Source organism: Pseudomonas ulcerans, from assembly GCF_036324125.1.
GTDB lineage: Bacteria > Pseudomonadota > Gammaproteobacteria > Pseudomonadales > Pseudomonadaceae > Aquipseudomonas > Aquipseudomonas ulcerans.
The window spans coordinates 1-108,759 of sequence record NZ_JAZDQN010000021.1 but is presented as its reverse complement, the minus strand read 5'-3'; the positions used below and the strand labels follow the sequence as shown (position 1 = coordinate 108,759).

The 108,759-nt window shown below is 65.3% G+C and carries 88 protein-coding genes and 2 pseudogenes; 28 read left to right on the top strand and 62 right to left on the bottom strand.

The window, feature by feature from the left end; genetic code table 11:
* Positions 1–405 precede the first annotated feature (405 nt).
* The 5 genes from V0R59_RS18975 to V0R59_RS18955 all read left to right on the top strand — a co-directional run bounded on the left by V0R59_RS18975 (position 406) and on the right by V0R59_RS18955 (position 6,901).
* Entirely contained in the window at positions 406–2,835 is a 2,430-nt protein-coding gene (locus tag V0R59_RS18975; protein WP_330076002.1) for a TonB-dependent receptor, read from the top strand.
* 58 nt (positions 2,836–2,893) lie between these two features.
* Positions 2,894–4,795, top strand: a complete 1,902-nt coding sequence (locus tag V0R59_RS18970) for a phytase (RefSeq protein WP_330075919.1) — start codon at positions 2,894–2,896, stop codon at positions 4,793–4,795.
* 79 nt (positions 4,796–4,874) lie between these two features.
* Complete coding sequence (gene tolQ, locus V0R59_RS18965; protein WP_330075920.1) at positions 4,875–5,588, top strand: protein TolQ; 714 nt, start codon at positions 4,875–4,877, stop codon at positions 5,586–5,588.
* A 66-nt stretch (positions 5,589–5,654) separates the two neighbouring features.
* Complete coding sequence (locus V0R59_RS18960) at positions 5,655–6,098, top strand: ExbD/TolR family protein (protein WP_330075921.1); 444 nt, start codon at positions 5,655–5,657, stop codon at positions 6,096–6,098.
* Between the two features lie 2 nt (positions 6,099–6,100).
* On the top strand, positions 6,101–6,901 hold the full coding sequence (locus tag V0R59_RS18955; RefSeq protein WP_330075922.1) for an energy transducer TonB: 801 nt from the start codon (positions 6,101–6,103) through the stop codon (positions 6,899–6,901).
* Between the two features lie 15 nt (positions 6,902–6,916).
* Here the strand turns inward: V0R59_RS18955 and V0R59_RS18950 are convergent, their stop codons facing one another.
* The gene (locus tag V0R59_RS18950) at positions 6,917–7,519 is read right to left on the bottom strand and encodes a Yip1 family protein (protein ID WP_330075923.1); all 603 of its coding nucleotides are present in this window, start codon (positions 7,517–7,519) and stop codon (positions 6,917–6,919) included.
* 552 nt (positions 7,520–8,071) lie between these two features.
* Between V0R59_RS18950 and V0R59_RS18945 the strand changes: the two genes are divergently transcribed.
* From V0R59_RS18945 to V0R59_RS18920, 6 genes are all read left to right on the top strand, one after another.
* Positions 8,072–8,371 carry a hypothetical protein gene (locus V0R59_RS18945; RefSeq protein WP_330076003.1) on the top strand — a complete coding sequence of 100 codons (300 nt, stop codon included), beginning with the start codon at positions 8,072–8,074 and terminating at the stop codon, positions 8,369–8,371.
* Positions 8,372–8,668: 297 nt separating this feature from the next.
* The gene (locus V0R59_RS18940; protein ID WP_330075924.1) at positions 8,669–9,883 is read left to right on the top strand and encodes an SfnB family sulfur acquisition oxidoreductase; all 1,215 of its coding nucleotides are present in this window, start codon (positions 8,669–8,671) and stop codon (positions 9,881–9,883) included.
* A gap of 10 nt (positions 9,884–9,893) precedes the next feature.
* Complete coding sequence (locus V0R59_RS18935) at positions 9,894–11,267, top strand: LLM class flavin-dependent oxidoreductase (protein ID WP_330075925.1); 1,374 nt, start codon at positions 9,894–9,896, stop codon at positions 11,265–11,267.
* Complete coding sequence (locus tag V0R59_RS18930; RefSeq protein WP_330075926.1) at positions 11,264–11,929, top strand: methionine ABC transporter permease; 666 nt, start codon at positions 11,264–11,266, stop codon at positions 11,927–11,929. The genes V0R59_RS18935 and V0R59_RS18930 overlap by 4 nt, the downstream gene beginning before the upstream one ends.
* Positions 11,930–12,000: 71 nt before the next feature.
* Positions 12,001–12,777 carry a MetQ/NlpA family ABC transporter substrate-binding protein gene (locus tag V0R59_RS18925; protein ID WP_330075927.1) on the top strand — a complete coding sequence of 259 codons (777 nt, stop codon included), beginning with the start codon at positions 12,001–12,003 and terminating at the stop codon, positions 12,775–12,777.
* Positions 12,778–12,917: 140 nt separating this feature from the next.
* On the top strand, positions 12,918–13,913 hold the full coding sequence (locus V0R59_RS18920) for a methionine ABC transporter ATP-binding protein (RefSeq protein ID WP_330075928.1): 996 nt from the start codon (positions 12,918–12,920) through the stop codon (positions 13,911–13,913).
* Positions 13,914–14,075: 162 nt separating this feature from the next.
* Here the strand turns inward: V0R59_RS18920 and V0R59_RS18915 are convergent, their stop codons facing one another.
* From V0R59_RS18915 to V0R59_RS18890, 6 genes are all read right to left on the bottom strand, one after another.
* Entirely contained in the window at positions 14,076–14,924 is an 849-nt protein-coding gene (locus V0R59_RS18915; protein WP_330075929.1) for an amidohydrolase family protein, read from the bottom strand.
* Positions 14,921–16,051, bottom strand: coding sequence for an FMNH2-dependent alkanesulfonate monooxygenase (gene ssuD / locus V0R59_RS18910; protein ID WP_330075930.1), 1,131 nt, complete (start codon positions 16,049–16,051; stop codon positions 14,921–14,923). The genes V0R59_RS18915 and ssuD overlap by 4 nt, the downstream gene beginning before the upstream one ends.
* 61 nt (positions 16,052–16,112) lie before the next feature.
* Positions 16,113–17,213 carry a sigma-54 interaction domain-containing protein gene (locus tag V0R59_RS18905; protein ID WP_330075931.1) on the bottom strand — a complete coding sequence of 367 codons (1,101 nt, stop codon included), beginning with the start codon at positions 17,211–17,213 and terminating at the stop codon, positions 16,113–16,115.
* A gap of 9 nt (positions 17,214–17,222) precedes the next feature.
* Entirely contained in the window at positions 17,223–18,407 is a 1,185-nt protein-coding gene (locus V0R59_RS18900) for an acyl-CoA dehydrogenase family protein (protein ID WP_330075932.1), read from the bottom strand.
* 9 nt (positions 18,408–18,416) lie between these two features.
* Positions 18,417–18,983 carry an FMN reductase gene (gene msuE / locus V0R59_RS18895; RefSeq protein ID WP_330075933.1) on the bottom strand — a complete coding sequence of 189 codons (567 nt, stop codon included), beginning with the start codon at positions 18,981–18,983 and terminating at the stop codon, positions 18,417–18,419.
* Positions 18,980–19,150 (bottom strand): hypothetical protein, encoded by a 171-nt coding sequence (locus V0R59_RS18890; protein ID WP_330075934.1) that lies wholly within the window; start codon positions 19,148–19,150, stop codon positions 18,980–18,982. Before V0R59_RS18890 ends, msuE begins: the two co-directional genes overlap by 4 nt.
* Positions 19,151–19,348: 198 nt before the next feature.
* Between V0R59_RS18890 and V0R59_RS18885 the strand changes: the two genes are divergently transcribed.
* Complete coding sequence (locus V0R59_RS18885; protein WP_330075935.1) at positions 19,349–19,741, top strand: DUF4280 domain-containing protein; 393 nt, start codon at positions 19,349–19,351, stop codon at positions 19,739–19,741.
* Between the two features lie 242 nt (positions 19,742–19,983).
* Here the strand turns inward: V0R59_RS18885 and V0R59_RS18880 are convergent, their stop codons facing one another.
* The 10 genes from V0R59_RS18880 to tssB (V0R59_RS18835) all read right to left on the bottom strand — a co-directional run bounded on the left by V0R59_RS18880 (position 19,984) and on the right by tssB (V0R59_RS18835) (position 32,036).
* The gene (locus V0R59_RS18880; RefSeq protein ID WP_330075936.1) at positions 19,984–20,529 is read right to left on the bottom strand and encodes a toxin-antitoxin system YwqK family antitoxin; all 546 of its coding nucleotides are present in this window, start codon (positions 20,527–20,529) and stop codon (positions 19,984–19,986) included.
* Positions 20,526–22,532 carry a type VI secretion system tip protein TssI/VgrG gene (gene tssI, locus V0R59_RS18875; RefSeq protein WP_330075937.1) on the bottom strand — a complete coding sequence of 669 codons (2,007 nt, stop codon included), beginning with the start codon at positions 22,530–22,532 and terminating at the stop codon, positions 20,526–20,528. The genes V0R59_RS18880 and tssI overlap by 4 nt, the downstream gene beginning before the upstream one ends.
* A 27-nt stretch (positions 22,533–22,559) precedes the next feature.
* On the bottom strand, positions 22,560–23,504 hold the full coding sequence (locus V0R59_RS18870; protein WP_330075938.1) for a hypothetical protein: 945 nt from the start codon (positions 23,502–23,504) through the stop codon (positions 22,560–22,562).
* Between the two features lie 43 nt (positions 23,505–23,547).
* Entirely contained in the window at positions 23,548–26,103 is a 2,556-nt protein-coding gene (tssH, locus tag V0R59_RS18865) for a type VI secretion system ATPase TssH (RefSeq protein ID WP_330075939.1), read from the bottom strand.
* Entirely contained in the window at positions 26,066–27,130 is a 1,065-nt protein-coding gene (gene tssG / locus V0R59_RS18860) for a type VI secretion system baseplate subunit TssG (RefSeq protein ID WP_330075940.1), read from the bottom strand. The genes tssH (V0R59_RS18865) and tssG (V0R59_RS18860) overlap by 38 nt, the downstream gene beginning before the upstream one ends.
* On the bottom strand, positions 27,094–28,896 hold the full coding sequence (tssF, locus tag V0R59_RS18855) for a type VI secretion system baseplate subunit TssF (protein WP_330075941.1): 1,803 nt from the start codon (positions 28,894–28,896) through the stop codon (positions 27,094–27,096). The genes tssG (V0R59_RS18860) and tssF (V0R59_RS18855) overlap by 37 nt, the downstream gene beginning before the upstream one ends.
* On the bottom strand, positions 28,880–29,305 hold the full coding sequence (tssE, locus tag V0R59_RS18850) for a type VI secretion system baseplate subunit TssE (protein WP_375547391.1): 426 nt from the start codon (positions 29,303–29,305) through the stop codon (positions 28,880–28,882). The genes tssF (V0R59_RS18855) and tssE (V0R59_RS18850) overlap by 17 nt, the downstream gene beginning before the upstream one ends.
* Before the next feature lie 24 nt (positions 29,306–29,329).
* On the bottom strand, positions 29,330–29,827 hold the full coding sequence (locus V0R59_RS18845) for an Hcp family type VI secretion system effector (protein ID WP_330075943.1): 498 nt from the start codon (positions 29,825–29,827) through the stop codon (positions 29,330–29,332).
* A gap of 78 nt (positions 29,828–29,905) precedes the next feature.
* Positions 29,906–31,399: a type VI secretion system contractile sheath large subunit gene (gene tssC, locus V0R59_RS18840; protein WP_330075944.1), complete on the bottom strand. Its 1,494-nt coding sequence runs from the start codon at positions 31,397–31,399 to the stop codon at positions 29,906–29,908.
* 58 nt (positions 31,400–31,457) lie between these two features.
* Positions 31,458–32,036 (bottom strand): type VI secretion system contractile sheath small subunit, encoded by a 579-nt coding sequence (tssB, locus tag V0R59_RS18835; protein ID WP_330075945.1) that lies wholly within the window; start codon positions 32,034–32,036, stop codon positions 31,458–31,460.
* A 202-nt stretch (positions 32,037–32,238) separates the two neighbouring features.
* On the opposite strand from tssB (V0R59_RS18835), the gene V0R59_RS18830 reads away from it, so the two are divergent.
* The 6 genes from V0R59_RS18830 (at position 32,239) to V0R59_RS18805 (ending at position 40,129) form a co-directional block, all read left to right on the top strand.
* A complete protein-coding gene (locus V0R59_RS18830) occupies positions 32,239–32,709 on the top strand; it encodes a type VI secretion protein (RefSeq protein ID WP_330075946.1) in 471 nt (156 codons plus the stop codon).
* A 50-nt stretch (positions 32,710–32,759) separates the two neighbouring features.
* Entirely contained in the window at positions 32,760–34,100 is a 1,341-nt protein-coding gene (gene tssK, locus V0R59_RS18825) for a type VI secretion system baseplate subunit TssK (protein ID WP_330075947.1), read from the top strand.
* Positions 34,101–34,116: 16 nt separating this feature from the next.
* Complete coding sequence (locus V0R59_RS18820; RefSeq protein WP_330075948.1) at positions 34,117–34,887, top strand: DotU family type IV/VI secretion system protein; 771 nt, start codon at positions 34,117–34,119, stop codon at positions 34,885–34,887.
* Entirely contained in the window at positions 34,884–38,693 is a 3,810-nt protein-coding gene (locus V0R59_RS18815) for a type VI secretion system protein (RefSeq protein WP_330075949.1), read from the top strand. Before V0R59_RS18820 ends, V0R59_RS18815 begins: the two co-directional genes overlap by 4 nt.
* Entirely contained in the window at positions 38,690–39,784 is a 1,095-nt protein-coding gene (gene tssA, locus V0R59_RS18810) for a type VI secretion system protein TssA (protein ID WP_330075950.1), read from the top strand. The genes V0R59_RS18815 and tssA (V0R59_RS18810) overlap by 4 nt, the downstream gene beginning before the upstream one ends.
* Positions 39,785–39,925: 141 nt before the next feature.
* Entirely contained in the window at positions 39,926–40,129 is a 204-nt protein-coding gene (locus V0R59_RS18805) for a DUF1737 domain-containing protein (protein ID WP_330075951.1), read from the top strand.
* Here V0R59_RS18805 and V0R59_RS18800 read toward each other — a convergent pair.
* From V0R59_RS18800 to V0R59_RS18785, 4 genes are all read right to left on the bottom strand, one after another.
* Positions 40,119–40,748: a LysE family translocator gene (locus V0R59_RS18800; RefSeq protein ID WP_330075952.1), complete on the bottom strand. Its 630-nt coding sequence runs from the start codon at positions 40,746–40,748 to the stop codon at positions 40,119–40,121. The genes V0R59_RS18805 and V0R59_RS18800 overlap by 11 nt on opposite strands.
* A 188-nt stretch (positions 40,749–40,936) precedes the next feature.
* On the bottom strand, positions 40,937–43,378 hold the full coding sequence (locus tag V0R59_RS18795; RefSeq protein WP_330075953.1) for a TonB-dependent siderophore receptor: 2,442 nt from the start codon (positions 43,376–43,378) through the stop codon (positions 40,937–40,939).
* Between the two features lie 97 nt (positions 43,379–43,475).
* On the bottom strand, positions 43,476–44,417 hold the full coding sequence (locus V0R59_RS18790; protein WP_330075954.1) for a FecR domain-containing protein: 942 nt from the start codon (positions 44,415–44,417) through the stop codon (positions 43,476–43,478).
* Complete coding sequence (locus V0R59_RS18785; RefSeq protein ID WP_330075955.1) at positions 44,414–44,938, bottom strand: sigma-70 family RNA polymerase sigma factor; 525 nt, start codon at positions 44,936–44,938, stop codon at positions 44,414–44,416. The genes V0R59_RS18790 and V0R59_RS18785 overlap by 4 nt, the downstream gene beginning before the upstream one ends.
* A gap of 323 nt (positions 44,939–45,261) precedes the next feature.
* Between V0R59_RS18785 and V0R59_RS18780 the strand changes: the two genes are divergently transcribed.
* The gene (locus tag V0R59_RS18780; protein ID WP_330075956.1) at positions 45,262–45,780 is read left to right on the top strand and encodes an Hcp family type VI secretion system effector; all 519 of its coding nucleotides are present in this window, start codon (positions 45,262–45,264) and stop codon (positions 45,778–45,780) included.
* Positions 45,781–45,875: 95 nt separating this feature from the next.
* Here V0R59_RS18780 and V0R59_RS18775 read toward each other — a convergent pair whose 3' ends face one another.
* From V0R59_RS18775 to V0R59_RS18625, 31 genes and pseudogenes are all read right to left on the bottom strand, one after another.
* Positions 45,876–46,886, bottom strand: coding sequence for a serine/threonine-protein kinase (locus tag V0R59_RS18775; protein ID WP_330075957.1), 1,011 nt, complete (start codon positions 46,884–46,886; stop codon positions 45,876–45,878).
* Positions 46,883–47,605: a PP2C family protein-serine/threonine phosphatase gene (locus V0R59_RS18770; RefSeq protein WP_330075958.1), complete on the bottom strand. Its 723-nt coding sequence runs from the start codon at positions 47,603–47,605 to the stop codon at positions 46,883–46,885. Before V0R59_RS18770 ends, V0R59_RS18775 begins: the two co-directional genes overlap by 4 nt.
* Positions 47,605–51,117: a type VI secretion system membrane subunit TssM gene (gene tssM / locus V0R59_RS18765; protein WP_330075959.1), complete on the bottom strand. Its 3,513-nt coding sequence runs from the start codon at positions 51,115–51,117 to the stop codon at positions 47,605–47,607. Before tssM ends, V0R59_RS18770 begins: the two co-directional genes overlap by 1 nt.
* A 32-nt stretch (positions 51,118–51,149) precedes the next feature.
* A complete protein-coding gene (locus V0R59_RS18760) occupies positions 51,150–51,326 on the bottom strand; it encodes a hypothetical protein (RefSeq protein WP_330075960.1) in 177 nt (58 codons plus the stop codon).
* Complete coding sequence (locus V0R59_RS18755; protein WP_330075961.1) at positions 51,311–53,305, bottom strand: lipase family protein; 1,995 nt, start codon at positions 53,303–53,305, stop codon at positions 51,311–51,313. The genes V0R59_RS18760 and V0R59_RS18755 overlap by 16 nt, the downstream gene beginning before the upstream one ends.
* A gap of 7 nt (positions 53,306–53,312) precedes the next feature.
* A complete protein-coding gene (locus V0R59_RS18750; RefSeq protein ID WP_330075962.1) occupies positions 53,313–54,167 on the bottom strand; it encodes a hypothetical protein in 855 nt (284 codons plus the stop codon).
* 6 nt (positions 54,168–54,173) lie between these two features.
* The gene (icmH, locus tag V0R59_RS18745; protein ID WP_330075963.1) at positions 54,174–55,058 is read right to left on the bottom strand and encodes a type IVB secretion system protein IcmH/DotU; all 885 of its coding nucleotides are present in this window, start codon (positions 55,056–55,058) and stop codon (positions 54,174–54,176) included.
* A 2-nt stretch (positions 55,059–55,060) separates the two neighbouring features.
* Positions 55,061–56,392, bottom strand: coding sequence for a type VI secretion system baseplate subunit TssK (gene tssK, locus V0R59_RS18740; RefSeq protein ID WP_330075964.1), 1,332 nt, complete (start codon positions 56,390–56,392; stop codon positions 55,061–55,063).
* Entirely contained in the window at positions 56,389–56,877 is a 489-nt protein-coding gene (gene tssJ, locus V0R59_RS18735; RefSeq protein ID WP_330075965.1) for a type VI secretion system lipoprotein TssJ, read from the bottom strand. Before tssJ ends, tssK (V0R59_RS18740) begins: the two co-directional genes overlap by 4 nt.
* Positions 56,877–58,019 carry a type VI secretion system-associated FHA domain protein TagH gene (tagH, locus tag V0R59_RS18730; RefSeq protein ID WP_330075966.1) on the bottom strand — a complete coding sequence of 381 codons (1,143 nt, stop codon included), beginning with the start codon at positions 58,017–58,019 and terminating at the stop codon, positions 56,877–56,879. Before tagH ends, tssJ begins: the two co-directional genes overlap by 1 nt.
* A 13-nt stretch (positions 58,020–58,032) precedes the next feature.
* Complete coding sequence (locus V0R59_RS18725; RefSeq protein ID WP_330075967.1) at positions 58,033–58,158, bottom strand: type VI secretion protein; 126 nt, start codon at positions 58,156–58,158, stop codon at positions 58,033–58,035.
* Positions 58,159–58,234: 76 nt separating this feature from the next.
* Positions 58,235–60,133, bottom strand: coding sequence for a lipase family protein (locus V0R59_RS18720; RefSeq protein ID WP_330075968.1), 1,899 nt, complete (start codon positions 60,131–60,133; stop codon positions 58,235–58,237).
* Between the two features lie 277 nt (positions 60,134–60,410).
* Entirely contained in the window at positions 60,411–61,250 is an 840-nt protein-coding gene (locus tag V0R59_RS18715) for a hypothetical protein (RefSeq protein ID WP_330075969.1), read from the bottom strand.
* On the bottom strand, positions 61,247–61,936 hold the full coding sequence (locus V0R59_RS18710; RefSeq protein ID WP_330075970.1) for a hypothetical protein: 690 nt from the start codon (positions 61,934–61,936) through the stop codon (positions 61,247–61,249). The genes V0R59_RS18715 and V0R59_RS18710 overlap by 4 nt, the downstream gene beginning before the upstream one ends.
* 7 nt (positions 61,937–61,943) lie before the next feature.
* Positions 61,944–62,753 carry a hypothetical protein gene (locus V0R59_RS18705; protein ID WP_330075971.1) on the bottom strand — a complete coding sequence of 270 codons (810 nt, stop codon included), beginning with the start codon at positions 62,751–62,753 and terminating at the stop codon, positions 61,944–61,946.
* Positions 62,750–63,613, bottom strand: coding sequence for a DUF4123 domain-containing protein (locus tag V0R59_RS18700; protein WP_330075972.1), 864 nt, complete (start codon positions 63,611–63,613; stop codon positions 62,750–62,752). The genes V0R59_RS18705 and V0R59_RS18700 overlap by 4 nt, the downstream gene beginning before the upstream one ends.
* A 49-nt stretch (positions 63,614–63,662) precedes the next feature.
* On the bottom strand, positions 63,663–65,726 hold the full coding sequence (locus V0R59_RS18695) for a type VI secretion system Vgr family protein (RefSeq protein WP_330075973.1): 2,064 nt from the start codon (positions 65,724–65,726) through the stop codon (positions 63,663–63,665).
* 46 nt (positions 65,727–65,772) lie between these two features.
* Positions 65,773–67,302, bottom strand: a complete 1,530-nt coding sequence (locus V0R59_RS18690; RefSeq protein ID WP_330075974.1) for a sigma-54 interaction domain-containing protein — start codon at positions 67,300–67,302, stop codon at positions 65,773–65,775.
* Positions 67,289–69,889 (bottom strand): type VI secretion system ATPase TssH, encoded by a 2,601-nt coding sequence (gene tssH / locus V0R59_RS18685; protein WP_330075975.1) that lies wholly within the window; start codon positions 69,887–69,889, stop codon positions 67,289–67,291. The genes V0R59_RS18690 and tssH (V0R59_RS18685) overlap by 14 nt, the downstream gene beginning before the upstream one ends.
* Entirely contained in the window at positions 69,886–70,905 is a 1,020-nt protein-coding gene (gene tssG / locus V0R59_RS18680; protein ID WP_330075976.1) for a type VI secretion system baseplate subunit TssG, read from the bottom strand. The genes tssH (V0R59_RS18685) and tssG (V0R59_RS18680) overlap by 4 nt, the downstream gene beginning before the upstream one ends.
* A complete protein-coding gene (gene tssF, locus V0R59_RS18675) occupies positions 70,869–72,644 on the bottom strand; it encodes a type VI secretion system baseplate subunit TssF (RefSeq protein WP_330075977.1) in 1,776 nt (591 codons plus the stop codon). The genes tssG (V0R59_RS18680) and tssF (V0R59_RS18675) overlap by 37 nt, the downstream gene beginning before the upstream one ends.
* 80 nt (positions 72,645–72,724) lie before the next feature.
* A pseudogene (locus V0R59_RS18670) lies at positions 72,725–72,982 on the bottom strand (PAAR domain-containing protein); the annotation flags it as partial.
* Positions 72,972–73,400: a type VI secretion system baseplate subunit TssE gene (gene tssE / locus V0R59_RS18665; protein ID WP_330075978.1), complete on the bottom strand. Its 429-nt coding sequence runs from the start codon at positions 73,398–73,400 to the stop codon at positions 72,972–72,974. The pseudogene V0R59_RS18670 and the gene tssE (V0R59_RS18665), both read right to left, overlap by 11 nt.
* A gap of 8 nt (positions 73,401–73,408) precedes the next feature.
* A complete protein-coding gene (tssC, locus tag V0R59_RS18660; RefSeq protein WP_330075979.1) occupies positions 73,409–74,884 on the bottom strand; it encodes a type VI secretion system contractile sheath large subunit in 1,476 nt (491 codons plus the stop codon).
* A gap of 23 nt (positions 74,885–74,907) precedes the next feature.
* On the bottom strand, positions 74,908–75,414 hold the full coding sequence (gene tssB, locus V0R59_RS18655; RefSeq protein ID WP_330075980.1) for a type VI secretion system contractile sheath small subunit: 507 nt from the start codon (positions 75,412–75,414) through the stop codon (positions 74,908–74,910).
* Between the two features lie 32 nt (positions 75,415–75,446).
* On the bottom strand, positions 75,447–77,012 hold the full coding sequence (gene tssA / locus V0R59_RS18650; protein ID WP_330075981.1) for a type VI secretion system protein TssA: 1,566 nt from the start codon (positions 77,010–77,012) through the stop codon (positions 75,447–75,449).
* Between the two features lie 240 nt (positions 77,013–77,252).
* The gene (mgtA, locus tag V0R59_RS18645) at positions 77,253–79,970 is read right to left on the bottom strand and encodes a magnesium-translocating P-type ATPase (RefSeq protein ID WP_330075982.1); all 2,718 of its coding nucleotides are present in this window, start codon (positions 79,968–79,970) and stop codon (positions 77,253–77,255) included.
* A 204-nt stretch (positions 79,971–80,174) separates the two neighbouring features.
* Complete coding sequence (locus V0R59_RS18640) at positions 80,175–80,879, bottom strand: MgtC/SapB family protein (RefSeq protein WP_330075983.1); 705 nt, start codon at positions 80,877–80,879, stop codon at positions 80,175–80,177.
* A 433-nt stretch (positions 80,880–81,312) separates the two neighbouring features.
* Positions 81,313–81,609, bottom strand: a complete 297-nt coding sequence (locus tag V0R59_RS18635) for a DUF3144 domain-containing protein (RefSeq protein WP_330075984.1) — start codon at positions 81,607–81,609, stop codon at positions 81,313–81,315.
* An 87-nt stretch (positions 81,610–81,696) separates the two neighbouring features.
* The gene (locus V0R59_RS18630) at positions 81,697–82,359 is read right to left on the bottom strand and encodes a phytanoyl-CoA dioxygenase family protein (RefSeq protein ID WP_330075985.1); all 663 of its coding nucleotides are present in this window, start codon (positions 82,357–82,359) and stop codon (positions 81,697–81,699) included.
* Positions 82,360–82,568: 209 nt separating this feature from the next.
* Positions 82,569–82,913 carry a hypothetical protein gene (locus V0R59_RS18625; RefSeq protein WP_330075986.1) on the bottom strand — a complete coding sequence of 115 codons (345 nt, stop codon included), beginning with the start codon at positions 82,911–82,913 and terminating at the stop codon, positions 82,569–82,571.
* Between the two features lie 436 nt (positions 82,914–83,349).
* Between V0R59_RS18625 and V0R59_RS18620 the strand changes: the two genes are divergently transcribed.
* Together V0R59_RS18620 and V0R59_RS18615 are read left to right on the top strand one after the other, a co-directional pair.
* Complete coding sequence (locus V0R59_RS18620; protein WP_330075987.1) at positions 83,350–84,528, top strand: MFS transporter; 1,179 nt, start codon at positions 83,350–83,352, stop codon at positions 84,526–84,528.
* A gap of 92 nt (positions 84,529–84,620) precedes the next feature.
* Positions 84,621–85,676 carry a transketolase-like TK C-terminal-containing protein gene (locus tag V0R59_RS18615; RefSeq protein WP_330075988.1) on the top strand — a complete coding sequence of 352 codons (1,056 nt, stop codon included), beginning with the start codon at positions 84,621–84,623 and terminating at the stop codon, positions 85,674–85,676.
* On the opposite strand, the gene V0R59_RS18610 is transcribed toward V0R59_RS18615, so the two are convergent.
* Positions 85,661–86,116: a MarR family winged helix-turn-helix transcriptional regulator gene (locus V0R59_RS18610; protein ID WP_330075989.1), complete on the bottom strand. Its 456-nt coding sequence runs from the start codon at positions 86,114–86,116 to the stop codon at positions 85,661–85,663. The two genes, V0R59_RS18615 and V0R59_RS18610, sit on opposite strands and share 16 nt — an antisense overlap.
* Before the next feature lie 138 nt (positions 86,117–86,254).
* Between V0R59_RS18610 and aceE the strand changes: the two are divergent.
* Together aceE and V0R59_RS31995 are read left to right on the top strand one after the other, a co-directional pair.
* A pseudogene (aceE, locus tag V0R59_RS18605) lies at positions 86,255–88,289 on the top strand (pyruvate dehydrogenase (acetyl-transferring), homodimeric type); the annotation flags it as partial.
* Positions 88,275–88,925 (top strand): transketolase-like TK C-terminal-containing protein, encoded by a 651-nt coding sequence (locus V0R59_RS31995; protein ID WP_408005236.1) that lies wholly within the window; start codon positions 88,275–88,277, stop codon positions 88,923–88,925. The pseudogene aceE and the gene V0R59_RS31995, both read left to right, overlap by 15 nt.
* A gap of 163 nt (positions 88,926–89,088) precedes the next feature.
* Here V0R59_RS31995 and V0R59_RS18600 read toward each other — a convergent pair whose 3' ends face one another.
* Positions 89,089–90,678, bottom strand: a complete 1,590-nt coding sequence (locus V0R59_RS18600; protein ID WP_330075990.1) for a hypothetical protein — start codon at positions 90,676–90,678, stop codon at positions 89,089–89,091.
* A 115-nt stretch (positions 90,679–90,793) separates the two neighbouring features.
* On the opposite strand from V0R59_RS18600, the gene V0R59_RS18595 reads away from it, so the two are divergent.
* Positions 90,794–91,333, top strand: coding sequence for a histidine phosphatase family protein (locus V0R59_RS18595; protein ID WP_330075991.1), 540 nt, complete (start codon positions 90,794–90,796; stop codon positions 91,331–91,333).
* A 16-nt stretch (positions 91,334–91,349) separates the two neighbouring features.
* On the opposite strand, the gene V0R59_RS18590 is transcribed toward V0R59_RS18595, so the two are convergent.
* The 6 genes from V0R59_RS18590 to V0R59_RS18565 form a co-directional block, all read right to left on the bottom strand.
* A complete protein-coding gene (locus tag V0R59_RS18590) occupies positions 91,350–93,875 on the bottom strand; it encodes a TonB-dependent siderophore receptor (protein ID WP_330075992.1) in 2,526 nt (841 codons plus the stop codon).
* Between the two features lie 140 nt (positions 93,876–94,015).
* Positions 94,016–94,984, bottom strand: coding sequence for a DUF4880 domain-containing protein (locus V0R59_RS18585; RefSeq protein WP_330075993.1), 969 nt, complete (start codon positions 94,982–94,984; stop codon positions 94,016–94,018).
* Positions 94,981–95,490: a sigma-70 family RNA polymerase sigma factor gene (locus V0R59_RS18580; RefSeq protein WP_330075994.1), complete on the bottom strand. Its 510-nt coding sequence runs from the start codon at positions 95,488–95,490 to the stop codon at positions 94,981–94,983. The genes V0R59_RS18585 and V0R59_RS18580 overlap by 4 nt, the downstream gene beginning before the upstream one ends.
* A gap of 81 nt (positions 95,491–95,571) precedes the next feature.
* Positions 95,572–97,197 (bottom strand): hybrid sensor histidine kinase/response regulator, encoded by a 1,626-nt coding sequence (locus tag V0R59_RS18575; RefSeq protein ID WP_330076004.1) that lies wholly within the window; start codon positions 97,195–97,197, stop codon positions 95,572–95,574.
* Positions 97,198–97,299: 102 nt separating this feature from the next.
* Entirely contained in the window at positions 97,300–98,220 is a 921-nt protein-coding gene (locus V0R59_RS18570; RefSeq protein ID WP_330075995.1) for an HNH endonuclease, read from the bottom strand.
* A complete protein-coding gene (locus tag V0R59_RS18565) occupies positions 98,220–100,511 on the bottom strand; it encodes an AAA family ATPase (protein WP_330075996.1) in 2,292 nt (763 codons plus the stop codon). Before V0R59_RS18565 ends, V0R59_RS18570 begins: the two co-directional genes overlap by 1 nt.
* A 209-nt stretch (positions 100,512–100,720) precedes the next feature.
* On the opposite strand from V0R59_RS18565, the gene yddG reads away from it, so the two are divergent.
* Both yddG and V0R59_RS18555 read left to right on the top strand, forming a co-directional pair.
* Entirely contained in the window at positions 100,721–101,614 is an 894-nt protein-coding gene (gene yddG, locus V0R59_RS18560) for an aromatic amino acid DMT transporter YddG (protein WP_330076005.1), read from the top strand.
* Between the two features lie 27 nt (positions 101,615–101,641).
* Positions 101,642–102,544: a LysR family transcriptional regulator gene (locus tag V0R59_RS18555; protein WP_330075997.1), complete on the top strand. Its 903-nt coding sequence runs from the start codon at positions 101,642–101,644 to the stop codon at positions 102,542–102,544.
* Between the two features lie 97 nt (positions 102,545–102,641).
* Here the strand turns inward: V0R59_RS18555 and V0R59_RS18550 are convergent, their stop codons facing one another.
* Both V0R59_RS18550 and V0R59_RS18545 read right to left on the bottom strand, forming a co-directional pair.
* Positions 102,642–103,823: an iron-containing alcohol dehydrogenase gene (locus tag V0R59_RS18550; protein ID WP_330075998.1), complete on the bottom strand. Its 1,182-nt coding sequence runs from the start codon at positions 103,821–103,823 to the stop codon at positions 102,642–102,644.
* Between the two features lie 84 nt (positions 103,824–103,907).
* Positions 103,908–105,392, bottom strand: a complete 1,485-nt coding sequence (locus V0R59_RS18545) for an APC family permease (RefSeq protein ID WP_330075999.1) — start codon at positions 105,390–105,392, stop codon at positions 103,908–103,910.
* 247 nt (positions 105,393–105,639) lie between these two features.
* Between V0R59_RS18545 and V0R59_RS18540 the strand changes: the two genes are divergently transcribed.
* Positions 105,640–106,593: a DUF4328 domain-containing protein gene (locus V0R59_RS18540; protein WP_330076000.1), complete on the top strand. Its 954-nt coding sequence runs from the start codon at positions 105,640–105,642 to the stop codon at positions 106,591–106,593.
* 218 nt (positions 106,594–106,811) lie between these two features.
* Positions 106,812–108,476, top strand: a complete 1,665-nt coding sequence (gene mqo / locus V0R59_RS18535) for a malate dehydrogenase (quinone) (protein ID WP_330076001.1) — start codon at positions 106,812–106,814, stop codon at positions 108,474–108,476.
* Positions 108,477–108,759: the final 283 nt, after the last annotated feature.

Sequence of the window (108,759 nt, the reverse complement as noted above, 5' to 3'; positions counted from 1 at the left end):
CGCGAGATGAAGATTTGCGCAGCAAATCGTAGGCCGCGCAGCCCCTGCAAGACACCGGAGGGAGGGGACCCGGAGCGCAGCGTAGGGCCGGATGCAGGAGCAGGCGGTTTTGCTTACTTTTTCCAAGAAAAAAGTAAGCCGCCGTAAAGGCGGAAGGGGCCGGCGCAGTCGCCGCAGGTAACGGATAAGACCAGCACCAGCAAAGACCGACGGGGGGTCATATCAGCCCAGAATCAACCCGAAAACCGGCAAAAACACCCCGATCCCACCGCAACGAAAATCCCTGTCACAGATCTGCCACACGCCACCCCTAGCGTGCCCCTCAGTTTCCGCCCCGGTGTGGCGGATCGACTTCAGGGGAGCAACAACGTGGCAATCGTCAGATTCAAGATCAGCCTGCTGGGCATGGCCATCGCCGCCAGCCTGCCGGCCTTCGCCGACGACAAGGTCGAGCATGTCAACGTGGTTGGCCAGGCCGCCAGCCTGGACCAGGCGCTGAAAGAGCAGAAAGCCTCGGACACCATCCGCAGCGTGGTCCACGCCGACGCCGTCGGCCAGTTGCCCGACGACAACGCCGCCGAAGCCCTGCAGCGCATTCCCGGCCTGTCGGTGGAGCGCGACCAGGGCGAGGGCCGCTTCGTCAGCGTGCGCGGCATCGGCCCGGACCTGAACAGCGTGACCATCAACGGCACCCTGCTGCCGGCACCGGAAGGCGATCGCCGCGCCGTGGCCCTGGACGTGCTGCCCACCGAACTGGTGCAGTCGCTGTCGGTGGTCAAGTCGTTGACCCCGGACATGGATGCCAACTCCCTCGGCGGCACCATCGAGGTGGAGAGCCTGTCGGCCTTCGACCATCCGGGACTGTTCTACACCCTCAGCGGCGAAGCCAGCCACGACCAGAACACCCGCCAGGACAGCCCGAAATTCTCCGGCGCCTTCAGCAACAAGTTCAGCCTCGGCGACGGCATCGACAACTTCGGCGTGGCCGCCGCACTCAGCTGGCAGCAGCGCGACTTCGGCTCGGACAACGTCGAGACCGGCGGCGCCTGGGACTTCGACGGTGACTCGCCGCGCCTGGAAGAAGCCGAGCGGCGCGACTACCGCATCCGCCGCGAACGCACCGGTGCCGGGCTGAACTTCGACTACCGCCCCGACGACTTCTCCAGCTACTACCTGCGCACCCTGTACAGCCGCTTCAAGGACACCGAGACGCGCAACGCCGCCGGGGTCGAGTTCGAAGACCCGCAAGCCTCCGGCGAGCGTGGCGATGGCGAGGGCTGGCGCGCCCTGAAGTCGCGCGAGGACACCCAGGAAATCCGCTCCTACGTGTTCGGTGGCGAACGCCTGATCGACGCCTGGACCCTCAGCGGCCAGGTCGGCTACAGCAAGTCCACCGAGAACGACCCCGGCGGCATCGCCAACGCCAGGTTCGAGGGCGACTTCAGCGGCATCGGCTTCGATGGCACGCGCAAGCCGCGCTTGAGCACCGGCAGAGACTTCTACGACCCGGACGCCTTCACCCTGGACAAGGTGGAATGGGAAAAGGCCCGTTCCAGCGACGAGGAAAAGAACATCCGCTTCGACCTCGCCCGCGACTACGAACTGGCCGGCAATGCCTCCCAGGTCAAGTTCGGCGCCAAGGCCAGCCGCCGCGACAAGCGCAGCGACACCGATGTCTGGGTCTACGACGATTTCGACGACATCACCCTGGCCGGCTACCAGGGCGGCAAGGTCGACTATTCCCTGGGCCACTTCGGCAACGGCATCAGCGCCGGGGCGATCAAGGACCTGATCGGCGGCCTGGACCGCAATGCCTTTTATGACGAGGAGGAATCGCGGATCAACGACTTCCGGATGAGCGAAGACATCAACGCCGCGTACCTGATGAACACCGTCGACATCGACGCCTGGCGCTTCATCGGCGGCGTGCGCTACGAGGGCACCGAATTCGAGGCCAAGGGCACCGGCCTGCGCGACGGCGTGTACAGCCCGAGCGAAAGCCGCAAGCGCTACGACCACTCGCTGCCGGGCCTGCACGCGCGCTACCAGTTCAGCCCGCAGACCCAGTTGCGTGCGGCCTGGACCAACACGGTGGTGCGCCCGACCTTCGGCCAGCTGGCGCCGGGGTTCATGATCGACGACAGCGAAGGCGAAGCCAGCTTCGGCAACCCCAACCTCAAGCCGCTGGAGTCGATGAACCTCGACCTCGGCATCGAGCACTACATGGGGCGCGCCGGCACCGTCTCGGCGTTCCTGTTCTACAAGGACATCGACAACTTCGTCTACAACACCGACCTGGCCGGCAGCGGCGAGTGGGTCGACTTCGACGAGGCCAAGACCTTCGCCAACGGCAAAAGCGCGAAATTGTACGGGCTGGAACTGGCCTACTCGCAGAAATTCGACTGGCTGCCGGCGCCGTGGAACGGTCTGCTGCTGGGCGGCAACCTGACCCTGAGCAAGTCCCGCGCCGAGATCGAAGGCCAGGGACTGAGCCGGCGCATCGACCTGCCCAACCAGTCCGACACGGTCGGCAACCTCACCCTCGGTTGGGAAGACGACAGGCTCAGCCTGCGCCTGGCGGCCAACTACAAGTCCAGCTACCTGGCGGAAGTCGCCGCGATCGATGACAAGGCCCATGACCTGTATTCGGACGACCAGCTGTTCGTCGACTTCAAGGCCGGCTACTTCATCACCCCGGACCTGCAGCTGACCTTCGAGGCGCAGAACATCACCGACGAGTCCTATTACACCTACACCGGGCGCTCGCGCTTCAACTCGCAGTACGAGGAATACGGCCCGACCTACAAGGTTGGCCTGACCCTGACCCATTTCTGACCGATCCCCGCGCGCCGCCACGTCAGGCGGTGGCGCGGGCCGCTTTCGAGAATCGAACATGTTCAAAGCAAGACCTTATCCGCTGCTGGGCGGCCTGTTGCTGTCCCTCGCGGTGTCCCAGGCCGTGGCACAACCGGCGCTGACCCTCGGCGAGCGCCTGCCGGGCGCGCTGGAAAATGCCCGCCTGCTGGGCAACGATGGTTTCTGGCCCGGCGCCGAGCGCCTGCTGGCCGGCAAGCAGGGGCTGCAACTGCTCAAGGCCGATGGCCAGGTACTGAGCCAGCTGGAGGGCCGCTACAAGGGCCTCGACCTGCGCACCAGCGGCGACGGCCTGCTGGTCGCCAGCCTCGACAGCAAGCGCCAGCAGGCCTTGCTGGTCGGCCTGCAGCGGGAGAAGGGCTGGAGCACGCCGCTGTACCTGCCCAAGCGCGATTTCGCCATCGAGGGCCTGTGCCTGTACCGCGACAGCGCGCGCAACAGTTTCCTGTTCCTGGTGGGCGACGAAGGGGTTGGCGAGCAGTGGCTGGTGGCGAGCGCCGACGTGCCGCTGGCCAGCGCGCAGCGGGTGCGCGGGCTCAGCCTGCCGCCGATGAGCGAGCACTGCCAGGTCGACGACGCCAGCGACAGCCTCTATGTCAACGAAGAGAACGTCGGCCTGTGGCGCTACGGCGCGGCTGCCGAGGCGCCGTTGCAGCGCCGGCCGGTGGACCTGCGCGCGCCCTTCGGCGCGCTTGGCAAGAAGACCGCCGGCATGGCCGTGGTGCCCGGTGGCCTGCTGGCCCTGGACCCGGCCAGCGCGACCCTGCACCTGTATCGCCAGCAAGGCTTGCGCTGGCAGGGCGACGCCGCGCTGGCGCTGGCCGGTCTCAAGGACCCGGAACAGGTCAGCCTGCGCCAGGACGGCAAGGGCCTGGACCTGCTGATCGTTGATGACCAGGGCCAGCAGCGCGCCCGTCTCGACTGGCAGCTGCCTGCCGTGGCCACTCCGCCGGCGACCCCGGTCCTGCCGGCCCTGGTGCAGACCGAGCCGGTCCCGAGCTTTGGCGATGCGGCCGACGACCCGGCGATCTGGGTCAACGCCGCCGACCCGCAGCACAGTCGCGTGCTCGGCACCGACAAGAAGGGCGGGCTGCTGGTCTATGACCTGGCCGGCAAGCCGCTGCAGGACCTGCGCATCGGCCGGGTCAACAACGTCGATGTGCGCAACGGTTTCCGTCTCGGCGAGCGCAGCGTGGACCTGGCGGTGGCGAGCAACCGCGACCACAACAGCCTGCACGTCTTCAGCATCGAGCCGAAGACCGGCGAGGTCGCGGTGCTCGGCGAAGTGCCCACGCCGCTCAAGGACATCTACGGCCTGTGCCTGTTCAAGGACGCCACGGGCGCCATCCACGCCATTGCCAACGACAAGGACGGCAGCTTCCTGCAATACCGCCTGGACGCGCCGCGCGGCGAGATCCAGGGCGAGCTGGTGCGCCGCTTCGCCACCGCCACGCAACCGGAAGGCTGTGTCGCCGACGACCGCGGCCAGCGCCTGTTCATCGGCGAGGAAGACAAGGCGGTCTGGGCCCTGGATGCCCGTGCCGATGCCCCGGCCACGCTTGAACAGGTGATTGCCGTGGGCGGGCCGGTCAAGGCGGATATCGAAGGCCTCGGCTTCTACCCGGGCAAGCAGCGCGACTACCTGGTGATTTCCAGCCAGGGCAACGATCGCTACGTGGTGGTCGAGGCGAAACCGCCGTACCGCCTGCGCGGCAGCTTCTCGATCGGCCTGAATGCCGAACGCGGCATCGACGGCGCTTCGGAAACCGATGGCCTCGACCTCACCTCGGCCAACCTGGGTCGCCCTTGGAGCCAGGGCCTGCTGGTGGTGCAGGACGGCCGCAAGCGCATGCCCGAGGGCACGCAGAACTTCAAGTACCTGGCCTGGAGCCAGGTGGTCGAGGCGCTGAAGCTGGATTGAGCGACTGTCATCAACCGGCAATGCCGGCGTCATCCAATTACGAGAAAGGCCCCGCGTGCGGCGGGGCAGGGAGCACGACATGCATGCAAGCGAACACATGAGCATCTGGGGCCTGGTCAGCGATGCCAGCGGGGTGGTGCAGGCGGTGATGGCCTGCCTGGTGCTGGCCTCGCTGCTCAGCTGGTACCTGATCGTCCAGCGCGGCACCAGCCTGCGCCGTAGCGAACGCGCTTCGGACGGTTTCCTCCAGCGTTTCCGCGCCAGCGGCGACCTGGCCCTGCTGTACCGCGAGAGCCAGGCGAAGGCGGCGGACGGCGAGGTGGAAACGCCGCTGCAGCAGATCTTCGTCGAGGGTTACCAGAGTTTCGCCCAGTTGCAGCGTCAGCCGCAGATCGACCCGGCGACGGTCCTCGACGGTGTCGAGCGCAGCCTGTACGTGGCGGTGGCGGAGCAGGACGAACGTCTCGACAAGGGCCTGGCCTTCCTCGCCACCGTCGGTTCGGTCAGCCCGTACATCGGCCTGTTCGGCACCGTGTGGGGGATCATGAATGCCTTCCTCGGGTTGTCCCAGGTGCAGCAGGCAACCCTCAACACCGTGGCGCCGGGCATCGCCGAAGCGCTGATCGCCACCGCCATCGGCCTGTTCGCGGCGATCCCCGCAGTGATGGCCTACAACCGTTTCAGCGCCCGCGGGCAACTGCTCAGTGCCCGCAACTACAGCTTTGCCAATGAATTGCAGGCGCGCTTGCACAAGCGCCTGCACTGCACCCCGAGCATGGCTGCGGTGGCCTGAACGTACGCCGCTCCCACGGCGGGTGCGGTGAATAGCAAAGTGTTTTTCAGCAAGGGAAGGTTTTCGATGTTGGTCAAACCCCAGCGCAAACACGCCGTGAAGGCGGAGATGAACGTGGTGCCCTATATCGACGTGATGCTGGTGCTGCTGGTGATCTTCATGGTCACCGCGCCGATGCTGGTGCAGGGCGTCAAGCTCGAACTGCCCAAGGTCGCCGCCCAGGCGCTGCCGGCGGACAGCGAGCGCCAGGTGCTGACCCTGTCGGTGCAGGCCGATGGCGGTTTCTACTGGAATGTCGGGCCGGACCTGAAGCTCGACGGGCAGAGCGACAGCGCGGTGAGCCTGGAGGAAATGCGCGAGAAGGTCGGGCGGGTGATTGCCGAACGGGGTGACACCCAGGTCTACGTGCGTGCCGACCATGGCGCCGACTACGGCCGGGTGGTGGCCGGGATCGCCGAATTGCAGCGGGGCGGGGTCAGCAACCTCGGCCTGATCACCGAGGAACCTTGAGCATGAGCAGCCTGAGCCTGCCGATGAATACGCCGCTTCCTGCCTTCGGCCTGCCCAACTGGCGCGGCCATACCGGTGCCGCCGGGCTGGCCGTGGCCCTGCACGTGGCCGTGGCGCTGGCCCTGCTGGGGCACGACTACCGACCCACCTTGCCGGCGCCGGTGGTGCCGGTGATCACCACGCAACTGGTCAGCGTGCCGGCGCCGGTGCCCGAGCCTGTTGCGCCGGTCGTCGAGGCGGCGCCGCCCGTGATCGAGCCGCCAGCCCCTCCTGAAGTGGTGAAAGCGCCGGCACCGGTGGTGCCGACGCAAGCCGAGCTGGCGTTCAAGCGTGTGCAGCAGCGCGAGAAGCAGGAGCGGGTGGCCGAGCAGAAGCGCCAGCGGCAGGAACAGCAACGCCAGGAACAGGCGCGGCAGGCACAGCAGCGCGAGGAGCAACTGGCACGTGAGGCAGCCGAGGCACAACAGCGGCTTGCCGCAGAACGACGCGCCGCCGACGAGCGCGCCCGTGCTGCGGCGGCGAGCCAGCAGTACCTGCCGGTCTCGAAGAAGGCCCCCGACTATCCACAACGCGCGCTGGACAAGGGCGTGCAGGGCGATTGCACGGTGAGCTACACGGTCGATACCCAGGGGCGGGTGCGCGATCCGCAGGTGCTTGAGGGCTGCCATCCGTGGCTCGCCCAGCCCTCGTTGCAGGCGGCGCGCAGCTTCCGCTACCAGCCGCGGGTCGTGGACGGGCGGACCATGGAGGTGCCCGGGGTCAGGAATACATTCCACTACAGCATCGAGCAGGGGTCGAGGTAGTCCAGGGGCGCGGTCTCAAGGCCTCAGGTATTCCGGCTGCAGGGTGTTGAACCAGAACAGGATCATGCTCACCAGGATGGTCACCAGCACCAGCAGCCCGACGCCCCACACCGAGGCGGCATAGAGGAAGCCCTTGTCCTGGGTCAGGCGCATGAACTTGGGCAGGCCCACGAACAGCAGGTACGTCGCATACGCCCCGGCGACGATCAGTGCCGCCACCGCCAGCCAGCGGCTCGGATAGAGCCCGGTGATGCCAGCGAGGAAATAGGGCGTGGTGGTGTAGGCGACGAAACCGATGCACTGGTTCAGCGTCGGCCGTGCATCGAAGGTCCGCGACATCCAGCGGATGAAGGCGCCCATGATCAGCGTGCCGAGCAGCAAGGTCACGTAGAGCAGCACCCCCAGTTGCAGGCCGCTGGCGACACTGACCCGCACCCGCTCGCCGGCGGCCAGGCTCCAGCCGGTCCAGGTCACGCCGATGAACAGGCACACCGCCGGCAGCAGCGCCCAGAGCAGCAGGTGTGGCAGGTAGTGGCGGGGCTGGCGTTCCTCTTCGCTGCGGATATCGACCCAGGCGTAGTCCGGGTGGGTCATGAGTTTCATGAAGTGCGCTTTCATCGAGCCGTCTCCTGATCGATGACCACCAAGGGTCGTGATCGTTGGAGGTAGCGGTTTCCGGGCCTGTTCCGTTTTTGTTGGGTCCAGGGGCCGAGTGGTCGCCGAGCCCTACCGTTGGTCGCCGCGAAGAACCTTTTGCCAAGCGAAGCGGGTCGTTGTTCTGACAGCTTTTCCCTTGGAGTCATGACCATGCCTGCGAACAAACACACCGGGGCCGCCCCGGACCAGCATCAACCCGGCGAAGTCGAGCGTGACAACGACGCCCTGCGTCCTGATCGATCGAGTCGGGGATCACGCGAGTCGACCGCCCAGGAACATGCGAAAAAGCAGGGTCGTGCAGGCGGTAGACCGTCGAAGTAAATGACGCAATCGTTTTACCCGCGGTTATTTCAATATTCCGCAAGTTGTTCGTTCATCTTTCGTTTTTCCGTTATTGCAGCGTGAAATTACCGGTGGTCCGTAAATTTATAAAAAGCCGTTGCGGCCGTTTGCGGATCGCCCACCGAGTATTAGTCTCACTTGACCAACTTGAGTATTTTCCAGCCGGGGAGCATGGCCATGAAGTATCGCGGAAAACATTATTGGGCCTGGGCCGAAGCGCCCCTGATGAGTCGTTCCCACGAAGAAGTCCTGGACAGCGGGGAAACCGTCGATGTCCAGGTGCGTCTGTCTCGTATTGGCGCGACGCAATTGTTTATCGGCGTCTATTCCGCCGGTGGCGCGCTGATGTTCGAGGAAACCTACGACTCGCGGCCCGGCGAAAGCATGACCCGGGCGATGAACTGGGGCACGGCGCGGGCGCGACATCTGGCCGGTGAATCAATGGGGGCGGGTATTTCCGCAGTTTCCTGAAGTCTCGAGTTAGTTTGCGCAGCGGTTATTGTCGCTGCGCTTTCTTTTTAGGGGGCAGGCAACTTTCCTGTATTTGATATTCAACCTGTCGGATTACCCGGGCGACTCCAGTCCGATTCTTAGAAGTCCTGACACTACCCAACTGTCCGCCCAGCAACAGCACCCCAACATTTTGCTCGCCATCCAGCCTGCGGAAATGTTGTCATTATTTGTTAACTGTCTGAAAAATAAAGATTTTTATCCTTGGCATGGGAAATGCGATAGGGCTCCTGTCCACGTTTTCCAAGGATCCACCCCATGCCTGTCTCCGCCCCCTACGAGCTCCACCAACCCGCCGCCCACGTCATCCGCGACGACGCTGAAGCCATCGCGGTCGCCCACCAGGTCGCCGCACTGTTGCGCCAGGGTGCCGCCGAGCGCGATCGCGAGCGCCGGGTCCCGGCCGAGGTGGTCGATGCCTTCTCCAACAGCGGTCTCTGGGGCATCACCGTGCCTCGCGCCCACGGCGGCGCCGAAGTCTCCTACGCCACCCTGGCCCGGGTGATCGCCATCGTTTCCGCCGCCGACCCGTCCCTCGGCCAGATTCCGCAGAATCATTACTGCCTGCTGGAAGACATCCGCCTGCAAGGCAGCGCCGAGCAGCAACGCTTCTTCTTCGACCTGGTGCTCAAGGGCAATCGCTTTGCCAATGCCCTGTCGGAAACCGGTGGCAAGACCGTTCAGGACATCCAGACCCGCCTGGCCAGCGACGGCGACGGCTACCGCATCGACGGGCGCAAGGGCTACTGCACCGGCTCGCTCTACGCCCACTGGATCGGCGTGCTGGCCCTGGACCAGCAGGACCGTGCGCACCTGGCCTTCGTCGAGCGCGGCACGCCGGGCCTGGTGGTGGTCGACGACTGGGACAGCATCGGCCAGCGCACCACCTCCAGCGGCACCGTGCTTGCCGATGGCCTGCGCGTCCCGGCATTCAATGTGGTCCCCAGCTATCGCTCCTACGAAAGCCCGACCCTGGCCGGTCCCTTCGCCCAGCTGACCACCGCTGCCATCGACGCCGGCATCGGCCGCGCGGCGCTGGACGACACCATCGCTTTCGTCCGTGAGCATGCCCGGCCCTGGGTCGATGCCAAGGTGGAGAAGGCCGGCGACGACCCGCTGACCATCATCCAGGTCGGCGCCCTGGAGATCCGCCAGGAAGCCGCCGAAGCCTTGCTGGAACGCGCCGGCTGGGTGCTCGACGCAGCTCGGCCGGCACCGGACGAGGACAATGTCGCCGCCGCCTCGGTCGCCGTGGCCAAGGCCAAGGTGCTCACCACCGAAGCCGCCCTGGAAGCCAGCAACCGCCTGTTCGAACTGGGTGGCACGCGCTCGTCCCTGGCCCGCCACGGCTTCGACCGGCACTGGCGCAATGCCCGGGTGCACACCCTGCACGACCCGGTGCGCTGGAAGTACCACCTGGTCGGCAACTGGGCGCTGAACGGCATCAAGCCGGCCCGTCACGACTGGAACTGAGGAAGCGGCCATGTCCAAGCAGATCCGTCTCAATGCCTTCGCCATGAACACCGTCGGGCACCTGTCGCCCGGCTTGTGGCGCCATCCCCGCGACCAGTCGCGGCGCTACACCGATATCCACTACTGGGTCGAACTGGCCAGGACCCTGGAGCGCGGGCGTATCGACGGCCTGTTCATCGCCGATGTGCTGGGTGTCTACGATGTCTACGGCGGCAACGCCGACGCGGCCCTGAGCAACGCCGCGCAGGTGCCGGTGAACGATCCGCTGCAACTGGTCCCGGCCATGGCCGCGGCCACCGAGCACCTGGGCTTCGGCGTCACCGCCTCGGTGTCCTTCGAGCATCCGTTTCCGTTCGCCCGGCGCATGTCCACCCTCGATCACCTGACCCGGGGCCGCGCCGGCTGGAACATCGTCACCTCGTACCTGAGCAGCGGCGCACGCAACCTGGGCCAGCGTGAACAACTGTCCCACGACCAGCGCTACGCCCTGGCCGAGGAATACCTGCAGGTCTGCTACAAGCTCTGGGAAAGCAGCTGGGACGAAGACGCCGTGCGCGCCGACGCGGCCAGCGGGGTCTATGCCGACCCGGCGAAGGTGCATGGCATCGCTCACCAGGGCGAGTACTTCAAGGTCCCCGGTTTCCACCTCAGCGAACCGTCGCCGCAGCGTACCCCGGTGCTCTACCAGGCCGGCGCGTCGAGCCGGGGCAGGGCGTTCGCTGCGGCCAATGCCGAGTGCGTGTTCGTCGCCGCGCCGAGCAAGGCGGTGCTGAAGAAGCAGGTCGCCGACTTCCGTGCCGCCGCCGTGGCGGCCGGGCGTGCGGCAGACGACATCGTCATCCTCGAACAGCTCACGGTGATCGTCGCCGAGACCGATGAAGCGGCCCTGGCTCGCCTGCGCGAATACCGCGAGTACGCCAGCGCCAGTGGCGCGCTGACCCTGATGTCGGGCTGGACCGGCATCGACTTCGCCGAATACGACCCGCAGCAGGTGCTGCGCGAAGTGCCAAGCGACGCCATCCAGTCGGCGGTGGAAGCCTTCACCCGCGCCGACCCGAGCCGTACCTGGACCACCGCCGAGATCGCCGATTACTGCGCCATCGGTGGTGACGGCCCGGTGCTGGTGGGCTCGGCGAAGACGGTCGCCGACCAGTTGCAGGAATGGGTCGAGGAGACCGGTGTCGACGGTTTCAACCTGGCCAGCGTGGTCGCTCCGGAGACCTTCGTCGCCGTGGTCGACCTGCTGGTGCCGGAGTTGCAGGCCCGGGGCCTGTTCAAGCGCGAGTACGCCGAAGGCACCCTGCGCCACAAGCTGTTCGGCCAGGGTGATCGCCTGCGCGCGCCGCACCCGGTGGCGGCGTTGCGTCGGGAGCCTGGGCAATGAACGAGCTGCTGGCCAATCTCGACTGGAGCGAAGTCGGCCAGGCCAGCCTGGAGACCCTGAGCATGCTCGCTGCAGCCTTGGGCTTCACCGTGCTGCTCGGGCTGCCGCTGGGGGTGTTGCTGTACCTCACCGGCCAGCGCCAGTTGCTGTCCAGCCCGGGGCTGTACCGGGTGATGTCGCTGGTGGTCAACGTGTTGCGCTCGCTGCCGTTCATCATCCTGCTGATCGTGCTGATCCCGATGACCACGCTGCTTACCGGCACCTCGCTGGGGGTGCGCGGCACCATTCCGCCGCTGGTGGTGGGCTGCACGCCATTCTTCGCGCGGTTGGTGGAAACCGCACTGCGCGAAGTCGACCGCGGCCTGGTTGAAGCCAGCCAGGCCATGGGCGGCAGTACCTGGCAGATCATCCGCTACACCCTGTTGCCGGAATCCCGGACCGGGTTGATCGCGGCGGTCACCGTGACTGCCATCGTCCTCGTCGACTACACCGCCATGGCCGGAGTGATCGGCGGTGGCGGCCTTGGCGACCTGGCGATCCGCTTCGGCTACCAGCGTTTCCAGACCGATGTGATGGTGGTCACCGTGCTCCTGCTGATCCTGCTGGTGCAGGCCCTGCAGATGAGCGGCGACCGCCTGGTGCGGCACTTCACCCGCCGCTGAAACACCCTTTACCTCACTGGCCCCACGTTCGCCCTACGACGGCCGCCTTTTGAAAAAACGGGAGTCAGTCCATGTTCAAGCAATCCCTGGCGGTCCTTGCCGCCGCCATCATCAGCTTCTCGGCCCAGGCCAACGAGAAGATCACCGTCGGCGCCACGCCGGTGCCCCACGCGGAGATCCTCGAGTTCGTCAAACCGGTGCTGGCCAAGGAAGGTGTCGATCTCGACATCAAGGTCTTCACCGACTTCATCCAGCCCAACCTGCAACTGGCGGAGAAGAACCTCGACGCCAACTACTACCAGTACCGGCCGTTCCTCGACGACTTCAACAAGACCCGCCACACCGACCTGGTGCCGGTGGTGGGCGTGCATATCGAGCCGTTCGGTGCCTACTCGACGAAGATCAAGGACCTGAAGGACCTGCCCGATGGCGCCAGCGTGGCCATCCCCAACGATCCGGTGAACACCGGGCGCGCCTTGGTGCTCTTGCATGAGGCCGGGTTGATCAAGCTCAAGGACCCGTCCAACACCCTGGCGACCCAGCGCGACATCGCCGAGAACCCGAAGAAACTGAAGATCCGTGAACTGGAAGGTGCCTTGCTGGCCCGTGCGGTGAACCAGGTGGACCTGGCCTTCGTCTTCGCCAACTACGCGCTGGAGGCGGGGATCGATACCAGCAGCGCGCTGATCGTCGAGAAGGGCAAGGACCTGTATGTCGAGTACCTGGTGGCACGGCCGGACAACATCCAGGACCCGGGTATCCAGAAGCTGGCCAAGGCGTTGAATGCTCCGGAGGTGCGGCAGTTCATCCTGACCCGCTACAAGGGGCAGATTGCTCCCGGTTTCTGAGCCTGTCTCTCTTTTGGGAGCGCATTGGCCTGTGTGGGAGCGGGTTTACCCGCGATTGCGATAGTGAATGCACCACCGTAATCGCGGGTAAACCCGCTCCCACAGGGTCCGCGATCAGCCGATTTCTTCAGGTGTCATTCATGACCAGCTTCCCCCCAGCAACCCTCACCACCCACCTGCAGCTCCAGGGCATCGGCAAGCGCTATGGCGACCTCGTTGCCCTGGAAAACATCGACCTGAGCATCCAGCGCGGCGAGATCTTCGGCATCATCGGCCGCAGCGGCGCCGGCAAGTCCTCGCTGCTGCGCCTGCTCAACCGCCTGGAAACCCCCAGCGCCGGCCAGGTGCTGATCGACGGCCAGGACATCGCCCGTCTCGACGCCGCCCAACTGCGCCCGTTGCGGCGCCAGGTGGCGATGATCTTCCAGCACTTCAACCTGCTCTCGACCCGCACCGTGGCCGAGAACATCGAACTGCCGTTGCAAATGGCCGGCGTGCCGGCAGCGCAGCGCACGCGAAAGGTCGAGGAACTGCTGCAACTGGTCGGCCTCGGCGAGCGCCGTGATGCGTACCCTGCACAACTCTCCGGCGGGCAGAAGCAGCGGGTCGGCATCGCTCGCGCGCTGGTGCTCGACCCGCAGGTCCTGCTGTGCGACGAAGCCACCTCGGCCCTCGATCCGGAAAGCACCCAGGCCATCCTGCAATTGCTGCGGGATATCAACCGCCGGCTGGGCTTGACCATCGTCCTTATCACCCACGAGATGGAAGTGATCCGCGACCTCTGCCACCGCGTCGCCGTGCTGGAGCGCGGGCGGGTGGTGGAGCAGGGCGAGGTGTGGCGGGTGTTCGGCGATCCGCGGCATGAGGTCAGCCGCATCCTGCTGGCGCCGTCGGAACACCAGGAAGACATCGACGTGGCGGGGGAGCAGGTACTGGACCTGCACTACACCGGCGAACGCGGACTGGAGCCGGACCTGGCGGCGCTGAGCCAAGCCTTGCCCGGGCTGCGCCTGTTGCAGGGCGGGGTGGAGCGGATCCAGGGCCGGGCGCTGGGGCGCTTGCGGGTGGCGGTCAGGGGTGGGGAACTGGAGCGGGTGCGGGGGTTGGCGGATCGGGTAGAGCGGGTCTCGATCTGATGTTGTCCGGGCCGGTCCCATCGCTGCATGGGTATCTGAAGCGCGGACTTTGTGGGAGCGGGTTCACCCGCGATTGCGATGGTGAATTTACCAAAGCCATCGCGGGTGAACCCGCTCCCACAGGGTCCGCGTTCCGGCTTGCCAGCGATGAGGCCGGATGCATCAACCTGGATTCAGGACCCTCTGCGCATTCCGGTAGAAGAACTTCTCCACCACCTCATCCTTCAGCCCCAGCTTCTGCGCATCCTCGATGCTCTGCGCAATCGGCCTGAAGGTATACGACGACCCGAACAGCAACTGATCCCCGAGGAACCCGTTGGCCGCCTGCACAAACGCCTCGCTACCCGCCTGGAACAGGTACATGTCCGGCAGCAGGTGGATGTTCTCGTAGCGGAAGGCGACGCCGATGGCCTGCTGCACGTTCGGCCAGTAGCCGTGGCTGGCGACGATCTTCAGCTGGGGAAAGGCCCGCGCCACGGCCGCCAGCCGTCCCGGGTCGTTGTAGGCCGGGTCGGGGGTGGTCGGGCCGCTCATGACGAACAGCGGGATGCCCCTTTTTTGCAGGTGCTCGTAGATCGGCCAGTACAGCTGATCGTCCGGGTGCCGCGCCGGCTCGGCGAAGCCGGGTTCCAGGTCGATGCCGAGCAGGCCAAGGACGTCGATGGCACGGTCGATCTCGGCAATGGCCCCTTCAACGCCTTGCAGCACCGGCTCGACGGCACCGATGCCGAGCAGTTCGGCATGGCCGTGGACCACGCTGTGGATCAGGTCGTTGGACAGGTGCTGCGCCGGGGTGTGGCGGCCGATCACCGCGGCCTTGTACAGGCCCGCTTCGCGCACTTCAGCGAGGAAGCCTTCCTGGGTCAGCGAGCGCTCGAAATGGTTGTCGGCACCACGGGTGCCGACCCGGCGGTTAAGCCAGCGCGCGGTGTCGTGCTCGGGCGATCCCGGCACGCCACCGAAGAAGGGGTGCAGGTAGGCCGGGCGGCAGCGCAGGTCGATGATCTTCATGCGGCCTGCTCCTTGCCCGCGCGCACATCGAAGGCGCCGCCGGTGAAGGCGCCATCGACGGTGACCTTGCCCTTGCCCGGCAGCAGCGGGAACACCAGTTCGGCGAAGCGATAGGCCTCTTCCAGGTGCGGGTAGCCAGACAGCACGAAGCTGTCGACGCCCAGTTCGGCATATTCCAGCAGGCGCGCGGCGACGGTCTCGGCATCGCCCACCAGCGCGGTGCCGGCACCGCCACGCACCAGGCCGACGCCGGCCCACAGGTTCGGCGCCACTTCCAGCTTGTTGCGATCACCGCCGTGCAGGGCGGCCATGCGCCGCTGGCCCTCGGAATCCATCTTCGCGTAGTTGGCCTGGGCGGCGGCGATGGTGGCGTCGTCCAGGTGGCTGATCAGTTCGTCGGCCGCCGCCCAGGCGGCCTCGTTGGTCTCGCGCACGATCACGTGCAGGCGCACGCCGAAACGCACGGTACGACCGTGTTGTGCCGCGCGGGCGCGGACGTCGGCGATCTTCTCGGCCACTGCGGCCGGCGGCTCGCCCCAGGTCAGGTAGGCGTCCACATGCTTGGCCGCCAGTTCATGGGCCGCCGGCGAGGATCCACCGAAGTACAGCGGCGGGTAGGGCTGCTGCACGGGCGGGAAGAAGTTCTGCGCGCCTTCGACCTTGAGGTGCTTGCCCTCGAAGTCGACGGTCTCGCCCTGCAGCAGGCGGCGCCAGATGGTGAGGAATTCGTCCGAGGCTTCGTAGCGCTCGTCATGCTTGAGGAAGACGCCATCGGCGGCCAGTTCGGTGGCATCGCCACCCGGCACCACGTTGAGCAGCAGGCGGCCGTTGCTGGCCTGGTCCAGGCTCGCTGCCTGGCGCGCCGAGGCGGTGGGGTTGCCGAGGGAGGTGCGCAGGGCCACCAGCAGCTTGATGCGCTGGGTCACCGGCACCAGGCTGGCGGCGGTGACCCAGGGGTCCAGGCAACTGGCGCCGGTGGGGATCAGCAGGCCGTCATAGCCGAGCTGGTCGGCGGCCACGGCGATCTGGCGCATGTAGGCGTTGGTCGCTGGCCGGCCGCTGGCGGAGTGGCCAAGGTAGCGGGTGTCGCCGGAAGTCGGCAGGAACCAGAAAATATCGAGACTCATTGCAGTGTCCTTGTTGCCATCGTTGATAGGTAGGCACGCGTAGCAAGGGTTTTCTTGGAATTCAGATCGACAGGTTGATCACCCGGCCGTCGAAGCCGCCGGGGGCGGGGCGGCGCTTGTTCACCACCAGCTCGCCGATGCGGATCAGGTGGGTGCGGGTGATGTTGCGCGACAGCCCCAGCAGCTGCGCGGTGTGCACCTGGTTGTAGTGGCAGAAGTGGTAGGCGGCGCGCAGCAGGGCGTCCTCGACCTTTTCATGCAGGCCCTCGCCCTGTTCCTCGAACAGTTGCAGCAGCGCCCGTTGCAGCAGCTCGTCGGCGCTCTCCGGGCGCGCCCGGCTGCTGTCCTCGCGCTCGATGCGCAGGTTCGACAGGTGTAGGTCTTCGGCGCGGATCACCTGGTCGCGGCACAGCAGCAGGGTGTGGTGGATGACGTTTTCCAGCTCGCGGATATTCCCCGGCCAGTCGTAGCCGGCCAGGCGTTGGCGCGCTTCCTCGCTGAGGCTGACTTCGGCATAGCCGAGGCGCCGGCTGTACTCGGCGATGAAATGGCGGGCCAGCGGCAGGATATCGCCGGGGCGCTCGCGCAGCGGGTGCAACTGCAGGCTGACGACGTTGAGGCGGTAGTACAGGTCCTCGCGGAAATGCCCGGCGTTGATGGCCTTTTCCAGCTGCACATTGGTCGCGGCCAGCACCCGCACGTTGATCGGGATGCTCTTGCGCGAGCCGAGGCGCACCACTTCCCGCTCCTGCAGCACCCGCAGCAGCTTGACCTGGATCGGCATCGGCAGGTCGCCGATCTCGTCGAGGAACAGGGTGCCGCCGTCGGCTTCCTCGAACCAGCCGGCCTTGGCCGCCAGGGCACCGGTGAAGGCACCTTTCTCGTGGCCGAACAGCTCGGCTTCCACCAGCGACTCGGAGAACGCGCCGCAGTTGACCGCCACGAACGGCCCGTTGCGGCGGCCGCTGAGGTTGTGGATGTGCCGCGCCACCAGCTCCTTGCCGGTCCCGGTGGCGCCGATGATCAGCACGCTCGCCTCGCTGGGCGCGACCTGTTGCAGGTGGGCCAGCAGCGCCTGCGAGCGCGGGTCCTCGAAGACCTGCGCGGTGGCGCGGATCGAGGTGGCCAGGGTCGGGGACGGGGGCAGGGTGAGCAATTGCATGGGCAGGCCTTATGAATAGAAGGTCGGGGTCGGGCGCGTACCGTTCAGCGCCCATTCGCCGAGCTCGTGGACGCGGTAGTCCACCGGGTCGTGCAGGGTCTGGGTGCGCAGGTTGCGCCAGTGCCGGTCGAAGCGCAGCGAGGCATGGGTGGCGCGGGCGCCGGTGACTTCGAACAGGCGGTTGCAGATATCCAGGCCCTGGCGGGTCGCGGCCACCTTGGCCGTGCCGATGGCCAGGGCCAGTTGCCCGCGTTCCTCGGCGCCCAGGCCGGTGCCCTTGGCCCAGGCCTGGTCGAGCAGGTTGGCGGCGCGCTCGATCAGCAGGCGCACGCTTTCCAGGCCGACCCAGAATTCGCCGTAGTGACGCAGCACGTGCGGGTCTTCGCCGCTGTGCCGGGCCGTGGAGCGGAACCAGGGGCGGCTCTCGTTGAGGGTGTAGTCGCGGGCTTCGGCGAAGGCGCCCTCGGTGATGCCGAGGAACAGGTTGGCGAAGTGCAACTGGGCGATCAGCGGGCGCAGGCAGGCGAACGGCGTGCTCAGCGGGCCGGGATCGAGCAGCAATTCGCTGTGTTCGACGCGGACCCGCTCGAAGGTGGCGCTGCCGCTGTCGGTCTGGCGCTGGCCGATGTTGTCCCAGTCGCCATGCAGGGTGATGCCGCTGCGGGCGCTCGGCACCGCGGCGATCAGCAGCTTGCCGCCGGCGCTTTCGTCGATGGCCGAGGCGATGAGCATTTCCGAATCGCTGGCGCCGGAGCAGAAGCTCTTCTTGCCAGAGAACTCGCACCAGCCATCAAAGCGCTTGACCACGGTGCGGGTGTCCAGCGGGTTGAGGGCGTTGCCCCAGAACCAGTGCTTGCGCGCGGTCTGTTCGAACCAGGGTTCCCACTGCTCGGGCCTGGAGAACAGGCGCACGGTGGCCAGCATCAGGTGCTGGAAGCCGAAGACATGGGCGATGGAACTGTCGACCCGGGCGAATTCACGGGTCACTTCGAGGGTTTCGCTCCAGCTGGCGCCGAGGCCGCCGTACTGGGTGGGGATCACCAGGCCGAGCAGGCCGCTGGCGCGCAGGGCATCGCGCTCGGCTTTCGGCGTGCCGCCGCGGGCGTCACGTTCGACGGCGGTCTCGGCAAAGCGCGTGGCCAGCTCACGGGCGGTTTGCAGCGGGGTTTGCAGGTGCGGGGAAGGCAGGGTCATGGGCATGCCTCAGGCGATCTTGCGCGGGGCAATGTCGATCGCCCCGCCGAGCACGGCCGCGGCCCGCTCGGCGGCCAGGGCGATACGCGCCTGCAAGGCCGGGCTGGTGATCTGGTAGTCGTGGAAGTCAGCCTGGGCGGCATACACGCCGATGGGCAGGGTCAGGGCCTGGAAGAAGCTGAACAGCGGGCGCAACTGGTGATCGATGACCAGGGCATGGCGCTCGCTGCCGCCGGTGGCGGCGAGCAGCACCGGGGTGTCGACCAGGGCGTCCTGGCCGATCAGGTCGAACAGGTGCTTGAACTGGCCTGGGTAGGAGCCGCGATAGACCGGTGCGGCGACGATCAGCAGGTCGGCCTGTTCGATGGTGGACAGTTGTGCTTCGACGTCGACGGGCAGTTCGTCGCGCGACAGGGCGCCGCCGACCGGACGAGCGATATCGCCGAGCTCGATGACCTGGGCGTTGAAGTCCAGGTGCTGGCCGAGGGCGGCGATCAGGGCCTCGGTCAGGACCAGGGTGCGCGACGGACGCCAGGCGCCGCCGGAGACGGCGACGATGTTGAAAGCGATGCTCATGGTGCGGATTCCTTGGCTGCGTTGATGTCCTGGCTTGAGCAAGAGCTGTTCCAGTTTTGCAAAGCCTTTTGAATCAATGGGTTGCGCTTTGTTTGCGACGGGCCGGGTGTTGCCTTGGTGGAGAAACTGTTGATCCGGTGTTGATGGATGAACAGTTGGCCGGCCAACAGTGGCTCGATGGGGGAAGTTTTAAAGGGGAGGTGATATTCAGTCCAATTATCAATAAAGATAAATTAATAGCTTTTCGGAATATAAGGTTGTGCACGCAGCTCATGTGAGCGGATTGCCGTTGATTTGAGGTGAGGGAAATTTCCTACAGATGGGCTACAGTCGACCCCCACAGAGACCAACCCGCGGAGTCAGGAATGTCGTGTCCCCAGGTCGTTACCGGCGCCTTGATGCAATGCAGCTTCGGCGCTGCGCCCTGTGCCTTGAACGTGTTGCCGGTGAACCGGGTGATGGTCGGTGGCGTGCCGGCGGCGAACATCATGGACCATATCCCGCTGGTCAATATTCCCACCTTCGGCATGTGCATGAGCATGGCCAACCCCATGGTCGCCGCCGCGACGGCCGCCGCCCTCGGCGTGCTCACGCCGATGCCGTGCATCCCGGCCACGGCCGCGCCCTGGATTCCCGGCGCACCGACGGTGCTGCTGGGCAACATGCCGGCGCTGGACGCCAACTGCACGTTGATGTGCAACTGGGCGGGGGTGATCAAGATCAACTTTGCGGGGCAGGTGCAGACGTTGATTCCGTGATGCTGATGCACACATCTCGGTCAAGTGAAGCGTGGTCCCTGTGGGAGTCCACCCAGCCCTTCAGGCTGCGCTGTCGAGCAGAGAACAGTTCCACAAGCGACGCGGACTTTGTGGGAGCGGGTTTACCCGCGATGGCGTCGGTGAATTCACTAGCGCAATCGCGGGTAAACCCGCTCCCACAGGGGCCGCGTTGACCTCTAGGCTGATGTGTAGATACCGATGCAGCGATAAGGCCATCAGCATCACCCCTGCGCCCCACTGCTCCACCACCATTTCAACCGCGACACCGGCTTCCCCGCCGCATCCAGCGGCCGGCCGTCCGCGGCATACTGCTGCCCCGGATCCAGGGCCTGGCCATTGAGGTACTGGGCCTTGTACGCCAGCTTGCCATTGGCATGGAAGCGCTCCTGCAACCCTTCGCGCACGCCGTTGTTGTACAGCTCCCGCTCGGCCATGGCGCCATCCGGGTAGTAGCTGATCGCTTCGCCGTGCAGCAGGCCGAGGCGGTAGGTCGCCGAACGCAGCAGTTGCCCTTCGGCGGAGTAGAAGCGCGCCACGCCTTCCAGCCGGTCGTTGCGATAGGGCAGTTGCGCGGACAGCCGGCCATTGGCGTGAAAGGTCTGGCTCTCGCCTTGCAGCGCGCCACCGGCATAGTTCAGCAGGGCCTGCGGCCGCGCCTGTTCCTCGATGCGCAGCGGTCCGTTCAGCTCGCCTTCGAGCAGCCGCCCACTGAGCCGCGAATCACCACGCTCCAGCTGGAAGGCATCACCGCGGGTCACGGTCTTCAATTGATCTTCACCAGGCCACCCTTGATGGTCAGCATGCCGCCGCCGTCGACGGTCTGTTCCGCGCCGCCCTTGTTGGTCAGGCTGACCCCGGCATCGTTGGTCATGGTGGTGCCGGCCTTGTTCTCCAGGGAGGTGCCGGCCTGGTTGGCGAAGGAGGTACCGGCCTTCTGCGCGATCGAGGTACTGGCCTGCACGGCCAGGTCGGCGCCGCTCTTGATGCTGAAGCTGGCGCCGCTCTGCAGGGTGATCTTGCCGGTGACCTTGATGCTCAGGTCGCCATCGATGGTCAGGCTGTAGTCGCCGCTGACCTTGTCGGTGTAGTTGCCACCGGTCTTGTGGGTCTGGTCGCCGCCCACGGTGACGGTGCGGGTGTCCTTGACGTCGAGGCTGTCGCTGCCGGTCTGGATCTCCACCGTGCGCTTGCCCTTTTCCAGGGTGACCTTCTCGTCGCCTTCCTTGACCGTGCGCGTGCGGGCGTTCTGCACCGTCTGGGTCTCGTCGTGGCCGATGGTCACGGTGGCGTCGTTGAGCACGTTGGTATTGAAGTCCTTCTGTGCCTGCAGGAACACTTCCTCGCTGTCCTTCTTGTCCTCGAAGCGCAGGGCATTGAAGCCGCCGCCGCCCTTCGACGAGTTGGTCTTGATCCCGGACTGGGTCTGGTTGTCCGGCAGGGTCCAGGGCGGGGTGTTGTCGCCGTTGTACACGCAGCCGCTGACCAGCGGGCGGTCCGGGTCGCCGTCGATGAAGGTGACGATCACCTCTTGCCCGACCCGGGGCACGAACTGCATGCCGAAGGCCTTGCCGGTCCACGGCAGGACCACGCGGACCCAGCAGGAGCTGGTTTCGTCGCTCTTGCCGTCGCGGTCCCAGGGGAACTGGATCTTGATCCGGCCGTGTTCGTCGGTCCAGATTTCCTCGCCGGACTTGCCCACCACCGTGGCGGTCTGGGTGTGCATGCGCGGCTTCGGCGTGACCCGTTGCGGCCGGTAGGGCGTGGCCTTGGGGATGGCTTCGAAGCGGTTGCGGTAGTGTTCGTGGCTGGCCTCGTGGGTCACCGAGGTCAGCACCCAGTCGCCGTTGACGCTGTCGTCGTCGTGGCCGGCGAGGGTGAAGTAGTGCCCCGGGACCAGCCAGCGGCAGTCACTCTCGCCGACGAAGCGCTTTTCCTGGGTGCGCAGGCCGTCGACCCGCTGCTTGGTCAGGGCGTCGCCCCGGGACTTTTCCAGATAGCCGCCGGGGTGGTCGTACAGCGTCAGCGGCCCGGCCTTGGCCTCGGCCTGGCTGTACAGCGCGGTGGTCGGCGTGGTGAAGGCGTAGTCGTTGGCCGAATAGACCCCGGCCACCGCCTGCAGCACCAGCTGGCCGCTGCGGATGCCATGCAGCTCGCGGCCGCCCATGCCCTGGCCGAGGTACTTCAGTGCGGGGCCGTTGGGGATCGCCGGGAAGGCATCGTTGTTGTCGGCCAGGACCAGGGTGTGCACGCCGTCCTCGTGGGTGAAGAACCAGAAGATGCCGTCCTCTTCCAGCAGCCGGGAGATGAAGGTGAAGTCGCTCTCGCCATACTGCACGCAGTATTCCCGCGCGGTGTAGCTGCCGGTCAGCGACAGCTTGTAGTCGCTGAAACCGTGGGCGTCGAAGATCTTCTTGGCGATGTCCGAGGTGGTCAGGTTCTGGAACACCCGGTTGTTGCTGGCCAGGTTCAGCCACCACAGCCAGGGTCGCAGCAGCAACTGGTAGCGGTCGGCGCTGGCATCGCCGGGCATCTGGCGGATCTCGGCGACCAGCCCGTCCAGCGGGCGCAGCTTGTCGTCGTTGTGCAGGGTCGCGGTGACATGGCTGGCCACCGCGCTGGTCAGGGTCAGGGCGGTTTCCGAGTGCCCGCGCAACAGGTGCGTGCCGAGGCCGTTGAGCAGTTCGGTGCCGCTCAGCGACTCGGGGTAGAGGTCGCTGAGGGCGCTGGCGCTCAGGGAGAGGCTGGTGGTGCTGTCGGTGGCGCGGGGCATCGGGGGTACTCGGCAACGGCGGGTGAATCACTTGTTGGTGGGGAAATGCATGGTGAAGGCGCCAGGGTTGGCCCAGCCCTTGATCTCGTTCAGATAGCCTTCCAGCGTCTGGATGTTCAGGTTGCGGTGGGCGTTCCAGTTGGTCTGGGCAGTGGTCAGCTCGGCGACTACCGGGTGGCCGGCATTGAAGCCCTGCTGCGTCAGCGAACCGAGCAGGCGAGTGTAATGCAGATTGCCCGCCTGGGTGCTCTCGCGAAAGCGTGCCAGCAGCGAAGTGAACTTCTCGATGGCCCTCTGGTGGTTGACGCTTTGGGTCTTACCGGATTGAAGCTTGGCCAGGGTGCCCAGTTCCTTGTCTTCGTTGCGATGGAAGTGGCTGGAGTAGGCCGAATAGCGACGGGTTCGATTGGGCAGGCCATTGCCGCCCAGGCGGTGCTGGGTGACGGCATAGTCGTTCTGGTGCAGATGACTGGCCATCTGCATGCCCTCGGTGGGGTTGCCGTTCTGGTTGTGCAGCACACCGTGCAGGTCGTTCGACATCACGCCGTTTTCCCAGAACACCACGTGCGGGTCGAACACATGGTTGTTGTTTCTCGTGTTGGTCAGCGACCAGCCCGGGAACAGGTTCATCGGTTCCCAATCGTAGATCTTGTCGAAGCTGTAGTTATTGGTCGGGTCCCAGTGCGGCTTGACCTGCACGTTGCCCATGGCGTTGGGCGCCGATTCGACCAGGTCCGCGACGTTGCGGTAGGCGGCGCCCGCGTAGTGCAGCAGGTTGAAGATCACGTAGATCCGCGAGAACAGCAACGAGCCCATGGGGTTGGCCACCTTGAAAAGCTGATCCAGGTCGGTGTTGCGGATCTTGTGGCGCTTCTGCAGCGAGCTGGCCAGGCCGCCGCCCAGTTCGTCGTCGTTCTTCAGCGACTGTGCTGCGCATTCCATGAGAAACAGATTCAATGCCGATACGTGCATGCCAGGTATTCCTGTTCAATCCGGATAAAAGGTTTTACGCAACTCACTCCAGCGCCCATTCCGCCAGCGTCCCCGTCACCTGCTTCATCAGCACGTTCTCGATATCCCGCGCCCCGGCGCCGCTGCACTTGGCCAATACCGCCTTGACGATGCCGCGGTCGAAGTCGAACTGCTTGCCGGTGGCGGCCTTGTAGCGGTCGCGCAGCTTTTCCAGCTTGTGCAGGACGATGCCTTCCAGGGTCGCTTCGTCCAGCGGGTGGTAAGGCACCACGGTCATGCGCGCGAGGAAGGCCGGGCGGAAGGCCTGCAGCAGCACCTTGTGCAGGCGTTCGTTGAACACTTCGCCGTCGAGGTCGGCCTTGGGCGTGTCGAGGATCAGTTCGGCGCCGACGTTGCTGGTGGCGAGCATCACGGTGTTCTTGAAATCAACGATCAGGCCGCTGCCATCCTCCATCACGCCCTTGTCGAAGACGTTGTAGAAGGCCTCCAGCACATCCGGGTGGGCCTTCTCGATCTCGTCCAGCAGCACCACCGAATAGGGCTTGCGCCGCACGGCTTCGGTCAGCACGCCGCCGCTGCCATAGCCGACATAGCCGGGTGGCGCGCCCTTGAGCTGGCTGACGGTGTGGGCCTCCTGGTACTCGGAGAGGTTGATGCTGATCAGGTTGCGCTCGCCGCCGTACAGGGCGTCGGCGAGGGCGTAGGCGGTCTCGGTCTTGCCGACGCCGGTGGGGCCGGGGAGGAGGAACACGCCCACCGGTTTCTGTGGGTCGGTGAGCCCGGCACGGTAGGCCTGCAGGCGCTGGGCGATGGTGTCGAGGGCGGCTTTCTGGCCCATCACCCGCTGGCCCATGCGCTGGCCGAGGGTGCGCACGGCATGGGCTTCGTCGGCGAGCATCTTGCCCACGGGGATGCCGGTCCAGCCGGAAATCACCGCGGCGACGATCTTCGAGTCGACCTGCTCGGGTACCAGCGGATCGTCCTGGCGGATGGCGTCGAGTCCGGCTTCCAGGCGCAGCAGCTCGGCGGCCAGGTAGTCGATGCGGCTGTCGGTGTCCGGGTCGCGCTTGTCGCCATCGGCGTCGGCGCGCTCGCTCAGTGTCAGCAGTTCCTGGCGGGCCTCCAGGAGTTCGCGCACGGCTTCGCGCTCTTCGCTCCAGCGGGCTTCCAGCTCGCGCATGGCGTCCTGGTTGACACTCAGTTCCGCCTCCAGGCCGGTAATGCGCTCGCGATGGTCCTGGCCGGTGGCTTGCTCGCGGCGCAAGCGCTCCAGTTCCTCGTTCAGGCTGTGCTGGCGATGGCGCAGGTGCTCCAGTGGCGGCGGCACGTCGTGCTGGCCGAGGGCGACCCGGGCGCAGGCGGTGTCGAGGATGCTGATGGCCTTGTCCGGCAGCTGGCGTCCGGAGATGTAGCGGTGCGACAGCTTCACCGCGTCCTGGATCGCGCTGTCCAGTACCTGCACGCCGTGGTGCTGCTCCAGCTTGGCGGCGATGCCGCGGAGCATCTTCACGCAGGTGGCCTCGCTGGGTTCCTCGACCTGCACCAACTGGAAGCGCCGGGCCAGCGCCGGGTCCTTCTCGAAGTACTTCTTGTATTCCTGCCAGGTGGTGGCGGCCAGGGTGCGCAGCTCGCCGCGGGCCAGGGCCGGCTTGAGCAGGTTGGCCGCGTCGCTGCCGCCTTCGGCACCGCCGGCACCGATCAGGGTGTGGGCCTCGTCGATGAACATGATGGTCGGCTTGGGCGCGTTACGCACCGCGTCGATCACGCCCTTGAGGCGCTGCTCGAACTCGCCCTTGACCCCGGCGCCGGCCTGCAGCAGGCCCAGGTCGAGAACCCGCAGGCAGACATCCTGCAGCGCCGGCGGCACGTCGCCGGCGGCAATGCGCAGGGCCAGGCCTTCCACCAGCGCGGTCTTGCCCACGCCCGGGGCGCCCACCAGGATCGGGTTGTTCTGGCGGCGGCGCAGGAGGATATCGATGCACTGGCGGATCTCGCCTTCGCGGCCGATGATCGGGTCGATGCGCCCGGCCCGGGCGTCGGCGGTGAGGTCCTGGGTGTACTGCTCAAGGACCGGGTCTTCGGCGCCTTTGCCACCAGCCTTGCCACGCTTGGCCGGGGCGTTGGCGGCGGGTTGCTCGCGGGAGGTGCGGGTCAGCTCGGCGAACTGGCCGCGCAGGCGGTCGAGGGGGATGGCCAGCAGCGCGGCTGCGCTGTTGAGCAACGGGCTGCGAAATTCCTCGCGCTCCAGCAGGGTCAGCAGCAGTTGCCCGGAACGCACGCTCTGCTCGCCGCCCATGCTGGCCTGCAGCACGGTTTCCTTGAGCAGGTTGATGGTCTGCGTCGACAGCGAGGGCGTGCGTGTGCTGCCGCCCTTGAACAGCTCCAGGGCGCGGTTGATCTGCTCGCCGAGGGCATCGCGCTCGACCTTGAAGGCCGGCAGCAGGCAGGCCAGGTCGCCACCGTCGATCTCCAGCAGTTCGAGAAGGAAATGCTCGATCTCGACGAAATGATGGCCGCGCTGCAGGCAGCGCTGCGCGGCTCGTTCCAGGGCGTCGCGGGTGTCACTGTTCAACCGGGCGATCAGGCTGCCGAGTTCCATGTTCAGTCCTTGCCGACGGGCGCAGTCGGGTTTCGATTCGCTGACGATGAGCCGGGTTGCTCGCGCGCTGCAACCCGGTGTTCCAGTTCAACTGCGGGCGCTGGTCGCGCTTGAGGTACAGCGGCTGCGCACCTTCGATCTCCAGCACCAGGGTGCAATCCAGGTCGGGGCCGAAGTACAGCGCGGCGAGGTCGGCCAGCTGGCTGTGCACCTCGCTGCCCGGCAACAGGCTGTCCGCCTGCTCGCTGCTCAGCGGGCCGAAGACCAGGGTGATGCCGGCCTGCTCGTCCCAGATGCGCTTGCCGGCGATCGCCGTGCGGCCCAGGCCGAGGTTGCGCCGTCCGCGACCGAGCACGCTGCGGCTGGCCGGGGGGATTTCGCACCAGGCGCCGGTGTAGGGCTCGATGCGCAGCGGCAGGGCGAAGTGATGGCGGACGATGGCGGTGAACCCGGCCAGGGAGCGGCGCCCGCCAGCGAGCAGGGCGGTGCGTGCCAGCAGGGCGGCATCCGGCAGGCGCTGGCGCTCCTGCAGGCCTTGCGGCAACAGGCCGGTGAGGGCGCGCAACTGCTGGTGCACCGGGCTGGTGCCGGGCTCGGCGAAGCCGAGGGCGATACGGTGCTTGCGCAGGGCGCGATAGAGCAGGCTGAGCAGGCGGTGCTGGAACAGATCGAGGAACTCCGCCGGGGCATGGTCGCGGGCCAGCGCGCGCTGTTGCAGCCATTCCTGGAAGGCATAGGGCAGCGGGCCATCCGGGCCGCCGAGGCCGAACACCGGGGTGCTCAGGATCGGCCGCGGGTCGTGGGCGTCGTGGCTGAGCTTTTCCACCTGGCTGGCGGGAAACACCGGGGTCAGCGGGCCGCGCAGGCGCACCGCCTCGTTCTGCGGCACGCTGCCACAACCCAGCGAGGTGGCCTTGCGGTTCTCGTGTTCGAGGATCAGCAGGGCCTGGAGCAGCTCGAAACCTTCGGGCCGGTCGCGCAGGGTGTCGCTCAGAGGCTCAGGGGCATGCCGGCCTGCGGGCTCCATGTCTTGATCTCCTTGGTGGCGTCATCGGCGTCGACCAGCACCGTACTGATATAGCGGTTGGCGGTGGCATACAGCGAGAAGAACTGCGCCAGCACCGCGGAAAACAGCACGGTGCTGTGGCCGACGAAGTGCGCCGGGTCCAGTTGCACCCGCACTTCCAGGCCCTTGCGCCAGCCGCGCCAGGCGTCGTCGCCGACATGGGCGACGCGGCGTTCGCTGCTCAGGCTCTTCAGGCCGTCGATCTGCCGGCCGGCGCTGGCCTCGTTGCGCAGGTTGTGCAGGGTCAGCATCTCGCGCAGGGCGTCGAGGGCCTGCGGGCCTTCCACCAGCGACAGATGGTTGAGGGTCAGTTGCGAGACCAGGCGCCAGCGCGATTGCCCGTCCAGGTGCGGCACGCCCTGGGAGCTGGGTGGATTGACCAGGCGCGCGCTGGCGGGCGCGCCGGGACGTTCGAACGACAGCTGGGTGCCGGCGGGCAGGCTCTGCGCCAGATGGCGGTTGGTGCACAGCAGTTCGGCGCTGAGGCTGAAGTTCCAGGCCTGGCGCAGCGGGTCGAAACCCGGATCGACCAGGCTCAGCAGCAGGTCGCTGCCGAGTCGGTTGGGGGTCAGGCCATTGATCCGCCGCGCATGCCAGTACAAGGTGGCGGCGCTGTTGTGCTGGCTGCCGTAGTAGGGCGCCAGCGGGCGCAGCGTGCCGTCGCTGCCGAGGGCGCGCAGGCTGCGGATGCTGTGGATCTCCACGCTGTTCTCGCGGTGGCTGTCGGCGACCAGGCGGTACTCGCTGCTGCGTCCGTCCGGGCGCAATGGCTCGGAGGTACGTCGGAACAGATTGATCGCCGGTGCGCAGCCCAGGACGATGTCGCTGGCCTGGAGGTGCAGGTGCGGCGGCGCCGGGCGATCGAAGACCAGGTACAGGTACAGGCTGTTGCCTTCGACCCGCGAGGGATCCACCGGCACATCGAAGAAGTGGAATTTCTCCGGGAAGGCGAAGTACTCGGCGAGCAGGCGCAGGCCGGGATGCACGCCGTCTTCGTCGGGCAGCAGGGCCTGGTCGTCGGCGAAACCCACCACCTGGGGCAGGCCCGGCAGGCGTTGCAGCTTGTCGCGGCTGCTGCCGTTGAACAATGCCAGGGTATGGGCGCCCAGCAGGTCGTAGAGGGTCGCGTTGACCATCGGCGAGGCGTCGAGGTGCAGGCGCAACTGGCGCACCCCGAGCTCGGCCCAGGAGGCCTTGCCCACGCAATCGATGCGCAGACGCAGGGCGCAGCCAGCGTCGTACTGGCCGCTCAGTTCGCGGGCCTCGTCGCCGCCGAGCAGCACCGCCTCGGCGACCTGCAGCGGCCACAGGGTGACCTCGGCGCCGGTACGGAAATGGATGCTGTCGCCGCGGGTGGTGGTGACGAACAGCGGGGTATCCCGTGGCATGGGGTAGCCGGTTTCCAGCGCACCCTTGGTCGGGTCCGGTTCGAAGCGCACGATGGCGCACGAGGGCAGGGGACGCAGGGCCAGCGGGTAGAGCTGTTCCAGCAGGGCGTCGCTGAATTCGGCGTAGTCGTCGTCGAGGCGCCGTTGCAGGCGTCCCGAGAGCAGGGCGAAGCCTTCCAGCAGGCGTTCGACATGCGGGTCCTGGCTTTCGCCCGGCGACAGTTCCAGGCGCCGCGCCACCTTCGGGTAGCGCTGGGCGAAGGCACTGCCGGCGTTGCGCAGCCAGGTCAGTTCACGCTGGTAGTAATCGAGCAGTTGCGGGTCAATCGAGTCGCTCATGGCTGACCTCCAGGCCCGAGTCGCCCGTCTCCAGGACAAAGGCCACCGGCCATTGCTGGCCGCCCTCGCGGAGCATGCCGCTGAGCAGGATGTTCAGGCTGCGCGGTTGCCCGGCCACCAGGCGCACTTCCACTTCGCCCAGGCGCAGGCGCGGTTCGAAGTGGCTGATGGCGGCACGGATTTCCCGGGCGATGCGCCGGCGATCGTCGCTGTTGCTGGCCTGCAGGCCGCTCCAGTCGCCGATGCCGTAGTCGAGCACGGTGGGCGGCGCAGTCAGCGCCGGGCCCGCGCGGCGGCTGTTGAGCAGGCGCGACAGCTCCTCGCGAACCGAGGCGGCCAGGGCATGGCGGTCGAGCAGGTGGGCGTCGCCCGCCGTCCCGGCCAGGCGTTCGAAGAGCAGGGGGCGCATGCCGCTGGACATCTAGCCGCGACCTCAGCTGCCAGCCTTGTTCAGGGTCATGTCCCAGCTGGTGCCGGCCACGCCCTCTTTGCTGCCGTCGTCTTTCTGCGTGGTCAGTTCCCATTTGATCTTGGTGAAGTTCAGCGACATGGTTTCCACCGGCTTGCCACCGGTACCGCCGCTGACGCTCAGGTTGGACAGGATCACGTTGTCCAGGGTGTAGACGATGAACGGCAGGATCTGCCCGTTGCTCTCGGCGGCGTTGCGGCCGATGGTGATCTTGGCCTGCGGGATCGCCTTGCCGGAGACGCAGTACTGGTTGAGGTTGGGGGTGGAGGTGTCGATGAACTTGGTCAGGGTGAATTCGCCAACGAATGGCTTGCCCGAGGTCCGCTCGGTGTTGCTGACGTCGTTGGTCACCTGCATGGCGACGCTATGGCTGTAGGACATGATCTCGATCTTGTCCTTGAAGCCCTCGAGCAGCGAGTCGCCTTTGATGTCGTCGCCCAGGTCCAGAATGATCGCATCCATCGCTTGAAGCTCCTGCAGTCAGAAAAATTGGCAAAAGAAGGTAGGCGACTCCCGCGGGCGTACCCGCGGGAGCCAGGGTCAGGCAGCGGCCGGCGGCGGCAGGGTGGCTACCAGGCGGATCGAAGCGGTCAGCTCTTCCAGCTGGAAGTGCGGACGCAGGAACACCGTGGCGCGGTAGGCGCCCGGCTTGCCGGCGACTTCGGAGACGTCGATGCGGGCTTCGCGCAGCGGGTACTGGGCCTTGATTTCCTGTGGCGCGTTGTCGTTGACCAGGACGTAGTCGGCGATCCAGTTGTTCAGGTAGGTCTGCACGTTGTCGCGGGTCATGAAGCTGCCCACCTTGTCGCGCATGATCACCTTCAGGTAGTGGGCGAAGCGCGACGAGGCCAGCACGTACGGCAGCATCGAGGAGATCCGCGCGTTGGCGTTGGCCTCGTTGGTGTTGTAGGTACGGGGCTTGTTGGTGGTCTGGCCGCCGAAGAACACGGCGGTGCCGGTGTTTTTCTTGTGGCACAGGGAAATGAAGCCGAGGTCGTTCAGTTCCTTCTCGCGGCGGTCGGTGATCGCCACTTCGGTCGGGCACTTCAGGGCCAGGTCGCCGGAGAGGGTCTTGAAGGTGTGTTGCGGCAGGTTGGTCAGCGCGCCGCCACTCTCGGCACCGCGGATCGCCGCACCCCAGCCGTACTTGGCGTAGGCGTCGGTGATGCGCTGGGCCAGGGCCCAGGCGGCGTTGCCCCACAGGTATTGCTTGCCATCCGGGCTGCCGACCTGCTCGGTGAACTCCATGCCTTCCACCGGCAGGGTGTCCGGGCCATAGGGCAGGCGCAGGAGGAAGCGTGGCAGCACCAGCGACACGTAGCGCGAATCCTCGGTCTCGCGGAAGTCGCGCCATGGGCCCAGTTCCAGGCTTTCGAAGACCTTCGCCAGGTCCTTCGGCACCGCCAGGTCGTTGAACTGCTTCATGTCGAACAGCAGCGGGCTGGCCGCGGCGATGAACGGCGCGTGAGCGGCTGCGGCGACTTCGGAAATCTTGCGCAGCAGCTTGATGTCTTGCGGGTGGCGGCCGAAGAAGTAGTCGCCGACCAGCACGCTGAACGGATAGCCGCCGAAGGTGCCGTATTCCTCTTCGTAGATCTTCTTGAACAGGACGGTCTGGTCGAAGTCGACGGCGCGGGTCAGGTCCTTGTTCAGCTCGTTCTGCGAGACGTTGAGCAGGCGCAGTTTCAGGCGGGTGCTGGTCTCGGTGTTGCTGACCAGCATGTGCAGGCCGCGCCAGGACGCTTCGAGCTTCTGGAAGCCTTCGTCGTGGAGGATCTCGTTGAGCTGGTTGCCGATCAGCGTGTCGATCTCGCTGATGCGGTGGTTGATCAGGGCGCGGGTGTCAGGATCCTGGCCCTGGCTGACGGTAAGAGCCTTTTCGAGCACCTGGCTGGCGAACTCGGCGATCATTTCCTGGGCATAGTCGCGCTGACTTTCGTCATGGACGATCTGGCCTTCCTGGATGATCTTTTCGAGCAGGGTCAGGGTCTGGGTACTGCCTTCGCTTTGATTCTCGGTGCTGGACGCGGGCATGGTGGAGTCTCCGGAAACAGGGGGCATGAACGGGCGGGCGAATCAGACGGCAGACCGGTTACTCGGTCTTGGTCTCCGGGGTCTCGCCGGCGTCCGCTGCATCTTTCTTGTCATCGGTGGCGGCGTCCTGCTTGGCGACGCTGGCGCCGGAGCGGGCGGCCTTGATCGCTTCGAGGTCCTTGTCGGTGCTGGCCAGGACTTCCTTGAGCAGTTCGTCGAGCTTGTCGTTGCCGTCCAGCTTGGTCAGCAGGTCGCGCAGGCGCTCGCGGGCCTCGAACAGCACCTTGAGGGCGTCGACTTGCTTGACCAGGTTGACCGGGTCGAAGTCTTCGATCGACTTGAAGTCGAGCTTGGCGCTGAGGGTGCCGCCGTCCTTGGCCAGGGTGTTCTTGACGTTGACGGTGACGGCGGGGTTGATCGAGGCGAGGACGGTGTCGAAGTTGTCGCTGTCGATCTCGACGAAACGGCGCTCGTTGAGCTTGTGCGGGTTGGGCTGGGAACCGGACAGGTCGGCGAGGATGCCAACCACCAGCGGCAGTTCCTTTTTCTCGATGGCGTTACCGGTTTCTACGTCATAAGTGATCTGCACGCGAGGCGGGCGAACCCGGTCCAGCTTGTGCTGAGTACTCTCTTGCATAGTGGCGAACTCCGATGCAGAAGGCGGGCGCAATGCAACGGTTTCCCACTGATCGCATTCCCTTGCTTAGACCGCGGAGCGGACACACTCGCGTTGGAGGATCCTGTCTTTCCGCAATCACCTCAATTCGTCATGGTGGCGAATTGGCATGGATGCTATAACAGGCATGCCGAAATGCAAATAAAACTTTTATCGGATCATCATGAGTCTTAAAAAGTTCATATTTTTCAGGATGTTGGTGGTACTTTTAAGCGTTGCCAACATCGCCGGCTGCTCATTGTTTGGATCCAAGGTTAGTGTCGATGGAGTTACGCTCGATGTTGCTTTGCGTGCAAACGATGACTCGCCCATCGCGGTGGATTTTATTGCGGTCAACGATGTTGATTTGCTTGCAAAGTTGTCTGGACTGACAGCAAAACAATGGTTTGCAAGTCGTGAACAATACCAGCGTGATTTTCGTCAATATCTGCACGTTTGGGGACTTGAGCTAGTTCCCGGGCAGTTGATTGAATCGTCAACTTTCCCGCTGGATGGAAAACCTTCGGTGGGCCTGTTGGCCTTTGCCAATTATCAAAGTCCGGGTGCACATCGTTTGCGTCTGGAAGATCAACGCAGTTTGCGCCTGAAATTCGATGCACGGGAAATGACCCTGCTGGACCAGAACATTCGCTGAGGCGCCGCGCGCCCGGCCATTACGCAAAACACAGGATGTCAAGGGAACCTATGAGCGTGCGACCTGATGTGGTCTGCTGGTACGAAGGCATGCAGCTGCTGCCCCAGCATTTTCAGTTGCAGGGGCTGCGGGCCGAGGCCATGGCGGCCCACCTGGCCCAGGCCGCCAACCCCTGGTACTGGGGCGTTTCCCGCCTGTCCGTGGAAAAGCCCGCGCTGGTCGCCGGCAAGCTGCGGGTGCAGAGCCTTGAGGCGACCTTGCCCGACGGCATGCCGATCAGCATCGAGCCGGGGCAGGGCGCCCTGGCCGAGCTGGACATCGCCGAGGCGGTGGCAGCCTCCGGTTCTTCCACGGTGACCGTCTACCTGGCGGTCAATCCGCTCTGGCAGGGCCAGCGCCTGCGCAGCCTCGAAGGGCGCTGGCGCTCGGCGCAGAGCGAACCGATGCCCAACCTTGACAACCGCCTCGACGAAGAAGCCATCATCGTGTGGAAACCCAGCCCGCGCCTGGTCACCGATGCCGACAAGGCCGACACCGTGTGCCTGCCGCTGCTGCGGGTGCGCAAGGACGACGGTGGCTACAGGATGCTCGACGACTTCATCGCGCCGACCCCGCGCATCCTGCCCGAGTCGCCCCTGGGCCAGCGGATCTTCCAGCTCTGCGCGATGATCCGCGAGAAATGCGTGTTCCTCGGCGCGCGCCTGCGCGATGTGCAACTGGATGGCGATCCCACCGCTGCACTGGAGCTGCGTCGGCAGTCCTCGGCGCTGTGGGCGCGCCTGCCGGAAGTGGAGGGCGCGTTGAACAGTCGCATCGCCACCCCGCAAGGCCTGTACGGCCTGCTGCTGGGCATGGCCGGGAGCTGGTCGGTGCTCGACCCGATCAAGGGCGTGCCGGCCTTCGCACCGCTGGACTTCCTCGACCTGTACCGCGGCTACGACGAGGTGCTGCGCTGGATGGAACAGTTGCTGGGCAAGCTGCGCCTGGGCTTTCGCAGCCAGCCGTTCGAGCAGAAGGGCAACGTCTACGAGATCCAGCTGCCGTCCCGCGAGAGCAGCCAGACACTGGTCATCGGCCTGCGCATGCCGGCCGGCTCGCCGGAGCAGGACGCCAGCCTGTGGCTGAACCGCACCATCATCGCCTCCGCCGCTCATGTCCCGGAACTGGCGCGCCAGCGCAGCCCGGGCCTGGCGCAGAGCGCCATGAGCCGCAAGGACCAGGTGGCCTATGGCGTCGGCGACGATACCCGCCTGTTCGTCATCGAGGCGAACGGCAAGTCCTTCGATCCCCAACTGCCGCTGCAGATCGTTTCCGCGGGTGCCGGAGAGACCTTCCGGCCCTGGCAGATCGTCCTGCTGATCGACGACAACCACGAAGAACAAGACGCCTGACACGGTAGGGAAGCCTATGCCAGAAGGGATTGCCGTTTCGCGATTTCGCGGCGTGCAGGATGCTCCGTTGACCCGGGCCTTTCGCGAGGCCTGGCAGGAATGGTCGCAAGCCTGGGACGAGCTGGACAAGCGCGTCGAGGACAGCGAAAAGCTGATCGACCAAGTGGTCGAACTGTCCACCGGCGCCACCCGGCGCCTGTGGCGCGCGGCCTTTGCCAGCGTCGGCGACTCGGCGCCGCTGCAGGTCAAGTCGATGGTCTACGCCTTCGTCGCCCTGGTCGACGAGACCCTGCTGTTCGCCGACTGGCCGGGCCAGCCGGCCTGGCAGGAGCGGCCGCTGGAACTGCGCCTGTATTCCAGCCGCCAGGCCGGCGACCGCCTGCCGGTGGAGATCAAGCGCCTGCTGGACGAGCAGGCGCCCACCAGCCAGGACCTGGGCAATGTCTACCTGCTGTGCATGATCCTCGGTTTCCATGGCCGCCTGCGCGGCCCCGGCGGCGAGGCGCTGCACGCCAAGTGGCGCCACGCGCTGTTCAATTTCACCCGCCAGCGCGACCCGGACTACGGCAATGTCAGCGCCTTGCTGGCGGAGCCCGCCAGCGTCCAGCCGCAGCAACTGCCGGTGCGTGAATCGATGGGCGACGGCCTGCGCCTGACCCTGCTGATCGTCGGCGTGAGCCTGCTGCTGGTCGGCGTCGGCCATCTGTTCTGGCGTGATATCGGCCAGGAGCTGTCGCCGGTGCTGCACCTGGCTACGCCGTACCAGACCCAGGAGCCGACTTCATGAGCCTGTCCGTGATCGGCTGGGTGGCCGGCATCCTCGTTCTGCTGCTGTTGGTCGTGCTGCTGGTGCTGTGGTTGCGCAACCGCAACGGCGCGGCGGTGCGCAGCTTCTACCTGGCGGTGCGGCAGATGGAGCACGAGCAGGGCGTCAGCGATCGCTACCAGGCGCCCTGGTTGCTGATGCTCGGCGACGAGGTCGAAGGCAAGCGCCTGTGCGCCAGCTGGAACCTCAATCCGGTGGACAAGCCGGCCTGGTTCGGCCGCTGGTGGTCCGACCCGAGCGGCGCCGTGCTGGTGGTGCCGCAGGCGCTGTTCATGCCCGGCGAGGGGATGAAGCAGGCCAGTGGCTGGTGGAACCTGATCGGCCTGCTCCTGCGCCTGCGCGCGCGGCGGCCGCTGGACGGCGTGGTCTGGACCATCGCCGCCGCCGACCTGCTCGACGCCGACCGCGCCGCCACCCTGGGCCTGGACGCCCGGCGGCGCTTCATCGACCTGCTGCAACGCCTGGGCATCAGCCTGCCGGTGTACGTGGTCATCACCGGCATGGACGAAGTGCCGGGCTTCCAGGAACTGGCCCGGGCCTTGCCGGAAGAAGCGCGCAAGCAGGTGCTCGGCTGGTCGTCGCCTTACACGGCGGATGCCGCCTGGCAGTCGCAGTGGACCGACGACGCCCTGGACCGGATCATCCATGCCCTGTCCGAGGCCATCGTGCAGATGGGCACCCTGGCCGGGCAACTGAACGGCGACCTGGACGCGCTGCCGGCCCGCTTCGAGGCCATGCGCCGCAACCTGCAGATGCTCCTGTGGCCGGTGTTCCAGGGCAATACCCATGGTGAGGCGGCGGCGCTGCGCGGCCTGTACTTCACCGGCGCCCAGGCCTTGCCGGGCGGGAGCGACGTGCTCAGCGCGCTGGACCAGGCGCCCGTGCAGAACGTCTTCGCCCAGGGCCTGTGGCAGCAGCGCATCAATGCCGAGCGCGGCCTGGCCCGGCCGATCCCGCGCCTGCTGCAACTGCGCCAGCGCTGGCAGCGCGTGACGGCGATCAGCGCCGCCGTGGTCGGGGTGATCTGGGCCATCGCCATGGTCTGGGTCTGGCGCGACTCGCTGCGCGATGCTGGCGAGCTGGCGCGGCTGCTGCAGAACGCACAGAACGAGTACATCACCATCAGCGATGACAACCATCGCCAGGAGCTGACCCGGCACAACGTGCAGAGCTTCTGGACCGTGCTGGAGCGCGCGCCGCGCTGGCACTTCACCTCGCTGGCCTATCCGACCTCGTGGTTCTCGTCGCTGGACGAGCAGATGGACCAGGTGCTCCAGCACACCTCCATGAGCCACATGCGCCAGCCGATCCATGACCTGTTGCAGGCCGAGCTGCGCGATGTCCTGGCGATCGCCGAGACCACCCGCCGCGGCAGTGCCCCGCAAGGCGGCGATCCGGCGCAATGGCCGAGCTACCTCAAGGCCCGCGAGCTGGTGCGCAAGGTGCTGCGCCTGGAGCAGGCCGCAAGCCTGTACGCCCAGGCCCAGGCCAACCAGAAGACGCCGCTGGACCAGCTCATTCCGCTGAGCAACCAGACCCTGGAGATGAACCTGAATGCCGGCACCCTGCCCAACGAGAAGTACTACAACCGCCTGCTGGTGAACCAGGGCATCAGCCCGCTCAAGCCGCTGGACCTGTCGATCTACCGGAGCACCCTGCAGGGCAACTTCAACCAGCTGATGGAAAACTGGCTGGGGCACTACTTCCGTACCGACGGCTACGTGGCCTCGGCGGGCTACCTGCGCCTGTACCTGGAACGCCTGGAGAACGGCTCGGCGCAGACCCTGCCGGAACTGGAGCATATCGATGCGCTGATCGAGGACCTGCAGGCCTCCATCGACCTCACCAACGCCACCTGGAGTCGCGGCAAGGGCCAGGACCTGGTGGCCGGCTACGGCGACCTGCTGGACAAGATCCGCCAGAGCAAGCTGCTCGGCCCGGCGGTGGCCGAGGAAACCGAGCGCCTGGCCGAGCAGATGCAGTACAGCTTCAAGGAACAGTGGGTCGCCCAGGGCGTGTCGGGCAAGAGCCTGCTGGTGCAGAGCAGCACCGGGCAACTGGCGCTGCAGGAGCGCATCGGCCACCTCAAGAGCGCGATCAACCTGTTGCTCAAGCGCGACTTCGTCGCCCGTGCGCTACGCGAGGACTCGGTGGGCGACTCGGGGCAACTGACCCATGTCGATGGCGAGGGCCTGCGCCTGGCGCAGAGCTACTACGACAGCTACAAGCTGTATGCCCATGAGTCGCTCTCGGGCATTCCACCGGCCTACCGCAATGCCTTGCTCAAGACGGCGGAGAACACGGCGGGAGACGCCATGTGGGCCAGCCTCAACCGCCAGACCCCGGAAAGCGAGATGGTCTCCGCGCCGAGCTTCCAGGTGCGCACTGACCAGGCCCTGGCGGTGCACCGCGCCCTGGTCCAGTTGCAGCGCCCGGACCTGGCCAGCGGCTTGCAAAGCGCGCTGAACCAGAGCGCCCTGGCGGATCTCTCCCAGGCCATCGACGAGATCTACCAGCAGCCGGTGTTCCGTGACCGCGCCGACATCAACCAGTGGGACGGCTCCAAGGAGTTCGGCCTGCGCCTGTTCCGCGCTGTGGATGTGCAGGACCTGAAGGCCAGCCTGGAGCAGCAGTTCGCCGTGATCACCGCGATCACCGAGCAGTCGGCGCCGGCCAAGGAGTGGCTGATGACCCAGTTGCCGAGCCTCAACCTCACCGAGTCGGAGCTGGTCGGCCGCTTCAATTCTCTGGGCGAGGAAATGGTCAAGTACAAGGCGCAGAACCCGTCCAGCTCGCCGGCGCTGATCACCCAGTTGATCGTCCGTGACTTCAACGACATGGACCAGGGCAGCTGCGTGAAGATCCTCAGCTCGGCCAGCGCGCCACGGGCCACCGGGCAACTGACCCAGCGCTGGACCAGTCTGCAGCAGGCCGCCATGCAGCGTTGCCAGTACCTCCAGCGCCAGGCGGTGTCCACGGCCTGGAACGAGCTGGCCGGGTATTTCAACCAGTACCTGGCCAACCGTTTCCCGTTCAGCACCGACCTGCATGCGCCGGATGCCGATCCGGCGCGGGTGCAGTACTTCCTGACCCTGATCGACAACCGCCTGGCCCAGGCCCGCGACGGCCTGGGCCTGCTGTCGCTGCGCGAGCGCGCTGCGGCCAGCGAGTTCCTCGACCGCCTGGCCCTGGCGCGGCCGTGGCTGGGGGCCATGCTGGTGCGGGACAAGGCCGGACTGTCCGGCATCGACATGGAAGTCGCCTGGCGCACCGATCGCGACAGCGAGCGCGGCGCCGACCAGGTGATCGCCTGGACCCTCGGTGCCGGCAACCGCGAGATCGTCTACCCGGGCGAGGACCAGGTGCTGCACTGGAGCGTCGGCCAACCGCTGAGCCTGCGCCTGCGCTGGGCCCGCGACGGCACCCAGCGCCCCGTCAACGACCCGGTGCAGCAGCAACTGCATGTCAGCGGCCTGGAAGCCGAGTGGCAGTACGAGGGCCCGTGGGCGCTGCTGCGCATGATCGCCGCCCACAGCTCGATGCTGCGCCAGCCCAACGTCGACTACACCGAGTTCCCGCTGAGCCTGGCCGTACCGGTGCACGCCCAGCCCGAGGAAGACAACCAGACCCAGATGTTCCTGCGCCTGTCGCTGATGAGCCAGGGCGGCAAGGCGCCCTTGTCGCTGCCACCGTTGCCGGTGCAGGCGCCACTTTCACCCTTCGGTTACGCACCGCGTTCCGTTGCTGATTCAGGAGATTACCCATGACCACACCCGGCTTTTCCCAGCGGGTCAGCCAATTGCTGGAGCCGATTTCCGGGGAACTGCCCTGCGGCAAGAGCATGCGCTATGACGCCGTCTTCGACCGTCTCGAAGACCTGCGCCGCGAGGACGACACCAGCCTGCCCACCGGCGTCTGGTCCACCAACGAGGTCAAGCGCGCCAACTGGAGCGGGGTGGAAGCCCTGGCCACCGACGTCCTGCGCACGCGCAGCAAGGAACTGATGGTCGCCATCTGGCTGGGCGAGGCCTGGCTGCACCGCGAAGGGCTCAAGGGCATCGTCGATGCCCTGGCCCTGGTCGGCGGGTTGTGCGAGCGCTTCCCCGATGACCTCCACCCGCAGGCCGAGGACGGCGACCTGTCCTGGCGTGCTGCGCCGCTGGAATGGATGGCCCGGCGTTACGAAACCGTCCTCCAGACCCGCCTGCCGCTGTTCCCCGAGACGCCACCGGAGCTGGACGGTTTCAGCCTGCATCAGTGGCAGCAGATGAAGCGACGGCAGGTGCCGGTCAACGACAGCAAGCCGGCCAAGGTCGCCGCCGAGGCGGCGCAGGCCTTGCAGAAGAGCGTCACCGATCTGGCGCGCAATACCCCGGTGGGCTGGTGGTTGCAGGGGGTGAAGACCATCGCCACCGCCCAGGCGCAACTGGTGCTGCTGGATGGCTGGTGCGACCGTCATCTGGGCGACGAGGCGCCGAGTTTCACCAACCTGAAACGCATGCTGCAGACGCTGGAAGAAGCCTTGCGCGAGTTCATCGCCCTGCATCCGCCGCAACTGCTGCCGGATGAGCCCGAAGAGCCGCAAGCGCAATCGCAACAGGAGCAGATTCCGATGAACACCCCCGCAGCGGTGGAAAGCCGCCAGCCCTTCGTCGAACCGCGCACCCGCGACGAGGCCTACCGCCAGTTGCTGGTGATCGCCGACTACCTGGCCCGTACCGAGCCGCACAGTCCGGTGCCGTACCTGATCCGCCGTGGCGTGGAGTGGGGCAACAAGCCGCTGCGCGACCTGCTGGCGGAATTGATCGAATCCGATGCCGAAGCGCGGCGGTTGTGGACTTTGCTGGGGGTGCTGTAGGCAGTCCAGGTAGGAGCTGCGTCAGCTGCGAAGGACCGCGCAAGCGGTCCCGAACCCATCCGTGCCGCACATGCGCAATGACGACACATCCTCGGCTATGATCCCCACCCTCTGCCTCATCTCCAGCAAGGACCCCCTCCCATGAGCGCCACCACCCCTGACGGCCTGCCGATCTATCGCCTGATCACCGGCAAGGACGATGCCGCCTTCTGCAAGCGCATTTCCGAACTGCTCGCCCAGGGCTATGCGCTGCATGGCTCGCCGAGCCTGACCTACGATCCCGCGCAGAACAGCGTGATCGCCGGGCAGGCGGTGATCTGGGTGGGGCCGAAGGTCAGCGACTGAAGATCCGCTGCACCCCCAGCGCCACCAGTGCGCCGCCGGCACACCCATTGATCCAGCGTTCGATGCGCAAGTACAGGCCGCGCAGCCGCGAGGTGCCGAAGACCATGCCCAGGGCCACGTGCCAACCGAACGACAGCACGCCGATCAGCACCACGGTGACGCCGTAGAACCACAGCGGCGGATTGCTCGGGAAGATCGCGGCGAAGGCGCTGGTCCAGAAGGCGGCACCCTTGGGGTTGGTCACGCAGGTCAGCAGGCCGGTGCGGAAGGCGGCCAGGCGCGAACCGTCCAGTTGCGGTTGCTCGGGGGTGGCGCTGCGTGGCGCGGGCTTGAAGGCCGACCACAGCAGGCGTCCGCCATACCAGACCAGGTAGCTGGCGCCGAGCAGGCGCACCGCCGAGGACAGCCACGGGTGTTGTGACAGCAGCGTGGCCAGGCCTGCGATCGAGACGATGACCCAGAACACCGAGCCAGTACCGATGCCGAAGGCCACGTAGCGCGCGTCGCGGCGGCGCTGGGCCAGGGCCATCTGGCTGAGGATGAAGAAGTTAGGGCCAGGGCTGGCGAGGACCGCCAGGTAGATGCCGGTGATCAGCAGCAGGGAATAGAGGTAGGTCATGGCAGGACCGGGGTGGGCAGGGGAGAGGGTTCCATAGTGCCCAAATCCCGGGGGCGATGGAACGGGTGCAGCCCGCGATGAGCATGGGCCACGCAGACCCTGTGGGAGCGCATCACTTGACCGAGATGTAACTACCTATGCTGCGATGAAGCTGGATCTGGCGACACAATCGCCAGATCCGTTGTCCATCAGAACTCCCCGCGCAAGCTCAGCATGTAGTTGCGTGGCTCGCCATACAGGTTGACCCGGTCCAGCCCGTCCGCGGCCACGTAGTACTTGCGGTCGGCGAGGTTTTCCCCGACCAGGCTGACGGTCCAGTGCTCGTCGAGGGCGTAGGCGATCCGGGCATCCCAGATGGCCCGGCCGGCAGCGCCGTAATGGGTGCCATCGTCGAGCTTGTTGACATACCCCGATTGCGCCTGCACCCCGGCACCCACCGTCACCTGCTTCCACTCGCCCGGCAAGGTGTAGCGGGTAGAGAGCTTGGCCAGGTGCTTCGGCGTTTCGGTCGACAGCGCCTCGCTGCCGGAGCTGGCCGTCAGGTTGTAGGTGTAGCCCCCGAACACCTGCAGCCCCGGCAACAGCTCGCCGCTGGCCTCGACATCGAAGCCCTTGCTGCGTTTGACCACGCCGCTCAGCCAGCAGGAACTGTTGGCATTCTGCCGGCAGATGTGGTCCTCGTCAGGGTCGAAGTAGAAGGCGTCCTCCTGCTTGATGTAGAACAGCGCCACGGACAGGTTCAGTGCCTTGTCGAACAGCTCGCCCTTGATCCCCGTCTCGTAGTTGGTGCCCACGGCCGGCTTCAGCGGCGCGCCGGTGTAGTCCACGTAGTTGCTTTGCGGCATGAAGATATCGGCGTAGCTGGCGTACCACGACCAGTCCTGGCTGAAGTCGTAGATCAACCCGGCGAACGGGGTGACCTGGCCGGTTTCCTTCGAGTCGTAGTCGGGGGCGTCGTCGAGCTTGTACTTGAAGGCGTAGTCATACCAGCTGACCCGGCCACCGAGCACCAGGGTCAGGGGCTCCGCCAGCTTCAGTCGGGCGTTGGCGTAGAGGCCGTAGCGTTCGTCGTCCAGCTTGTTGTTGGATATCCAGTCCGGGCGCTCCGGCTTGGCGATGGCGTGGTGGTCCGGGTCGAAGACATCGACCGGAATCCACGGGTCCAGGTAGATATCCGCCGCCCGGTCCTTGATCCGCTGGCGCGACCAGTTGGCGCCCACGGTGATCTGGTGGGTCAGGCCGAAGGCTTCGAAGCTGCCGTCCACGTGGCTGTCCACGCCATTGCTGTCGATCCCCACGCGGCGGAACTCGATGCCGCGAAAGGCCGAACCGCTGTTGGTGGCCGGATTTATGGAGCCACGGGCAAAGGCCATGGCCTGGTCCACGGTGCCCAGCGAGTGGGTGACCGAGGTGGTGCTGCTCCAGTTGTCGTTGAAGCGGTGGTCCAGTTCGACGAAGACCTCGTCCATCTTGCTGTTGTGGCTGTTCCAGTCCTGCACCAGCGCCGTGGAACGCGGCAGGTCGAGGGAGTTGCCGTTGCTGTAGCGCGGCAGGCCGAAGATCGAGTAGCCATTGATATCGCCGGTCTGGTGGCGAAGGCTGGCGGTGACCGTGGTGTCGTCGCTCAGGTCTGCTTCGATCACCCCATACAGCAACGGCGTGCGCGATTCGTACTGATCCAGGTAAGAGTGGCGGTCTTCATAGGCGGCGACGAAGCGTCCGCGCAGCGTGCCGCTGTCGTTCAGCTTGCCGCTGCCATCGAGGTCCCCCCGGTAGTTGTCCCAGCTGCCGGCGCGGGCGGTGACGGAGAAACGCGGTTCCGCAGTCGGGCGCTTGCGCACCAGGTTGACCGCGCCACCCGGGTTGCCGGCTCCCACCAGCAGGCCGCTGGCGCCGCGCAGCACTTCGACGCGGTCATAGACCGCCATGTCCGGCGGCAGCCAGCCGGTCACGGTATAGGCCTGCCCTGGCACGCCATCCATCAGGTAGCTTTCCTCCCCCAGCACGAAGCCGCGGGACTGGAACACGTGGGCGCCGTAGTTGCGCTGGCTGAAGGTGATCCCTGGGGTCTTGCTCATGACCTTGTCGAGGCTGTTGAGGTTCTTGTCGTCCATCAACTGGCGGGTCATCACCGTCACCGATTGCGGGGTCTCGCGCAGGCTCTGGGTCGACTTGCCGATGGTCACGCCTGCGGTGGCGTACGAGCGGGTGCCTTCGGTGGTGGTGCCCAGGCCGGCGGCATTGACGCTGGTGGCGCCCAACTCGACCGCACCTTCACCACCGCGCGGCAGCAGCACGTAGTCGCCATTGCTGCTGCGCAGCACCTGCAGCTGATTGCCGCGCAGCAGGCGGGCGAAACCTTCCTCGATGGAGTAGCTGCCTTGCAGGCCCGGGCTGCGCTTGTCCTGGGTCAGGCGGGCATCGAACGACAGCACCACCCCGGCATCGCTGGCGAAGCGGCTGAGCACCGCGCCCAGCGGGCCGGCGGCGATGACGTAGTTGCGTTGCTGTTCCTCGGCACGGGCCTGGCCCGCTGTGGTCAGCGGCTGGATCAGACCGGTCTGCAAGCCCAGCGCGGCGCCGAGCAAGGCGATGGCCAGGGGTTTGCGGGGAAAGGCGTGGTGTTGCATGAACAGCTCCTTCAAGTGCAATGACGGCGATTTGAAGGAGGGGTCGAACGAGCGGCTCAAATCGACAAACGAAAATGAAAATATTTTTCACATCGACTCAGGCGAGTCCGCGAACCCGTACCCAGTAGCGGGTGCGCAAGTCCACACGCACCGGCAGGACCCGGTTGATGGCGGCCAGTGCGCGGTCGCTGTCATCCAGCGGGAATGCACCGGACAGGCGCAGGCCGGCGACCTCGTCGGCGCATTGGATAAAGCCCGGGCGGTAGCGTTGCAGTTCGGCGAGGGCACGGTCCAGGCGCCAGTCGTCGATCACCAGGCGGCCGTTGCTCCATTCGGTCTGGTTCGGGTCGAGCGGGTGCGGGGCCGGCAACGGGCCGTCGCCGAAGCTCAGGCCCTGGCCGGCATCCACCCGCAGTTCAGGCATGCCCGGGCGATTGCGTACGGCGACCGCGTGTTCCAGCACGGCCAGTTCGGTGTGGTCGTCTTCCTGGCGCACACCGAAGCGGGTGCCGAGGGCGCGCATCTGGCCGTGTCGGCTACGCACGCTGAGGGGACGCGGGTCCTTGCCGGTGGTCAGGAGGATTTCCCCGGCGCGCAGGATGATCAGGCGCTGCTCGGCAGTGAAGCGGATATCCACGGCGCTGGCGGTGTTGAGGATCAGCTCGCTGCCGTCCGCCAGCACCAGGCGCCGGCGCTCGCCGATGGCGGTGCGCACGTCGGCCAGCCACAGTGGCGTCTGGCGATAGCCGGTCCAGGCCAGGCCCGACACGCCGAGGCCAAGCACCAGGCCCTTGAGCAGGGTACGCCGGCCGGGGTGGCCGAGGTCGCTCGCCAGGGTGCCGCGGGCCAGCGTCGGCGATACCCCGCGCAACTCGCTCTGCAACGCTTCGAGGCGCTGCCAGGCCCAGGGGTGCAGGGAGTCCTGCTGCAACCAGGCCTGCCACTCGCCGTGGGTGCGCGGGCAGGCCGGCTCGGCACCGAGGCGGGCGTACCAGTGGGCCGCGTCGCGCAGGGCCTGGCGTTGAGCGGCGGCGCTCATCGCCCGGCATCCAGGGCGAACAGCAGGCACTGTTCGGTGGCGCGGGCGATGTACTTGGTCACCGAGCTGACCGAGACGCCAAGACGACTGGCGATCTCGCCGTAGGGCAGGCCCTCCAGTTGGGCGAAGAAGAAGGCCTGGCGAACCTTGTGGTCGAGGCCGTCGAGCATGGCGTCGATCTGCAGCAGGGTTTCCAGCATCAGCACGCGGTCTTCCGGGGACGCGGCCAACAGTTCCGGCTCATGAGCCAGGGCTTGCAGGTAGGCCTGCTCCAGGCTGCGCCGGCGCAGGTGATCGACCATCACCCGCTTGGCCACGGTGGCGAGGAAGTTGCGCGGTTCGCGCAGGGGATGGGCGACGGTGCTGGTGAGCAGGCGCAGGAAGGTGTCGTGGGTCAGGTCGGCGGCGCGCTCGCCGTCGCCCAGGCGCCGGCGCAACCAGCCGCGCAGCCAGAGGCTGTGGTCGCGGTACAGGTCACCGAGGTTGTCCTGGGCGGTGGAGGGCGGTAGCGGACGGGGCACCCGGATCTCCTGACAAGTGGATGCAATTAAGAATTGCTCGCAATCATAGTGAGGTTCGGGGGGAAAGGGAATGGGTGAGCCGCAGTGCCGATCTGGCGGTTGGCAGGGGACGCGGGGTACTTGAGTTTCTGGGTAAATAACGGTGATTGCGTGTGAAAGGATTTTCACAATGACTGGCCTTTATGAGAGGCGGACGTTGCCTTTCTGAGCCTATTAATAATCTATCTATTTGAAATATAAGAATAAAATAAAGTTGGCCTACATCTTGTACTTCAACTTGCCGTCGACGATCCGGATCGACGCCATCCATTTAGGAGTCAACGATGCCAACACCTGCGTACATGATGCTCGAAGGCAGCAAGCAAGGCCTGATCACTGCGGGCACCTTCACCGAGGACTCGGTGGGCAATATTTTCCAGCAAGGTCATGAGGATCAGATTCTCGTCCAGGCCTTCGACCACCAGGTCATCATTCCGCGCGACCCTCAGTCCGGCCAGCCCACGGGGCAGCGGGTGCACAAGCCGCTGATGATCACCAAGGTGTTCGACAAGTCCTCGCCGTTGATCTTCAATGCCCTGACCTCGGGCGAACGTCTGGAGAGGTGCCATCTGGCCTGGTATCGCACCTCTGCGTTGGGTAAACAGGAGCACTACTACTCGATCGAACTGGAGGATGCGATCATCGTGGACGTGAAGTCCCGCATGCCGAATTGCCAGGATCCTGAAATGGCGCACTTCACGCACCTGGAAGATGTGTATTTCACCTATCGCAAGATCATCTGGACCCACGAGATCTGTGGTACCACCGGTTCCGATGACTGGCGCAGCCCGCTCACCGCGTGATGCCGATGTGCTGATCGATGAGGCAACGACCGCTGTGGTCGTTGCCTTTTTTTTTGCGTTATGGATACGGTTCCCTTCTGTGCATCGGTGACCGACTATTTCGCAGGTGAAACCAAACGACCTATCCACCCCGGCCATTGCCGATCAATCCCGGAGCGGAATGCGTTTAGAAGCTCTTGCGCACCGATGCGTCGGGTGTGGGGATCGAGCGCCATTGCCAGGTGTAACGCGCGCCAGGTGCTCTGCGGCAGGTTCCTGGCCCTGCTGATCGATTTATCGAGCCGCTGCACCTGGGCCTGACGCGCGTCGCAACCGCGATAGGGAAGGTTCCCGGTGGCGAGTTCGTACAGCATGCAGGCCGCTGAGTAGATATCGGAGGCACAGCTCGGGACGCCCCCTTCGACTAACTCCAGGGCTGCATAACGCGGTGTCCAGGCTACGATCCGCTGCCTTTGCAGGCGGGGGAGGTCGATGACCTGCGGATGGGTCGACTCACTGAGCCCGAAATCGAATAAGCGCAATCCGTCCGCTTCGAGCATGAAGTTGCTGGGCTTCAGGTCGCCGTGCACCACGTTGCTTGCGTGCATATGGGCGACAGCCTCAAGCACGCGTACGGCGATGGGCTGCAACAGATCCCAGGCGAGCCCTTGCGGATGCTCGACGAGCATCCGGTCCAGCGGCGTGCCCTGCAGGTACTCCATGCTGATGAATCCGCGTCCTGACTGGCTGTCCAGATCGAAGTCGTGAAGACGGATGATGCCCGGGTGGTGCAACAGGCGATTCAGCGCGAACTCTTTGTAGAGCAGGGCATTGGCGTCAGGGTAGCGGGCATGGCATTCGTTCATGACCTTTATCGCCACGCGAGACACATGGCGCTCAAAGCGTGCGCGTACCCTGTCTTCGGCGCAGTAGACGGCGCTCATGCCACCCAGCCCCAGAAGCCGCTCCAGCCGATAACGACCATTGAGTAGCGTGGGTAGCGACTCCACGGTCGCTATCGAGGCGTCAGGGCCAGCCGAACGAGCTGCGAAGGCAGCGTACGTCGGGTTGGCGTCAATGGCAGCGCAGGGCTGTTCGCCGGCCCTTGCGGCATGGATGTCACTCACAGGCGTATCACCACGGCAGTCAGGTTGTCCCGGGCGGGGCCGCGCAGCGCGCATTCGAACAAGTGCGCCACTGCGGCCTCGGGGGATGTCAGCCCTAGCGACCGGCTGACAGCTTCGCAACTCAAGTCCTCATACAAACCGTCGCTGCACAGCAACAGGACATCGCCCGGTTCGGTGTGCAGCTCGAGGATGTCCAGTGACAGGCGTTCGTGAGCGCCCACCGCTTTCGTCAATGCGTGAGCGCGAGGATGCGAGGCCGCCTCCTGCGGACGCATTCGCTGTTGCGTAACCAGATGCTCCAGCAGGGAATGGTCGCGCGAGAGCTGGTAAAGACGCTGGCGACGCCACAGGTAGCAGCGGCTGTCGCCTGCCCAGACGCACGCCATCCTGTCTTCCTCCAGCAGCATGGCCACCACCGTGGTGCCCACGGTGGTGCCTTGCTGATGTTCAGGAAGGGTGAGCTCCTGGCTCAGGCGCCTGTTGACCCAGTGCAAACACTCTCGCAATCGCTTCAGGCGTTGTGCAAAACAGCCGTCCGCCGGCAGCGATCGCAAACTGTCGACGACCATCCGGCTGGCCAGGTCGCCTCGCTGGTGCCCGCCCATGCCATCGGCAACGGCCCAGAGCCCACGCTCCGGGCAGTCGAGAAATGCATCCTCGTTGCGCAGGCGCACCTTGCCGTTCTCGCTGCGCCCGGCGCTGCGCCAGGGCCTGCTCACTAGAGCACCGCCGGCAGCTGGAAGTTGCGTATCGCCTTCATGTCGAACGGATTGGGCGAGCGCTGGCTGAGCAGCAGGTAATTGGCCCGCAACCCGCCGACATCCGCCTTGAGCATCAACACGTCCCGCCCCCTATGCGGCTCTTTGTCCATCAGGTCCAGCAGCCGGAACAATGACCAGGGCCCGGTATTTTCCTGGAGTCCGGTCCGCCGCCCGTTCTGCTCCTCGACGATCAAACTGCTAAGCCCTTCGTCTTTCACCGCCGGCCACTGGAAGGCGCCAGGCACGATGGGACCGTGGCGATATTCCAGGTGCTGCCCGCCCAGGCGAAAATCGGCGCGGCTGAGGCTGGCGTCGAGCGAGTAGGGTTCAAGGCTGAACCGGATCAGCGGCTCCGAGGCACTTTCGGCGAAGAAGCCCTGGCGTATCAGCCGTACGTTGTTCATCTGGTGCAGCACGGCGGGCGACAGGGGCAGGCTGCGTCCGTCGACACTGCGCAAGCGGTAGCGGCTTCCGTCGAAGCTGGCGAAGGGTTCCAGGTACGTTTCGATGAACCGGTCGGCAGTCCCTTGCGCCTTGAAGAACTCCCTGAAATCAGCCAGGGCGACGTCGCTGGTGCTGTGGGCGTGGAAGGGGAAACGCTGGTGCAAGGCGCTGCTGTAGACGCTATAGAGTTCGCCTTGATAGCGATGGTTGACGTACCGATAGGCATCCGCCAATAGCAACTGCCAGTTGTCGTCGCTCACGGCTCGCAGCCAACCGTTCACCGGTGCCGGCAGCCTGCCGGCGTTCACGCGCACCTGGTCCAGCGCGCTGCGCTTGCCGTTGATCCGGACCTTGGCCAGCTCGAACGCCGCCTGGTCGTAGTGGCTTCCCTGGTTCAGGCCGTTCAGTTGCTGCTGCAGGTCGGCCAGGGCCGTCAGTGCCGGGATCAGCTCAGGGCTTGCCGCATCGCTGTCATCCAGCAGGCGATGCAGGGGTTCGAAGCGTCGTTGCACTGCTGACTTCGCGCTGTCCGCGAGTGGATTGGCGATGGCGCTCAACGCTTGCCCGGCCACGGCGTTCGCCACCTGGCCCGCCGCCGCCACCGGCTCGGCAAGCGCGTCGGCAGCGTCGGCCAGCTCGGCAGTGCGCTCGCCCAGTGTTGGAAAGCGGGTGTTGTCGCGTACCTGGACCAGCAACTGCAGCAGCGGAGAGTTCGCCGCCACCAGAGCGCCCGCCTGGTCGGCACCGGCCGCCAGGCTGTCGAGTGGGCGTAGCGTCAGCCTGGCCAGCGCCTGGTTCCAGTGAGTGGCGTAGTCATGGAAGTACAACTGCTCCACCTCGGCCATCAACGTCTGCAACTGCAGCGGATCGAGACTGCTGCTCTGACCCGTGACCCAGTTATCGCGCAGCAGCTCGCGCACCAGTCCGCTGGCGTGAACGAGAAACTGCTGCTGGTAGCCCTTTTGCGTGTAGAGACCCGGAATCACCGTGTGCCCGCCCTCGAACAGGCCACCCTGGGGCCCCAGGTGCTGGTCCAGACGGTACTGGGGCAAGGCGCGGGAGCGTTCCTGCAAGGAACGATAGGCCAGGCTGGCCAGCGGGACCTTCTGCAACGACTGCCGCGCTTGCGCGACCAGCGTGTCGTCGAGCGGATAGCGCAACGGTTGCTCCAGCAGCCGGGAAAAGTGTTCGCTCAAGCGCGAGCGCGCCTCAGGTTCGCCGGCATAACGTCGACTCCAGTCCGTGGCGGCCCACTGTTCGAGCGTGGCCCTGTCCCGCTGCTCAGGCAGGCCGAGCATCAGGTAGGCGCGCAGGTGGTCGAGCAAGGCATCGCGATCGTTCAGGTTGGCGCGGATCTGGCCTTCCAGCTGCTGTGCGACGCGGGGTAGCAATTGCTCGTTCAACTCGTGCGCATAGCGTTGCCGCAGTACTGCTGCGCTGGGTTCCCCTTGATACAGGCCATTGCGCTCGTGCAGGGCGAGGTTCGAGGCCGGTGGAAAGACCTGGACGGCGGCAAGGCTGGTGTCCAGCAGCGGCAGGATCGCCAGTGCGTCGTCCTGCCGGGCAACGGCGTCGTGCTGCCGGGTGAACTGCTCGCCGATCGTCCTGAGCTGGTCGAACCGGTGGTGGTTGTACATAAACCCCGTCGCCCATATCACGCCGAACAGCACCAGGCACGCCAATGCCCCGGCGTAGAGCGAGCGCTGGCCCCAGCGCAGGCGCCGCGAGGCGTGTGTGTCGAGCATGGCCAAACCGGCGTCCGGAAAAATGACCCGGCTGAGCAGGTGGTGGATGAAGCGCGGTTTGCCTTGCATCGAGCGCAGGGTGCGGGCAGGTGGCGCAGCGTCGGCTGGCGTGTTGTCTTCCGGGAGGCTGGCCGGCGTGTCCGGTGCCCAATGGGGCGCACTGGTCAGATAGATGCCGCGTAACTGGCTTTCGGGCTCGTAGCGGTTGCCTGCAAACGCCGTGTCCACCAGCAGGGCAAGCTGCGTTCCCATAAGGCCAAGGCGGTGCGGGAAGTCGAGGATACGGCCGCGGTTTTCGATGCTGCGCTCTTGCTGCAGGCGGGTCACCACCAGGCTGTTCAAGCGTCGCAGCAGGCCTTCGACGGCCTCGTGCAAGACGGCAGGTTCGGTGCCGCGTTGCTCCTGGGTGAAAGCGATACCCAGCGCTTGCTGGCTTTCCTCGCGGGTCAGATGGTCGAAGAAAGCGTCGAAGCCCTGAACCTCGTCCGCCTTGGTCAGCACCAGGTAGACCGGAACCCGGCAATGCAGAAGCGAGTGGATCTCCAGCAGACGGCTGCGGATCTGCCCGGCCAGGTGCTTGAGCGCGATGTCGTCGCCATCGATCAGCGACGTGATCGGCACGCTGACCATCACCCCGTCGAGCGGCCGTCCGCGCCGACGCTGGCGCAGCAGCTTGAGCAAGGTGCGCCAGCCCTGGGTGTCAGCCGCAGAGCGGGGGCAGAGGTAACGACCGCCGGTGTCGAGCAGCACGCCTTGTTCAGCGAAGTACCAGTCGCATTGTGAGGTAGTCGGTGGCGGGCTGTCCGTTTGGCCGTCCACCGGCTGCAGGGGAAACCTGATGCCGGAATGATCCAGCAGGCTGGTTTTGCCGCTGCCTTGCGGTCCGATCAGCAAGTACCAGGGCAGTTCCTTGCGCCAGCGCTGGGAACGGTTGCCGTACAGGTCCGGGCGCCGCAGGTTGCGCTGCGCCTGCTTGAAGCGGGTACGCAGGGTCGACAGTTCCTCGTCGACGCAAGGCTCGTGCGCCTGGGGTGGTTGCACGTCAGCCGCACGAGGGGCTGCGCGGGACGCGTGGCGCTGGCGGACCAGGAGCAGCATGAGTCCCCAGGACAGCAGCAGGATGCACAGGGTCAGCACCCGCGAGGAAACGGACTCCCAGATACGCTGATCGGCCACGGCCAGCAGCGGGCCGAAAAACCAGATCGTCAGGGCCAGGGCCAGGACCGGCAGCAGGCTCCATAACCAGCGCTGGCGCGCCAGGGTAGTAACGATGTTCTTCATTCAAACACTCTCGATCAGGTGATTCAGGTGATTCAGGCGTAGTGCTGCTCGGCCCGTCGTGCGTTTACCTTGGCAAGCTCGGCAGCGGCCTGGTTGGCCTCCAGGGCCAGCCATTGGCCAAGCAGGCAACGCAGGGCCTCGTTATCGGCAAGGTCGCCGAACACGTCCTGCCAGCCGAGAACACTCTGGGCCTTCAGGCGCTTTTGCACGGGGTGAGCTCTTTGCGTTCCCGGCCGCGCACGGCGTCCAGCAGCTTCAGGTCGTTCTCGAACATCAGGCGCAGCTGCAACTCGGTCTTGCGCTCGAACCGATGGTCGTGTTTCCGGCGCAGGTTGTAGCGAAAACGGGGGTAGGTGAGTTCGCTGGGGCGTTCCACCTCGGTCTGGATGCTTTCGACCTGCAGGCCCAGTTGCTTGCGTTCCTTGGTGGTGAACAGCGCACCTTGCTCCACCTCCCTTGAAATGCTGGCGTACCAGCGCAGCAAGGTGGCCAGCGATGCGTTGGCGTAGCCCGGGTCGTTGAAGTGCTCGCCGATGGACAGGACCTGCCTGAGGAAGGCATCGCGGGTCGGCATGTCGCCCTTGAGCTCGATCTCGCTGCTGAAGCGGGCGCAGGTCGATGCCGTGATCGCCTCGCAGCCGGGATTCCACAGCACCGACGAGGCAGGGCCTGCGCCGCGCTTGCGTGGCATGAAATGACCTTGCCGGCCGTGATGCCGGTAGGGGTTGCCGCTCAGGTTCAGCAGCCCGGCCAACAGCAGCACCGCGCCCACTGCGGGGCTGCCTGCCGAGGCGATCAACAGGGTGCTGCCGGGCAGCGCCAGCTTCCATTCCGCGTCCATCCACGGGGCGGGCACGCTGGGAATCGGGTCGTTGTGATTGACCAGCCGATGATGGACAACGGCCGCGGCCGCCTCGACAAACTCACTGTCGCCGGTACGCGGCGCGCCGTAGGTATACAGCTGCAGGTCGTTGGAAAAATCCCGTTGCAGCCACTCGGCGAGCAGCAGTGCGATCGCACCGCCCAGGCTGTGGCCGGTGACGATGAAGGTCTGGTTGGCGGTATGGAACGCGCGCAGGTACCTGGCAACAAAATCCTTGGCAGCCAGGAAGGCATTGTGGAAGCCTCGGTGCACCGCTCCCTGGTCATCGACATGCGGGACCTGCCGGGCGTCGGCATCCCTGAGGAAGTCGTGCATTTCCTGGCTGCCACGAACCGAAATCAGCACGAACCTGTCGTTATGGGTGATGAAGGCCTGGGTATCGGTGTTCTGGTGGTTCAAAAAGTGCACGTCCTCTGGAAATGCCCATCCTTGTTTTGCCTCCGCGGCGTAGCGCTCGGGATCGTAGGGCACGACCTCGAGGCGTTTGGAATAGGGCACTTCTTCGCAAAGCAGGTGGAACGGACCGCTCGTCTTGAACTGCGTCGGGCGGACTAGGTGGGCAAGCTGGCCGTGCAGCACCTTGCCGATACAGCCGGGCTCGTCGTAGGGCGGTTTTTTGCACGCATTCTTGTCATCGGGTGACTTGTTGAACGGCGCGTAGCTGAGCATGCACATCACCGAGAGGTGGTAGGCATTGAGGGCGCAGAAAGCCTTGTCCCGTGAAAACAGCGGGCTGTAGGCGCGCAAGGCCTTGACCTCGAGCACATTGTGGGTGTTGGGGCCCAGGGCTACACCCAACTGAGTGGGAGATGGCAGCACGGCCTCCTTGAGAAAGGGCGAAGGCCGCGGAGCACGGGTGGCGTCGGGGTCGGGCAGATGGGAGGCCTTGGTATGGACGAAGTCGCGGACTTCGACTCGCCAGAACCTGGCGTTTTCCTGTTCGGCACGTTGCTGTGCGAGGTAGGTGAGGCCGTTTTTGCGAGGGCCGGTTGGGGTTTGTTCGGCGGCGACCTGAAGGGAGGTCAGGGGGAGCTTGAAAGACTTCCGTATTTTAAGCTCCTCGTACCAAGGATCGACGATGCCTTGATAGGGCATCGACATATCCAATATCACCGGGCCGCAATAGACATTGTTTACCCGGCCATATCCGTCGGCATCGAGGATGCCCGTATAAGTGACACCCATACGGTCGTGAATTATATAGTCGAGGCCTGCATAAGTTTTCCCGCAACCGTGTTCATCTACAAGACGAAAGCTGCACCAGTGGCCGCGTTTGGGACAAGTTTCCTTGAGGTCAGTAATCATAAGTGTGTTACTCCGTGCAGCCGGGATAGACCGTGCAGGTCTGGCCGTTCATCTTGAAAGTTTTGAAAATCGGGGGCGTCTGACAACTTTGCCATCCACCCTCTTTGGGTAGGCATGGTTTCCAGCCATTCGGGAACTTGGTCCAGGTATTGTCGCGATAGGGTTCTTCCTCCGGATTAACCGCAACCGCCAACGTCACCGTTTTTCCGGCCAACTGGTCGTATTGCAAAAAGGTTCCCGTCGCTGAGCAGAACAGGAGCTTTTCAAGCTCGCCGACTCTGGACCGGGCCACGCTTTGCTGGAAAAGCCACCGGCACTCGGCCGGGAATTCAACGCGGCCCCGAGCATCGAATCCGGCTACACCGTCCGGCAGCCGGTCGACCACGCGGAAACGACCTCGGTCGGTGGTCCGCTGCCAGGCCTGATCGCCATGTGCGGCATGGACCACGATTTCGATTTCGGTGAGCCGCATGGTGCAAAGCCCGACGGAGTAGGTCAGGGGCAACTTGAGCGCGAATGAATGCGCGGCGGGCTTGATCGGTACCTTGTGGGTTGTGCCGAAATAGCGTGCGCTCCATTCGCCATACAGGTTCTGGCGTTGGCAGACGCTGCTGTCGGGGTCGATAGGGTCATAGCCGGGGTTGACCTCCAGGCCAAAGTGCGCCGGCAGGTCTCCGGCAAAGGTGAAGCTGTCCCAACCGCTGCGACCGGTTGCCGAAATGGCACTTTCCTTGAGGGCCATGCCGACCCAGCTGCAGCCGGTCAGGCCGAGCAGGACGAGGCCGATACCTGTCAGGCGCATGCCGCGCTGGCAACTGGCGCGGCTGCGCTGGGGGCAGGTTGGCATGTGTTCGAATGTCATCCGTGATTACTCCCCGCAAGCCGTGCCGTCTTCGCACATGGCGGAGTCCAGCAAAAAGGGCCGCAGCACCTGGTCACGTTGCTCCCCCAGCACCCAGGCGAACCCCGAGTAGAGGGTGGCCAGGCTGATGAGAGTGAACAGCGCCACCAGCCACCAGGGCACCACCCGCGGCGGCAATGGCCGCTCGCTGATGGTTTCCGGAGCAGGCGCCGACAGCACCTGCGGAGTGTCGCTGCGCAACTGGCGGATGTGCCGATAGAGATCGTCGCGAACCTCTTCCAGCGCCAGTCCGCCGTCATGGGTCGCCCTGGCGTACTTGCCCTTGAAGCCGAGCGACAGGCACAGGTACATCAACTCGATCATGTGCAGGTGGCGGGACGGACGGCGGATCACGCGCTCCACCAGCAGGAAGAACTTTTCCCCGCCCGACGTCTCGTTGTGGAAGTGACTGAGCAGGCTGCGGTTGGACCAGTCGCTGTGCTTGCCCCATTCGGTGTTCAACACGGCTTCGTCGACGACGGTGCACAGCAGGTAGCGCGCGGTCTGCACTTCATAGTGCTCGACGCCCGCCAGCCGGCTGCGCCGTTCGAACGCCTTGATGTCGTTGTTCAGGCGCCGGTTGAGCTTGTCCATGTCCTTGCAGCGCTTGCGCTGCTTGAGCCGAACGATATCGGACAGCAGGTCCGCCGCCGCGGCGATCAACGGGTTGGGGCTGATGCTGTAGGTCTGCGCGGGCTCCACCCGGGCGCTGTACACGTAATGGGATTCAAGCGCCTCGTAGCGCGGCGCTTGCGCGAAGTCGGTGAGGCTGGACTGCTCGGGGGGGCGACCGTCGAGGTCGACGATCACCGTGCGGTTGTCCTGGTTGTCGTAGGTGTCCTTGTCGATCATGGTCAGTTCCTGATGGCCCAGAATTGCAGCTCCAGCCCCGTGAACGTGCCGGACAGGTGGAACGCGAAACCGCCGGCGCTCTCCAGTTCAGGCACGTCGAGCGGCCCCGGTTCGAGCTTGAAGTAGGTTTTTTGCGTGTGGTACGGGATCTGCCTCGGTGCCACGGGCAGCGGGCTCAGCTTGATCCCGGGCAGGTGCAGGTTGACCAGGTCGCGGATGCTGTTGACGGTACCGATCTTCAACTGCTGCGGCAGGCGCTGGCGCAGGTCGTCCGTCTCGCCCTGGGCCTGGGCCACCAGCACGAAGTAGCCGCTGTGCAGGAATGACGGATCGGGCAACCGGGCGATCTGCACGCCGTACTTGTGCTGCTGCAGCGGCAACTGGACGGCGTGCTGTTCCAGCACCAGCGACAGCACCTCGCCGATCTGCACCCGCAGTCGCTCGAAACAGTCCAGTTGCCGCTGGTGGTCATAGCCGCCGTGCCCGGCCACGGGCCGGCGCTCGCTGGAAAAGGTCGACAGTTCGCCGAGCAGGGCCAGCAAGCTGCGATACACCTGTTCCGGGTGCAGCTGGTCCGATGCCTGGAAATGCCGCAGCAACAGTTCGGAACGGTTGATCAACTGCAGCATCATGAAGTCGCCCAGTTCCGCGCCACCGATCTGCCCGGTCGAGCGCATGCGCTCGGCAATCGCATCGCCCCGGCTCTTGAGCTGGTTGATGACCTGGTCGACACAGGCGGTCAACGGCTCGCACGCGCGAATATGCAGGTAGCTGGGCTGGAAGCGGGCATCGAGGAGCGCGGCCTGCAGGTTGTCCACGGACTGGATGTGACACACCTTGAGTTTGACGAAGGCGCTGTCGTGGGACTGCTCGCCCAGCATCAGCTTCAGGTCGGGGCGGGCACAGCTCAAGGTGCTGCGGGTCTGTCCGCCGGCATTGCAGTCGGCGACCTCGGCTTCATGGCTGACATAGCGCGCCAGGGTGTCGGCCTGTGTGGCAGTGCGGGTTTCGGCAGGGCTGCAGCCGAGCAGCGGCAGCCCGAGGTACACCGGCTGGTCACTGGTGCTGTGCGGTACGTCCAGCGACAGGGTCCCGTGTTCTTCCTTGAGTTCGAAGTAGCTGCCATCGGGCAGGATGCCGCAGGCATGGCGTACCACGATCTTGGCGAAGCGCAGGAAACCGGTGTCCAGCTTCAGGCTGAAGAATCCCGCGCCATGGCTGCTCAGCAACAGGGTGCGGCTGTTCAGCTGGTGGGCATGGTAGCGATCGTTTTGCTGAAAGTGCTGGGGCCGCAGCAGCATGCCTTCCTTCCAGACCACTTTGTCGGTGTTCATCGTGCCTGCTCCGGGGTGGATGGCGATGCGTCCGCCGGGTGAATGCCGTGCTGGTCAAGGATCAGGATGGTGCGGGTGATGCCGGCAGGGGTGAGGGGGATGACCTGGCGCCAGCGGGTTTCGGGCAGGTCGCGGTAGGCCGCGAGCACTGCGACATAAGCGCTGGTCGGGCGCACGCTGAGCTTGAGCCGGACCTGCTTGCCCGGGCTCAGTTCCAGCTCCTCGACACTGGTCAGGTCCGCGGCGAGGACGCTGTCGGCACGCTGGTAGAGGCTGAAGAAGTCGGCGTTCTCGAAGGCCACCGGATGCTTGAGCTCCAGCAGCCGCAGGACCACCGGGGACGGCCGGCCGTGCAAATCCGGATTGAGGTCGGCTGCGGCCGACAGGGTCAGGTCCAGCTTGGTGACGCTGGAGTACGGCGACAAGGCCGAGCAGCCGCCCAGCAGCAGGCTGCCGAGGGCAAGGAGGGGGATCAGGTAACGCATCAGGCTTCTCCTGTTGGGTATTCGCCCAGGCTGTCGAGCAATCGCTGCTGCTCGGCATACGCCGTTGCGAAGTGATCGCCGAAAGGCTGGTGTTCAAGGCTGTCGCCGAGCGTCTGGTGCAACTGGCAGAAGGCTTGCCAGCGCGCCGAGCGGGTCAGCCAGCGTCGCGAGCCACGGCGCTCCAGGTGCAGCACCACCCGGGCCGGAGACACCTGCTCCAGGGTGGCGCGTAGCGACGCGCGACAGGCTGCCGCCGTCGCCAGCTGGTGGCGTTGCAACTGCTGGAAGTGACGGACAAGCCGCGCCTGGCTGAGGGCCAGCGGCGCGCCCAGCCATTCAGCGACGGGCAGTGGCGCCCCGCTGCGTGACTCATCGTCTGTAGCGGGGGCGGCCAGGCTGTCCGCCCTGAGCTGCCTGCAGGTGTGCTGGCAGCGTCCGAGCTCGACGGCGCAGGTGCGCAGCAGGTGCATGGCGTTCAGCACCTGGCGTTCGCGCTCCGTTGCGTCGAGGCTTTCCAGGTCGAGGCCCAGGGGTGCCCCGAGCTGCCGCCAGAATCCCGAGGATGCCGGTGCCTGCAGCGCCTCGGGTGCCTGGGCTTGCGCCAGGGTGGGCAACTGCACGTGCAAGGCTTCCACCTGGGCATGGTCATCGTGCTGGCGGCTGCCTGGCGTGGCGCGCAGTACCTCGCCCAGTTCGTCGTCGCCGGCGGGGTCGTCTTCCTGATCGAAGCGTGTCAGCGGGTCGCTGTCGAGAAAATCGTCCTGGATGATGCTGTTGGCCGGCGCCGGGCGCCCGACATCCAGCGCCACCAGGTCCGCCGGCGGGATCAGGCGCACGAGGATGTCGAAGCCGCTGAGCCGATAGACCGCCTGGTTGCGCAGCCGGTGCGGACGATCCTTGCCCAGGCGCTCGCCGCTGGCGACCAGCCAGGTGCCATTGCTGCTGGTGTCGGTCAGGTAGAAATCGCCGTCGTGGAAGCTGATGCTTGCGTGGTGCCCGGACAGCTGTTTGCCCGGGTCGGGAATGCACCACTCGCACCGGGCGTTGCGGCCGACCCGGCCACCGGCCGTGGTGAAGGTGCGCCGCCGCGCGGTCTCGGGCAGATGGCCGGGCGGGTTGAGGATTTCCATCAACAGTTGCATCGACAGGCCTCCTTCACACACCGCGTTCGAGGGCGCGCGGATCGCCCAGCGGGCGGTAGTCCGCGTCGCTGTAGACATAGTTGCCGCTGCAGCCGGCGAGGCTCAGCAAGAGGAAAAAACACAATGGAAAACAACGCATTCAGAGGCTCCTTGGCAGTTTTCGGGTAATGCCGGCCCGCCCCGCGCTGGCGGGCAAGTACGAGGTCAGGGTTGAATCAGGCGTAGAGGCCGGTGTCGTCGATGCGCTCGAACACCTTGGCGATTTCGGCGGCCTTGCGGGTGGCGGGCTGGTCGAGCCAGGCCTCGATCTGTTCCAGCAATGCCGGACTTTGCGGCAGCTCGCCGAACACGTCCTGCCAGGTGAGGATCCGTTCGGCCTGGGCCTTCAGGCGCTTCTGCGAGCGGGTCAGGTCGCGGGCCTCCCGCTGGCGCAAGGATTCCAGCTGCTGCGCGCCGCTGTGGAATATGCTGCGCAGCTCGGTATTCGAGGCCTGCGAGAAGCGCCGATAGGAGCGCCGGCTCAGGTTCTTGCGAAAGTCCTCGAAACGCAGGGGAATGGGGTTTTCCAGCTCGGACTTCAGCGGGGCGAGCTGCTTGAGCAGTTGCTTGCGCTCGTCGGCAGTGAACAGCTGGCCGTCGCGGTGGCGCACGCTGGCGTACCAGCGCAGCAGGGTGGTCAACAGGCCCCTGCTGTAGCCGCCGTCGCTGGAGTGGTCGCCGAGGTGGAACAGCTGGCGTGCCAGCCCGTCCCGCCTGGGCATGTCGCCTTCCAGTTCCAGCTGGGCGGCATACTCCGCGCAGGCCTTCTCGGAGATGGCCGCGCAGCCGGGTTGCCAGAGCAGTGCGCGCTTGTTCTTCGCCTCGGGGTTGCGCGGGATGAGGTGCCACTGGTCGCCGTGGTGCTCGTAGTCATCGTCCTTGAGGTTGATCAGGCCGCCCAGGGTCAGCACGATGCCGAGCCAGGGCGAGCCCACCGCGGCGATCAGCATGGCGGTGCCGGGCAGGGCGAGCCGCCACTCGGCGTCCATCCAGGTGCTGGGTACGCCGGGTACCGGGTCGTTGTGGTTGACGATGCGGTAGTGGGTGAGGTCGCTGGCGGCCTTGACGAAGGACTGGTTGCCGGCGCGGGGGGCGCCGATGGTGTAGAGAATCACTTTGGGCTGTCCGGGTTTGCGCCGTAGCCACTCGGCCAGCAACAGTGCAATGGCCCCGCCCAGGCTGTGACCACAGACCATGAGCGTCTGGTTGCCGGTGTAGAAAGCACGTAAGTAGATATCTACGAATTTCTGTACTGCCTCGAACGCCCGGTAGAACCCCCGATGTGCCTCCGACTTGCCTTCCGGGTCGGGGGCATAGGACACCTGCCTGGCATCCATGTCGCGCAGGGCGTCCAGCGGCCCCGCGGTACCCCGCACGGAAATCAGCACCATCCTGTCGTTGTGGGTGATGAAGGCCTGGTTGTCGCCGTCGTCGTGGAGGAAATGCACCGACTCCGGGTATTCCCAGCCCGCCCTGGCCTCTGTCTTGTAGCGATCCGGGTCATAGGGCACCACTTCAAGCCGCTTGGAATAGGGCACTTCCTCGAGCAGCAACTGGTAGGGGCCGGCTTCTCCGAAATAGGTTGGCCTTTCGCAGCGTGCCAGTTGTTCCTGCAGTACCCGGCCAATGCAGCCGGGCTTTTCGTAGGGTGGATTCTTGGGGATCGGGTGGTCCTCGCGTTTCAGGTTGAAGGGCGCATAGCTGAGCATGCACATCACCGAGAGGTGGTAGGCATTGAGGGCGCAGAAGGCCTTGTCGTGGGACAGCAGCGGGCTGTAGGCGCGCAGGGCCTTGACCTCCAGCACATTGTGGGTATTCGGGCCCAGCGCGACGCCGGGCTGGTCGGGTGACGGAAGCACGGCCTGCTTGAGAAAGATCGATGGATACGGCTTGCGGGTCTTGTCGGGGGTGGGCAGATGGGCGACGGCGTCGATGGGGGCGAAGTCGCGGACTTCGACTCGCCAGAATTCGGCGTTTTCCTGTTCGGCGCGTTGCTGGGCGAGGTAGGTAAGGCCGTTTTTGAGGGGGCCGGTTGGGGTTTGTTCGGCGGCGACCTGGAGGGCAGTAATCGGCAACGGGAAGCTATCCCGTGTTTGTAGACGTTTATACCAGCCATCCAGTCCGATATAGGAGGCACTGATATCGAGTATTGCAGGGCCGCAATAGAAGTTGTTTACCCGGCCATATCCGTCGGCATCGAGGATACCCGTGTAAGTGACACCCATACGGTCGTGAATTGTATAGTCGAGGCCTGCATATGGTTTTCCGCAGCCGTGTTCATCTACAAGACGAAAGCTGCACCAGTGGCCGCGTTTAGGACAAGTTTCCTTGAGGTCAGTAATCATCAGTGCGTTACTCCGTGCAGCCGGGATAGACCGTGCAGGTCTGGCCGTTCATTTTGAATGTCTGGAAAGTGGGAGGGGTTTTGCACCAGATCCAATCGTTTCCTTCCGCCTTGCATGGCTTCCAGCCATTTGGAAACTTGATCCAGGTGTCCTTGTAATAAGGGCGCTCCTCCGGATTAACCGCCACCGCCAACGTCACCGACTTTCCGGGCAGTTGATCGAGTTTCAGATTGGCGCCGGCGCCTTGGCAGGTGAGTAGCTTCGATAGCTCAAGATCCAATTTGCTTTCCAGGAACAACCAGGTGCACCGCGCATCGACTTGCAAGTGACCCTTGTCGTCGAAGTTGTCGGTTGCCCGGTCGGGACTGTCATGCACATAGAAAATGGAGTTGGCATATGCATATTGATGAGGCTGCTCGCCAAAACGCCCGTCGATTTCCATCTTGACCTTCACCAGGTTCATTTCGCAGGCGCCGATGTAATGCTTGAGCGGAATCTTGCGTTCGCTGCGTTTTGCCACCGGCTCGACTGGTATGTCATGGCGCTTGCCGCGATAACGCGGTTGCTGCTTGCCGGTGTAGAAGTTGTCGGTCTGGCAGTTCAGAGCGTCTACATCAACCGGGTAGTACCAGGCGGTGACAGTGAGGCCGAAGTTGGCCGGCAGATCGCCAGCCAGGGTGAAACTCTGCAGTCCGCGGCGCTCGGTGAGGGACAGGGCGCCTTCCTTGGCGACCACGCCGACCAGGCTGCAGGCGCCGAGGCCGGCGGCGGCGATGCCGAGGGCAGTCAGGCGCATGTTGCGGTTGCGGCACAAACGGGAAAGTGCCGGTTTGAAGTTGAGGGTCATCCGTGTTTGCTCCTTGCAGTCAGGGTTGGTTTGAAAGGGGGGCGAAGGGTGTGGAATAGGCGGCAAGGTCCAGCCCCGAGGGCGCAGAAGGCCTTGTCGTGGGAGAGCAGCGGGCTGTAGGCGCGCAGGGCCTTGACCTCCAGCACGTTGTGGTTGTTGATGGCCAGGGCGACGCCCAACTGGTCGCAGGATGGAATGCAGGCTTCCTTGAGAAAGATCGAAGGCCGCTGGCCGCGGGTTTCGTCGGGATGGGGCAGGTGCGCGGCCTGGGTATGCACGAAGTCGCTGACTTCCACTTGCCAGAAGAAGGCGTCTTCCTTTTCAGCGCGTTCGCGTGCGAGGTAGGTGCGGCCGTTTTTGCGGGGGCCGGTTGGGGTTTGTTCGGCGGCGACCTGGAGGGCGGTCAGGGGGAGTTTGTAGTACTTCCTAGTCTGAAGTTCCTTGAACCAAGGATCGATGGCGCCGTGACTGGCTGTCGATATATCCAATATCACCGGGCCGCGATAGAAGTTATTTACCCGGCCATATCCGTCGGCATCGAGGATCCCCGTATAAGTGACACCCATACGGTCGTGAATTGTATAGTCGAGGCCTGCATAAGTTTTTCCGCAACCGTGTTCATCAACAAGACGAAAGCTGCACCAGTGGCCGCGTTTGGGACAAGTTTCCTTGAGACCAATAATCATTAGAATGTTACTCCGTGCAGCCGGGATAGACCGTGCAGGTCTGGCCGTTCATTTTGAAAATTTTGAAGAGAGGCGGTTCTTGGCACTTGATCCATCCACCTTCTTTGGGTAGGCATGGTTTCCAGCCATTTGGGAACTTGATCCAAGTATTCCTGTAATAAGGGCGCTCATCCGGATTAACCGCCACCGCCAACGTCACCGACTTTCCGGGCAGTTGATCGAATTTCAGATTGGCGCCGGCGCCTTGGCAGGTGAGTAACTTGGTGATTTCTCCGAGGTCTGATTTGGCCTTGCTCTGCTGGAACAACCAGGTGCACTGGGCATCGACTTGCAAGTGGCCCTTGTCGTCGAAGTTGTCGGTTGCCCGGTTGGAGCTGTCATGCACATAGAAAATGGCGTCGGCATACGTCCTCTGCCAACTTTGCGCTCCAAAACGCCCGTCAATTTCCATCTTGACCTTTACCAAGTTCATTTCGCAGGCGCCGATGTAATGCTTGAGGGGAATATTGCGTTCGCTGCGTTTGGCCACCGGCTCGATTGGTATGTCATGGCGCTTGCCGCGATAACGCGGTTGCGATTTGCCGGTGTAGAGGTTGTCGGTCTGGCAGTTCAGCGCGTCTACATCGACCGGGTAATACCAGGCGGTGACCCTGAGGCCGAAGTTGGCCGGCAGATCGCCAGCCAGGGTGAAACTCTGCAGTCCGCGGCGCTCGGTGAGGGACAGGGCACCTTCCTTGGCGACCGCGCCGACCAGGCTGCAGGCGCCGAGGCTGGCGCTAGCGATTGCGAGCGCGAGTGAACGCAACAGGTACTTCATCCCCGCCACTCCTTCACATCCCTGGCGGCCTGGACGATTGCCCGCTCGGCCCGGAGAAAATGGGCATCCGGTGTTTCGCCCGGACGCGGGGCCCAGGCTTCATGCGTCGCCAGGGCAGGGCAAAGCTGGTGTTCCAGAAGGAAGCGGGTTTGCGCCATGCCGGACCACTGCCATTCCCGTACGCTGGCCATCTGCGCCTCCAGCCAGGTAGGCAACGGCTGTTGATCTGCCACTCGACGGGTGGCCTGCGGGTGGTTTTCCCACAGCCAGGTCATCAGCAGCGCCTGTTGCCCGATCGGGTCGACCTGTGCCGGCGGTATTTCCAGCCAGGGCGTGGGGAAGGGCTCGGGATAATGGCCGGGGGCGGGGTTGTCCACCGCCAGCCACTGCCCGCCGTCCCAGCACAGGGCTCCGTACAACGGGCCCAGCAGCAACGGGATCTGCTCCGGGGCGAGGGCCTTGAGGTGGCGGGCGATGACCCGGTTGTCCTGCAGTCGGTAGAACGCCCGTTGCCGGCCTTCCCGGACCAGCATCCGCGCGCGCCAGTGCGCCACCACGGCGTCCATGTCGAGGGTCTCGGCGCTGGCTACCCAGCCCCAGTGGCTTTCCGGCTTCTGCAGCAGCGACAGCAAACCCGGGACTGCGCAGGTTTCGATGCGGATCAGCCAGGGGCCGAGTGTCGCCAGATTGTCGAAGCCGGTGCCCTGGTAGAGCTTGACGTACTCGTGCAGTGGCCCGTTGGCGAACAGCACCGGCACGGGGTTCGACTCGGCCATCGGATTGGCGATGACAAGCAACTGGCGACCATGGGTGCGTTGCTGGTTCAGCCATTGATGAGGCAGGACGTTGCGTTCACTCAAAGGAAAGGCTCCGGTTTTCTTGTTGTCAGTCGGTGGGGCGTTTGCAGCATCAGGTGGGTACGCACAGGCCTTCCTGGCAGGCTTCGCAGATCAGGCACTGATCGCTGGCGTTGGCCTGTGCGGTGCGCATCAGCTTGACCTGTGCCGCGGCCAGCGGCGCTGGCGGGGGCTCGGCACCCAGGGGAGACAGCAGTTGCAGGCCGGAGCCCTGTCCGGCGTTGCCGCCAGCGTTTAGGCCGATCATCACGCCGTTGCACCAGATGCCGCTGGGGTCGAGCTTGATGAAGCAGCCCCCGGCCTGCAGCGTGAGTTCCACCCCGGCTTCGATGACCACCTTGTCGCCCGCCTTGAAGTGCAGCTCCCGACCCGCCTCGACGTACTGGCCGGTGCCGGCCCTGACATGCTGGCTGTGGGCAATGTCCAGATGGTCGCTGGCCTTGAGCGCGACCTTGCGATCGCCGTGGGTGATGCGGTGCTCCTCGGCCTTGAGCTCGGTGAAGCTGTCGGCGTTGACGCGGGTGTGGCGTTGGTTGCCGATGTCCACGGTGTGGTCGTGTCTGGTGATCTGGGTCCAGTCGCGTTCGGCGTGAACGAAGACCTGCTCTTCGCCGCGGCGGTCCTCGATGCGGATTTCGTTGAAGCCTTCTCCCCCCGGCACGCTGCTGGACTTGAACACGCTTTGGGTGCGGTTCTCCGGCAGTGGATAGGGCACCGGGTTGAGGCGGTTCGGCATGCAGGCCGACACATAGGGACGGTCGGGGTCGCCTTCGAAGTAGGACACTTCCACTTCCATGCCGATCCGTGGGATCACCACGCTGCCGTAGTGCGGGCCGGCCCACGGAGTCGCCACGCGCAGCCAGCAACTGCTGTGTTCATCGGCCTGGCCGTTGCGGTCCCAGGGGAACTGCACCTTGACCCTGCCGAAGGCGTCGCAGAACACCTCTTCCCCGGGGGGGCCGGTCACGGTGGCCGACTGGCTGCCGTGAATGACATGGCGTCGATGCTCAAGCGGCGGGCGGTAAGGGGTCTGCCACGGGGTGGCGCTGAAGGTATTGCGATAACCCTGGTGGAAACCGGCGAGGCCGGTATCGGTGTCGCTGGTGATCGACTCCTCCAGCACCTGCGGCTGGCGTCCTTCATGAGCCACTTCGGTGAGCAGCCACAGGTCATTCCAGGCCTGGCGGGGATGCGCCGCAAGCGGAAGGAAATGCCCGCATGCCAGGGCCGGTTGGTCACTGCGGCCTTCGGCCAGCTGGTAATCGCTGCGCTGGCGCTCCAGCGCCCTCCTGCTCAGGAGGGTGGCGCGGGTGTCGTCGCGGAACTCGCCGGGATAGTCGTAATCCTCCAGCCTCGGTTGCGGGTTTTCGCCCTGGGCGGCTCCCTGACGGGCTTCGAGCAGGATGTGAGGTTGCAGGAAGTCGTAGTCACGGCGACAGACGTGCGAGGTGCGTGTTTCCAGGCGCACACCAAAGCGGTTGACCACCGGGCCTTGCGCCGCCATGCCGGTGTCCTGCTGGTAAGCGGTGCTCTGCAGCCTGGGGAACACGGTCTGGTCATCGCCGAACACCAGCAGGTGCCGGTCGCGGCTGTGCTGGAAGTGATAGCTCAGGCCTTCTTCCGCGCACAGCCGCTGGATGAACTCCAGGTCGCTCTCGTCGTACTGGGTGCAGTACTCCCTCGGCGGGTACACCGTGGGGCCAAGGGTGAAGCGGTAGCTGTCGGCGAGGATCGCGTGCTCTTCGAGGACCTGGGCGATGATCTGCGGCACGCTCTGCTCCTGGAAGATCCGCTGTTGCCGTGCATGGGCCAGGTACGCCAGGCGTGGCACCAGGGTCAGGTGGTAGCGGGTCAGGCGTTTTCCGGACTCTCCCTGGGCAATGCCGTGCACCTGGCCGTGGATGCCGGCCCCCGCTTGGCCGAATGCCAGGTAGGCGGGCTGGTGCAGCAGGCTTTCCAGTGCCAGGTCGGCCCGCTCGCTGACCAGTTCGACGTCGAACCGGTAAGGCTGGTTGAGCGCTTCGCGCCCTTTGAACGACAGCACCTTGAAATCGTGGTCCGCCCCGGGCATCGAGAGGGTGAAGCGGGTCGGGGTGTCAGTTGGAAACGGGTACATGGCAGGGCTCCTTGCGGATGGGTAACAACGCGAGCGGATGACCGGGTCATGCCTTGCGCTGGCTGAAGCCGTGCTCGGCAGGCTTGATGCCGAGCCGCTCCATGCGGTTGATGAAGGTGCGACGCGTCACGTCCAGCTCGCGCGCCGACTCGCTCTGGTTGCCTCGGTTGCGGCGCAGGCTGTCGAGCAATACGCGGCGCTCGTGGTGCTCCAGGCGCTCGCGCAGGCTCTGCGGTTGCACCGATGTCGCACGATGCAGCCGCGGGTTCAGGTGGCAGGGCTGCAGTTCATCGCCTTCACAGAGCAACACGGCGCGCTCGACCAGCGCCTTGAGCTCGCGCACGTTGCCGGGGAAGTCATAGGTGTCGAGCAGTCGCAAGGCGTCCTGCGACCAGGCACAAGGCGGGCGCTGCCACGCGGCACAGCACGCGTCGGCAAAGTGCGCGGCCAGTGCGCCGATGTCTGCGCCACGCTCGCGCAATGGCGGCAACGGGATGGGAAAGCACGACAGGCGATAGAACAGGTCCCTGCGGAAACGCCCGGTCTCCACCAGGTGTTCGAGGTCGTGATGGGTGGCCGCGATGATGCGCACATCGACCTTGTGGGTCTTGTTGCTGCCCAGCGGCCGGACTTCACCTTCCTGCAGCACGCGCAACAACTTGCCTTGCAGCGGCAACTGCATGTCGCCGATTTCGTCGAGGAACAAGGTGCCGCCATTGGCGGCATCGAACAGGCCCTGATGGTGGCTGTCGGCGCCGGTGAAGGCGCCACGGCGGTAGCCGAACAGTTCGCTTTCCAGCAGGTTTTCCGGCAGGGAGGCACAGTTCTGCACGATGAAGCTGCGGCTGGCACGTGCTCCGTGGTCGTGGATGGCCCGCGCCACCAGTTCCTTGCCGGTTCCGGTCTCTCCGGTGATCAGCACGCTGACCGGGAATGCCAGCACTTTCGAGATCAGCTGGTGGACGCCGTGCATGCAGGGGCTGTTGCCCAGCAGGCCGTAGTTACCCGCTACCGGCGCGAGGGCGCGTTTCGGCGATGACGGGCGGGTGGGGTGCAGTCGTTGCAGCAATCCCAACTGGCTTATCACGAAGTGCCCAAGGTGGCTGAGCACAGTGGATTCGGGCTCCAGCTCACGACTACGCCGGTCGGCCACCAGCAGCACCCCCTGCAAGCCCGGCTTCGTATCCCGCAATGGCAGGCAGAGCAGGCTGCGCCACGCGGTCCCGTCGTCGGGCAGGAAGCCGCTCTGGTACACGCCGTTATCCAGCTGGGGGATGCTCAGGGTCTGTTCCTGCCCGAGGCAGAACTGCAGCAGTGGCTCGTCGAGGTAGTTGCGCGGCACGCTGCTGGCCGACTGCGGCTGCAGCTGCCCATCGTTCCAGGCACTGACCCTTGTCAGGCTGGTACCGGTATGGTCCAGCACATACAACTGGCTCAGCGGACATTCGGCCAGGCGCGCCGCGGCCATTACCAGCGCTTCCTGCAGGCGGCTGGAGTCTTGCAGACGGGCCAGTTCCGCCAGGTGTTCGAGCAGGCCGCTCGTTTCCTGGCGGAGCGGGCTTTCATGCGAACTCACAGGTGATCGCTCCCTGGCTGTCGAGGCAGGCATGCACCCGATCGACCGGCTCACCGCCGGCAATGGCGGCCAGCAAGCGATCGACCACCAGCGGTTGCAGGTGCTGGTCGAGCAGGTGATCGATCAGGCGCGCACCGCTGTCACTGCCTGCGCATCGCCCGGCAAGATGCTCGACCAGGCACTCGGCATGGGTGAACGCCAGTTGACGCTGGGCCAGGCGTTCGGCGAAGCGCTGGAGCTTGAGCCGTACCAGGTCGTGCAGGACTTGTCCGCTGACCGGGAAATACGGAACGACTCGCATGCGCGCCAGCAAGGCGGGTTTGAAATGGCGGCTCAGTGTCGGCTGGATGGCCTGCTCCAACGCATCCGCGCAGGGCTGCTGGTCAGCGGAGCACAGCGCAGTGATCTGCTCGCTGGCCAGGTTCGAGGTCATCAGGATCAGCGTGTTGCGCAAGCTGATTTCACGACCCTCGCCGTCGTTGACCACGCCTTTGTCGAAGATCTGGTAGAAGAGGTTCAGCACATCCGGATCGGCTTTCTCCACCTCGTCGAGCAGCAGGACCGAGTAGGGTTTCTGCCGCACGGCCTCGGTCAACATGCCGCCTTCGCCATAACCGACGTAGCCCGGTGGCGAACCGATGAGACGGGATACGCTGTGCTTTTCCTGGAACTCGGTCATGTTGATGGTGGTCAGGAAGCGTTCGCCGCCATACAGCAGGTCGGCCAGCGCATGGGCGGTTTCCGTCTTGCCCACGCCACTGGGGCCCACCAGAAGAAAGACCCCGGCCGGCGCATCGCGACGGCCAAGCCCTGCGGCACTGGCGCGCATCGCCCGGTCCAGCGCTTGGACAGCCTGGGGTTGTCCCAGCAGTCGCCGTTGCAGCGCCGGGGCGAAGTCGGCCACTGCCTGGCTGTGCTCCCGGGCCAGTTGCGCAAGCGGTACGCCAGTCCAGTGGCTGATGACCTCGGCCACCAGGCGCGGGCAGACTTCGTGGCTGACCAGGCGTTGCTCGCGCTGGGCATGGGCGAGGCTGGCCTGGAGATCCCGTACGGTGTTTTCCAGCTCGTTCAGCTCGGGATCCGCCACGCCGTCCCGCGTTGCTGACTGGCGCAATGCTGCACAGCGCTGGCGCAGGTCCAGCAGGCGTCGGGCCTGGTCTCGTTGCAGCGTCCATTGCGTCTCCAGTTCGAGGGTCGCCTGGCTCACTTCCTCCAGCCTGTGATGCAGCGCCTGGAGCGCCTGGGTGTCGACCGGCAGGCCGGCATCGAGATCGCGCTGAAGTGCCCGGCAATGACGCTCGCCCTCGGCGCGTTCGTTGCGCAATCGCTCCAGGGCCTCGGGTGCGGCTGCCAGGCTGATGCGTACCCGGGCGCAGGCCGTGTCGAGCACGTCGACAGCCTTGTCCGGCAGTTGGCGACCGGACAGGTAGCGTGCGGACAATTCGGCTGCGGCCACCACGGCATCGTCACGCAGGTAGACCCCGTGGCTCTGCTCGTAGACGGGGGCCAGGCCCCGCAGGATGGTGATCGCCTCGTCGACACGGGGTTCGTGCAGTTGGATGGGCTGGAAGCGTCTGGCCAGGGCGGGGTCTTTTTCGAAGTACTTCTTGTACTCGCTCCAGGTGGTGGCCGCGATGGTGCGCAGCTCGCCACGGGCCAGCGCGGGCTTGAGCAGGTTGGCGGCATCGGAGCTGCCGGCCTGGGCGCCCGCGCCAATCAGGGTGTGAGCCTCGTCGATGAACAGAATGACGGGATGCGTAGCGCTCTTCACTTCATCGATGACGCCCTGCAGACGGCGTTCGAATTCGCCCTTGATGCTGGCGCCGGCCTGCAGCAGGCCAAGGTCGAGCGCCAACAGGCGAACCTGCCGGAGGGCGTCGGGGACCTCGTCGGCGATGATGCGCAAGGCCAGTCCCTCGACAAGCGCCGTCTTGCCGACACCTGCCTCGGCGACCACGATCGGGTTGTTTTTGCGACGACGGGCGAGGACGTCGATCATTTGCCGGATTTCGTTGTCGCGGCATAGCACCGGGTCCAGCTTGCCGTCCCGGGCCCGTTGCGTCAGGTCATGGGTGAAACGCTGAAGCGCTGAGTCGGCAGGCAGGGAGACCGCGCTGTCGACGGAAGTAGGGGGCGCGGCATTGGCGAGGGCATGGTCACGCAACCGCTGCGTGTCAAGGCGCGACAACAGCGGTTGATAGCGAGTGCCGGCATGGCGCATGGGGGCACCCAGCAGCGACAGGAGCAATGCGGCCTCGTCGATACAAGGCCGACGCAGCTCCACGGTTGCCAGCAACAAGGCATCCTGCAGCCACTGGACCAGTTCGGGAGCAAAGACCGGGTTGCGCGATTCGCTGTGGCCATTGCTGACCTGCAGGAGTCGGGCGAGTTCGCCTGCTTCGATTCCGGCATCCTGCAACCCCCGCCTCAGCAGGCCGTCGGGCCGCTCCAGCAGGCCGAGCAGCAGGTCCTCGATCAGGATCTTGTGTCCACCGCGGTGCAGGCAGCGTTCTGCACTGCGCTCCAGGTCGGCTTTGCTGGCGGCGTCCATGGCCTGTACCAGATGTTGCAGGTCTACGTTGATCATGGTGTGCAGTCCTCTACGGCGCTGTTCAATGTGACGATGCCGTCTGCGTGTTCATGGCCCAGCCAACTGGTCCATCCCAGATGGCACTGGTTGTCTTCGCCAATGCGCTGCTCACGGATTTCCTCCGGGCGCAGGCGCAACTGGATGTCGTAGCTCAGGGGATCTCGCAGGGTGAAGCGCACCAGCGCGCACAGCGGCCGGTAGTCGTCGCCTATGGGGAGAAAGGTGTGCAACTGATCCCAGCCCAGTTGCTGGATGTGCACGCGGAACTGGCTACCGCCGTCGACGGTGTATTCGCCGAGCACGGCGGTTTCGCAGAGCTGGTGGTTTGTTTGCCCCAGGGCGTTCTGCTGGTCGGAGGGAATGGCGATGCGCCGTGCCATGCATTGCTCTATGAACAGCGCTTCGTGTTTGAAGTAGTAGCGCAGGACCGACTCGATCAAGGCGCCGGAGTGAGCCCGCAGGCTGAGCAAGCCCAGGTAGGGCAACAGGCGTTTCCAGTCCAGCTCAGCAGTCCGGCGAATCTGTGCTCCGCCGAGCCCGATCAGTGCGAACAATTGCTCGGAGAACGCGTCGGTCGCGTCGCGACGAAAACTCGCGTGGTAGCGATACTTCTGCCAGATCTGCAACAAGAGTCGTTGCAACCGGTTGTTGAACACATCCAGGAAGTCGCGGGTGCAGTGGCCGCCATCGCTGTCGGCCACCGCTTGCTCGGCATAGAACAAGGGCAGTGGTGAGGCTGCACCGAACAGGCCCAGCAGATTGATGCGCAAGCGGGCACGCAACATGCCGTGCTCTTCAAAGAAGTGCACGCGATCGATCTCGCTGACCGGGAAGCCCATGCTCGGGTTGGCCTGGAACTCCAGTTGCTCGAACACCTGCTCTTGACTGAGGCCAGGGTTGGCTTGTGCAAGCTGCGTCAAGACACGCTGCATGCCCTGGAATAGGCTGTATTCACGAATGCCCTGGCTCAATCGCGTCAGAGCAGGGGCTGCTGCCCCATGCGGGGTGTCCATTGGTAGTTCTCTCCCTGGGCGCTGTACACGTGGAGCTCATGGAACGAGTTCAAGCTGGCGTAAAGTGCGAAGAATTCATTGAGCACCGATGCGAACAGGTACAGTTCGCCCTCGCCGCAGGCGTCGCTGGTGTCGACGCTCAGTCGGGTGCGCACGCCGCGTACAGGCAAGCCGCGGTACAGTCGATCGGTGGGTTCGTGGCGTATGTGGGTCAGCCCGGCAAGCAATTTGCGGCTGACTTTCTCTGCGTTCTTGTCGTAGTAGCGCGGCAGGTCGTAGGTTTCGAGAATGACCTTGAGGGCCTCGACGTTGGCCAGCGAAAGGTAGTTCAGCGACATGTTGCTGATCAGTTTCCACAGGAAGTCGCGGTGCAACGGCGGGGCGTAACTCGGAGTGATCCGCCCGATGTTGCGGAACTGAAGCGAGGCAGGCGTGCCCACGCAGGGTAGGCAGACCTGGCCTGCGTTCAACTGCCGGGGGAGGTTCTGGTTGGTGCAGGTGAGTTCGACGGAGATGGTTTCGAGATTGCGGGCGTGGCGTTGACCGAAGCAAAGGTAGGTATCCAGGCGGTCGGACGTTACTGACGGTTCCTGTCGAACGCTGTAGTGAGGCCTGGCTTCGCGGTAATCATGGGTGTCGTCGTGTTCGAAGGATTCGAACAGTACGTACTCGGTGTGGCCGATGCCACCGGGCTCCCAACCAGTCACCTTGTCGACCGAAAACACCCCGTGATGCAGGGGGTTGTGAGTACCTGCAAGAAGCGGGTAGCGGTCCTGTTTACCGTCCATGCGCAGGGGTACTGCATCGTCGCTGAACAGATTGACGATGGGCGTGCAATACAGGCGGATGTTGTCCAGGGTTGGCTGGATGCGTTGTGCGCCAGGTCCACGGAAATTGAAGCGCAGGGACAGGCCCCGGGCTTGTTCGAGGATGTTTTGCGGATGCTGCCTGATGACATCGAGACCCTCCAGGTCCACGAACAGGTATTTTTCCGGGAAGGCAAAGTATTCCTGCAGGTGGCGGTAGCCCCGGAACGTATTCAGCGGGTAGGGCACCAGCGCTTCGTTTTCGGCAAAGCCGACAGGCTTCAGGTTTTGCGGCCCCAGTTGGCTGTCGCAGCTGTCCTCCAGGGCGATGCCGCTGGCATCCAGCAATTGCAGCTGGACGTGGTCGAGGTGCTGCAGCAGGCTCAGGTAAAGCTGCTGGCTGATATAGCGTTCCCCTGACAGGTGCAACCGTAGCCGCGTGAGATCCAGGTCCGCGAGCTGGCCAGTGGCGCTGAGCATCAGCTTCAAGGACAGCACGGCTCCGTCGCCTGTGACGGCATAGTCCAGGCCCTGGAGTGCAAGGGGCAGTACTTCGGTGTCGTAAGCGGTTTGAAACCGGCAGTGCACACCCTCCAGTGCTTCGGCTTGCACCGGCGTATGGCGAGGTACCTGTCGAGATGAGCCCGCATCCGTCGTGGGTTCGAACTGCAACATGCCGAATGCCGGTAGCGGTCGCATGTAGTTGGGCCAGAGCAGGTGCATCAGGGAGTGTGTGAGCTCCGGCAAATCGTCATCGAGCTTCTGTCGCAGCCGACCGGTTAGAAACGCGAAACCTTCGAGCAGCCGCTCCACATCCGGGTCCCGACCCGTTTCCCCAAGGAACGGTGCCAAGGCCGGATTGCGCTCGGCGAAGCGCTTGCCGAGTTGGCGCAGGGCGGTGAGTTCGCTTTGGTAGTAGTGGTTGAGTGACATCGGTACTTCCGTGTTTTGCAGGCGGCCTGGGAAATGGTGGTTTCGAGACAAGGGTGTCGAGCGTGCCAGGTCGGCTAGCGGCCAATGAGTACCGTCGCGGAGCCAGCTGTCACCACGTTGCCTGCGCTCCCCTCGCTGTCGACCCTGGCAGCGGCTTTGCCATTGATCAGCACCGTTGAACTCAAGCGGCCGCACAACTCGCTGCCGCATTCGCTGGTATCGCCTTCGCGTGCCGCTGGCAGCCCGTCGAAGAGCACATTGGACGAGCCGCTGTTGATTGGATTGCTCTGGCCAGGGGTGGTTGGATCTCCCGTTCGGGCAGCGGGTTTACCGGACATCGAATGCTCCTTGGCGTAACGTGACCTGGCCGCTTCCATCGAGGTTGGCAATAAAGTGGACAGGGTATTTTTCGCCCTGGATCTCCAGCAGACCGTCGATGCAGAAGGCCAGCGTCAGGTGATCCAGGGCATGGGGTAATGACGTCACCCGAACCTGGCTCAAGCGCGGTTCATAGGCTTCGATGAAGCGTTCGATCGCGCTGCGGGCCTGGCTCAGGGCGTCGTGGAGGCTGAAGCGCAGGTCATTGAAATCCGGCAGGCCATAGTCCGGCAGCGTTTGTACGCTGCCGGCGCGAGTGCTGAGCATCCTGGCCAGATGGTTTGCCACCGACGCCGTGGTGCTGGCGTGTCCGGGCAGGTCATCGCCAGGGCCAGAGGCACGGTTCAAGCGCTCGAACAGGCTGCCGTGTCTCGACATGGCCGGCGTTATTCCTTGTCCAGCTTGCCGACCAGCGACAGGGTGAAATCAGCCCCCATGTACTTGAAGTGTGGGCGCACATTGAGACCTACCCGGTACCAGCCTGGCTCTCCTTGCACATCGCTGACCATAATCTCGGCAGCGCGAAGGGGACGTCGGCCACGGACTTCCGCACTCGGGTTCTCCTGGTCGGCGACGTACTGGCGAATCCACTTGTTCAACTCGTTTTCGAGATCGGTGCGTTCCTTCCAGGCACCGAGCTGCTCGCGCTGCAGCACTTTGATGTAGTGGGCGAGGCGGTTGATGATGAACAGATAAGGCAACTGTGTACCGAGCTTGTAGTTCAGCTCGGCGGTCTTGCCTTCCTCGCTGTTTCCGAAGTACTTGGGTTTCTGAACCGAGTTGGCAGAAAAGAAGGCCGCGTTGTCACTGCCTTTGCGCATGGTCAGGGTGATGAAACCTTCCTCGGCCAACTCGTACTCGCGCCGGTCGGAAACCAGCACTTCCGTCGGGATCTTGGTTTCGATCTCGCCCATGCTCTGGAAATGATGCAATGGCAGGTCTTCTACCGCGCCGCCGCTTTGCGGGCCGATGATGTTCGGGCACCAGCGGAACCTGGCGAAACTGTCGGTAATCCGCGTGGCCAAAGCGAAGGCGGTGTTGCCCCACAAGTAGTCCTCGTGGTGATTGGCGACATTTTCATTGAAGGCAAAGCTCTTGGCCGGATTGCTTTCCACGCCATAGGGTTCACGCAGCAGGAATCGAGGTGTGGTCAGGCCGATGTAGCGGGCGTCCTCTTCCTGGCGCAAGGATTGCCACTTGCTGAATTGCGGGCTTGCAAAATGGTCCTTGAGATCCTTGATGTCCGCCAGGCTGGTATAGCTTTCGAGGCCGAAGAACTTCGGGCTTGCGGAGGAGAGGAACGGGGCATGGGCCATGCTGGCGACACGGGATGCGTATTGCAGGGTCTTGATGTCCGGTGCGCTGGGATCGAAGTAGTAGTTGGCGATCATGGCCGCTACCGGCTCTCCGCCAAACTGGCCGTATTCGGCACTGTAGACATGTTTGTAGAGTCCTGACTCGACGACCTCCGGGCTGTCTTCGAAGTCATCCAGCAGGTCCTGCTTCGATGCGTTGAGGATCTCGAGCTTGACGTTTTCGCGGAACTCGGTGCGGTCTACCAGCATCTTGAGGCCACGCCAGGTTGATTCCAGCGCCTGGAATTCGCTGTGGTGAAGGATCTGGTCGACTTGCTCGCTGAGCCTGGCGTCGATCTGCGCGATCATCCTGTCGACCATCGCTTTCTTCACCGGCTCGCCGCCGTTCTGCGGTTTGAGCAACTCTTCGATGAATGCGGACACGCCCCGCTTGGCGATCAGGTAGCCGTCGTCCTCGGGGGTCAACTTGGTTTCAGCGATGATGCGGTCGAGGATGCCCGCGTCTTCAGTCGATTGCTGGATTGCTGCAGTTGCGCTGGTACTCATGGAGGGTTTCCTTGTGGTGGAGGTCAAGCGTCCGTTGCTGGGGTAGAGACCAGACCGAGTTCGTTGAGCACCCGGTCGCGTGATTCAGGTGTCTCCAGTGCGTTCTCGATGGCCTTGCGGAAGGCCGGGGCGTTGCCAAGTGGCCCCTTGAGCGCAACCAGTGCGTTACGCAGTTCCATCAGCTTCTGGAGTTCCGGTACCTGCTCGACCAGCCGATCAGGATGAAAGTCCTTCATCGACTGGATGCGCAGCTGCAGGGCAAGCTCGTCCTCGGTTGCTTCGTCCTGCAGGCGATTGGGAACGGCAATCGTCAGCTGTATCTCCTGTTTGGCCAGCACGTCGTCGAAGTTGTGCTTGTCGATGCTGATCGGCTTGCGATCCTCGATGCGCCGCTCATCCTTACGTTGTGTGAAGTCGGCGAGCACCATCAGTTTCAGCGGCAGCTCGGTTTCCTCGCGGGCGTTGCCCGTCGCAGGTTTGTAGGTAACGTTGATGCGTTCCTTGGGTGCCACAGAGCCGTCTTTGGCCATTAGCTGTCTCCATTTCTGGGTGGGGAAAAGGTTTATTCGAGTACTGCCTCGGGATCGAGGTGACACAGTCGCCGGTGTATTTCTTCCTTGCGTTCCCGAACCGCATGGTTCTGGGGCAAGTGGTCGCAGCAGTCATGCAGTAGCGCGAGAACCTCGAGAACGAGCGCCGGCTCCCACTCACCCAGGTTCGAGTCCTGTAGCCGTTGATCGAGCGCTTCGAGCTGCGGCTTGGCCAGCTCGTACTTTTTGCCCGCGATGCAGAGGCGGGCGATCGCCAGTTGCCAGAGGAAGAGCTCCCGACCGCCTGTCGCGACCTTCATGTCATGTTTGAGCTGCTGGACTGCGGCCTTGAGGCCGGATTTGTCGAGGGCGACGAGCGCCTCGGCAAGGGCGGACTCCCAGCGCGGCTGCACAGGATTTCCAGGTACGGGGGCGGTCGCCGGCGAGGCTGGTGTGGATCTCGCATGAGGCATTACATGAGCACTCAGCCACGCGCGTGTCTGCAGGTCTGCAAAAGGAGTTCCGTCGTGAAATTGCAGGGTTTCGAGCCCGGGCAGGCGTTGAAGGAAAAGGGAGGACTGGATCTCCAGCTCGCGGCTCGCCTGCTCGGCCTGAAGCGCTTGCAGGCACTCCCATGCCATGCGCTGTCCATCGAGCCAGAAGGGGGCGCGCGCGACTGCCGATTCGATGTCCATGAGCAGGTCTGCATACTTGCCTTGCTCGAACAGTTCACGGAAACGAAGGACTTTTTCAGCCGCAATGCCACGCAAGGAGGTCATGCGTTCGGTGTTGTGCTCAGGAAGGCCTTCGATAGGTAGCCACAGCAAGGTGCGGGAGAGACGCAATGCGCGGATGTCACTGACTTTCTGTTTGAGCCAGTAGGTACACAGCGGCCTGGCGTGCTCCTGCAGTGTGCGCAGGCACTTGTCAGCCTCTTTCTCGCTGTCTATGCAAACGCTAGACGACAGCACACGGGTGGCCACCTCCCGTACCTGGGCGATTGCTGCTCCAACGCTGCCCTGGGTGGGTTGGTCGAGGCCCGAACGAGCGACCATGTCCTCAAGGCGCCGGGAAAGAGGCAAAAGCAGTGGGGCTTCCGATCCCAGATGCTGGGAAAGCGTCTTTTCAAGGTCGCGAAGCACTTGCGCCAAGTGTCTGAACAAGGGCAACTGCTCAGCGATTGCCAGGTGTCCGGAAATTGCCTTGTCGAGACGGGGCAGGAGCCAGTTGAAGGCCGCGACACGGGTCCGCGACTTCCGTGGATGCAGGGTTGGCCAGAATGATTCGCATAGATGGTGCAGGAGCGTCAGGCCAGCCACCAACCCGGTGAACGATTCGCGCTGGTGCAGGGCCCAGGTCAACCAGATGGCGACACGCAGGTCTTTGCCGAGTGTTCCAAGGAAATGCTCGCAACCGGCGAGCACTTTCTGCCAGTCGACCTCGTTTGCATCGTGCAGCGAGAGATCCTTGGCCAGCTCGGCCTCAAGCATCTCGAACTCAGGAGAAAACCGTGCGTCCTCCCCGGTGGGCATTTCCGCTGCCAGGTCTGCGCTTGCAAGGTTGAAGTAATGCTCGATGAGCTTGTTCTTGTAATTCACGGTCGCTGCTGATTTGTAGGACTGAGAAGGGGGCGGTGGTCGCTTGTCTACCTTGGGTGCTGCATGAAGTGCTTGAGCAGGTGGGTAGGTAAAGGCGGAGAATGATGGTCCAGTTCTTATTGGATTGATGTGGGATGAGATCGATTGATCTTGTAGGAAGCGTCTCTATTTATCCTTGAGGGGCTGGGCTGCCCCTGCAGGCAAGCCAACCCCGACGAAGCGATTACGAGCAAGCCTGGTTTACTTCCAGCCATAACGCCGGGCAAACCAGCCCTTCATCACCTGCACTACCCCCACGTACCCCACCAGGATCGCCACCAGGAACGGGAAGTACGTCCACGGCAGCGTCTGCAGCTTGAAGTACCCCGCCAGCGGCGACATCGGCAGCAGCACGCCGATGGCCACGATCACCGCGGTCATCGCCAGCAACGGCCAGGCCGCACGGCTGTGCACGAACGGCAGCTTGCGGGTGCGGATCAGGTGCACCACCAGGGTCTGCGACAGCAGCCCTTCGACGAACCAGCCGGACTGGAACAGGGTCTGCTGCCCAGGCGTGTTGGCGGCGAAGACGAACCACATCAGCGCATAGGTCAGGATGTCGAAGATCGAGCTCAGCGGCCCGAAGAACAGCATGAATCGCCCGATGTCCTCGGCCTTCCAGCGCTGCGGGCTGCGCAGTTGCTCGGCGTCGACGTTGTCGAACGGGATCGCGGTCTGGGACACGTCGTACAGCAGGTTCTGCACCAGCAGGTGCAGCGGCAGCATCGGCAGGAACGGCAGGAAGGCGCTGGCCACCAGCACGCTGAAGACATTGCCGAAGTTGGAGCTGGCGGTCATCTTGATGTACTTGAGCATGTTGGCGAAGGTCTTGCGGCCTTCGACCACGCCTTCCTCCAGGACCATCAGGCTCTTCTCCAGGAGAATGATGTCCGCCGCTTCCTTGGCGATGTCCACCGCCGAATCCACCGAGATGCCCACGTCCGCCGCCCGCAGCGCCGGGGCGTCGTTGATGCCGTCGCCCATGAAGCCGACCACGTGCCCGCGCTGGCGCAGCAGGCGCACGATGCGTTCCTTGTGCGCCGGGGTGAGGCGGGCGAACAGGTTGCACTCGGCGGCGCGCTCGCTTAGCTGGCGGTCGCCAAGGGCGTCGATGTCGCTGCCCAGCAGCATGCCTTTCAGCGCCAGGCCGACCTCGCGGCAGACGCGGCGGGTCACGCGCTCGTTGTCGCCGGTCAGTACCTTCACCTCCACGCCCTGGCTGGCGAGCGCACGCAGGGCTGCGGCGGTGGTGTCCCGTGGCGGGTCGAGGAAGGCGATGTAGCCGGTCAGCAGCAGGTCGCTTTCATCGGCCACCCGGTACTGTTCGCGTGCCGCCGGCAACTGCCTGACCGCCACCGCGACCACCCGCAGGCCCTCGTCGTTGAGGCTGGCGGTATGCTTGCGGATGCGCTCCAGCAGCGCGGCGTCGAGCGCCACGTCCTGATCGCCGATGCGCACCCGGCTGCACACCGCCAGCACTTCCTCCAGCGCGCCCTTGCAGATCAGCCGATGGCCGTCGCCACGCTCGCCGACCACCACCGACATGCGCCGGCGCTGGAAGTCGAACGGGATCTCGTCGACCTTGGCGAACTGCTCGCCGAGGCGCGCCATGCGCCCGCTGTCGGCATGCTCCAGCACCGCCACGTCGAGCAGGTTCTTCAGCCCGGTCTGGTAGTGGCTGTTGAGCCAGGCGTCGTCGAGCACGGCATCGCACCGGGTGCCGAGCACGTCGGTATGCCGCTCCAGGACGATGCGGTCTTGGGTCAGGGTGCCGGTCTTGTCGGTGCACAGCACGTCCATGGCGCCGAAGTTCTGGATGGCGTCGAGACGCTTGACGATGACTTTCTTGCGCGACAGCACCACCGCACCCTTGGCCAGGGTCGAGGTGACGATCATCGGCAGCATTTCCGGGGTCAGGCCCACCGCGATGGACAGGGCGAACAGCGATGCCTCCAGCCAGTCGCCCTTGGTGAAGCCATTGAGCAGCAGCACCAGCGGCGCCATCACCAGCATGAAGCGGATCAGCAGCCAGCTGACCTTGTTCACCCCTTGCTGGAACGCGGTGGGTTCGCGGTCACTGCTCAGCACCCGCTCGGCGAGGTTGCTGAAATAGCTGTGCTGGCCGGTGCCGACCACCAGCGCGCGGGCGCTGCCGCTGACCACGTTGGTGCCCATGAAGCACAGGTTGTCGCGCTCCAGCGGGCTGCCGGCGGCGCCGCGATGGGGCTGGGCGAACTTCTCCACCGGCAGCGATTCGCCGGTGATCGCGGCCTGGCTGACGAACAGGTCCTTGGCTTCCAGCACGCGCAGGTCGGCGGGGATCATGTCGCCGGCGGAAAGCAGCACCAGATCGCCAGGCACCAGGTCGCGGAAGGGGATTTCCACCGCGCCGCGCCGGTCGGCACCCGGCACCCCCGGACGCAGCACGCTGGCGGTGTTGGCCACCAGGGTTTTCAGGCGTTCGGCGGCGCGGTTCGAGCGCGACTCCTGGAAGAAACGCAGCAAGGTCGAGATCAGCACCATGCTGCCGATCACTGCGGCGGCCTTGATGTCCTCGGTAATCCACGACACCAGCGCGAGCAGGCTGAGCAGCAGGTTGAACGGGTTGCGGTAGCACCACCACAGGTGGCGCAGCGGCGAGACGGGTTTTTCCTGGTCGACCACGTTGGCGCCGGCCTTGGCTCGAATGGCTTCCACGCGGCCGGGGTCCAGGCCTTCGGCACGGCTGCCGAAGTGCTGGAAGAGGGCGTCGTTGTCGAACTCGGCGACCTGTGCCAGCTGGCGCACGAAGTCAGGCGGGAGGTTCCCGCGGGCCTGGCCGTTGCGCAGCAGTTCAAGGATCGCCTGGCGGCGGAAGTGGCGGCTCAGGCCGTGGTCGAACAGGGCCAGCAAGCGCCGGCCGAAGGTTTTGAAGAGCATGATGCACTCCTGGGCGGTCGCGTCGGCGCGACCACCAAAAGGGTTTGCGGAGCGCAGGGTGCGCGCTGCCGCCGGGCAGGCCGGGCGACAGCGCGAGGAGAACTCGCTAGCGGCCGCCCGGCCGGGGTCTGGGTGCTACGGGACTGGGGTCGGGGTTCATGGCCGGGCTCCGGATGCTCCTGTCGGGTGGGTGGGAAGGCCGCTTCAGTCAGCGGCCAGTTCGAAGACTTGCCAGCGCACCGAGCTGACGCCTTTTTCCAGGCTGATGCGGCTGACCAGGCGTTCCAGCTGGCTGGTGGCGTCGTGATTGCCGAGCAGTTCGGCGCGCACTTCCAGCTTCACCGGGTTGGCCTGGTCCTCGCTGTGCAGCGACTGCAGGCGCAGGCTGGCGCCGTCGAAGCTGTGCAGCATCAGGCTGCGCACCTGGATTTCATCCTCGGCGCGGCAGACGATCTCGACGCTGTAGCGCTGCTCGGACTCGCTGGCGGGCACCACGTCCTGATGGTTCAGGCGCTGGGCGATGTCGCGCAGAAGGATGTTGGCGCAGAGCACCACCAGGCTGCCCAGCGCGGCCTCCAGCAGCAGGCCCATGCTGCACAGCACGCCGATGGCGGCGGTGCACCACAGGGTGGCGGCGGTGTTGAGACCGCGCACGTTGAGGCCGTCGAGCATGATCACGCCACCGCCGAGGAAACCGATGCCGGAGACCACGTAGGCGGCGATGCGCGAGGCGTCGCTGGCAAGGCCAGGCACGCTTTGGGTCATCAGCACGAACAGGCAGGCGCCGGTGCTGACCAGGGCGTTGGTGCGCAGGCCGGTGAGGCGCTGGCGCAGTTGTCGTTCGGCGCCGATCAGGGCACCGAGGACGAGGGCTGCGGCGGCGCGCAGCAGAAAGACTTTCCAATCCATGATTCACCTCTTTCTCCGGCCAGGGGCCGGCGCTGGCGCAGGTCGTCGACCGGCGCGAATTCGGGTTCTGGATGGCGAAAGGTCACCGCGCGTCGCCGGGCCGCTCGAGTGCGGCCTGGGGAGGCGGGGAGGGAGAATGGGGATGCGTCATCCCGGACGGGATGCGGATCGCCACTGTCCGCTGTGATCAGCGAGACAGTGGCAGGAGAAAGGCTGCCGGACGTGCTCGCTGTTCAGACCTGTCGCAATCGACTGGGGCAACTGTCCAAGGCAGGACTCCTGTGTGATGAGAAATTGCGGCGCACCATACGCCCGTGAAAGGGATGGGTCAAGCGCTTCGCTTGACCTTTCACAGGCTCAGTGTAGAGCCGCTGCGCGGGCCGTGGAGGGCGGCTTCGATGAAAGATTCGACATGTTCGCGAGGCGGCGCGGATCAGCCCTGGTTGCCGAGCATGTAACGGTCGAAATTGGCGATGTGATCGTCGAGGTTGTCTTCCAGCATCATGCGGTACTGCTCGCTGAAGTACTTCAGCAACTCCTCCCGTGCCGCGGCCATCTCGTCGGCCGACTTGAAGCTGCGGGCGCTCATCCAGGCGTTGAAGCGGCTGGCGCCGAAGGTCATCGAGGCGCTGACCTTGCCCAGGTCCTGGAGGCTTTCGATCTGCTGGTTGGCCAGGTTGATATGGGCGTCGGCGCGGTCGTAGAAAGTGTCGTCGGTGGCTTGGGACATGGGGAAGGCCTTGAAGGTGGGACGGAGCGGGGCGGATTGGAGCATGTTTGCCGGCCCGGCGCCATGCGTGCGGCTACGACGGGCCGTTCAGGGCAGTGTGAAATCCGCCGGCTCGAAGCGCTCGCGGGTGTCCATGCGCACATTGCGCAGGTGCTCGGTCTGTTGCAGCGAGGCGTAGGTGCGTTCCGCGCTGTAGCCGGCCAGGATCGAGCGGCGGCGTGCCCCCGAGGGGTTGAGGCTGGCGCCGTGGACCAGGTCGACGTCGAAGACCAGCACGTCGCCGGCGTGCCCGGACAGCTGTATCGCCGGGGTTTCATCGTCGAGGTCTATCGCCTCGATGCGGTGGCTGCCCGGTATCAGGCGGGTTGCGCCGTTCTCCGGGCCATAGTCGTCGAAGTAGGCCATGGCGGCGATGGAGTCGCCGGGGCGCTCGACCCACATGTCGCGGTGCAGGCGCTGGTAGCCGCCGCCGGGCAGTGGATCGCGGCCTTCCACCTGGGACAGGAAGAAACGCTCGCCGATAAGTGCGCCCACGGCTGCCAGTACCGCAGGCAGGCGGCATACCGCCTGGATCGTCGGGTCGGTGTCGAGCAGCGAATGCAGCCAGTCAGCGCGGCGAGGCAACGGCCATTCGTGGGAAGGCCGCGAGCCGGCGTCGAAGGCATCGCGCAGCGCGTCCAGCCAGTCGGCCGGGATGGCCTGGCGCAGCAGGATGTAACCGTCTCGGTGGAGTTGGTCGCGCAAGGTCATGGTGGCTGGGGTCGTGGGGGGAGGGGATGAGCGTAGCGTCGGGCAAAGAGGGATGTCAATTTGATATCTCTGGTTGCTATCACGGTACCTGTGGGAGCGGGTTCACCGGGACGCCGGACCGCCGCGATTGCGTCGGTGAATCCACCACCGTAATCGCGGGTGAACCCGCTCCCACAGGGTCCGCTCTGAATCAATGAGTTATGCGGTGTCTACATGGGATCAGCCTGCCCCTTGATCCCGCGCAGCAGTGATTCCACTACCGCTTCCGAAATCTCCAGCGAATGCTGGGTGGCCCAGAGCAGCCCGGCGAAACGCCGGTCCACCATTTCACAGGCCTGGGCATTGGTTTCGAAGGCCGCCTTGAGGGTCATCGCCAGGTGCACCAGTGCGTCCTCGATACTGGCGCCGGCGCAGACGGCGAACAGGGGGACGTGGGCGCCGTTGCAGGTGCCGAAGTGGGCATGTGCGGTCTTGATGGAGGAGGTTGCGGGATGCTGTGGGGCGTCGCTGGGGGACTGCTCCGACAGCGGGGGATCGGGTACCAGCTTTTTCATGACGTACTCCTATTCCGTGAAAGGGCATGCCACGAACGCGCTGTCAAACGAGAGGGTGGCAGCTGTGCGCGGGTTGACAGACCAGGGGAATAGAAGAAAACCTGGCGCACCCGAAGGTGCCCACACGCACAGCCGCCATAGCGTCAGCCAGCGCTTCAATTCCCAACGGCCTGTCAAAGCCGATCGCCAAAACTCAGCGACCGGCGAAGACTAGGTGCCCATTTCCAGGAGTGCAACGGCTGCGACGGCGCGGAAGTATGATTGGGAAATTGCCTACAAGAAAGCCGGAAATTGCGCAGTTTTCATTGCTTTATATGACACCTTTCGCCCCATCGACACCGTCGATACCCCCTATGTATTTCAATCATTTCCCTATCTGCCCGTAGCCAAGCAGACTCCCCGGCGTATCCCCTCCTGCCGATTCAAGGACCGAGTCATGACGCCACCCACGTCTTCCCGCAACCCCTGGCTGGCCGTAGCCGCCGTGGCCCTCACCATCTTCTCCGTGGTGACCACGGAAATGCTCCCGGTCGGCCTGCTCAACCCCGTCGCCGAAGCGCTCGACACCTCCCTGGGCACGGCCGGCCTGATGCTTTCGCTGCCTGCCTTGCTGGCCGCGCTGTTCGCCCCGCTGGTGGTGATCGGTGCCGGTGGCACCGACCGGCGCGTCATTCTCGCGGTGCTGCTGGGCCTGCTGGTCCTGGCCAACCTGGCGTCGGCCCTGGCACCGACCTGGCACTGGATGCTGGCCGCGCGGGTGCTGGTCGGTTTCTGCATCGGTGGCACCTGGGCCATCGCCGGCGGCCTGGCGATACGCCTGGTGGACGCGCGTTCGCTGGGGCTGGCCACTTCGATCATCTTCGGCGGCGTCGCGGCGGCCTCCGTGCTGGGTGTGCCGTTGGGCGCGCTGGTGGGCGATTTCGCCGGCTGGCGCTGGGCCTTTGCGGCCATGGCGGCGTTCAGCGTGGCGGTGCTGGTGTTGTTCCTCGCGGTGGTGCCGCCGCTGCCGGTCAATGGCTCGGCGACGTTGCGCCAGTTCGTCGAACAACTGGGCAATCGCGCGCTGGTCGCCGGCCTGGTATTGACCCTGTTGCTGGTGGTCAGCCACTTCATGGCCTTCACCTTCGTCCGTCCGTTGCTGTCGTCGTTCTCCGGCTTCGACGGGCAATGGATCGGCGTGTTGCTGCTGGGCTATGGCATCATCGGCAATTTCCTCAGTGGCACTCGTGCCGCGCACCAGCCGGCACGGGTGCTGACCTGCATCGCCCTGGGGCTGTTGCTGACACCGCTGCTGTTCGCCAGCCTCGGCAACTCCAACCTCGGCGGCGCCCTGTTGCTGCTGGGCTGGGGGCTGGCCTACGGCGGTGTATCCGTGGGCCTGATGACCTGGGTGATGCATGCCGCGCCTCGGGCCATCGAAGTCGCCACTGCGCTGTATGTGGCGGTGTTCAACGCTGCGATCGGCCTGGGCTCGCTGCTGGGCGGCACGATGGTGGATGGCGCAAGCCTGCTCGCCAATCTGTGGCTCGCCGCCGCCATTGCTGCCGCTGCGCTGTTGCTCACCCTGGGCATGCACCGCGCTGCGAAGACGAACGCCGTCGCTGGCGAGGCCTGAGAAACGCAATCAGGGCTGGTTTTATTGTTGCAGTTGCAATTACATTGCCGTCTCCATCGCCCATCCAGGGGCGCCCACAGGAGACGACTGCAATGGACACTCCGCACCTGCAACGCACGCCAAACACCGGACACGCCGCCGCTGCCTGCCTGCTCGGCATCGAGCAGGCGGGCGGCCCGGGACCTACGCCATTGCTGGCGATGCGCGAGCTGATCGCGTCGCTGCAACAAGACCCGGCCAGCAAGGACCAGTTCTGGCTGATCGATGACCGCGCAGGCGGCGACCCGGCCACCACCGCCATCAGCGCCTGGCCCCTGTGGTTCAGCGAGCATGCCCGCGAAGACGAGCGCCCGCTGTTCTACCTGACCCGTTCGCGTACCTCGGCGCACCTGTCGATGCTGGCGGCGCAGACGGCGGAGCGCGGTATCTTCCTCAACGATATCGAGTCATCGCCCTCGCGCTGGGCCAAGGGCGCGCATCCGTGGTTGCCGCTGTGGCTGGCGACCAACCGCCGCTGCCTGCCGTTCGATCCGGCCTGCGCCGAGGAGGCCCGGGTGATCGTGGGCGGGGCCTTGCGCGAGTTCTATCAGGAAGGTCGGCCGGGCTTCTGCTACCTGACCCTGCACGATGCCCCCGGCGAATCCCTCGACTGCGCGCGGGAGCAAGCCTGGCTTGGCATGTATCGAGTCTCGGGACCGGCGTCCGGTACGGCACAGGTACGCCTGCTGGGCGCAGGGCGAATGCTCGAAGAGGTTCGCGCCGCCGCCGTCCAGCTCAAGCGCGGTTGGGATATCGACAGCGAAGTGTGGAGCTGCCCCAGCTACACCCGCCTGGCCCGGGATGCCGCGTCGGTGCGGCGCTGGAACCGCAATCCGCGAAACCTCCCGCGACGCGCGCACCTGCATGACTGCCTGGCAGGCAGCCAGGCACCGGTGATCGCGGTGACCGGCTATGCCGAGTTCGTCGCCGCACAGCTGGCCGAGCATGTCGAGGCACCGTTCACTTCGCTGGGCGCCGACAGCCTTGCGCCGGGCCAGCGCCTGGAGCGCAACTGGATCGCCTACAGCGCCTTGCAGGCCCTGGTGGAGCAGGGCACCTTGGCCACCGCAGACCTGAGCGAGGCGCTGCGTCGCTACGGCCTCTCCTGATCGCCAAGGCGGGCATTGCAGGCGGCGCCCTCCAGGGCACTGGCGAAGGCGCGCTGCTGCGCCTCGTCGAACTCGGCGAGAAACAGCTGGTCGACCGCCTGCTTGTACACCTTCCACATGCGCTTGCGCAGCGCGCGGCCCTCGTCGGTGATCCGCGCAATGGCGCCGCGGCCATCGCCCTGCGCCTTGAGGCGCTGCACCAGGCCGTCCTTCTCCAGGCGATCCACCAGGCGGGTGAGGTTGTAGCGCTCGATCGCCATGACATCGGCCAGCTCATGCATGCGCCGCTCGCCCTCGGCGCCGCTCTCGATGCCCCACAGGGCGTCGTACCAGGCATAGGGCGGCAGCTGCTGTTCGGCAAGGCGCCGCTCGATCTCGCGGATCAGGCAGCGGTGGGCACGGACGAAGCTGAACCAGAGATCGGGGGCGGGTTGGGTCATGCAGTCTCCAAAGGGGTGATGTAATTGCATTTGCAATCAGATGCGGAATGAGGGGATATTGTTGCAGCTGCAATCATATCCGTCCGGCCGCCGAATTGCATCGCGGCGGCGCCCTTCATACAAGGAGTGATTCACCCCATGAGCCCGCATTCCCTACTGCAAGACGCCGACCCGCAGGAAACCCGCGAGTGGCTGGATTCGATCGCTTCGGTGGTCGAGGTCGAAGGGCGTCCGCGTGCGCATTTCCTCATCGACCAGCTGCTGGATTTCGACGTATCGCTGCACGGCGACCTGCACGGGCGCATCACCACGCCCTACATCAACAGCATCGCCCCGCAGCGCGAGCTGCCCTATCCCGGCGACCTGGCGATCGAGAAACGCCTCAATGCCTATATCCGCTGGAACGCCCTGGCCATGGTCCTGCGCGCCGGCAAGCACTCCGGGGTCGGTGGCCATATCGCCACCTACGCCTCGGCGGCGGTGCTCTACGACGTGGGCTTCGATCACTTCTTCCGTGGCCGCACCGAAGACTTCGCCGGCGACCTGGTGTACATCCAGGGCCACTCGGCCCCGGGGATCTACGGGCGGGCCTTCGTCGAGGGGCGGCTGAGCGAGGAGCAACTGGACAACTTCCGCCGCGAAACCGACCGCGACGGCATTTCCTCCTACCCGCATCCGCGGCTGATGCCGGACTTCTGGCAGTTCCCCACGGTGTCCATGGGCCTGGGGCCGATCACTGCTGCGTACCAGGCGCGTTTCATGCGCTACCTGGAAGACCGCGGGCTCAAGCAGCACCAGGGACGCAAGGTCTGGGCCTTCCTTGGCGATGGCGAGATGGACCAGCCGGAATCCCTCGCCGCGATCTCCCTGGCCGGGCGTGAGCGCCTCGACAACCTGATCTTCGTGGTCAACTGCAACCTGCAGCGCCTGGACGGTCCGGTGCGTGGCAATGGCAAGGTCATCCAGGAATTCGAGGCGCTGTACCGCGCGGCGGGCTGGAACGTGATCAAGGTGGTCTGGGGAAGCGGCTGGGATGCGCTGCTGGCCAAGGATGCCAGCGGCCTGCTGCGCCAGCGCATGATGGAGTGCGTGGACGGCGAGTACCAGGCCTACAAGGCGCAGGATGGCGCCTATGTGCGCGAGCATTTCTTCGGCAAGTACCCCGAGCTGCTGGAACTGGTCAGCGACATGAGCGACGAGCAGATCTGGAAGCTCACCCGTGGCGGTCATGACCCGCTCAAGGTCTACAACGCCTATGCCCGCGCGGTGCGCCAGGAGGGCCGGCCGACGGTGATCCTGGCCAAGACGGTGAAGGGCTTCGGCATGGGCGAGGCGGGCGAGGCGCAGAACATCAACCACCAGTTGAAGAAGATGGGCGACGCTGCGGTCAAGGCTTTCCGCGACCGCTTCGGCCTGGAACTGAGCGACGAACAACTGGGCGACCTGCCGTACCTGCGGCCTGCCGCAGACAGCGCCGAGGCGCGCTACCTGGCTGCCCGCCGCGCGGCGCTGGGCGGCCAGGTGCCGGCGCGGCAGGCGCGGGTGGAAGCGCTGGAAGTGCCGTCGCTGGCGTCACTGCAAAGCCACCTCAAGGGCACCGGCGACCGGGCGATCTCCACCACCATGGCATTCGTGCGCCTGCTCAGCGCATTGCTCAAGGACCCGCAGATCGGGCGCCAGGTGGTGCCGATCGTCCCGGACGAATCGCGCACCTTCGGCATGGAGGGGATGTTCCGCCAGATCGGCATCCATTCCCATGTCGGCCAGCTGTATACGCCGCAGGATGCGGGGACGCTGTCGTACTACAAGGAAAGCGTCGACGGCCAGATCCTCCAGGAAGGCCTCAACGAGTCCGGGGCGACGTCCTCGTGGATTGCCGCCAGCACCGCCTATGCCAACCACGGCGTGATGATGGTGCCGTTCTACATCTTCTACTCGATGTTCGGCTTCCAGCGGGTCGGCGACCTGCTCTGGGCGGCGGGGGATGCGCGGGCGCGGGGCTTCCTGCTGGGGGGCCACCTCGGGCAGGACCACCCTGATGGGCGAGGGCTTGCAGCATGACGACGGCCACAGCCATGTGCTGGCGGCCACGGTGCCGTGCTGCGTCGCCTACGACCCGACCTATGCGTACGAACTGGCGGTGATCGTCCAGGACGGCATGCGCCGCATGTATGGCGAGCAGGAGGACATCTACTACTACATCACCGTGCTCAACGAGAACTACCCGCACCCGGACATGCCGCAAGGCGTGGAGCAGGGGATTCTCAAGGGCCTGTACCGCCTGCCCATCGACAAGCCGGGGCAGGGCGCGCGGCACGTCCAGTTGCTGGGCAGTGGCTCCATCCTGCCGGAGGTGATCGCGGCGGCGGACATCCTCGAACGGGACTATGGCGTCAGCAGCGAGATATGGAGCGCCACCAGCCTGACCGAGTTGCGCCGCGAGGCGCAGGCGGTGGAACGCTGGAACCTGCTGCATCCGCTGCAGGAGCCCCGGGTGCCCTATGTGCGCCAGGTGCTGGCAGAGCATGCCGGGCCGGTGGTGGTGGCGACTGACTACATGAAGGTGCATGCCGACCAGATCCTGCCATGGCTGACCGACCGGCGCTTCGTCGCGCTGGGAACCGACGGCTTTGGCCAGTCGGACACCCGCGAGGCGCTGCGCCGGCATTTCGAGGTGGACCGGCAGTTCATCGTGCTGGCGGCGCTCAAGGCGCTGGCGGATGACGGGGTGATCGAGCGGGCGGTGCTGGGCGAGGCGTTGCTGGCGCTGGGGATCGATGGGGAGAAGGTGGATCCGGCGCGGGTTTGAGCGAGTAATCGGGCTGTAGGTCCAAGAGCGACACGGCCCTTGTGGGAGCGGGTTCACCTGCGATTACGGTGGTGGCATCACCAAAGCAATCGCGGGTGAACCCGCTCCCACAGGGCCGCGTGGGGCTAGGTCCTTTGTGTCTGGCAGGATGCCCGCGACGGCCTCAGCCCCTGATTTCGCTCGGGTCCGCCTGCAACGACCAGCTGTCACGCTTGCTCGCCAGCTGGCTTTCCAGGATCGACACCCCACGCTCGCGCAACGACGTCCGTTCGCGCTGGAAGGCGCCGTCGATCAGCCCCAGCAGGTTGCGACTCTGCGCCGTCGAACGCGGCGTGCTCACGTCATCGCTCAGCACGCCATCCACGTAGGTGCGGACCCGCTCGCTCTGGCTGGCCTGCTGGCTTGCGCTGGCTTCCACCAGCTTGTTGTCCTTGTTCCAGGCCAGGCGCGTGCTGCTGCTCGCGCGATCGTCGATCTCGTGGTAGCGGTAGTTCTGCGACTTGAAGTCGGTGCCGAGCGCCAGGGGCACCAGCGGGTTGAGGCCTTCATGCCAGGCGGCGCTCAGGCGGGACTGCTGGTCCTGCTGCACCGAGCGGGTCGACAGGGCCGTGCCGTTGACCTTGGTCGACTGCGAGACTTCGTAGTCGAAGCGATCGGTCTCCGCCGGCAGCAGCGGGTTGACCGACTGCTCGGCCTTGCCGACCTTGGCGGTGAAGTCCGCCAGGCCGCTGAGCAGCACCCGGTCGTTGCCGCCCAGCACCTTGCCGCCGGTAGGCGAGGCGCGGTCGTCGTCGGCACTGTTGAGCTGGACGAAGGCGTCCTTGAACAGCCCCATCAGCTCCTTGTCGCCCTTGCCCCGGGCCTGCGCGGCATCGAACTGGTCGAGGTAGTTGCGGACCGCCGCCTGGCGCTGGCTGGCATTGCCAAGCAGCGAGGCATCGCGGGTATCGAGGTTGAGTTCGAGGTTGCCGGTCGGGCCGTTGAGGCTCAGGGAGCGCGCGCTGGCGCTGATGTCCAGGGCGAAGGCCTGCTGTTCGCCGCTGGCGGTGCGCAGGTTGGCGTCCAGCTTCAGCGAGCTGAACAGCGCCGGGTCGGGCTTGACCAGTTCGCCGAGCTTCAGCTGCGGCGGCTCCCGGGTCAGGCCGTCGATGGCGGACTGGAAGCTGTCGGCCAGGCTGGCGAGGCCTTTCAGCTGATTGGCATCCAGCTCGCCGTCCTGCACCTCGGCGCTGACCGCCAGGCCTTGCTCGTCGGCGACCAGGGACAGGCGCACGGTGGCGCCGCTGGTGGTGGTCAGGCTCAGGGTGATGGCGTTGGTCGGGTCCTGGCGCAGGCTGTCGGCGCGCAGTTTCAGGGCCTCGGCGCCGGGCTGCACATCCCCGGCGTAACCGAACACCGACTGCGAGACGGACTGCCCGCCCTTGACCACCAACTGCTCCAGCAAGGCCGCACCGACGCCCTGGAAGCGGGCGTTGTTGGACGTGGCCTGGACGCCGCTCAGCATGGCGATGCTCAGCTTGTCGGTGGTGTCGTCCTGCAGGGCATAGCGCTGCGCCGAGGCGAGCAGGGCGCCGCGGGCACTATAGGTGCTGGCGTCTTCATTGCGAGTGGTCTGGCCGAGGCTGACGCTGCTGCTGGTACTGGGAATGGCGGCGGTCTGTTGTGTCGCGCTGCTGCTGGCGGCATTGCTGGCGGCCGCCTGGGGCGCGGTGTAGACCGGTGTGATGCGCAATCCTGCGATGCTGAGGGTCATGGAGGGAGCCCGTGATTTCCGTACGTGATCCAGGGTTATCGGCAGCAGGGCGGGAAGCTTGACAGGCAACCTGTAACAAAGATCATGAGGCTCCTTTCGTGCATGAAGATTTCCCATGAAGAGCACCCAGCTGACATTCATCTGTCACGCCCTGACCGACGCCCAGCGGGTCGGGCGTTTTCATTCGATGGAGGATGGACTCAGGCGCAGCGTCGAGCCGCAGGACTGGGCCGGGCAGGGAGCGCGGGTGCTGATCGCGCCCGAGTTGCGCACCCGCCAGACTGCCGAGGGACTGGGCCTGTCGGGGCAACTGGATTCGACCTTGCGCGATTGCGACTTCGGCCGTTGGCAGGGGGTGTCGCTCAAGCGCCTGGAGCAGGACGACCCGACCGGCTTGCAGCAATGGCTGAGCGATCCGCAGGCGGCACCTCACGGCGGAGAGTCGGTGGCGCAGGTCTGCACGCGGGTGGCGAGCTGGATGGACGATACCTTGCTGCCGGGGTCGTGGCTGGTGGTGACCCATCCCATGGTGATCCGCGCTGCCCTGCGGCATGTGCTGGAGTGCCCGTTGGCGGCACTCCAGCACATCGATGTCCTGCCGTTGGCGCAGGTGCGCCTGAGCCGTTTCGGGCGCTGGCGCTTGCGCATCGAGTGAGGGTGCGACCCAACCCTCAGTCGAACACCCCGCGCAAGGTCAGGACGAAATTGCGCGGCTCGCCGTAGTAGTTGCCGTACTCGGAGGTGCCGACGCTTTCGTAGTAGCGGCGGTCGAACAGGTTGTTGCCCTTCAGTGCCAGGGTCCAGTGCTCATCGACCTTGTACTCCACCAGGGCGTCGTACACCGCGTAGCCGGACTGGGTGAAGTCGTAGTCGCGGCTGTCGATGACGTTGCCCACGCTGTCGAAGCGGTAGGCCTTGCCGGACACATAGGTGGTGCTCTGGGCGGTCACGCCGGCTCCGACGCGGAAGTCGGAGAGGGCACCGGGCAGGGTATAGACGCTCCACAGCTTGAGCAGGTGCTTGGGCGTGATGGTGCTGTACAGGGTTTCCTCGGTGTCGTTGTTCACCCGGTTGTAGGTGTAGCCGGCCAGCACCTCCCAACCCGGGGCGATTTCGCCGCTGGCTTCCAGGTCCAGGCCCTTGCTGGTGATCTTGTCCTTGGCCAGGTAGCAGCAGGCGCCGCTGTAGCTGAACACCGGGTTGGGGTAGGCCGGGTCGATCGCCGCCTGGTTTTCGCGAACGGTGTGGAAGAGGGCGGCGCTGACGTTCAGCGCGCCATCGAACAACTCGCCCTTGATCCCGGTTTCCCAGGTCTTGCCGGTCATCGGTTCGATCGAGGTCGGCGCGGTTTTTGGCCCCTGCAGTTTCTGCGCCTGGGGCTTGAACACCTCGGCATAGCTGACATAGGTCGACCATTGCTCGTCGAGGGCCAGGATCAGGCCGCCGAAGGGCACCAGGGTGGTGGGCTCGCGATCGGGAACGTGGTCGGCCAGCGCCCAAGGGCCGGTGCCATCGTTGTTGCGCATGTAGTAGGCCTGCTCGAACTTGTAGCGCTGGGCGCGGGCGCCCGCCACCAGCTTGAGCGGATCGCTCAATTGCAGGCGCACGGTGGAGTAGACGCCGTACTGCTCGCGGGTGTTGGGCGAGTAGTCGCGCCAGAACACGTGGCTGGTGGCATCGCCGTCGAGCGGCGTGGCCTTGGGGTTCCACAGGTCGATCAGGCCGCCCTTGCCGAGCATGCCGTTGGCTGCGCGCCAGCGGCTGGTGACCTTCTGGTAGTCGGCGCCGAGCAGCAGTTCATGACGCCGCTCGAAGGCGTCGAAGCCGCCCGACAGGTTGACGTCGAACACCGACTGCTTGCTCCAGCTGGAGACATAGCTGCCCCACCAGTACGGGCCGTTGTTGGTGGTCTCGTCCACCGAGCCGTAGGGAATCACGCCCTCGGTGGTGGACTGGTTGTAGGTGTCGGTGAAGGAGACGTTGAGCTTCCAGTCGTCGTTGAAGTAGTGGTCGACCTTGGCGAACCACTCGCGGGTGGAGCTGTCGTTCCAGGCCTGATCGGTGGTGTACCAGGTGTGCCGCGGCAGGTGCAGGTCGCCACCGGTGCTGTAGCGCGGCAGGCCGTCGCCGGTGCCGGTCTCCTTGACCTTGTCGTAGCTGCCGCCGAAGGTCAGCGTCGTGTCGCTGCCCAGGTCGGCTTCGAGGATGCCGTAGAGCAGCGGTTTTTCCGTGGCACGGTTGTCCATGAAGTACTGGCGGTCGGTGTAGGCCGCCACCAGGCGCCCGCGCAGCGCGCCGTCGAAGCCCAGGGGGCCGGTGACGTCGACCTGGCTGCGGTAGTTGTCCCAGGAGCCGGCGGAGGTTTCCAGCTTGAGCTGGTAGTGGTCCAGCGGCCGCTTGCGCACCAGGTTGACGATGCCGCCCGGGTCGCCGGTGCCGCCGAGCAGGCCGCTGGCGCCGCGCAGCACTTCGACGTGGTCGTAGGCGGCCATGTCGTACATGCGGTCGCTGTAGAAGGTGCCGACGCCGTTGCCGATGTCCATCGGCGCGGCGCCGTCGATCTGCACGTTGTCGATGCCGAAGCCGCGGGAGTAGAACTGCTGCGAGTGATAGGTGGAGCTGCGGGTGGTGATGCCCGGGGTGCGTTTCATCGCCTCGGGGAGGCTGGTGATGCGCTGGTCCTCGATCAGTTTCTGGGTGATGACCGACACCGACTGCGGGGTGTCCTTGAGGCTTACCGGCGTCTTCGAGCCGACGCTGACCAGGCCGGTGCTGTACGACCCGGAGTTCTCGGTCATTTCGCCCATGCCCTGGCCGCTGATGGTGGTGCTGCCCAGCTCCAGGGTGCCGGCGGCGTTGTCGGGGCGGCGGACGAGCCGGTAGCCGCTGCCGTCGTCGATCGCTTCCAGGCGGGTGGCCTGGAGGATGCGGGCGAGGCCGTCGCGGACCGAATGGTCGCCGGTCAGGCCGTCGCTGCGCAGGCCGGCGGTCAGCGCCGGATCGACGCCGATCATCACCCCGGCCTGCTGGCCGAAGGCGCCGAGGATGCTGTCCAGGCTGCCGGCGGGGATCTGGAAGTGGCGGGTCTGTTGCTGGAGGGTATCGGCGGCGAGCAGCGGCTGGCTGGCGACGCCCAGGGTCAGGCCGAACAGGGCCAGGCGCAGGGCACGGGCCAGGGGAGCGGGGCGGTTGAGCATGAAGACGATCCGTGGGTTGGCAGGGGATGGGCGCTGTGTTTTCAGCGTTCTGTCTGTCTTGATGCTTGAGGTGGGAAGAAACTGCCGGGGATTTTGATTTTTTTTCGTCTTGCTGGATCCAGCGGCCTCCCGACTTGCGTCTAAGCCGCTTGCACCGTCGCCCACAGCCCCATCACCCGCTCCACCTTCACCGGTAACACCCGGCTCAACAGCTCCAGGCTCGCGTCGGGATTTTCAAGCGAATACGACCCCGACACTGGCAAGCCTGCCACTTCCGGCGCGCAGCGCAGCACGCCGCGGCGGTAGCGGTCGAGATGGGCCAGAAGCAGGCCCAGGGGCATGCGCTCGACCACCAGCAGACCGTCGCTCCAGGCCAGCGCCGAGGTGCTCAGGGCCTGCTGGGCGCCGCTGAAGTCCGCCTGCCGTCCGGCCCCGAGCATGAGGCTGTCGCCATGGGGCAGTTCCAGCGTCGCGCTGCCGGCGAACACCTGCACCTGGCTGCCGCTGATCCCGGGCAGATCCCGCCCGACCACCACGCGGCTCGACCGCCCTGGCCGCAGCCAGCCCTCGGCGGTGCGGATGCGCACGTCGGTTTCCCTGCCGGTACTGACCAGCACCCGCCCCAGGTTCAACACCAGCTCCAGCCCCGCCGGGGTCATCGCCTGATCCAGCGCGGTACGCGTGTCCAGTTGCACCTGCACCCCGGCCGCCAGTTGCAGGCGCTGGCGCTCGCCGGTACCGGTGCGGTAGTCGCTGAACAGTTCCGGCAACAGGGTGCGCTCGCGCACGCCCACCCCGGTGGCCGCCAGCACCGCGAAGCCGGCCAGGCCCTTGAGCAGCGCGCGCCGCGAGGTGCCGCCACGGGCACGCAGCAGGCCCCGTGCATCGGCTGCCGGCAGGGCGCGGGTGGTCTGACGCAGGTCGTGGTTGAGCCCGGCCAGGCGCTGCCATGCCAGTTCGTGCGCCGGGTGCTGCGCCCGCCAGGCCTCGCAGGCACCGCGTTCCTCGGCACTGCTCACCCCGGATTGCACCCGCACCATCCAGTGCAGCGCCTGTTCCAGCACCTGCTCGTCAATGGCCTGCTGATCGACCGGCTGGAACAGCTTCATGGCGCGTAGACCGCCGCGTAGCACACGCGATAGGCCTTGAGCATGGCCTTCTGCACCACGTTGACGCTGACCCCGAGCCGTTCGGCGATCTGCGGGTAGGTCAGGCCATCCAGCTGCGACAGCAGGAAGATCTCCCGCGTCCGCGCCCCCAGCCCGTCCAGCAGGCGGCCGACCATGTCGAGGGTTTCCAGGACCAGCAGGCGGGTTTCCGGCGATGGCGCTTCCTCCGGATCCAGCACCGCCAGGGACTCCAGGTAGGCCTGCTCCAGTGCCCGGCGGCGGAAGAACTCGGCGCACAGGCGCGTGGCTACCGTCGCCAGGTAGGCGCGGGGTTCGCGAAAGGCGGGGAGGACGTCCTGGCGCATCAGGCGGATGAAGGTGTCCTGCGCCAGGTCCTGGGCCTGCTGGTGATTGCCCAGGCGCCGGCGCAGCAACTGGACGATCCAGCTGTGGTGGGCCAGGTAGAGTTCACCAACGGCGTGATGCGGGGAAGCGGGAGAGGGCATGCGCGCGGCTCCAGTCGGGACGGGGCGGAATGCTGCGCATGATAATGCTTCCTATTAACTCTGGTGCAAGAAAATCTTTGCTCAGGCCACGCCACCTTGCGAATCCAGGACCTGGCGTACCTTGCGCGCCAGGTCGTGGGGCAGGTACGGCTTGGAAATCACCTCGAATTCCGAGCCGCCGATGTCGGTGCGCTCGATGGAGTTCTCGGCGTAGCCGGTGGTCAGCAGCACCTTGGTCACGGGATGGCGGCGGCGCACCTCGCGGGCGAGCATCACGCCGTTCATGCCGCCGGGCATGATCAGGTCGGTGAACAGCAGGTCGTAGCGCTCGCCGGCCTCGAAGCGCTTCAGCGCCTCGCGGGCGTTGAGCACGATCTCGGCCTGGTAGCCGTAGTCCTCGAGGACCATCTTCGCTAGCTCCGCCACGTCCGGGCGATCCTCGACGATGAGGATGCTTTCGCTGCCATGCCGGGAGTCCGGCGCCGGGCGCCGCTCCACGGGCAGCAGGGCGCCACTGTCCACCGGGAAATACAGGCGCAGGGTGGTGCCGATGCCTTCCTCGGTGTAGATCCGCGCGGCGCCGCCTGACTGCTTGGCGAAGCCATACACCATCGACAGGCCGAGGCCGGAGCCCTTGCCTTCTTCCTTGGTGGTGAAGAAGGGGTCCATGACCCGGTCGCGGATGCTCGTCGGCATGCCGACGCCGTTGTCGGTGATCGACAGGCTCACGTACCGGCCGGGCAGCAGGCCGTCATAGGAGGTGGTGGCCAGGTCACGCACGATGACGTTGCGGGTTTCGATGAAGATGTGCGGGTGGGCGCGGCCGATCAGTGCGTCCCGCGCGTTGATGAAGATATTGAGCAGGGCCATTTCCGCCTGGGTCGGGTCGATCCGGCAGTTGCTCAGGCCGTGCTCCAGGTCGTAGTCCACCTGCACGCCGGCGCCGAAGGTGCGGTTGACCAGCGGCTGCACGGTCTCCACCAGCTGGTTGAGGTTGAGCACCCGGCCTTGCAGCTTCTGCTTGCGCGAGAAGGCCAGCAGTTGCTTGGTCAGGGTGCTGGCCTTGTCCACTGCGGAGCGGGCGTGGAAGGTGCTGCGGCGGATACGGTCGAGGTCCGGTTCGGGTTTTTCCGCGGCGCTGCGGATCAGGTCGATATAGCCGCCCATGACCTGCAGCAGGTTGTTGAAGTCGTGGGCGATGCCACCGGTCAACTGGCCCAGGGCTTCCATCTTCTGCGACTGGTGCAGGGCGTCCTCGGCGTCGCGGCGGCGGCTGACATCCAGCTGCGAGGCGAAGAAATAGATCAGCTCGCCCGCCTCGTTGAAGATCGGCGAGATGAACAGGGCATTCCAGAAGCTGCTGCCGTCCTTGCGGTAGTTGAGGATCTCGGTGGAGAAGTCGTAGCGGCCCTCGATGGCTTCGCGGATCGAGTCGATCACCTCGCGGTCGGTATCCGGGCCCTGGAGGAAGCGGCAGTTGCGCCCGACGATCTCCGCCGAGGTGTAGCCGGTCATGTCGAGGAAGGCCTGGTTGGCGAAGATGATCGGGTTGTCTGCGGCATTCGGGTTGGTGACGATCATCGGCATGCGCGTGGTTTCCACCGCCGCGAAGAAGATGTCCTTGGGATGGCTGGACAGGTCGGCTGTCGAGGAGTCGTCGACGCGGGTAGGGGTGTTCGGCACGGGCAGCTCCTTGACTGGCTTCATCGTCATGGCCCCCGTGCCGTGAGCGGCGCCAGGGGCGTTGATAATGCAGACCATCAGGAAAGCGGATCGTTGCCGGTTGCGTTGCTGGTGCCGACGCCGTGCTCAGAGCCCGTCGAGGAACTGCTTCAGCCAGGTCCTGACCATCTCCGAGTAGGGGGCTTCGGGGGCGGTCATGTCACGGATCTCCTTGTGAATGCGCTCCTGCAGCAGTTCCAGGCGCTTGCGTACAGGTGCCAGGCCCGGGTCGGTGAGGTCCACGACTAGATCGCCGAGTTCGATGGACAGGTCGCCGAGGAACTCCAGGTGACGTAGCAGCCGGGTGCGGTCCTGGACCAGGCCGAGGCGGTTGAGACCGTAGATCTGGATCGACATCGCCCCGCGCGGGCTGGGATGTCCGGTGGCGCTGCCGGGCAGCACGATGCCGATGGGTGAATCGCGATCGATATGAAAGTGCAGATGCTCCCGGGGGTCGTCCCGGGTCGGGTCGAGCAGGTAGGGCTGCTCGTCGTCGCAGGCATAGCTTTCCGCGACCAGGCGCCGCTTGGCGTCGATCAGCGGAAAGCTGTCCTTCTTGCCGGCATCGGCCAGGGCCAGGCTGCTGTGTTCGCCGCGACTGGCCTTGTGCAGTTCTTCGAGGCTGGTGGAGGCATCCGCCACCCGTTGCTTGCGGCGGCGGTTGCAGTCGATGCAACTGGGCAGCAGGTTGTCCCAGCTCATCGCCAGCCACCAGTAGCCGGGGTGGTCGGGGTCTTCGCTGACCGCGGCTTTCGGACGGTAGTGCTCGATGTCCACCGGCGCCGAGGCGCAGAAGAAGGTCTCGCAGTAGGCGCATTTGTTGTGGAACAGCTGGGCCAGCTTGCGCTTGACCTGCTCGTGCTTGTAGGCCGCGTAGGTGAAGCTGCCTTTCTTCGGATCGGGATCGTTCTGATGGTCGCGGGCGCGGTCGCGTTCGCTCTTGCCCGTCCTGTCCAGGCTGTCGAGGCTGGAGGGGGTGCTGTTGGCGGGTCTTTTGACCTGGCGCATCAGAGCACGCTCCGCAAGGCGTTGACGATGGTTGCCTTGACGTTCTCGCGCAGGGCCTTGCGCTGAGCGGACGGCTGGTCGCGGCGCTGCTTGAGGTAATCGGCCACGGCTTCCTGGACCAAGCGGTGCACCTCCGAGGTGCCGATCGGCAAGGCCGAGACCACATCGCGCTTGAAGCGCTCGACGGTCGCCCGCTGCGTGGCGTCCAGATCGGGTTCGCCGAGCAGGTCGGCGACTTCGGCGAACTGGCGGTCCATCTCCGGGTCGTCGGTGGAGTGCAACTGGAACAGGTCCGAGGTCAGCAACTGCTCCAGACGCATTTCCGAAGGCGATGGCAGATCGTCGAGCAGTTCGCTGCGGGTCGGCAGGCCGGCGCTGGTGGTGCCGTCGGTGACCCTGACCCGGCGCATGACCACGGTTTCGCCGTCGTGCATGCCGCGCAGGCACAGCGGGTCATGGGTGGTGGCGATGAAGGTGACGTTCGGCAGGGCCTGACGCAGGCCGCGCATGATCTGCATCTTCCAGCGTGGGTGCAGGTGCGCTTCGACCTCGTCGATCAGCACCACGGCGCGGGCACTCTGCAAGTTGTCGAAGTGCGGGTAGACCTTGCGGTTCATCATGCCGCGCATCACGTCGCAGACCATGGCCAGGATCGAGCGGAAACCGGAAGAGGCGACGTTCAGCGAGCTCTGCGCCAGCGGGCTGCCGTCTTGCTTGAGGGCGGTGACGACGAAGCATTGCTTGCTTTTCTCGTCACAGCGGACCACGTCGAAATTGCTGTCGATGGCGAGGATCTCGCGCAGGGCGCGGATGACCATGGCGTAGTGATCCGGCTTCAGGCTCAGCAACCACTGTTCCGGATTGGGCAGGACGCTGCCGTCGAACAGGTTGCGGATGGTGCTCTGTGCGCCGCCGCGACGGTGCGCCTTGTGCTGGTACTGGCGAAAGGCACCGTAGGCAAAGACCGGAATGTGTTCGTCGCTGCCCAGTGCGTCGTGGATAGCCGTCGGCGAGAGGGTGCGTGTGCGTGTCGAGCCGTCGGAAAAGCCGACGTCGATGCGTGCATGGGCAACTCCGCGGGTTTCCCCGGCGCCAAGCAGACTGGGATCGAGCACGTAGTTTCGTGGTGTCAGCCCCATGACGGTGACCGCCTCGTCGGTCGCCAGGCCGAGGGCGATGGCTTCGAGCAGCGAACTCTTGCCCGCGGCGTTTTCGCCAAGGATCAGCAGGGCTGGCGTACGCGGCTCGCGGTCCTCGCCGATGGCGTGGATGGGAGGCGGCAGACTGATATGCAGGTGTTCGATGGACTTGAACTGGCTGATCTGCACGGACGTGACCCGGGCCTCGCTGTGGCGGCGGGTGACGGTGATGTGGGCGTGGGAGTATTCCTCCAGGTCCTGCGAATCGACCTGCTCCCAGGCGTCGATGAGGATCTTCCTTCCGGCGACGTTCTTGCGCAGTTGCTTGAACACACGGTCTATGCGGCTCATGGCGAGCTCGGGTTTCGTGCCGTTCTTCGCGCCTATCGACATCGCCAGGCGCCGCAGCAGGAGGTACCAGGTGCCGCCGAACTCAAGCTCGGCGAAGTCGAACAACTCGCTGCTGGTGGTGCCATCGCGGTCGTTCATCCAGTCGAGCAACTGCGAGAAGTAGTGCTGATAGGCCGATGCGCGTTTGTAGCCCTTCACTCCGCCGTTCAGGGAGAAGTGCTCGATGGTCACGACCCCTCGTGGTTCGATACCGACCAATCGCCCATTGGTCTGTGCACCCATGTACCGGTGGATGTCCTTGTCCTGGCAGGGGTCGAGCAACACCGGCTTTTCGGCCAGCGGATAGCCTGGCCACAGCCCTGTGTTCTCCTCGGCATAACGCTCGAACAATGCCAGTTCGGGCACGGCGGCACGCTTGCCGAAAACCGGGAAGTACCCGGCCTCGCGCGGCAGACAGTCATCGCAGATGGAGTAGATGTTCTGCCAGGCGAGGTCCAGCCAGCTGTAGTACAGGTGTGCCTGCGTGTCCGCTTGATGCGGCAGGGCATTCTCGATGGGGCGAAAGCGATAGGGCTCGGTATGCACTGCTGTTTCGCAAAAGGCGCATCGCCTGGCGAACAGCCTGTGCAAAGCGTCGCGCATGCTGAGGTGGCTGAGATTGAGCGAGGAGCGCAGGAAAGGTTGCTGGGATCTCTGCTCCTGGCTACGGGCCATGAACTCGGCGGCTTTCTTCCGGTGCAGTTCTGCCGCAGCGGCCGTCAGGATGGCGGGCGGTGGCACCGATCGTTCGATATAGCGCATGGCGGTTCTCGGTCCTTGAGGGGCGGTTTCGCCGGGGGACTGTCTGGTGGCGGGATACTAAGTCGAGCAGAGGCATAAAGCCATTAGTCTTGGCAGAACCTGAACTTGCCCTGGCCCTGTCCATTTCGGCCATCCTGGCGTCCGCCGAAGCCACGTCGCAGAGCGGTCGTTGCGGTAGACTCGGCGCTTTTGCCGGGAGAGCCCCATGACTGTCACAGGACCGCGGACCGCGGACCGCTACCGTCTGCGGCTTGCTCGCCATCCTGCTCTGGAGTACCGCCTCCGGCCTGATCCGCAGTATCAGCCAGGTGTTCGGTCCGCTCGGCGGCGCGGCGCTGATCTACTCCCTCGGCACCGTGCTGCTGGTGCTTCTGCTCGGCCGTCCGCGCCTGCGTGCGGTGCCGCGTTTCTACCTGTGGGTCGGCAGCGCGCTGTTCGTTGCCTACGAGATCTGCCTGTCGCTGGCCCTGGGTTTCGCCAGCAACGCCAACCAGGCCATCGAAGTCGGCATGCTCAACTACCTGTGGCCGTGCCTGACCGTGGTTCTGGCGATCTTCATGAACGGCCAGCGCGCTCGCTGGCTGATCGTGCCGGGCAGCGTGCTGGCGCTGACCGGGATTGTCTGGGTGGTCAGCGGCAATGGCATTTCCCTGGAGCAGATCCTCGCCAACGTCGGCTCCAATCCGCTGAGCTACGGCCTGGCCTTCAGTTGTGCGATCACCTTCGCCCTGTACTGCAACGTCACCCGCCGCTATGCCAACGGCCAGAACCTGGTGGTGCTGTTCTTCTTCGTCACCTCGTGCCTGCTGTGGCTCAAGTACGCCTTGAGCAGCGAGCACCTGCCGGCCTTCACCCTGGACAACAGCCTGGAACTGCTGGCCGCCGGCGTGGCCATGGCCGGCGGCTACGCGCTGTGGAACCTGGGCATCCTGCGCGGCAACCTGACCTTGCTGGCCACCGCCTCGTATTTCTCGCCCGTGCTGTCGTCGGCCTTCGCTGCGCTGTGGCTGGGGGCGCAGTTGAGCGGGCAGTTCTGGCAGGGCGCCATGCTGGTCGTCGTCGGCTCGCTGCTGTGCTGGCAGGCGACGCGACAGGTACACTGACGGCCCTTTTGCCGATGGTTGCCGACCATGCTGCGTACCGTCACCGACCTCGACCTGCGCCTGCTGCGCATCTTCGCCACCGTAGTGCGCTGTGGCGGTTTCACCGCGGCGCAGGCCGAGCTGAACATGAGCCAGTCGAACATCAGCATGCATATCGGCAGCCTGGAAAAGCGCCTGGGCTATCGCCTGTGCGAGCGCGGCAAGGGTGGTTTCCGCCTGACCGCCAAGGGCCGGCGCATCCTCGATGCGTCGCGGGCGATGTTCGATGCCATCGGCCTGTTCCGCGACGAGGCGCAGGCGTTGTCCGGCAACCTGGTGGGCGACCTCTACGTGGGCATGGCGGACAACGTGGCGACCTTGCCGCAGGCACGCTTTGGCGAGGCTCTGGCGCGTTTCCACGGGCGCGAGCAGGACGTGCAATTGAACCTGTACGTCAATTCGCCGACCGAGCTGGAACTGGCGGTGATCGACGGGCAACTGGACCTGGCGGTGTCGTACTTCAGCCGCTCGCGGCCGAGCCTGGAATACCTGCCGTTGTACACCGAGGAAATTGGCGTGTTCTGTGGCGATCGTCATCCGCTGTTCGCCGAGAGCGACCCGGACCTGGCGCGGATCGCCGCGTGCAACTGGATCAGCCATGGCTTTCTTCCGGAAAACCAGGAACTGCCGCTGCGCCCCGAACGCAGCCGGGCCACGGCCTACCATATGGAGGCCGTGGCCCATGCGGTGCTGGCGGGCACCCACCTGGGCTACCTGCCGACCCACTATGCGCAGATCTGGATCGAGCGCGGACGCATGCGTGCCTTGCAGCCGGAGCGGCTGAAGTACGAGGTGGTGCACAGCATGATTACCTACAACGGCAGGCCGCAGAGCGAGGCGGCGCGGGCGTTCGTGGAGGATCTGCTGGCGGTGCATGGGTTGGCGTTGTGAAGCGGGGGATTTGCGGGGGGCGCCTAGCCTTTCAGGCTGCGCTGTCGCGCAGAGAATAGGTCCACGAGCGACGCGAACCTGCACAGGAATTTGCGCGTTATTTCAGGTATCCAGCCACTGCATTGCGATAGATCCGTGCGTAGTCGGCTGCCACCAACGGCAAGGCATTGCTCTGCGACGACGAGATATCCGCCAGCGCCTGCTCCCCGACCCAGCCCGCATCCTCGCCATTCAGGCCCAGATCTGCCAGCGTCGCCGGAATCCCCAGCCGCGCCCGCAACTCCAGGACCCAGGCCAGCAAGCCATCGAAACTGGCGTCCTCCAGCTCCAGATAGCGCGCCAGCCGCGCCGCGTCGCCTTCGATGGCACTGCGATTGGCCACCAGCACATAGGGCAGCAGCACGGCATTGAGCAAGCCATGGTGCAGGTGATGCCGCGCGCCCAGCGGATGGGCCAGGGCATGCACGCCGCCCAGGCCTTTCTGGAACGCCACGGCGGCGCTGGACGAGGCGATCAGCATGCCTTCCCGTGCGGCCAGGTCATTGCCGTTGCGCACGGCGTTTTCCAGATGCAGCTTGACCAGCCGCACCCCCTCCACGGCAACCCCCGCCGACATCGGATGGCACAGCGGCGAGAACAGCGCTTCGAGGTGATGGGTGAGGGCGTCCATGCCGGTCGCGGCAGTGAGTCTCGCCGGCAGCCCGGTGGTCAGCGTCGGGTCGAGGATCACGCTGCGGGCCAGCAGTTCGCGGTGGCCGATGACCTTTTTCACGCCTTGCACGGTATCGGTGAGCACGGCCTCGCGGCCCAGCTCGGAGCCGGTACCGGCGGTGGTCGGGATCGCCACCAGGGGCGGCAGGTTCAGCGTCGGGTAGTCGCCCAGGGTCGGGTAGTGCTCCAGCATCTGCGCCCACTCGAAGCGCTCCAGGCCTTGGCGGTCGCGGCTCAGCAGGGCGATGCCCTTGGCCGCGTCCAGCGCGCTGCCGCCGCCCAGGGCGATCAGTCCGTCATGCTCGCCCTCGGCAAACACCGCTGCGCCGGCACGGGCTTCGTCGAGGCTGGGGTTGCTGGACAGGCCGTGGAACAGCGCATGCTCGATGCCGGCCGCTTGCAGATGCTTGCGTACGGTATGCAGCGGCGGTAGGTCGAGCATGCCGGGGTCGGTCACCAACAGCGGCCTGCGCATGCCGGCTAGGGTGCAGCGCTGGGCCAGCAGGTCGAGGGCGCCGGCGCCGCAGAAGATTTCGGTGGGGTAGTTCCAGTAATGGATCGTGGACATGGCGAATTCCTGTTGTCGCGGACGAGCCCGCCCCGCCGGCCAACGGCACCGGTGCAAAGGGGCGGGAAACTAGGAGAGAGGGGATCAGTCGACGGCGCGACCAGCGAAACTCAGGCTGCTGGCGATGCGTCGATGGGGCTTGGCCAGCAGCAGGTAGGCGAGGCCGAACAGCGCCAGCGCCGAGAACACCACCACCACCGCCCAGACCTGGAACCATGGCGCACCCGGCGGTGCCAGCAGCTCCCGCGGCCAGGCCACGTTGATCGCTTCGAACAGCAGCCAGCACACCGCGAACCCATTGATCGCCAGGCCCTTGCGTCCCAGTTGCAGGGCACCCTTGGCCGGGTCCCAGCGGCCGCTGAGGCGAGCGTAAAGGGCGCTGGCGGTGACGATCAGGAAGACGAAGAAGAAGCCGCCGCTGCCGAAGGCGATCAGCGTGCCCACCGCCGTGGCGTTGAGACCCAGGCCGAGCCCGAGGCTGGCCAGCAGGGTGCTGCAGACCATCGCTGCCATCGGCACCTTGCGCCCGTCCACCTTGCGCAGCAGGGCCGAGGCCGGAAGGATGCCGTCGCGGGCCATGCCGAAGATGGCCCGGCCGATGTAGGTCTGCACCGAGACCACGCAGGCGATGAAGGCGATCAGCACGATGGCGACGAAGGGCCGCTCGGCCCAGGCGCCGAAGGCATCGGTCACCGCCGGGGTGACCGGGTCGATGATCTGCCCGCTGACCACCGCGCCCGGATCCTTGAACGACAGGGTCACGGCGAAGGCGGTGAGCATCACGGTCAGGCCCACCACCAGCATCGAGCGCAGGATCGCCCGCGGGGTGGAAACCCGTGCGTCGGTGGTTTCCTCGGACAGCTGCGAGCAGGCATCGAAGCCGAGGAACGCCCAGCCGCACACGGCCATGGCGGTGAGCAGGCCACTGACATAGGAGCCGTCGGAGGCACTTTCGGCGCCCAGGCTGCTGAACAGCAGGTCGAACGAATGGTTGCGGAAGAACAGCAGCAACAGCACGCCGATGCCGATGGAGGCGATGGCCTCGGCGAAGATCCCGGCGTTGACGAAGTACTTCAGCGGGTTGATCCCCAGCAGGTTGACCCCAAGGCCCAGTGCCAGCAGGGCCGCGCCGCAGGCCACCTGGGCGTTGGCCGAGGGCGGCGCGTCGAACAGCAGCAGGCCGAGCCAGAAGCCGCCGAGGTAGGCCACGGTGGTCAGCGAAGCCAGCGCCGCGGCGAGGTAGAGGAAGCCGGTGAACCAGGCCAGGCGGTCGCCCACCAGGCGCCGTACCCACTGGTAGCAGCCGCCGGCCAGCGGAAACTGCGAGGACAGTTCGGCGTACACCAGCGCCACGCTCAGTTGCAGCAACAGGCACAGCGGCACGATCCACACCCAGGACGGCCCGACGCTGATGGCGCCCAGGGACATCACCGAGTAGATGCCGACGACGGGAGAGATGGTGGCGAAGCCCACGGAAAACGATGACCACAGGCTCAGGCCGCGGTCCAGCTCCTGGCGGTAGCCGTGGCTGGCGAGCAGGTGCTCGTCGGGGTTGGAGGGAACGGACATGGAGGATCCTCGGCAGGTTTTGGAATTGTTATCGAGATCCGGTGCCTCTGGGGACACTCGAGGTTCTGCCGCAGGTTATGCCGGGTACGCGTCAGGAAAAATTCATGAGTGTTGCGGCTGGCATCAGGATTTCTTGATGTATGCGACGTCTGTGGCGAGCCACGAGTCCTTTGCCGGCAATCGACTGTCAAGGACGCCCTTGATAGCCTTGCGCCGGTACTCACGTCGTTCCGCAGGGAAGCATTGAATGAAATTCGCCTGGTTGTTGCTGTTCTGGTTGCTGGTTTTGCTCGTGGGTGCGGTGATCAACCACTTCAGGGAAAAGAAGCTGGACTTCTCCCGTGGCTACCTGATCTTCCTCCTGGCGCTCTGCGCCTTCGACTTCGTCATGCTGTTCAATTCGCCGCTTCTGGTCTACACGGGCCCGGCCTACGCCATCAGCTACCTGGCCACCAGCTATTTCCTGACGATGCTGCCGGTCGGGCTGGTTTCCTGGCGTTTTCGCAAGAAGCGCGCGCGGGAGGCGGCCCTGGGGGCGGTGCATTACCGCGTGGAAGGCTACAAGGATCTGGCTGCGCTCAACCAATGGGTCGCCGGGTTCATGTATGCGCTGATCCTGGTGAGCGGCTACTGCATGTTTACCGAGGTGATGAACTACCAACTGCTATCGGCCTACGACAGCAACGCCTTCCTCGATCCGGCCCGGCTGGTTGACGACGCTACGATTGTCCAGCGTTACCAGGCAGCCGTGGCGTTCTATTTCAAAGGCGTTCTGCCGATTGCGGTCTGCCTGCTGCTGCGCTGGGTCTATCGGGCCCGGCTCAATGTCCGGCTGTTTGCCGCAAGCGCCGGGCCGCTGGTGCAGCCATGGCGGCCTTGGCCGGTGATGCGCGAGATCTGGGAGGTGAGCCATGGCACCCCCGCGAACCCTTCCACCCGGTCCCCGGCGCTGTTGCGCTGCTGGTGGGGACTGCTGCTGACGGCCGGGGCGCTAGCCCTGTGCATGCTTGCCCTGGCCGGCAACCCGGACCTCAAGGTGATGAAGCTCGCGGCCCTCGTCACCCTGGTGCAGAACGTTGTACTCATCGGCTTCTCGATCGCCACCGTGATGCTGGTCAAGCGCGTCCGCGCTGCGCAGTGCCTGCGTGCCAACGAAGGCGCGGATGCGCTCCCGGAGCCAGGCGGGCAACTGGCGTCCTGAATAATCCTTGCCGCCGTTCGTAATTGTTGATTGAGGTGGCCGAGACGGCGCATTCAGCGGCACCTCAGCTAACCTTTGAACTGTTCGACGCTGGCCTGCCTCCAAAAGCCGGGCCTGCCGTCGCGTCTCGTGCCTTGCGTGCAACCAGGGGCGAGCAGTCGGTCCATCGGGCAAGGAACCCAGGCAATCAGATCGAGGCTCGCCTCGTGGGAGAGAAGATGAGTATCAGGATCAAATGGAGCGGCGCCCTGACCGGCGTCGCGCTGGCCTGCAGCATCGCCAGCGTCCAGGCCGCCGAGCCGAAGAAGGTCGACGTGCTGCTGGTGGGCGGCGGCATCATGAGCTCGACCCTGGCCATCTGGCTGAACGAGCTGGAGCCGGGCTGGTCCATGGAAATGGTCGAGCGCCTGGACAAGGTCGCCGAGGAAAGCTCCAACGGCTGGAACAACGCCGGCACCGGCCACTCGGCCCTGGCCGAGCTGAACTACACGCCGGAGAAGGACGGCAAGATCGACATCACCAAGGCGGTGGAGATCAACGAGTCGTTCCAGATCACCCGGCAATTCCTTGCCTGGCAGGTCAAGAGCGGGGTGCTGAAGAACCCGCGCTCGTTCATCAACTCCACGCCGCACATGAGCTTCGTCTGGGGCGATGACAACATCAGCTTCCTCAAGCGCCGCTACGAAGCCCTGCAGAAGAGCCCGCTGTTCCGCCCGATGCAGTACTCCGAGGACCACGCGCAGATCGCCAAGTGGGTGCCGCTGATGATGGAAGGTCGCGATCCGCAGCAGAAGCTGGCGGTGACCTGGACCCCGATCGGCACCGACGTCAACTTCGGCGAGATCACCCGGCAGTACGTGGGCTACCTGCAGCAGCAGAAGAACTTCAGCCTCAAGCTGTCCAGCGAAGTCGAGGACATCACCCGCAACGCCGACGGTTCCTGGCGGGTCGAGTACAAGAACCTCAAGGACGGCAGCAAGTCCACTACCGACACCAGGTTCCTGTTCATCGGCGCCGGCGGCGCGGCGCTGCCGTTGCTGCAGAAGTCGGGTATCGCCGAGGCCAAGGACTACGCCGGCTTCCCGGTGGGTGGTTCGTTCCTGGTCACCGACAACCAGGACATCGCCCTCAAGCACATGGCCAAGGCGTACGGCATCGCCTCCACCGGCGCGCCGCCGATGTCGGTGCCGCACCTGGACACCCGGGTACTGGATGGCAAGCGGGTGATCCTCTTTGGCCCGTTCGCCACCTTCTCCACCAAGTTCCTCAAGGAAGGCTCGCTGCTCGACCTGTTCGCCAGCATGTCGGTGCATAACGTCTGGCCGATGGTGCGGGTCGGCGTGCGCGAGTTCGACCTGGTCAAGTACCTGGTCGGCCAGCTGATGCAGAACGACGACGACCGTTTCGCCGCGCTGCAGACCTACTTCCCCCATGCGAAGAAGGAAGACTGGCGCCTGTGGCAGGCCGGCCAGCGCGTGCAGATCATCAAGAAGGACGAGAACCAGGGCGGCGTGCTCAAGCTCGGTACCGAAGTGGTGACCTCCAAGGACGGCACCATTGCCGGCCTGCTCGGCGCCTCGCCGGGCGCTTCGACCGCGCCACCGATCATGCTCGACCTGATGGGCAAGGTGTTCAAGGATCGCCTGGCCTCGTCGGCCTGGCAGGAGAAGGTCAAGCAGATCATCCCGAGCTACGGGACGCACCTGAACGACGACCCTGCGGCCGTCGAGAAGGAGTGGGCCTACACCAGCGAGGTGCTGCAGCTGACCCCGGCGCCGGGTATCGACCAGCGCCAGGATCCGGCCAATCCGCAGGACATCGATCCCCTGGGGCAGAAGCATGGGGATGAGGATCCGGACCTGGATCCGGATGCGGCGCAGTAGGAGGGTTCTTTTCCCGTGTCTCGGGCCTGTCGCTGGTTTGCCAGCGACAGGCTTTGTTTTTTCTGCTCTGTGGTGCTGGTGCTGGTGTTGCGAGCATATCCGGTCGCGGCGGCGACTCCGCCGGCGCTTTCCGCCTTTACGGCGGGTCCATTTTGTCTTGGCAAAATGGACGAAAACCGCTGGCTCCCACATCAGGCCCTACGCTGCGCTCCGGGTCCCCTCCCTCCGGCGCCTTTCGCGGCCATCGCGGCCTACGACTTGCTTCGCAAGTCTTCATCTCGCG

Bases quoted from the DNA above. Each gene is read 5' to 3' on its own strand.
- V0R59_RS18595 (WP_330075991.1), top strand. From the start codon at position 90,794: ATGAAGAGCACCCAGCTGACATTCATCTGTCACGCCCTGACCGACGCC.
- V0R59_RS18625 (WP_330075986.1), bottom strand. From the start codon at position 82,913: ATGAAAAAGCTGGTACCCGATCCCCCGCTGTCGGAGCAGTCCCCCAGC.
- V0R59_RS18600 (WP_330075990.1), bottom strand. From the start codon at position 90,678: ATGACCCTCAGCATCGCAGGATTGCGCATCACACCGGTCTACACCGCG.
- V0R59_RS18790 (WP_330075954.1), bottom strand. From the start codon at position 44,417: ATGAGCGCCGCCGCTCAACGCCAGGCCCTGCGCGACGCGGCCCACTGG.
- V0R59_RS18755 (WP_330075961.1), bottom strand. From the start codon at position 53,305: ATGATTACTGACCTCAAGGAAACTTGTCCCAAACGCGGCCACTGGTGC.
- V0R59_RS18935 (WP_330075925.1), top strand. From the start codon at position 9,894: ATGTCCAAGCAGATCCGTCTCAATGCCTTCGCCATGAACACCGTCGGG.
- V0R59_RS18570 (WP_330075995.1), bottom strand. From the start codon at position 98,220: ATGCGCCAGGTCAAAAGACCCGCCAACAGCACCCCCTCCAGCCTCGAC.
- V0R59_RS18695 (WP_330075973.1), bottom strand. From the start codon at position 65,726: ATGTACCCGTTTCCAACTGACACCCCGACCCGCTTCACCCTCTCGATG.
- V0R59_RS18830 (WP_330075946.1), top strand. From the start codon at position 32,239: ATGAGTCTTAAAAAGTTCATATTTTTCAGGATGTTGGTGGTACTTTTA.
- V0R59_RS18750 (WP_330075962.1), bottom strand. From the start codon at position 54,167: ATGACATTCGAACACATGCCAACCTGCCCCCAGCGCAGCCGCGCCAGT.
- V0R59_RS18610 (WP_330075989.1), bottom strand. From the start codon at position 86,116: ATGACCCAACCCGCCCCCGATCTCTGGTTCAGCTTCGTCCGTGCCCAC.
- V0R59_RS18950 (WP_330075923.1), bottom strand. From the start codon at position 7,519: ATGAAAGCGCACTTCATGAAACTCATGACCCACCCGGACTACGCCTGG.
- tssA (WP_330075950.1), top strand. From the start codon at position 38,690: ATGACCACACCCGGCTTTTCCCAGCGGGTCAGCCAATTGCTGGAGCCG.
- tssH (WP_330075975.1), bottom strand. From the start codon at position 69,889: ATGATCAACGTAGACCTGCAACATCTGGTACAGGCCATGGACGCCGCC.
- tssE (WP_375547391.1), bottom strand. From the start codon at position 29,305: ATGCGCCCCCTGCTCTTCGAACGCCTGGCCGGGACGGCGGGCGACGCC.
- V0R59_RS18590 (WP_330075992.1), bottom strand. From the start codon at position 93,875: ATGCTCAACCGCCCCGCTCCCCTGGCCCGTGCCCTGCGCCTGGCCCTG.
- V0R59_RS18930 (WP_330075926.1), top strand. From the start codon at position 11,264: ATGAACGAGCTGCTGGCCAATCTCGACTGGAGCGAAGTCGGCCAGGCC.
- V0R59_RS18975 (WP_330076002.1), top strand. From the start codon at position 406: ATGGCCATCGCCGCCAGCCTGCCGGCCTTCGCCGACGACAAGGTCGAG.
- V0R59_RS18585 (WP_330075993.1), bottom strand. From the start codon at position 94,984: ATGAAGCTGTTCCAGCCGGTCGATCAGCAGGCCATTGACGAGCAGGTG.
- V0R59_RS18635 (WP_330075984.1), bottom strand. From the start codon at position 81,609: ATGTCCCAAGCCACCGACGACACTTTCTACGACCGCGCCGACGCCCAT.
- V0R59_RS18970 (WP_330075919.1), top strand. From the start codon at position 2,894: ATGTTCAAAGCAAGACCTTATCCGCTGCTGGGCGGCCTGTTGCTGTCC.
- tssB (WP_330075945.1), bottom strand. From the start codon at position 32,036: ATGCAAGAGAGTACTCAGCACAAGCTGGACCGGGTTCGCCCGCCTCGC.
- V0R59_RS18920 (WP_330075928.1), top strand. From the start codon at position 12,918: ATGACCAGCTTCCCCCCAGCAACCCTCACCACCCACCTGCAGCTCCAG.
- msuE (WP_330075933.1), bottom strand. From the start codon at position 18,983: ATGAGCATCGCTTTCAACATCGTCGCCGTCTCCGGCGGCGCCTGGCGT.
- V0R59_RS18900 (WP_330075932.1), bottom strand. From the start codon at position 18,407: ATGACCCTGCCTTCCCCGCACCTGCAAACCCCGCTGCAAACCGCCCGT.
- V0R59_RS18805 (WP_330075951.1), top strand. From the start codon at position 39,926: ATGAGCGCCACCACCCCTGACGGCCTGCCGATCTATCGCCTGATCACC.
- V0R59_RS18820 (WP_330075948.1), top strand. From the start codon at position 34,117: ATGCCAGAAGGGATTGCCGTTTCGCGATTTCGCGGCGTGCAGGATGCT.
- tagH (WP_330075966.1), bottom strand. From the start codon at position 58,019: ATGCAACTGTTGATGGAAATCCTCAACCCGCCCGGCCATCTGCCCGAG.
- mgtA (WP_330075982.1), bottom strand. From the start codon at position 79,970: ATGCTCTTCAAAACCTTCGGCCGGCGCTTGCTGGCCCTGTTCGACCAC.
- tssE (WP_330075978.1), bottom strand. From the start codon at position 73,400: ATGTCGAGACACGGCAGCCTGTTCGAGCGCTTGAACCGTGCCTCTGGC.
- tssF (WP_330075977.1), bottom strand. From the start codon at position 72,644: ATGTCACTCAACCACTACTACCAAAGCGAACTCACCGCCCTGCGCCAA.
- V0R59_RS18815 (WP_330075949.1), top strand. From the start codon at position 34,884: ATGAGCCTGTCCGTGATCGGCTGGGTGGCCGGCATCCTCGTTCTGCTG.
- V0R59_RS18540 (WP_330076000.1), top strand. From the start codon at position 105,640: ATGAAATTCGCCTGGTTGTTGCTGTTCTGGTTGCTGGTTTTGCTCGTG.
- V0R59_RS18640 (WP_330075983.1), bottom strand. From the start codon at position 80,879: ATGGATTGGAAAGTCTTTCTGCTGCGCGCCGCCGCAGCCCTCGTCCTC.
- V0R59_RS18615 (WP_330075988.1), top strand. From the start codon at position 84,621: ATGGACACTCCGCACCTGCAACGCACGCCAAACACCGGACACGCCGCC.
- V0R59_RS18705 (WP_330075971.1), bottom strand. From the start codon at position 62,753: ATGAAGTACCTGTTGCGTTCACTCGCGCTCGCAATCGCTAGCGCCAGC.
- V0R59_RS18630 (WP_330075985.1), bottom strand. From the start codon at position 82,359: ATGACCTTGCGCGACCAACTCCACCGAGACGGTTACATCCTGCTGCGC.
- V0R59_RS18555 (WP_330075997.1), top strand. From the start codon at position 101,642: ATGCTGCGTACCGTCACCGACCTCGACCTGCGCCTGCTGCGCATCTTC.
- V0R59_RS18960 (WP_330075921.1), top strand. From the start codon at position 5,655: ATGTTGGTCAAACCCCAGCGCAAACACGCCGTGAAGGCGGAGATGAAC.
- V0R59_RS18545 (WP_330075999.1), bottom strand. From the start codon at position 105,392: ATGTCCGTTCCCTCCAACCCCGACGAGCACCTGCTCGCCAGCCACGGC.
- ssuD (WP_330075930.1), bottom strand. From the start codon at position 16,051: ATGAGTCTCGATATTTTCTGGTTCCTGCCGACTTCCGGCGACACCCGC.
- tssC (WP_330075979.1), bottom strand. From the start codon at position 74,884: ATGAGTACCAGCGCAACTGCAGCAATCCAGCAATCGACTGAAGACGCG.
- V0R59_RS18795 (WP_330075953.1), bottom strand. From the start codon at position 43,378: ATGCAACACCACGCCTTTCCCCGCAAACCCCTGGCCATCGCCTTGCTC.
- tssF (WP_330075941.1), bottom strand. From the start codon at position 28,896: ATGAGCGACTCGATTGACCCGCAACTGCTCGATTACTACCAGCGTGAA.
- tssG (WP_330075976.1), bottom strand. From the start codon at position 70,905: ATGGACACCCCGCATGGGGCAGCAGCCCCTGCTCTGACGCGATTGAGC.
- tssG (WP_330075940.1), bottom strand. From the start codon at position 27,130: ATGGAGCCCGCAGGCCGGCATGCCCCTGAGCCTCTGAGCGACACCCTG.
- icmH (WP_330075963.1), bottom strand. From the start codon at position 55,058: ATGATCGACAAGGACACCTACGACAACCAGGACAACCGCACGGTGATC.
- tssK (WP_330075947.1), top strand. From the start codon at position 32,760: ATGAGCGTGCGACCTGATGTGGTCTGCTGGTACGAAGGCATGCAGCTG.
- V0R59_RS18580 (WP_330075994.1), bottom strand. From the start codon at position 95,490: ATGCCCTCTCCCGCTTCCCCGCATCACGCCGTTGGTGAACTCTACCTG.
- tssJ (WP_330075965.1), bottom strand. From the start codon at position 56,877: ATGCGTTACCTGATCCCCCTCCTTGCCCTCGGCAGCCTGCTGCTGGGC.
- V0R59_RS18550 (WP_330075998.1), bottom strand. From the start codon at position 103,823: ATGTCCACGATCCATTACTGGAACTACCCCACCGAAATCTTCTGCGGC.
- V0R59_RS18620 (WP_330075987.1), top strand. From the start codon at position 83,350: ATGACGCCACCCACGTCTTCCCGCAACCCCTGGCTGGCCGTAGCCGCC.
- V0R59_RS18780 (WP_330075956.1), top strand. From the start codon at position 45,262: ATGCCAACACCTGCGTACATGATGCTCGAAGGCAGCAAGCAAGGCCTG.
- V0R59_RS18565 (WP_330075996.1), bottom strand. From the start codon at position 100,511: ATGCGCTATATCGAACGATCGGTGCCACCGCCCGCCATCCTGACGGCC.
- tssB (WP_330075980.1), bottom strand. From the start codon at position 75,414: ATGGCCAAAGACGGCTCTGTGGCACCCAAGGAACGCATCAACGTTACC.
- V0R59_RS18715 (WP_330075969.1), bottom strand. From the start codon at position 61,250: ATGACCCTCAACTTCAAACCGGCACTTTCCCGTTTGTGCCGCAACCGC.
- tssM (WP_330075959.1), bottom strand. From the start codon at position 51,117: ATGAAGAACATCGTTACTACCCTGGCGCGCCAGCGCTGGTTATGGAGC.
- tssI (WP_330075937.1), bottom strand. From the start codon at position 22,532: ATGCCCCGCGCCACCGACAGCACCACCAGCCTCTCCCTGAGCGCCAGC.
- V0R59_RS18710 (WP_330075970.1), bottom strand. From the start codon at position 61,936: ATGATTATTGGTCTCAAGGAAACTTGTCCCAAACGCGGCCACTGGTGC.
- V0R59_RS18870 (WP_330075938.1), bottom strand. From the start codon at position 23,504: ATGCACGTATCGGCATTGAATCTGTTTCTCATGGAATGCGCAGCACAG.
- tssH (WP_330075939.1), bottom strand. From the start codon at position 26,103: ATGGAACTCGGCAGCCTGATCGCCCGGTTGAACAGTGACACCCGCGAC.
- V0R59_RS18925 (WP_330075927.1), top strand. From the start codon at position 12,001: ATGTTCAAGCAATCCCTGGCGGTCCTTGCCGCCGCCATCATCAGCTTC.
- V0R59_RS18915 (WP_330075929.1), bottom strand. From the start codon at position 14,924: ATGAAGATCATCGACCTGCGCTGCCGCCCGGCCTACCTGCACCCCTTC.
- tolQ (WP_330075920.1), top strand. From the start codon at position 4,875: ATGCATGCAAGCGAACACATGAGCATCTGGGGCCTGGTCAGCGATGCC.
- V0R59_RS18725 (WP_330075967.1), bottom strand. From the start codon at position 58,158: ATGCGTTGTTTTCCATTGTGTTTTTTCCTCTTGCTGAGCCTCGCCGGC.
- V0R59_RS18905 (WP_330075931.1), bottom strand. From the start codon at position 17,213: ATGCAATTGCTCACCCTGCCCCCGTCCCCGACCCTGGCCACCTCGATC.
- V0R59_RS31995 (WP_408005236.1), top strand. From the start codon at position 88,275: ATGCGCCGCATGTATGGCGAGCAGGAGGACATCTACTACTACATCACC.
- V0R59_RS18845 (WP_330075943.1), bottom strand. From the start codon at position 29,827: ATGGATGCGATCATTCTGGACCTGGGCGACGACATCAAAGGCGACTCG.
- V0R59_RS18885 (WP_330075935.1), top strand. From the start codon at position 19,349: ATGTCGTGTCCCCAGGTCGTTACCGGCGCCTTGATGCAATGCAGCTTC.
- V0R59_RS18575 (WP_330076004.1), bottom strand. From the start codon at position 97,197: ATGAAGCCAGTCAAGGAGCTGCCCGTGCCGAACACCCCTACCCGCGTC.
- V0R59_RS18955 (WP_330075922.1), top strand. From the start codon at position 6,101: ATGAGCAGCCTGAGCCTGCCGATGAATACGCCGCTTCCTGCCTTCGGC.
- mqo (WP_330076001.1), top strand. From the start codon at position 106,812: ATGAGTATCAGGATCAAATGGAGCGGCGCCCTGACCGGCGTCGCGCTG.
- tssK (WP_330075964.1), bottom strand. From the start codon at position 56,392: ATGAACACCGACAAAGTGGTCTGGAAGGAAGGCATGCTGCTGCGGCCC.
- tssC (WP_330075944.1), bottom strand. From the start codon at position 31,399: ATGCCCGCGTCCAGCACCGAGAATCAAAGCGAAGGCAGTACCCAGACC.
- V0R59_RS18940 (WP_330075924.1), top strand. From the start codon at position 8,669: ATGCCTGTCTCCGCCCCCTACGAGCTCCACCAACCCGCCGCCCACGTC.
- V0R59_RS18945 (WP_330076003.1), top strand. From the start codon at position 8,072: ATGGCCATGAAGTATCGCGGAAAACATTATTGGGCCTGGGCCGAAGCG.
- V0R59_RS18800 (WP_330075952.1), bottom strand. From the start codon at position 40,748: ATGACCTACCTCTATTCCCTGCTGCTGATCACCGGCATCTACCTGGCG.